The sequence below is a fragment of the Arthrobacter sp. TmtSoilC77 genome, assembly GCF_059739415.1.
This window is the reverse complement of record NZ_AP046050.1, coordinates 3,329,580-3,443,832: the sequence shown is the minus strand read 5'-3', so window position 1 is coordinate 3,443,832 and position 114,253 is coordinate 3,329,580. Positions and strand designations below refer to the sequence as shown.

At 62.1% G+C, this 114,253-nt stretch carries 112 protein-coding genes and 1 tRNA gene (2 of these 113 only partly in view); 83 read left to right on the top strand and 30 right to left on the bottom strand.

The genetic code is table 11. The features are described 5' to 3' along the window. From rplX to map, 16 genes are all read left to right on the top strand, one after another. Positions 1–136, top strand: the final stretch of a protein-coding gene (rplX, locus tag AC6I99_RS15870) for a 50S ribosomal protein L24 (protein ID WP_062073171.1). The gene continues 224 nt to the left of window position 1, outside the view; the window shows 136 of its 360 coding nt (coding positions 225–360); its start codon lies off the left edge, out of view; the stop codon is at positions 134–136. Further along, positions 136–723 carry a 50S ribosomal protein L5 gene (gene rplE, locus AC6I99_RS15865; protein ID WP_223933975.1) on the top strand — a complete coding sequence of 196 codons (588 nt, stop codon included), beginning with the start codon at positions 136–138 and terminating at the stop codon, positions 721–723. The genes rplX and rplE overlap by 1 nt, the downstream gene beginning before the upstream one ends. A 77-nt stretch (positions 724–800) precedes the next feature. Further along, positions 801–1,199 (top strand): 30S ribosomal protein S8, encoded by a 399-nt coding sequence (gene rpsH, locus AC6I99_RS15860; RefSeq protein ID WP_216925090.1) that lies wholly within the window; start codon positions 801–803, stop codon positions 1,197–1,199. Positions 1,200–1,217: 18 nt separating this feature from the next. Beyond that, on the top strand, positions 1,218–1,754 hold the full coding sequence (gene rplF / locus AC6I99_RS15855) for a 50S ribosomal protein L6 (protein WP_144659422.1): 537 nt from the start codon (positions 1,218–1,220) through the stop codon (positions 1,752–1,754). 3 nt (positions 1,755–1,757) lie between these two features. After that, positions 1,758–2,141, top strand: coding sequence for a 50S ribosomal protein L18 (gene rplR / locus AC6I99_RS15850; RefSeq protein ID WP_223933973.1), 384 nt, complete (start codon positions 1,758–1,760; stop codon positions 2,139–2,141). A 29-nt stretch (positions 2,142–2,170) separates the two neighbouring features. Beyond that, on the top strand, positions 2,171–2,842 hold the full coding sequence (gene rpsE, locus AC6I99_RS15845; protein WP_216925200.1) for a 30S ribosomal protein S5: 672 nt from the start codon (positions 2,171–2,173) through the stop codon (positions 2,840–2,842). Positions 2,843–2,844: 2 nt separating this feature from the next. Continuing rightward, positions 2,845–3,051 (top strand): 50S ribosomal protein L30, encoded by a 207-nt coding sequence (gene rpmD, locus AC6I99_RS15840; RefSeq protein WP_216925092.1) that lies wholly within the window; start codon positions 2,845–2,847, stop codon positions 3,049–3,051. Beyond that, the gene (rplO, locus tag AC6I99_RS15835) at positions 3,051–3,533 is read left to right on the top strand and encodes a 50S ribosomal protein L15 (RefSeq protein ID WP_224164997.1); all 483 of its coding nucleotides are present in this window, start codon (positions 3,051–3,053) and stop codon (positions 3,531–3,533) included. Before rpmD ends, rplO begins: the two co-directional genes overlap by 1 nt. Positions 3,534–3,719: 186 nt before the next feature. Further along, positions 3,720–5,030, top strand: a complete 1,311-nt coding sequence (gene secY, locus AC6I99_RS15830; protein ID WP_497944682.1) for a preprotein translocase subunit SecY — start codon at positions 3,720–3,722, stop codon at positions 5,028–5,030. A 5-nt stretch (positions 5,031–5,035) separates the two neighbouring features. Continuing rightward, positions 5,036–5,605 (top strand): adenylate kinase, encoded by a 570-nt coding sequence (locus AC6I99_RS15825; protein WP_224091119.1) that lies wholly within the window; start codon positions 5,036–5,038, stop codon positions 5,603–5,605. Positions 5,606–5,716: 111 nt separating this feature from the next. Then, a complete protein-coding gene (locus AC6I99_RS15820) occupies positions 5,717–6,772 on the top strand; it encodes a 3-oxoacyl-ACP synthase III family protein (RefSeq protein ID WP_497961256.1) in 1,056 nt (351 codons plus the stop codon). After that, positions 6,769–7,557 carry a glycosyltransferase family 2 protein gene (locus AC6I99_RS15815; RefSeq protein WP_497961255.1) on the top strand — a complete coding sequence of 263 codons (789 nt, stop codon included), beginning with the start codon at positions 6,769–6,771 and terminating at the stop codon, positions 7,555–7,557. The genes AC6I99_RS15820 and AC6I99_RS15815 overlap by 4 nt, the downstream gene beginning before the upstream one ends. 52 nt (positions 7,558–7,609) lie before the next feature. Continuing rightward, complete coding sequence (locus AC6I99_RS15810) at positions 7,610–8,782, top strand: cytochrome P450 (RefSeq protein ID WP_497944685.1); 1,173 nt, start codon at positions 7,610–7,612, stop codon at positions 8,780–8,782. Further along, positions 8,775–10,532, top strand: a complete 1,758-nt coding sequence (locus AC6I99_RS15805) for a class I adenylate-forming enzyme family protein (protein WP_497944686.1) — start codon at positions 8,775–8,777, stop codon at positions 10,530–10,532. Before AC6I99_RS15810 ends, AC6I99_RS15805 begins: the two co-directional genes overlap by 8 nt. Before the next feature lie 13 nt (positions 10,533–10,545). After that, a complete protein-coding gene (locus tag AC6I99_RS15800; RefSeq protein WP_497944687.1) occupies positions 10,546–11,457 on the top strand; it encodes an NAD-dependent epimerase/dehydratase family protein in 912 nt (303 codons plus the stop codon). 33 nt (positions 11,458–11,490) lie between these two features. Next, entirely contained in the window at positions 11,491–12,318 is an 828-nt protein-coding gene (map, locus tag AC6I99_RS15795) for a type I methionyl aminopeptidase (protein WP_497944688.1), read from the top strand. Between the two features lie 38 nt (positions 12,319–12,356). Here map and AC6I99_RS15790 read toward each other — a convergent pair whose 3' ends face one another. Continuing rightward, positions 12,357–13,817 (bottom strand): chlorohydrolase family protein, encoded by a 1,461-nt coding sequence (locus AC6I99_RS15790; protein ID WP_497944689.1) that lies wholly within the window; start codon positions 13,815–13,817, stop codon positions 12,357–12,359. Beyond that, positions 13,814–14,491: a FadR/GntR family transcriptional regulator gene (locus AC6I99_RS15785; protein WP_497944690.1), complete on the bottom strand. Its 678-nt coding sequence runs from the start codon at positions 14,489–14,491 to the stop codon at positions 13,814–13,816. The genes AC6I99_RS15790 and AC6I99_RS15785 overlap by 4 nt, the downstream gene beginning before the upstream one ends. Positions 14,492–14,589: 98 nt before the next feature. On the opposite strand from AC6I99_RS15785, the gene AC6I99_RS15780 reads away from it, so the two are divergent. The 15 genes from AC6I99_RS15780 to truA all read left to right on the top strand — a co-directional run bounded on the left by AC6I99_RS15780 (position 14,590) and on the right by truA (position 27,644). Continuing rightward, on the top strand, positions 14,590–15,681 hold the full coding sequence (locus AC6I99_RS15780) for a sugar phosphate isomerase/epimerase family protein (RefSeq protein WP_497944691.1): 1,092 nt from the start codon (positions 14,590–14,592) through the stop codon (positions 15,679–15,681). After that, positions 15,678–16,565 carry an ABC transporter permease gene (locus AC6I99_RS15775; RefSeq protein WP_497944692.1) on the top strand — a complete coding sequence of 296 codons (888 nt, stop codon included), beginning with the start codon at positions 15,678–15,680 and terminating at the stop codon, positions 16,563–16,565. Before AC6I99_RS15780 ends, AC6I99_RS15775 begins: the two co-directional genes overlap by 4 nt. A 7-nt stretch (positions 16,566–16,572) precedes the next feature. After that, entirely contained in the window at positions 16,573–17,589 is a 1,017-nt protein-coding gene (locus AC6I99_RS15770) for an ABC transporter permease (protein ID WP_497944693.1), read from the top strand. Continuing rightward, a complete protein-coding gene (locus AC6I99_RS15765; protein ID WP_497944694.1) occupies positions 17,589–18,635 on the top strand; it encodes an ABC transporter ATP-binding protein in 1,047 nt (348 codons plus the stop codon). Before AC6I99_RS15770 ends, AC6I99_RS15765 begins: the two co-directional genes overlap by 1 nt. Beyond that, positions 18,632–19,477, top strand: a complete 846-nt coding sequence (locus tag AC6I99_RS15760) for an ATP-binding cassette domain-containing protein (RefSeq protein ID WP_497944695.1) — start codon at positions 18,632–18,634, stop codon at positions 19,475–19,477. The genes AC6I99_RS15765 and AC6I99_RS15760 overlap by 4 nt, the downstream gene beginning before the upstream one ends. Position 19,478: 1 nt before the next feature. Beyond that, on the top strand, positions 19,479–21,098 hold the full coding sequence (locus AC6I99_RS15755) for an ABC transporter substrate-binding protein (protein ID WP_497944696.1): 1,620 nt from the start codon (positions 19,479–19,481) through the stop codon (positions 21,096–21,098). 72 nt (positions 21,099–21,170) lie between these two features. Next, positions 21,171–22,226, top strand: coding sequence for a sugar phosphate isomerase/epimerase family protein (locus AC6I99_RS15750; RefSeq protein ID WP_497944697.1), 1,056 nt, complete (start codon positions 21,171–21,173; stop codon positions 22,224–22,226). A gap of 64 nt (positions 22,227–22,290) precedes the next feature. After that, positions 22,291–23,304, top strand: coding sequence for a P1 family peptidase (locus AC6I99_RS15745; protein WP_497944698.1), 1,014 nt, complete (start codon positions 22,291–22,293; stop codon positions 23,302–23,304). A gap of 195 nt (positions 23,305–23,499) precedes the next feature. Next, positions 23,500–23,721: a translation initiation factor IF-1 gene (gene infA, locus AC6I99_RS15740; protein WP_011775571.1), complete on the top strand. Its 222-nt coding sequence runs from the start codon at positions 23,500–23,502 to the stop codon at positions 23,719–23,721. A 72-nt stretch (positions 23,722–23,793) separates the two neighbouring features. Beyond that, on the top strand, positions 23,794–23,907 hold the full coding sequence (rpmJ, locus tag AC6I99_RS15735) for a 50S ribosomal protein L36 (RefSeq protein WP_011775570.1): 114 nt from the start codon (positions 23,794–23,796) through the stop codon (positions 23,905–23,907). A gap of 196 nt (positions 23,908–24,103) precedes the next feature. Continuing rightward, positions 24,104–24,481 carry a 30S ribosomal protein S13 gene (gene rpsM / locus AC6I99_RS15730; RefSeq protein WP_011775569.1) on the top strand — a complete coding sequence of 126 codons (378 nt, stop codon included), beginning with the start codon at positions 24,104–24,106 and terminating at the stop codon, positions 24,479–24,481. 51 nt (positions 24,482–24,532) lie between these two features. Beyond that, positions 24,533–24,934 (top strand): 30S ribosomal protein S11, encoded by a 402-nt coding sequence (gene rpsK, locus AC6I99_RS15725; protein ID WP_014922380.1) that lies wholly within the window; start codon positions 24,533–24,535, stop codon positions 24,932–24,934. A gap of 149 nt (positions 24,935–25,083) precedes the next feature. Beyond that, entirely contained in the window at positions 25,084–26,094 is a 1,011-nt protein-coding gene (locus tag AC6I99_RS15720) for a DNA-directed RNA polymerase subunit alpha (RefSeq protein ID WP_011775567.1), read from the top strand. A gap of 66 nt (positions 26,095–26,160) precedes the next feature. Then, positions 26,161–26,721 carry a 50S ribosomal protein L17 gene (gene rplQ, locus AC6I99_RS15715; RefSeq protein ID WP_224164988.1) on the top strand — a complete coding sequence of 187 codons (561 nt, stop codon included), beginning with the start codon at positions 26,161–26,163 and terminating at the stop codon, positions 26,719–26,721. 32 nt (positions 26,722–26,753) lie between these two features. Continuing rightward, entirely contained in the window at positions 26,754–27,644 is an 891-nt protein-coding gene (gene truA, locus AC6I99_RS15710; protein WP_497961254.1) for a tRNA pseudouridine(38-40) synthase TruA, read from the top strand. A 110-nt stretch (positions 27,645–27,754) separates the two neighbouring features. Here truA and AC6I99_RS15705 read toward each other — a convergent pair whose 3' ends face one another. The 9 genes from AC6I99_RS15705 to AC6I99_RS15665 form a co-directional block, all read right to left on the bottom strand. Next, positions 27,755–28,633 carry a type II secretion system F family protein gene (locus AC6I99_RS15705; RefSeq protein WP_497961253.1) on the bottom strand — a complete coding sequence of 293 codons (879 nt, stop codon included), beginning with the start codon at positions 28,631–28,633 and terminating at the stop codon, positions 27,755–27,757. Positions 28,634–28,644: 11 nt separating this feature from the next. After that, positions 28,645–29,586, bottom strand: a complete 942-nt coding sequence (locus tag AC6I99_RS15700) for a type II secretion system F family protein (protein ID WP_497961252.1) — start codon at positions 29,584–29,586, stop codon at positions 28,645–28,647. A 3-nt stretch (positions 29,587–29,589) separates the two neighbouring features. Next, the gene (locus AC6I99_RS15695) at positions 29,590–31,047 is read right to left on the bottom strand and encodes a TadA family conjugal transfer-associated ATPase (protein ID WP_497961251.1); all 1,458 of its coding nucleotides are present in this window, start codon (positions 31,045–31,047) and stop codon (positions 29,590–29,592) included. Further along, on the bottom strand, positions 31,044–32,243 hold the full coding sequence (locus tag AC6I99_RS15690) for a CpaE/TadZ family protein (protein WP_497961250.1): 1,200 nt from the start codon (positions 32,241–32,243) through the stop codon (positions 31,044–31,046). The genes AC6I99_RS15695 and AC6I99_RS15690 overlap by 4 nt, the downstream gene beginning before the upstream one ends. Beyond that, entirely contained in the window at positions 32,240–33,010 is a 771-nt protein-coding gene (cpaB, locus tag AC6I99_RS15685) for a Flp pilus assembly protein CpaB (protein ID WP_497961249.1), read from the bottom strand. Before cpaB (AC6I99_RS15685) ends, AC6I99_RS15690 begins: the two co-directional genes overlap by 4 nt. Positions 33,011–33,059: 49 nt before the next feature. Then, positions 33,060–34,100, bottom strand: coding sequence for a pilus assembly protein TadG-related protein (locus AC6I99_RS15680; protein WP_497961248.1), 1,041 nt, complete (start codon positions 34,098–34,100; stop codon positions 33,060–33,062). After that, positions 34,088–34,495, bottom strand: a complete 408-nt coding sequence (locus AC6I99_RS15675) for a TadE/TadG family type IV pilus assembly protein (protein ID WP_497961247.1) — start codon at positions 34,493–34,495, stop codon at positions 34,088–34,090. Before AC6I99_RS15675 ends, AC6I99_RS15680 begins: the two co-directional genes overlap by 13 nt. Positions 34,496–34,604: 109 nt before the next feature. Next, the gene (locus tag AC6I99_RS15670; RefSeq protein WP_497961246.1) at positions 34,605–34,799 is read right to left on the bottom strand and encodes a Flp family type IVb pilin; all 195 of its coding nucleotides are present in this window, start codon (positions 34,797–34,799) and stop codon (positions 34,605–34,607) included. A gap of 332 nt (positions 34,800–35,131) precedes the next feature. After that, positions 35,132–35,776: a prepilin peptidase gene (locus AC6I99_RS15665; RefSeq protein ID WP_497961245.1), complete on the bottom strand. Its 645-nt coding sequence runs from the start codon at positions 35,774–35,776 to the stop codon at positions 35,132–35,134. Between the two features lie 287 nt (positions 35,777–36,063). Between AC6I99_RS15665 and rplM the strand changes: the two genes are divergently transcribed. The 3 genes from rplM (at position 36,064) to glmM (ending at position 38,594) form a co-directional block, all read left to right on the top strand. Continuing rightward, positions 36,064–36,507, top strand: a complete 444-nt coding sequence (gene rplM, locus AC6I99_RS15660; protein WP_011775554.1) for a 50S ribosomal protein L13 — start codon at positions 36,064–36,066, stop codon at positions 36,505–36,507. Positions 36,508–36,545: 38 nt separating this feature from the next. After that, positions 36,546–37,052, top strand: coding sequence for a 30S ribosomal protein S9 (rpsI, locus tag AC6I99_RS15655; RefSeq protein WP_216925110.1), 507 nt, complete (start codon positions 36,546–36,548; stop codon positions 37,050–37,052). A 177-nt stretch (positions 37,053–37,229) separates the two neighbouring features. Then, entirely contained in the window at positions 37,230–38,594 is a 1,365-nt protein-coding gene (gene glmM, locus AC6I99_RS15650; RefSeq protein ID WP_497944702.1) for a phosphoglucosamine mutase, read from the top strand. A gap of 87 nt (positions 38,595–38,681) precedes the next feature. On the opposite strand, the gene AC6I99_RS15645 is transcribed toward glmM, so the two are convergent. Beyond that, on the bottom strand, positions 38,682–39,521 hold the full coding sequence (locus AC6I99_RS15645) for a M15 family metallopeptidase (protein WP_497961244.1): 840 nt from the start codon (positions 39,519–39,521) through the stop codon (positions 38,682–38,684). A gap of 1 nt (position 39,522) precedes the next feature. Next, complete coding sequence (gene coaA / locus AC6I99_RS15640; protein ID WP_216925113.1) at positions 39,523–40,488, bottom strand: type I pantothenate kinase; 966 nt, start codon at positions 40,486–40,488, stop codon at positions 39,523–39,525. A gap of 144 nt (positions 40,489–40,632) precedes the next feature. On the opposite strand from coaA, the gene glmS reads away from it, so the two are divergent. The 8 genes from glmS to AC6I99_RS15600 all read left to right on the top strand — a co-directional run bounded on the left by glmS (position 40,633) and on the right by AC6I99_RS15600 (position 53,400). Next, entirely contained in the window at positions 40,633–42,516 is a 1,884-nt protein-coding gene (gene glmS / locus AC6I99_RS15635; RefSeq protein ID WP_224164977.1) for a glutamine--fructose-6-phosphate transaminase (isomerizing), read from the top strand. Between the two features lie 4 nt (positions 42,517–42,520). After that, positions 42,521–42,868, top strand: a complete 348-nt coding sequence (locus AC6I99_RS15630) for a holo-ACP synthase (RefSeq protein WP_216925115.1) — start codon at positions 42,521–42,523, stop codon at positions 42,866–42,868. A gap of 18 nt (positions 42,869–42,886) precedes the next feature. Next, a complete protein-coding gene (locus tag AC6I99_RS15625; RefSeq protein ID WP_497961243.1) occupies positions 42,887–44,458 on the top strand; it encodes an NAD(P)H-hydrate dehydratase in 1,572 nt (523 codons plus the stop codon). A gap of 70 nt (positions 44,459–44,528) precedes the next feature. Further along, positions 44,529–46,874, top strand: a complete 2,346-nt coding sequence (gene glgX, locus AC6I99_RS15620) for a glycogen debranching protein GlgX (protein ID WP_497961242.1) — start codon at positions 44,529–44,531, stop codon at positions 46,872–46,874. Further along, the gene (gene treY, locus AC6I99_RS15615) at positions 46,871–49,183 is read left to right on the top strand and encodes a malto-oligosyltrehalose synthase (protein ID WP_497961241.1); all 2,313 of its coding nucleotides are present in this window, start codon (positions 46,871–46,873) and stop codon (positions 49,181–49,183) included. Before glgX ends, treY begins: the two co-directional genes overlap by 4 nt. A gap of 69 nt (positions 49,184–49,252) precedes the next feature. Beyond that, a complete protein-coding gene (gene treZ, locus AC6I99_RS15610; RefSeq protein WP_497944706.1) occupies positions 49,253–51,037 on the top strand; it encodes a malto-oligosyltrehalose trehalohydrolase in 1,785 nt (594 codons plus the stop codon). A gap of 69 nt (positions 51,038–51,106) precedes the next feature. Further along, complete coding sequence (gene mgrA / locus AC6I99_RS15605) at positions 51,107–52,144, top strand: L-glyceraldehyde 3-phosphate reductase (protein ID WP_497944707.1); 1,038 nt, start codon at positions 51,107–51,109, stop codon at positions 52,142–52,144. 170 nt (positions 52,145–52,314) lie between these two features. Next, positions 52,315–53,400: an inositol-3-phosphate synthase gene (locus AC6I99_RS15600; RefSeq protein WP_224088285.1), complete on the top strand. Its 1,086-nt coding sequence runs from the start codon at positions 52,315–52,317 to the stop codon at positions 53,398–53,400. A 91-nt stretch (positions 53,401–53,491) separates the two neighbouring features. Here the strand turns inward: AC6I99_RS15600 and AC6I99_RS15595 are convergent, their stop codons facing one another. Further along, positions 53,492–55,180: a formate--tetrahydrofolate ligase gene (locus AC6I99_RS15595; RefSeq protein WP_497961240.1), complete on the bottom strand. Its 1,689-nt coding sequence runs from the start codon at positions 55,178–55,180 to the stop codon at positions 53,492–53,494. Between the two features lie 105 nt (positions 55,181–55,285). Beyond that, a complete protein-coding gene (gene mshA, locus AC6I99_RS15590; RefSeq protein ID WP_497961239.1) occupies positions 55,286–56,530 on the bottom strand; it encodes a D-inositol-3-phosphate glycosyltransferase in 1,245 nt (414 codons plus the stop codon). 136 nt (positions 56,531–56,666) lie between these two features. Between mshA and AC6I99_RS15585 the strand changes: the two genes are divergently transcribed. Further along, positions 56,667–57,200 (top strand): GNAT family N-acetyltransferase, encoded by a 534-nt coding sequence (locus AC6I99_RS15585; RefSeq protein WP_497961986.1) that lies wholly within the window; start codon positions 56,667–56,669, stop codon positions 57,198–57,200. A 3-nt stretch (positions 57,201–57,203) separates the two neighbouring features. Here the strand turns inward: AC6I99_RS15585 and AC6I99_RS15580 are convergent, their stop codons facing one another. Beyond that, positions 57,204–58,580 carry a 6-phospho-beta-glucosidase gene (locus AC6I99_RS15580; protein ID WP_497961238.1) on the bottom strand — a complete coding sequence of 459 codons (1,377 nt, stop codon included), beginning with the start codon at positions 58,578–58,580 and terminating at the stop codon, positions 57,204–57,206. Positions 58,581–58,626: 46 nt separating this feature from the next. On the opposite strand from AC6I99_RS15580, the gene AC6I99_RS15575 reads away from it, so the two are divergent. The 6 genes from AC6I99_RS15575 to tsaD are packed head-to-tail and all read left to right on the top strand — an operon-like array spanning position 58,627 to position 63,980. Further along, the gene (locus AC6I99_RS15575) at positions 58,627–59,721 is read left to right on the top strand and encodes a carbohydrate kinase family protein (RefSeq protein WP_497961237.1); all 1,095 of its coding nucleotides are present in this window, start codon (positions 58,627–58,629) and stop codon (positions 59,719–59,721) included. 50 nt (positions 59,722–59,771) lie between these two features. Next, entirely contained in the window at positions 59,772–61,025 is a 1,254-nt protein-coding gene (gene alr, locus AC6I99_RS15570) for an alanine racemase (RefSeq protein WP_224088277.1), read from the top strand. Continuing rightward, positions 61,022–61,651 carry a tRNA (adenosine(37)-N6)-threonylcarbamoyltransferase complex ATPase subunit type 1 TsaE gene (gene tsaE / locus AC6I99_RS15565; protein ID WP_224088275.1) on the top strand — a complete coding sequence of 210 codons (630 nt, stop codon included), beginning with the start codon at positions 61,022–61,024 and terminating at the stop codon, positions 61,649–61,651. Before alr ends, tsaE begins: the two co-directional genes overlap by 4 nt. Continuing rightward, entirely contained in the window at positions 61,651–62,322 is a 672-nt protein-coding gene (gene tsaB, locus AC6I99_RS15560; protein ID WP_224164965.1) for a tRNA (adenosine(37)-N6)-threonylcarbamoyltransferase complex dimerization subunit type 1 TsaB, read from the top strand. The genes tsaE and tsaB overlap by 1 nt, the downstream gene beginning before the upstream one ends. A 13-nt stretch (positions 62,323–62,335) precedes the next feature. Further along, entirely contained in the window at positions 62,336–62,815 is a 480-nt protein-coding gene (gene rimI, locus AC6I99_RS15555) for a ribosomal protein S18-alanine N-acetyltransferase (protein ID WP_497961236.1), read from the top strand. Positions 62,816–62,852: 37 nt separating this feature from the next. Beyond that, a complete protein-coding gene (tsaD, locus tag AC6I99_RS15550; protein ID WP_497961235.1) occupies positions 62,853–63,980 on the top strand; it encodes a tRNA (adenosine(37)-N6)-threonylcarbamoyltransferase complex transferase subunit TsaD in 1,128 nt (375 codons plus the stop codon). A gap of 10 nt (positions 63,981–63,990) precedes the next feature. Here the strand turns inward: tsaD and AC6I99_RS15545 are convergent, their stop codons facing one another. After that, on the bottom strand, positions 63,991–65,142 hold the full coding sequence (locus AC6I99_RS15545) for a glutamate--cysteine ligase (protein ID WP_224164962.1): 1,152 nt from the start codon (positions 65,140–65,142) through the stop codon (positions 63,991–63,993). A gap of 185 nt (positions 65,143–65,327) precedes the next feature. Between AC6I99_RS15545 and AC6I99_RS15540 the strand changes: the two genes are divergently transcribed. From AC6I99_RS15540 to AC6I99_RS15530, 3 genes are read left to right on the top strand one after another with little or no spacing between them, the layout of a single operon-like run. Then, positions 65,328–66,467: a CobW family GTP-binding protein gene (locus tag AC6I99_RS15540; RefSeq protein ID WP_497961234.1), complete on the top strand. Its 1,140-nt coding sequence runs from the start codon at positions 65,328–65,330 to the stop codon at positions 66,465–66,467. A gap of 44 nt (positions 66,468–66,511) precedes the next feature. Beyond that, complete coding sequence (ykgO, locus tag AC6I99_RS15535) at positions 66,512–66,634, top strand: type B 50S ribosomal protein L36 (protein ID WP_011775528.1); 123 nt, start codon at positions 66,512–66,514, stop codon at positions 66,632–66,634. Positions 66,635–66,673: 39 nt separating this feature from the next. Then, on the top strand, positions 66,674–67,486 hold the full coding sequence (locus AC6I99_RS15530; protein ID WP_497961233.1) for a shikimate 5-dehydrogenase: 813 nt from the start codon (positions 66,674–66,676) through the stop codon (positions 67,484–67,486). A 6-nt stretch (positions 67,487–67,492) separates the two neighbouring features. Here the strand turns inward: AC6I99_RS15530 and AC6I99_RS15525 are convergent, their stop codons facing one another. Further along, entirely contained in the window at positions 67,493–68,719 is a 1,227-nt protein-coding gene (locus AC6I99_RS15525; RefSeq protein ID WP_497961232.1) for a THUMP-like domain-containing protein, read from the bottom strand. A gap of 67 nt (positions 68,720–68,786) precedes the next feature. On the opposite strand from AC6I99_RS15525, the gene AC6I99_RS15520 reads away from it, so the two are divergent. The 17 genes from AC6I99_RS15520 (at position 68,787) to AC6I99_RS15440 (ending at position 94,198) form a co-directional block, all read left to right on the top strand. Next, positions 68,787–69,215 (top strand): hypothetical protein, encoded by a 429-nt coding sequence (locus tag AC6I99_RS15520; protein WP_497944718.1) that lies wholly within the window; start codon positions 68,787–68,789, stop codon positions 69,213–69,215. Between the two features lie 191 nt (positions 69,216–69,406). Further along, the gene (gene groES / locus AC6I99_RS15515) at positions 69,407–69,703 is read left to right on the top strand and encodes a co-chaperone GroES (protein ID WP_011775524.1); all 297 of its coding nucleotides are present in this window, start codon (positions 69,407–69,409) and stop codon (positions 69,701–69,703) included. An 84-nt stretch (positions 69,704–69,787) separates the two neighbouring features. Further along, positions 69,788–71,401 (top strand): chaperonin GroEL, encoded by a 1,614-nt coding sequence (gene groL, locus AC6I99_RS15510; protein WP_497961231.1) that lies wholly within the window; start codon positions 69,788–69,790, stop codon positions 71,399–71,401. Positions 71,402–71,585: 184 nt separating this feature from the next. After that, positions 71,586–73,271 (top strand): LuxR C-terminal-related transcriptional regulator, encoded by a 1,686-nt coding sequence (locus AC6I99_RS15505; protein WP_497961230.1) that lies wholly within the window; start codon positions 71,586–71,588, stop codon positions 73,269–73,271. A 168-nt stretch (positions 73,272–73,439) separates the two neighbouring features. After that, positions 73,440–73,781, top strand: coding sequence for a hypothetical protein (locus AC6I99_RS15500; protein ID WP_309925886.1), 342 nt, complete (start codon positions 73,440–73,442; stop codon positions 73,779–73,781). A 34-nt stretch (positions 73,782–73,815) separates the two neighbouring features. Next, entirely contained in the window at positions 73,816–74,925 is a 1,110-nt protein-coding gene (locus tag AC6I99_RS15495) for a flavin-containing monooxygenase (RefSeq protein WP_497944720.1), read from the top strand. 147 nt (positions 74,926–75,072) lie between these two features. After that, positions 75,073–77,175 (top strand): acyltransferase family protein, encoded by a 2,103-nt coding sequence (locus tag AC6I99_RS15490; RefSeq protein WP_497946999.1) that lies wholly within the window; start codon positions 75,073–75,075, stop codon positions 77,173–77,175. Further along, positions 77,172–79,265, top strand: coding sequence for an acyltransferase family protein (locus AC6I99_RS15485; RefSeq protein WP_497961229.1), 2,094 nt, complete (start codon positions 77,172–77,174; stop codon positions 79,263–79,265). The genes AC6I99_RS15490 and AC6I99_RS15485 overlap by 4 nt, the downstream gene beginning before the upstream one ends. A 257-nt stretch (positions 79,266–79,522) precedes the next feature. Continuing rightward, the gene (gene guaB / locus AC6I99_RS15480) at positions 79,523–81,034 is read left to right on the top strand and encodes an IMP dehydrogenase (protein WP_223933862.1); all 1,512 of its coding nucleotides are present in this window, start codon (positions 79,523–79,525) and stop codon (positions 81,032–81,034) included. Between the two features lie 103 nt (positions 81,035–81,137). Then, positions 81,138–83,018, top strand: coding sequence for an ABC transporter ATP-binding protein (locus AC6I99_RS15475; RefSeq protein ID WP_309925892.1), 1,881 nt, complete (start codon positions 81,138–81,140; stop codon positions 83,016–83,018). A gap of 52 nt (positions 83,019–83,070) precedes the next feature. Beyond that, positions 83,071–84,207 (top strand): GuaB3 family IMP dehydrogenase-related protein, encoded by a 1,137-nt coding sequence (locus AC6I99_RS15470; protein WP_224088261.1) that lies wholly within the window; start codon positions 83,071–83,073, stop codon positions 84,205–84,207. A gap of 88 nt (positions 84,208–84,295) precedes the next feature. Next, on the top strand, positions 84,296–86,050 hold the full coding sequence (locus tag AC6I99_RS15465) for a glycerol-3-phosphate dehydrogenase/oxidase (RefSeq protein ID WP_309925894.1): 1,755 nt from the start codon (positions 84,296–84,298) through the stop codon (positions 86,048–86,050). 47 nt (positions 86,051–86,097) lie between these two features. After that, the gene (locus AC6I99_RS15460; RefSeq protein WP_224164951.1) at positions 86,098–86,586 is read left to right on the top strand and encodes a PTS sugar transporter subunit IIA; all 489 of its coding nucleotides are present in this window, start codon (positions 86,098–86,100) and stop codon (positions 86,584–86,586) included. An 86-nt stretch (positions 86,587–86,672) separates the two neighbouring features. Continuing rightward, complete coding sequence (locus AC6I99_RS15455) at positions 86,673–87,554, top strand: SURF1 family protein (protein WP_497944722.1); 882 nt, start codon at positions 86,673–86,675, stop codon at positions 87,552–87,554. Then, complete coding sequence (locus AC6I99_RS15450) at positions 87,554–88,054, top strand: DUF3817 domain-containing protein (RefSeq protein ID WP_224164947.1); 501 nt, start codon at positions 87,554–87,556, stop codon at positions 88,052–88,054. Before AC6I99_RS15455 ends, AC6I99_RS15450 begins: the two co-directional genes overlap by 1 nt. Positions 88,055–88,175: 121 nt before the next feature. Next, complete coding sequence (gene guaA / locus AC6I99_RS15445) at positions 88,176–89,765, top strand: glutamine-hydrolyzing GMP synthase (protein WP_224088257.1); 1,590 nt, start codon at positions 88,176–88,178, stop codon at positions 89,763–89,765. Between the two features lie 128 nt (positions 89,766–89,893). Continuing rightward, positions 89,894–94,198: an AAA family ATPase gene (locus AC6I99_RS15440; protein WP_497961228.1), complete on the top strand. Its 4,305-nt coding sequence runs from the start codon at positions 89,894–89,896 to the stop codon at positions 94,196–94,198. Positions 94,199–94,258: 60 nt separating this feature from the next. Here AC6I99_RS15440 and cpaB (AC6I99_RS15435) read toward each other — a convergent pair whose 3' ends face one another. The 3 genes from cpaB (AC6I99_RS15435) to AC6I99_RS15425 all read right to left on the bottom strand — a co-directional run bounded on the left by cpaB (AC6I99_RS15435) (position 94,259) and on the right by AC6I99_RS15425 (position 96,162). Beyond that, complete coding sequence (gene cpaB / locus AC6I99_RS15435) at positions 94,259–95,050, bottom strand: Flp pilus assembly protein CpaB (RefSeq protein ID WP_497944724.1); 792 nt, start codon at positions 95,048–95,050, stop codon at positions 94,259–94,261. A 68-nt stretch (positions 95,051–95,118) separates the two neighbouring features. After that, entirely contained in the window at positions 95,119–95,391 is a 273-nt protein-coding gene (locus AC6I99_RS15430) for an FmdB family zinc ribbon protein (RefSeq protein ID WP_309925907.1), read from the bottom strand. Positions 95,392–95,547: 156 nt separating this feature from the next. Next, positions 95,548–96,162, bottom strand: a complete 615-nt coding sequence (locus AC6I99_RS15425; protein ID WP_309925909.1) for a 5-formyltetrahydrofolate cyclo-ligase — start codon at positions 96,160–96,162, stop codon at positions 95,548–95,550. A 112-nt stretch (positions 96,163–96,274) separates the two neighbouring features. Here AC6I99_RS15425 and galU point away from each other — a divergent pair, with 112 nt between their 5' ends. From galU to AC6I99_RS15400, 5 genes are all read left to right on the top strand, one after another. Continuing rightward, the gene (gene galU, locus AC6I99_RS15420) at positions 96,275–97,207 is read left to right on the top strand and encodes a UTP--glucose-1-phosphate uridylyltransferase GalU (protein WP_396133430.1); all 933 of its coding nucleotides are present in this window, start codon (positions 96,275–96,277) and stop codon (positions 97,205–97,207) included. 5 nt (positions 97,208–97,212) lie between these two features. After that, a complete protein-coding gene (locus AC6I99_RS15415) occupies positions 97,213–97,839 on the top strand; it encodes a GNAT family N-acetyltransferase (RefSeq protein ID WP_224088250.1) in 627 nt (208 codons plus the stop codon). 131 nt (positions 97,840–97,970) lie between these two features. Next, positions 97,971–98,900 (top strand): hypothetical protein, encoded by a 930-nt coding sequence (locus AC6I99_RS15410; protein ID WP_497947000.1) that lies wholly within the window; start codon positions 97,971–97,973, stop codon positions 98,898–98,900. Positions 98,901–98,906: 6 nt separating this feature from the next. After that, on the top strand, positions 98,907–99,707 hold the full coding sequence (locus tag AC6I99_RS15405) for an SDR family oxidoreductase (protein ID WP_497944725.1): 801 nt from the start codon (positions 98,907–98,909) through the stop codon (positions 99,705–99,707). 37 nt (positions 99,708–99,744) lie between these two features. Then, positions 99,745–99,817, top strand: a tRNA-Ala gene (locus tag AC6I99_RS15400). Positions 99,818–99,881: 64 nt separating this feature from the next. On the opposite strand, the gene AC6I99_RS15395 is transcribed toward AC6I99_RS15400, so the two are convergent. Continuing rightward, positions 99,882–100,085: a cold-shock protein gene (locus AC6I99_RS15395; protein ID WP_144648155.1), complete on the bottom strand. Its 204-nt coding sequence runs from the start codon at positions 100,083–100,085 to the stop codon at positions 99,882–99,884. A 202-nt stretch (positions 100,086–100,287) separates the two neighbouring features. Here AC6I99_RS15395 and AC6I99_RS15390 point away from each other — a divergent pair, with 202 nt between their 5' ends. The 5 genes from AC6I99_RS15390 to AC6I99_RS15370 are packed head-to-tail and all read left to right on the top strand — an operon-like array spanning position 100,288 to position 102,517. Next, complete coding sequence (locus tag AC6I99_RS15390) at positions 100,288–100,632, top strand: zinc ribbon domain-containing protein YjdM (RefSeq protein WP_224088246.1); 345 nt, start codon at positions 100,288–100,290, stop codon at positions 100,630–100,632. 16 nt (positions 100,633–100,648) lie between these two features. After that, the gene (locus AC6I99_RS15385; RefSeq protein ID WP_497961227.1) at positions 100,649–101,155 is read left to right on the top strand and encodes a universal stress protein; all 507 of its coding nucleotides are present in this window, start codon (positions 100,649–100,651) and stop codon (positions 101,153–101,155) included. Further along, entirely contained in the window at positions 101,142–101,573 is a 432-nt protein-coding gene (locus AC6I99_RS15380; protein WP_497961226.1) for a fluoride efflux transporter FluC, read from the top strand. The genes AC6I99_RS15385 and AC6I99_RS15380 overlap by 14 nt, the downstream gene beginning before the upstream one ends. After that, complete coding sequence (gene crcB, locus AC6I99_RS15375; RefSeq protein WP_497961225.1) at positions 101,570–101,941, top strand: fluoride efflux transporter CrcB; 372 nt, start codon at positions 101,570–101,572, stop codon at positions 101,939–101,941. The genes AC6I99_RS15380 and crcB overlap by 4 nt, the downstream gene beginning before the upstream one ends. Positions 101,942–101,986: 45 nt before the next feature. Then, the gene (locus AC6I99_RS15370) at positions 101,987–102,517 is read left to right on the top strand and encodes a ferritin (RefSeq protein ID WP_224088238.1); all 531 of its coding nucleotides are present in this window, start codon (positions 101,987–101,989) and stop codon (positions 102,515–102,517) included. A gap of 29 nt (positions 102,518–102,546) precedes the next feature. Here the strand turns inward: AC6I99_RS15370 and zapE are convergent, their stop codons facing one another. The 4 genes from zapE to AC6I99_RS15350 are packed head-to-tail and all read right to left on the bottom strand — an operon-like array spanning position 102,547 to position 105,685. Beyond that, positions 102,547–103,740, bottom strand: coding sequence for a cell division protein ZapE (gene zapE, locus AC6I99_RS15365; RefSeq protein ID WP_497961224.1), 1,194 nt, complete (start codon positions 103,738–103,740; stop codon positions 102,547–102,549). Continuing rightward, positions 103,737–104,732 (bottom strand): magnesium/cobalt transporter CorA, encoded by a 996-nt coding sequence (gene corA / locus AC6I99_RS15360; protein WP_224164925.1) that lies wholly within the window; start codon positions 104,730–104,732, stop codon positions 103,737–103,739. Before corA ends, zapE begins: the two co-directional genes overlap by 4 nt. Before the next feature lie 9 nt (positions 104,733–104,741). After that, on the bottom strand, positions 104,742–105,167 hold the full coding sequence (locus AC6I99_RS15355; protein WP_224164924.1) for a DUF1761 domain-containing protein: 426 nt from the start codon (positions 105,165–105,167) through the stop codon (positions 104,742–104,744). 47 nt (positions 105,168–105,214) lie between these two features. Continuing rightward, complete coding sequence (locus tag AC6I99_RS15350; protein ID WP_396133431.1) at positions 105,215–105,685, bottom strand: Lrp/AsnC family transcriptional regulator; 471 nt, start codon at positions 105,683–105,685, stop codon at positions 105,215–105,217. A 187-nt stretch (positions 105,686–105,872) separates the two neighbouring features. Between AC6I99_RS15350 and AC6I99_RS15345 the strand changes: the two genes are divergently transcribed. Continuing rightward, positions 105,873–107,108: an MFS transporter gene (locus AC6I99_RS15345; protein WP_224088234.1), complete on the top strand. Its 1,236-nt coding sequence runs from the start codon at positions 105,873–105,875 to the stop codon at positions 107,106–107,108. Positions 107,109–107,114: 6 nt separating this feature from the next. Here AC6I99_RS15345 and AC6I99_RS15340 read toward each other — a convergent pair whose 3' ends face one another. Further along, entirely contained in the window at positions 107,115–107,621 is a 507-nt protein-coding gene (locus AC6I99_RS15340) for an Lrp/AsnC family transcriptional regulator (protein ID WP_224088233.1), read from the bottom strand. Between the two features lie 114 nt (positions 107,622–107,735). Further along, entirely contained in the window at positions 107,736–108,959 is a 1,224-nt protein-coding gene (locus tag AC6I99_RS15335; RefSeq protein ID WP_497961223.1) for an MFS transporter, read from the bottom strand. Positions 108,960–109,067: 108 nt separating this feature from the next. On the opposite strand from AC6I99_RS15335, the gene AC6I99_RS15330 reads away from it, so the two are divergent. After that, positions 109,068–110,042, top strand: coding sequence for a LysR family transcriptional regulator (locus AC6I99_RS15330; protein WP_497961984.1), 975 nt, complete (start codon positions 109,068–109,070; stop codon positions 110,040–110,042). Here AC6I99_RS15330 and AC6I99_RS15325 read toward each other — a convergent pair. Beyond that, positions 110,017–111,042, bottom strand: a complete 1,026-nt coding sequence (locus AC6I99_RS15325; protein ID WP_497961222.1) for a nitronate monooxygenase — start codon at positions 111,040–111,042, stop codon at positions 110,017–110,019. The genes AC6I99_RS15330 and AC6I99_RS15325 overlap by 26 nt on opposite strands. 41 nt (positions 111,043–111,083) lie before the next feature. Here AC6I99_RS15325 and AC6I99_RS15320 point away from each other — a divergent pair, with 41 nt between their 5' ends. Next, the gene (locus AC6I99_RS15320; RefSeq protein ID WP_497961221.1) at positions 111,084–112,019 is read left to right on the top strand and encodes an N-acetylglucosamine kinase; all 936 of its coding nucleotides are present in this window, start codon (positions 111,084–111,086) and stop codon (positions 112,017–112,019) included. An 8-nt stretch (positions 112,020–112,027) separates the two neighbouring features. Here the strand turns inward: AC6I99_RS15320 and AC6I99_RS15315 are convergent, their stop codons facing one another. After that, on the bottom strand, positions 112,028–113,050 hold the full coding sequence (locus AC6I99_RS15315; RefSeq protein ID WP_497961220.1) for a pirin family protein: 1,023 nt from the start codon (positions 113,048–113,050) through the stop codon (positions 112,028–112,030). A gap of 50 nt (positions 113,051–113,100) precedes the next feature. Here AC6I99_RS15315 and AC6I99_RS15310 point away from each other — a divergent pair, with 50 nt between their 5' ends. After that, on the top strand, positions 113,101–114,253 hold the 5' portion of the coding sequence (locus AC6I99_RS15310; protein WP_497961219.1) for a glycoside hydrolase family 35 protein. The gene runs 644 nt beyond the window's last position; the window shows 1,153 of its 1,797 coding nt (coding positions 1–1,153); the start codon lies at positions 113,101–113,103; its stop codon lies off the right edge, out of view.

Here is a 114,253-nt window from a genome sequence, read left to right as displayed (position 1 = left end):
TTCCAACGTTGCTCTGGTTGACCCGTCGACCAAGAAGCCGACCCGTGTTGGTTTCCGTCTCGACACCGTTGAGAAGGATGGCGCTACCAAGACCGTCCGGATCCGCGTGTCCAAGGCCACCGGGAAGGACATCTGATGAGTGAGACACTGTCTGAGACCACCGTCGAAACGAAGATCGTTCCTCGTCTGAAGACGAAGTATGCAGAGACCATCAAGAAGTCCCTGCAGGACGAGTTCAGCTACGCGAACGTGAACCAGGTTCCCCGCCTGGTGAAGGTTGTTGTGAACATGGGTGTTGGAGATGCCGCCAAGGACTCCAAGCTGATCGACGGCGCTGTCCGCGACCTCACCCTGATCACCGGCCAGAAGCCGCAGGTAACCAAGGCCCGCAAGTCGATCGCACAGTTCAAGCTGCGCGAAGGCATGCCGATCGGTGCACACGCAACTCTGCGTGGAGACCGCATGTGGGAATTCGTGGACCGTCTGGTTTCGCTGGCTCTGCCGCGTATCCGTGACTTCCGCGGCCTCAACGGCAAGCAGTTCGATGGCAACGGCAACTACACCTTCGGTCTGACCGAGCAGGTTATGTTCCACGAAATCGACCAGGACTCCATCGACCGCGTTCGCGGTATGGACATCACGGTCGTCACCACTGCCAAGACCGACGACGAAGGCCGCGCGCTGCTCAAGGCGCTTGGTTTCCCGTTCAAGACCGAAAACTAACTACGTAACAGGTCCGGCAGCGTAGCTCGCAAGAGCGGGCGCTGCGGAAACCGTTATGAGGAAGGGCTATAGCCCAAATGACTATGACAGATCCTGTCGCAGACATGCTCACGCGTCTGCGCAATGCAAACTCGGCATACCACGACACCGTGACCATGCCGTACAGCAAGCTGAAGGCACGCGTTGCTGACATCCTGAAGGCAGAAGGCTACATTGCCGGCTGGAAGGAAGAAGACGCCGAGGTTGGCAAGAAGCTGACCATCGACCTGAAGTTCGGTCCGAACCGCGAGCGTTCCATCGCTGGCGTCCGCCGCATCTCCAAGCCCGGCCTCCGCGTATACGCGAAGTCCACCAACCTGCCTCACGTGCTGGGTGGCCTGGGTATCGCTATCCTGTCCACCTCTTCCGGCCTCCTGACTGACAAGCAGGCCGGCAAGAAGGGCGTGGGCGGCGAAGTCCTCGCGTACGTCTGGTAACGGGAAAGGAAGAGAATAATGTCACGTATTGGACGTCTCCCCATCACCGTTCCTGCCGGAGTTGAGGTCAAGCTCGATGGCTCCGTCATCAGCGTCAAGGGTTCCAAGGGAGAGCTGAGCCACACTGTAGCCAGCCCGATCGAGGTTTCCCTGGAAGAGAACACTCTCACGGTCACCCGCCCGAACGACGAGCGCAACTCGCGTTCGCTGCACGGCCTGACCCGCACCCTGATCGCCAACATGATCCAGGGCGTTACCGAGGGCTACGAGAAGAAGCTTGAAATCGTTGGTACTGGTTACCGCGTTCAGGCAAAGGGTTCTGACCTGGAGTTCGCTCTTGGCTTCAGCCACCCGGTTAATGTCTCGGCACCCGAAGGCATCACCTTCGTAGTAGAGGGTCCGACCAAGCTCTCTGTTGCGGGTATCAACAAGCAGCAGGTCGGCGAGGTTGCTGCCAACATTCGCAAGCTGCGCAAGCCTGACCCCTACAAGGGCAAGGGTGTCCGTTACGCCGGCGAAGTCATCCGCCGCAAGGTCGGAAAGGCTGGTAAGTAAACCATGGCCATCGCAATTAACAAGAAGCGTACGAACAAGAGCAAGTCTGCTGCACGCAGCCGTCGCCAGCTTCGTATCCGCAAGCGCATCACCGGCACGGCTGTACGTCCTCGTCTGGTCGTCAACCGTTCGGCCCGCCACATCTTCGTCCAGGTTGTCGATGACAGCAAGGGTGTAACCGTGGCTTACGCTTCCACCCTGGAAGCTGACCTTCGCGCACTCGACGGAGACAAGACTGCCAAGGCCAAGCGCGTGGGTGAGCTCGTTGCCGAGCGTGCCAAGGCTGCAGGCGTCGAAGCTGTTGTCTTCGACCGTGGCGGTAACAAGTACCACGGCCGCATCGCCGCCGTCGCTGACGGTGCTCGCGAAGGTGGGCTGGCACTGTGACCGTTGAAAATAACGAAAAGGACATTCAGGTGACTGAAGCTGTAGCTGCTGAAGCAACTGAGACCGCACCCGCTACCGACGACCGCCGCGGCGGACGTCGTGGCGAGCGCGGCGAGCGTGGCCAGGGCCGCGGCGACCGTGGTGGCCGTGGTGGCCGCGACGGCGGTCGCGAAGCCGAGAAGAGCCAGTTCGTAGAGCGCGTTGTAACCATCAACCGCGTTGCCAAGGTCGTCAAGGGTGGTCGTCGCTTCAGCTTCACCGCACTCGTCGTCGTCGGTGACGGCAACGGCATGGTTGGCGTCGGCTACGGCAAGGCCAAGGAAGTTCCCGCTGCTATCGCAAAGGGCGTCGAAGAGGCCAAGAAGTCCTTCTTCCGCGTTCCCCGCGTTGGCAACACCATCCCGCACCGTGTGCAGGGTGAGGCTGCTGCAGGCGTTGTCCTGCTGCGTCCGGCTTCCGCCGGTACCGGTGTTATCGCCGGTGGTCCGGTCCGCGCGGTACTGGAGTGCGTGGGTATCCACGACATCCTCTCCAAGTCGCTCGGTTCCTCCAACGCGATCAACATCGTTCACGCGACCGTTGACGCACTGAAGCAGCTCGAAGAGCCCGCTTCGGTGGCTGCCCGCCGTGGCCTGCCGCTGGACGAGGTTGCTCCTGCTGCTCTGGTGCGCGCGCTCCAGAACCAGAAGGCAGGTGTTTAGTCATGGCTAAGAACCTGACTCCCTCCGACGCCAAGTTGGAGATCACCCAGATCAAGGGCGTCATCGGCGCCAAGCAGAACCAGAAGGCTACCCTCCGGTCTCTCGGCCTGAAGCGCATCGGACACACTGTTGTCCGTGACGCCGACGCCGTGACCGTTGGAATGCTCAACACGGTTCCGCACCTCGTGAATGTAGAGGAGGCGAAGTAATGGCCGAGAACAAGACCGCTGCAGAGGCTGCTGAGAAGCAGAACGCTCTGAAGGTCCACCACCTGCGTCCCGCCCCGGGTGCCAAGACCACCAAGACCCGTGTTGGTCGTGGTGAAGGCTCCAAGGGTAAGACCGCTGGTCGCGGTACCAAGGGTACGAAGGCCCGCTACCAGGTAAAGGCTGGCTTTGCCGGCGGCCAGCTGCCGCTGCACATGCGCCTGCCGAAGCTGCGCGGCTTCAAGAACCCGTTCCGGGTTGAGTTCCAGGTTGTGAACCTGGACAAGCTCAACGAGCTGTTCCCGGAAGGTGGCGCTGTCACCGTTGAGTCCCTGGTTGAGAAGGGTGCCGTTCGCAAGAACCAGCCCGTCAAGGTCCTGGGCACCGGCGACATCACCGTCAAGGTTGACGTCACCGCCCACGCTTTCTCTTCCAGCGCTGCTGAAAAGATTGCTGCAGCAGGTGGAAGCACCACTGCTCTCTAAGAGCCAGTGGGGCTGATGCCCGTTGTAAAAAAGATCCCGGTATGCGGGGCTTCGGCCCCGTATGCCGGGATTTTTTGCGTGAAAGTGGACTCTCGATTATTACGACGGCGTCACAAGCAGCTAGACTCGGTTGTTGGGTTTCATTGAGCCCATCCACATCCTTGTACTTTCTACTCAGGAGGACGCTTGCTAAGCGCATTCGGCCGGGCGTTTCGGACGCCTGATTTGCGACGCAAGTTGTTGTTCACGCTGGGAATCATCACAATCTTCCGCTTGGGAGCTTTCATCCCCTCGCCTGGTGTGAACTACCAGAATGTCCAGCAATGCTTGAACACCGGTGACACCTCGCAGGGCATCTACCAGCTGGTTAACCTGTTCAGCGGCGGCGCGTTGCTGCAGGTCTCGATCTTTGCCCTGGGCATCATGCCCTACATCACGGCGAGCATCATCGTGCAGCTGCTCCGGGTGGTCATTCCCCGGTTCCAGCAGCTCTACGAAGAGGGCTCTTCAGGCCAATCGAAGTTGACCCAGTACACCCGGTACCTCACCATCGCGCTTGGCCTCTTGAACGCCACCACCCTGGTGTCCTTGGCCCGTTCCGGCCAGCTGCTTCCGGGCTGTAACCTCCCGATCATTCCTGATGAGAGCATCATTACCACCATCCTCATCATCATCACGCTGACGGCCGGTACCGGCCTCATCATGTGGATGGGCGAGCTCGTCACGGAAAAGGGTGTGGGTAACGGTATGTCGCTGCTCATTTTCACTTCCATCGCTGCAGGCTTCCCTGGATCATTGGGTTCCATCTGGACCTCCAAGGGGCCGGGAACGTTCTTCACCGTCCTGGCTGTGGGTCTGCTCACGGTGGCATTGGTGGTCTTCGTGGAACAGTCCCAGCGGCGGGTTCCGGTCCAATATGCCAAGCGCATGATCGGACGCCGCACCGTGGGTGGCACCAGCACCTACATCCCCATCAAGGTGAACATGGCCGGCGTCGTGCCCGTCATCTTCGCTTCCTCCATGCTGTACCTGCCAGGCCTGATTGCGCAGTTCAACCAGCCGAAGCCAGGGGAGCAGCTGGCGCCATGGGTTGAGTGGATCAACAACAACCTCACCCGCGGCGACCACCCCATCTACATGGCGCTGTACTTCGCCATGATCGTGTTCTTCACCTACTTCTATGTGGCCATCACCTTCAACCCTGAAGAAGTGTCGGACAACATGAAGAAGTACGGCGGGTTCATTCCGGGCATCCGGGCGGGTAAACCGACCGCGGACTACCTGCAGTACGTGCTTTCCAGGATCACCCTGCCTGGAGCCTTCTATCTGGGCTTCGTGGCGTTGATTCCGCTGGTTGCACTCGTCCTGATCAACGCCAACCAGAACTTCCCGTTTGGTGGCACGTCAATCCTGATCATGGTGGGTGTCGGCCTGGAAACCGTTAAGCAGATTGATGCGCAGCTACAACAACGTCACTACGAAGGGCTTTTGCGATGACGAGAATGCTGATCATTGGACCTCCCGGTTCGGGTAAGGGTACGCAGGCTGAGCGGATTTCCGAGCGCCTCGGCGTAGTCGCCATCTCCACCGGCGACATCTTCCGTGCCAACGTTAAGGGCGAAACCCCCTTGGGCATTGAAGCCAAGAAATACATGGACGCAGGGGACTTCGTTCCGGACAGCGTCACGAACAACATGGTTCGTGACCGCCTGAGCCAGAGCGACGTCGAGAACGGCTTCCTTTTGGACGGTTACCCGCGCACCACCGCGCAGGTCGACTACCTGGACCAGATCCTCGCTGAAGGCGAGCAGGAGCTCGACGTCGTGCTCCAGCTGACTGCCGACGACGAAGAACTGGTGTCCCGCCTGCTGGGCCGTGCGAAGGAAACCGGGCGCTCTGACGACAATGAGGCCGTCATCCGTCACCGGCTGGACCTCTACCACGAGCAGACTGAGGCCGTTGTTGCCAAGTATGCCGAGCGCGGGATCCTGACGCAGGTGGACGGAATCGGCGGCATCGACGAAGTCACCGACCGCGTTCTCACCGCCATCGAGTCAGCCAAGGCCGTCTAGCGAGGGCTTTTCCACATAGCCGGATCGTCGGCGCTGGAGCAAAGGGTGTGTCCCGTACCATTGGTGCGGGACACACCCTTTTCGTTTCGCGGCAGTTTTTGGGGGAACCGCATGCAAACAGCTCTTTCCGGACACAGCAGGATTGCGGGTTTGGAGGTTTACCTTCCACCTGCGCGCCTGGAGACTTCCGCCGTCGAACGCCGTATTGGTGAGTCGAGTCCGGGGTTCCGGGTACCCAAGGGCTTGATCTCCCGTGTTACCGGGATCCGCTCCCGGAGCGTCATGGCAGACTCCGAGCAAGCATCGGACCTTGCGGCCAATGCTGCGGCGAAGCTCCTTGCTGAATGTGGCCTGCAGGCCCCGGACATAGACCTCCTCATCTTCGCGTCCGCCAGCCAGGACATGGTGGAACCGGCTACGGGCCACATGGCCGCCGCCAAACTCGGACTTTGCTGCCCTGTGATGGATGTGAAGAATGCGTGCAACAGTTTCCTGAACGGCCTGGAAGTGGGCGATGCCCTGATTGCCACGAGACGGTATGCCAGGGTCCTGGTGGTCACGGGGGAGTCGCCGTCGCGGGCGGTCCGTTGGAGGGTTCCGGACTTTGGCACTTTCGCGTCAAGCTTTCCCGGGTACACCATGAGCGACGGCGGAGCGGCAGTGTTGCTTGAACCCGCGGGTCCGGCGGCAATGGCGTCGAACGGACTGGAGGCGGGGCCGGCAGGCATTCTTGGTATGGGCTTCACTGCCCGCAGCAGCCACTGGTCTGTCGGCACCTTGGCTGCAGGTGGATCTGCTTATCCGCGCGATCCGGAAGCTACCTATTTCACCATGGACGGTGAGAAGCTCAAGGACGCTTTTCTGGATTTGGGCTGCGGCGTCCTGGACGAAACTTTGGACGGCCTGGGTCTGCAGTGGACGGACTTCGCCGTGGTTTGCGTGCACCAGGTGAGTGCACCGTACCGGGAGGTCTTTGCGGAACGGGCCGGTGTTCCGCGTGAGTTGCTGGTTCCTTCGGTAGAGGACTTCGGAAATTTGGCCTCAGTTAGCCTGCCCCTGCAATTGAAACTCGCCGTGGACAGTGGACGCTGCGGTCCGGGAGATCTGGTGGCATTGGTGGGACTCGCCGGCGGCGTGAGCCTGGGTATGGCGGTGGTGCGGCTGTGACGCCGGAACACCATCCCGGAAGCACGGCCCGTACCCGGCCGCTGTCCATCGCCCTGCCCATGCTGAACGAAGAGAAGCTTGTCCGGCAGACGTTGGACTCTCTTGCAGCCCAGGAGCACCCGGACTTCACGGTGGTGGTTGTAGACAACGGATCCACGGACTCCAGCTGTTCGATCGTGGCAGAGTTCGCCGCAGCCCATCCCACTATGGACATCAGGCTTGTCCATGAAGCCGAGAAGGGGACGGGCGCGGCCGCGGATACCGGCATGCGCTTCGGTGTGGACCACGGCGCGAGGTGGCTGGCCCGAACGGATGCCGATTGCCTCGCTGCGCCGGATTGGACCGCGAGGATTGTCCAGGCCTTCAACGACGGCCTGGAACTCATCGCCGGCCAGCTTGTGCCCCGTAAGGATGAAGGCATCAGTGCGGGGGAGCGGAGGATGATGCTCCTGGCAGTTGAGATCGCATCCTTCTTCGGCCGTATTCGCCCCGGCAACAAAGGTGACGGATATCTGGGCCGTTATCAGATGCTTCCAGGGTGCAATATGGCGATCACGGCAGATATGTATCACCGTTCAGGTGGGTTCCCGAGGACCAGCATAGAAGACCTCCATGAAGACCGCGCACTGTCCAACCGCGTGCGAAAGCTGACCCGCAATTACGCGCTGCGCCGGGATGTTGTGGTGTACGGCTCCTCACGGCGGGTCAAAGCCTGGGGTTTGAAGAACACCCTGGCTTGGTATGCGGACCACCGGTACCGGCCAGAGCACGTGGACATCCGGTGACGCCGTGATAACCAACGGAAGAAAGCCCAGCGGCAGGATATCCAGCGGCCTCATGAGCAAGGCCGAACGCTGGGAACAGCGTGTTCAACTGGGGGCGCATCCATTGCTCTACCCGGCGATTCGTGGGCTGGGCAGCATGCGGCCGGTGATGCGTTTGCCCGGTCTGGGAATCCTTGTCAGCGAAGCCGCACTGGTGCGTGACGTTCTCATGGATACCCAGCGGTTCATCAAGAATGGTCCGTCGGGTTCAGGTGCGCTCTGGACTCCCGTAGTGGGACCAAAGGCGTTGGTGAACATGGACGGCACGGAGCACAGGGAGCTGCGGCGCAAGCTCGCCGACCTCTTCACTCCAGGCTCGGTGGCGGCGATTGTCGAGCCGGCGGCTGCGTCGCTTCATGACCGCTTACACCACGGACTGGACGCAGGTGGGCACGTGGATCTGGTGGACTGCGTCAAGGAACTTGCCGGGGGAGTCATCTCCAGGCTGCTGGGCGTGCCGGATGATGCACCAGGCCGGTTGCCCAATAGGGAACTCTTCAATTTAGGGTCTTCCATCTCTTCCCTCGTCCGCCTGGGGCGCCCCACGCTGACGGTGAGGCAGATCGCCAAGGGAAGATCCGCCGTCGGGGTTTTGGCAGGACCGGCGCGGGAAGCGTACCGGAAGAGCGACCCCCAAACGTTTCCAGGCAGGCTGCGCGCACTCGGCATGACCGAGGAGGAGGCCATGGGCATCATCAGCGCATTTGTGATGGTGGGAACTGAGACGCTGGTGTCCTTCGTTCCGCGGCTGATTGCCCTGCTCGCTGACAGTGGACGCCTTGCGGGTCTGGTTGAGGATCGCTCCGGTGTTGCCTCGGCCGTGAACGAGGCATTACGGTTCACCGTGCCGTCCCCGATGATGCTGAGGGATGCTCTTTCTCCTTGCACCCTTGGCGGAGTCGCTATCCGAGCGGGGGACCGTCTTTTGCTATCGACTGTTCACGCCTCCAAGAGCCTGGGCAGATTCGAACCCGGGATTCCCACCCCGCCGCAGGCGCGTCAGCTGTGGTTCGGTGCGGGTCCGCACTTTTGCATCGGCATGCCGTTGGCCATGGCCGAGATCAATGCGACGCTGTCTTTGCTCCTGGACAGGTATGCCCGGCACCCGTGGCTCGTCTCGTCCCGGCAAGTGAGCAAAGGTGTGCTGATTCCCGGATACAGAAAGTTGGAGCTGGTCAATGCCTGATGACGCATTGTGGGAAGGTACTTCGTCCGGCACCGATCTTATCGAAGCCGTCTACGCCGCAGCCGGGCGCGTGCCAGAGAGCCCCGCGATCACGGCGCCTGGCAGATTTTCCCTCTGGAACCATGTTCCAGGGCGACTACGGCGTCCCGGCCGGCTCCGACCAGGACGGAGCATCACTTACCGCGAATTGGTCAAAGGCATAGATGCTACGGCCCGGCACCTCCATGATGACGGTTTTGGTGCCGGTGAACGGATGCTCTTCTCGGTCCGCCCCAGCCCGGCAGCGTTCATCCTGGCCCTGGGGGCCGTCCGCGCCGGTGGTTCCGTAGTGTTCATCGATCCAGGAATCGGACCGTCGCTTTTCCATGACCGGGCCAGGCTGGCTGCCCCGAGGTGGGCTGCCTCTGAGTCCCTTCTGTACGCCCTCAGTACGCGGAGCCCACTGCTGCCTCTGGCCCGGCGGAGGGGATTGCTGCTGCCGGATTATGGTGCCATGGACGTCCGGCACTACTATTCCGGCCTCTGGCTCCCCGGTGTTCCCCGAGGCGCGACCCCGGTGAAGCGACTCGCCAGTCCGTCGCTTCCCAGAGATATCGTTCCGCCCTCCGCGGGCGCTTCCTCCGGGCAGGAAGCAGTGATCATTTTTACGTCAGGGACCACCGGTGCGCCGAAGGGCGTAGTACACACCCGGCGTTCGCTTGGGGCAGGATTCGAGCAGCTCAGCCAGCGCTGTACCTTTGGCGAGGGCGATCGCATCCACTCCGAGCAGCTCATGATGGGCTTGCCGGCACTCATCGCCGGCGCGCACTGGACCATGCCCGGCTATGGCTTCTCAGCGCACATCGACCCCCTTCGCTTGGCACGCGAGCTTGGGCCGGTGGCTGGCAAAGAGGACTCGTACGACGGCGCGACGCACCTTTTCCTTGTGCCGTCCCAGTTGGCGCCCATCCTGGATGCGGTCGAGGATGGCAGCGTCACGCTCCCCGCAACACTGCGGACAGTAATGCTTGGGGCCGCGCCGGTGCTTGCTCCCTTCCTGAAACGGGCAACGGCACTGCTTCCCGGCGTCGAGTTCGAACTCATCTACGGCATGACGGAGTTGCTGCCGATTGCCGTCGCCGATGGCACGGAGAAGCTGGCCTTTGCGTCCGGCGCTGATGCCGAATTTACGTCGCCGGATGGAAGTGGCGAAGGCGATTTCCTCGGAGAGCCACTGCCCGCCGTCGGCATCCGGGTAGGGGAGGACCACGAACTGTACGCCCGGGGACCGAACATGTGTCACGGATATCTGGGTGAGGAAGCCATGATTGAGCACGCCACCGGAGACCTGGTGCGGCTGGACCACGGTACGGCAGGCCCCGGAACCGGTCCCGCGCGCTTGGTGATGATCGGGCGCAAGAAGGACATGATCATCCGGGGCAAAACCAACATCTACCCTGCACTGTATGAACCGCTGATCACTTCCGTGCCAGGAGTTCAGCAGGCCGTCATGGTCGGGGTGCCCGACGGGATCGGTGATGAAGCTGTGTGGCTGGCCGTCGTGGCTGCACAGGGGAACCCAGGGGCGGACGGAGGGCTGAAAGCAAAACTAACCAAGGTCCTCCCGGAGATGATTGACGAATCCGCTCTCCCCGACCACATCGAAATCCTGGATGCCATCCCTGTCGGCGGACGCCACAAGAAGCCGGACCGGGAAGCGCTTCGACGCGAATTTGCCCGCAAGTCCGCTGATAAAGGCGTAGCGCTGTGAAGGCCGCGGCGCAGTGAAAATCGCGGTTACCGGGGCCACTGGCTTCATAGGGGGAGCAGTCGCCGCTGCCGCCGAGGCTAAGGGGTGGGACGTTGTTCGTTTCGCACGGCGCCAAGGCCCTGGGCTGACGTATTGGGACCTAACGGGTGTGCCGCCTGGCCGAATGCCGGCCGTGGACGCGGTGGTCCATGCCGCCGCCCACGTGGCGGACTGGGGCGCCGCCCGCATGTTCTACCGCACGAATGTGCTGGGTACCCGTGCCGTGGTTGAGGCCTACCCAACAACTCGGCTGGTGCACATTTCCAGTTCAAGCGTCTACCCGTGGTGGGAGCCCTGTACCAACCGCGGGGAAGTTGAGGTGGCTGTGCGCCACCTCAACGCCTACGCAAGCAGCAAGGCGCTCGCCGACGTGGAGGCCCGACGGCATCGCAATGCCGTGGTTCTTCGGCCACACGGAGTTTATGGACCGGGCGATCGGACGCTGATGCCGCGCCTGATCAGCAACGTACGCCACGGACGGCTCCTCACCGTGGGCCATACCGGTATTCGTCATCAGCTCACGCATGTTGACAACCTGACAGAGGCAGCGCTGGCAGCTTGCCAGTCCGATGCCCGAGGAGCCATCAACGTGGCCGACGCGGAGCCTGTGGAGCTTGGGACCGTGTTGAGGAAGGTACTTGCTGTTACTGGCCACGCCGGGGCGGGTATCAGGTACATTCCGGAGCCTGCCGCCATGGCACTTGCCGGCATTTCCGAAGCCGTTGCCCGCGTTTCCGGCCGGGCACCACGCCTCACGCGCTACGCCGTCAGCCAGCTCGGACGGGACAGAACCTACCGTTTGGACCGGCTCCGGGAAGAGCTGGGAATCGAACCAATTTCGACCACGCTCTCCGATGCGGGAAAATGGTTGGAGCACGGGGCCTGATGGGCTCCTACAGCAAACCATCCAGAGGAGAACATGGCGTTCGGTCAGCCCCGCATCGAGTACAAAACCAACGAGCAAATGCGCAAGATGCACGAGGCCGGATTGGTCCTCAGCCGTGCCCTTGACGCTGCCGTTGCGGCGGCCAAGGCAGGCGTCACCACCAAGGACCTCGACGACGTTTTCGCGGCAGTCCTGAATGACGCCGGGGCCAAGTCAAACTTCCTTGGTTACCACGGCTTTCCCGCCACCATCTGCACGTCAGTGAACGAGGAAGTGGTCCACGGCATCCCAGGAAACCGTGTCCTCAACGATGGCGACATTATTTCCATCGACGGCGGCTGCATCGTGGACGGATGGCACTCGGACTCCGCCCGCACTGTCATCGTTGGCACGGCAGACCCTGAGGACCAGCGCCTCTCGGATGTCACTGAGACCGCCATGTGGCGAGGGATTGCCGCGCTGGCCAAGGGCAAGTTCGTCGGCGACATCGGCAATGCGATTGATGACTACGTTTCTTCCGTCCCCGGCAAGCCCTTGGGCATCCTGGAAGACTATGTGGGCCACGGCATCGGTTCGGAAATGCATATGGCCCCCGACGTCCTGAATTACCGCACCAATCACCGCGGCCCGAAGATCCGCCCGGGACTGTGCCTCGCCATTGAACCCATGCTGGTGCGCGGTGGCATCGAGACTGCCACCCTGGATGATGACTGGACTGTTGTCACCACCGACGGCAAGCGCTCCTGCCAGTGGGAACACTCGGTGGCCGTGCACGAAAAGGGCATCTGGGTCCTGTCCGCCCCGGACGGAGGCGCCGAGCAGTTGGCGCCGCTCGGCGTCGTGCCCGTCCCGATCCCGTAACCGGGCGGGCCGGCTCCCGGTCGGCGTGCTGCGCCGGCTCAGAGCAATGGGAAACTGGGTGGGAGCAGTTGGTGCGTTGGCCGCTTGGCATGGTCCGAGACGCTCAGTGAAGCGATGTATTGGTCCAGGAATTCCTGTGCGCGCGCACGGTAACCGGTGGTGTCGACGGTGACTACTTCACCATCCTCGACGATGGTGCGGCCGGCCACCACGACGCGCGAGATGTCACGGCCATCGGCGTTCATCACCATGGTGCGGATGGGGTCGCCATACGGTCCGATGTGCTGGCCAGCCAGATCCAGAACAAAGTAGTCTGCCTGGGCTCCAGCCGCCAGACGGCCGAGATCCGTACGCCCCAGCGCTTCTGCCGGGTCCAGGGTGGCTGATCGGAAGAGATCCGCAGCCTGGGCGCTTGTGCGGTCGCCCGTGACCGACTTGGTCATACCCATGGCCAGATCCATGGCGCGGATCATGTTTGGCGGGGCGGAGTCCGTCCCCAGCACTACCCGGATGCCCCTTTCGCGGTAAGAGTCATAGTTGTCCAGCATGCCGCCATAGTGGGCCATCGGAATGGGACACAGCAGGACACTCGCGCCGGATTCCGCGAGCAGTTGGAGGTCATCCCCGGTGCCGAAGGCCTCGGGCATGAGTGGATGCCCCGGAACCGTCCATGCATGGGGAATGAAGGTCTTCCCGCTGAGGAAGCCCAGATCCGCGAGGTAGGGCAGGGAACGCTTGCCGGTGCGGGCAATCATGGTTTCTATTTCGAAAAGCCCCTGTGCGGCGTGCAGGCGGACCGGAATACCCAGTTCGTCCGCTGCCTTGCGGGTCAGGCGCAATGTTTGTTCGGTCTGGGTCTCTATGCGCGAAGGAAGCAAAGCCGTGTTGATCAGCCCGCCGGCACGTCCTTCGAAATCCTGGGCGAAGCGGATGGCATCCTCAAGTCCGTCCAGGCCGCGCCGTTCGTCCTCGTGGAGCAGCGCATTGCTGCCATCCGTGTAGGGGACGGCTGTGCGGTAGCTCGGGCCCAAGTAGGCGCGGAGGCCAATCGCCTCCACAGCCCCGGCTGTGTCCGCCATGTCCTGGTAGTCCTCGCACCATTCGTGATAGCTCTCCGAGGCGATGGGCATAAGGGTGGTGATGCCGTTGCGGACCAGTTGGGATAGAGCGAATTCGCGTCGGAAACGTGCTTGCTCCCGGGTAAAGACGGCTCCGTGGTCCTTAAGGTATTCCTCAGACCACATCAGACCCAGGCGGCGGGAGGCATCCGGCCAGGAATCGAAGATTGCGTGGTCGATGTCCGCCAGCGCGTTGAGGTCGATGAAACCAGGGGACACAACGGCTTGCCCGGCGTTAATCTCAACGTCCACACGCCCGTCGTAGTCCCGGCCCACGAACAGGATGGTTCCGTCGTCGTGGACCAGTTCGGCATCAGGCATGATGCAGTGGTCGCCGTCCGCGTAGCCGATCACGAACGCCGCCTTGACGCGTGTGATCACTTGTTCTCCAGATCGGACGCCTGGTTGTCCAGGATGGTCCCGGCCACGAGCATCGCGTCTTGCACTGAGCCATCGCGGATGGCTTCGAAGAGGTCGTCGTGATGGTCATGTCCTGTGCTTGCGGCACGGTCCAAGCCTGCGGGGGAGGTCCAGGAACCGTCGATGCTGGCGGCCAGCGAACCGTAGATGCCAGCCAGGAGTTGGTTGTGTGCGGCATCAACCACAGCACGGTGGAAGTCGATGTCGGCCTCCCGGAAGCCGTCATCGTCCCGTGATTCGGCGGCAGCACGACGGCGGTCAAGGGCGTCCTGGAGCTTGTCCAGGTCTGCCTGGTCCCGGCGTTGCGCGGCCAAAGCAGCGGCCGGCACGTCCAGGCTTCGCCGGACCTCGACCGCCTCGAAAGGGTCCGCGTCCTGGAAGCCTTTTCGAAGGGCGATCTCCTGTTCATCGACTGCTGCAACGAAGGTCCCGTCGCCTTGCCGGGTCACGAGGAGCCCGGCGTGCACCAGCGCACGGAGAGCTTCGCGCAAGGGAGCGCGGCTCAGCCCCAAAGCCCTGCCGAGCTCGGGTTCGGGCGGAATCCGGTCGCCCAGACCCCATTCGCCCTGGCGAATCCGATGACGGATGTCATCGATTGCTTCGTCGACCACACTGCGTTTGCCGTTCACCGCCATGGTGCCCCCTCAGTTTTCCTACGTCCACGAAGCGTCTCACATCGAAGTTCCAAAATCCACCCTTTCGTAAGACGTCTTACGAGTGTACCTTGTTGAGCATGACCCAGATCACACAACAAACCCATGGCTTGAGGTCTTTACAAGACGACGATTTCCGAGGCGTCCGCCTCGGTGTCCAGTTCACGCGCTACCCGGGAATGGAGGAGCTCCCACTGCTTGCTTCCCTGCGGCAGGCGATTGAGGACGGCTTCACACTCGTCGTGCTCAACAACATCACCGCGGAACTTTCGGGCGAGATGCCGGACTCCTTGGACGAGGTAGCGGCGGAAGCCGGGCGCGCCGGCGTCGAACTCCAACTCGGACTCGGATGCGCCGGTCCTGTGGGCGAACCAGCAGCGATCCGACGCGAACTGAGCAAGTCCTTGGCACGTGGTCTGGAACTCGGCCTCAAGGAGTTCTTCGTGTACACGCGGTCGGTGCGGGAGGGCATGGCGGATCAGGGCCGCTTTCTTGACCACCCTGCACAGCTCCGGATGATTCGGGCAAACCTCCAGTCCCTGGCAGAACAGGCCCGGGACCACAACGTGCGGGTCAACGTGAAGACCCACGAGGACCTCGCCTCAACGGAGGTCCTGTCCTTGGTGGAGAGCCTGGACCCGGCCGTCTTCAGCATCGGACTTGATGTGGCGAACCTCGTGGTGCGTGCGGAAGACCCTCACGAAGTGGCCAGAGCCCTGGGACCCTCCATCCGGATGACCCATCTCGAAGATGTTGTTCTTTTCCAGGTCCCGCATGGGTACCGCCGCCGGCTGCGCGCCGTAGGCGGAGGCGTCCTGGACTGGAAAGAGCTGCTTGGAAGCCTACTGGCCGCCGGAGTGCGCGATTTCACCGTGGAACAGCATCGTGGAAAGTTCGACACACCAATTTTCGACCGTTCATGGTTCCGCCATGAGCCCCACCTTGACGCCGAAGGGGTCGGACAGTTGGCCCGGCTAGGCATGCTAACGCACGACGGTGTGGCACGGGGGGACATCCCAGCGCTTGCCGATTGGGACGAGGACCCTACGCCCGCCGAGCGCCGCCAGCAATTGCTCATCAGCGCCGCAACGTTGCGGCAAATCCTCACATCGATCGGTGCCGGCATTGCGTCTCCGGCCGCGATCCTTTCCGGAGAGGAAGGACTCTCATGACAGCGATAGTCGCCCCGCAGGTTATTGCAGCGCCCAGGCGCCGACCTTTCAGAAGCTTCCTCAAGCGCGATCGGAAGCTCACCCTCACCCTGTCCCTCTTGGCCGCCCTTGTTGTAGTGACGCTGCTTGGTCCGCTGCTTTGGCGGCTCCAGGCCGATGCCATCAACCTCGGTGCGGTCCTCCAAGCCCCGAGTTTCGCCCACCCCATGGGTACCGATGACACGGGCCGTGACGTGCTGGCCCGTTTCCTGGCCGGTGGTCAGACCTCGATCCTCGCCGGACTTGCAATTGCCGTGATCGGTGCAATGGTGGGTTGCGTGACCGCGCTCCTGGCCGGTTCAATGCGCGGCTGGGTGGACACGGTCTTCACCTGGCTCACCAATTCCATCCTCTGCTTCCCGGCGCTCTTGCTAGCCATGGCCATTGCGATGGCACTCAAACCCGGTGTTACTGCGGCGGTCATTGGGCTCTCGCTGCACTCCTTCCCGTGGTACATGCGAACCCTCCGGGGCGAAGTGATGCGCCTCTATGGGCAGGACTTCATCCGTTCCACCATGGCGATCGGCGCCCACCCGGCCAGGGTGTTGTTCCGGCATGTGCTGCCCCACCTGATACCCATCATGATCCTGCAAATGGCAGCCGTGTTCGGGGCCGCCGTGCTGTCCTTGGCAGCTCTTGGGTACCTCGGGCTGGGGGCCCAGCCGCCCACCGCAGAATGGGGCGAAATGATCACCGAAGGCCAGCAGTTCTTCCTGACGGGGCAGTGGTGGATCGCCGGGTTCCCGGGCTTGGGGCTGCTGATTGCAGTCACCCTCACCACAGTCATCGCGGACAGGGCCCGTGAAGTCCTGGATCCCCGCGGCGAATTCATCCAGGCGAAGTGAGGCTCCAATGATCAACGCACTCCTCAAACGCCTCGGCGTGGCACTCGCCACCGTCTTCGGCGCTTCGATTTTCACCTTCATACTGCTCCGCAAAGTTCCGGGCGACCCCGCACGTGCCATTGCCGGTGACACCGCAACCGAAGAAACCATTGCAGCCCTGCGAAAATCCATGGGCCTGGATGAAAACCTGGTGGTCCAATACGGAAACTACATGGGCTCCTTGCTCCGCGGCGACTTCGGCTTCTCATACAGCACCGGAAACAGCGTGGGCACACTCCTGAGCCAGCGGCTCCCCGCAACGCTGGAGCTTGGTCTGTTGTCAGTCATTATTGCGATCGTCGCCGCGGTGCTCGCGGCAAGTTTCGCGGTGTACTCCAGGCGCCGGTGGCCCGATCAGCTCGTCCGCTTTGCCTCCTCCCTGGCCATGGGTTCGCCGCCCTTCTGGATTGCGTTGCTGGCCCTCATGATTTTCTCGATCCAGCTGGGCATCTTTCCCGGACCTGAAGGACGGCTATCTCCAGGAATGCTCAAACCTCCAAACGTTACTGGAATGTTCACCATCGATGCCCTGCTGGCCGGACAATGGGGAACCTTCGCCAACGCAGCCTGGCACCTGATCCTGCCTGCGACAATCGTGGCGCTCGGTCCCTTCGCCTTCCTCAGCAGGCTCTACCGCAACCAGTTGCGGGGCACCTTGCGGGAAACCTTCGTGGCCGTATCCCAGAGCCACGGTCTCCGCCGGTTCCCGGTGTACAACCGGCACGTGGCACCCCACGGCCTCCTTTCCCTGCTGCCAGCGGCGTCGCTCCTCTTCGCAGACCTCCTCGCAGGAAGCCTGCTGGTGGAGAAAGTGTTCGGCTGGCCGGGCATCGGGTCCATGACTGCGGACGCCATCATCCAAAAAGACTTTGGAGTGGTCCAAGCCGTACTACTGATGGCAGCAGTCCTCTACGTGGTTGTGAGCCTCCTGGCAGACGTCCTGATGACCGCAGCCGATCCCCGCACACGAGTAGGAGCACGCTGATGCAAAGCAATGCACTCTCCCTTCCCGCGCCTGAACTGTCATCCAAAGCTGACCCGGACCCCGTGCTCAGCGTCCGTGGACTTCGCACGGATTTCGTGACGGCCTTGGGAACCGTACACGCCGTCCGAGATGTTTCCTTCGATCTCCGCAGAGGCCAACGACTTGCAATCGTGGGTGAATCGGGGTCCGGAAAGTCCGCCATGGCCATGTCACTAATGGGGCTTGTGCCTCCGCCGGGCCAGGTCGTCGGCGGCAGCGTAAAGCTCAACGGCAAGGAAATTGTGGGCCTCGATGACGCCGCAATCTCCAAGGTCCGTGGCCAGGACATCAGCTTGGTGTTCCAGGACCCCATGGCGGCGCTGGATCCGCTGAAGACCATCGGAAGCCAATTCGTGGAGACCATCCGCGTTCATCAGGATGTCTCATCCAAGGCCGCGCGAAAAATGGCCTGTGAGCTTCTGGGCGAAGTAGGCGTCAGCGATCCTGACCGCCGGATCTCCGACTATCCGCATCAATATTCAGGGGGCATGCGGCAACGCGTCCTGATTGCCATGGCCATCGCCAATGACCCCTCGGTGGTGGTCGCAGACGAACCCACCACCGCCCTGGACGTAACAACCCAGGCGCAGGTGCTGGATCTGTTGGCCAAGATCTGCGACGAGCGCGGAAATGCCTTGGTGATGATCACCCACAATCTGGGGATCGTTGAGGAACTCTGCGACAGCGTCAACGTCATGTATGCCGGACGATTCGTCGAATCCACCACTACCGAAGCGTTGTTCGCCGCCCCCGGCCACCCATACTCCAAAGCCCTCCTGGACTGCGTCATCGATCCCGCCACCGCGCGGCGCGGCGCCTTGCCTGCCATCCCAGGGTCTCCGCCGGACCTCTCGGTGGACGAACCCGGCTGCCCCTTCGCACCCCGGTGCCCGATCGGCCGGGACCAAAAGCGCTGCGCCATCGAAAGGCCGGAGCCCCGCACCCTGTCCAACGGGGCAGTCGTCCGCTGCCACTTCGCAAACGATCCCGAAGGAGTCCCGGCATGAGCATCGCCAACGAACCCACGCTCCTTCGGGTGGAAAAGCTCAACAAGTCCTACGCCAAGGGATTTGGAAAGCGGCACAAGACGCAAATCCTGCACGACGTCTCGTTCGAACTGCTCCGCGGCCAGACTCTGGGCCTTGTGGGGGAGTCAGGCAGCGGCAAATCGACGACAGCGGCCTGCGTCATGGGCCTCACCGACGCTGACAGCGGCCTGATCGAATTCGACGGCGTAGATCTCACCACCCTCTCCAAACCCGGAATGCGCAAGATGCGCCGCAGGATCCAGATGGTTTTCCAAGACCCCAACGGATCCCTCGACCCGCGATTCACGGTGGGGGACCTGGTGGAAGAGCCGCTCATAGTGCACGGCATCTCCGATTCAGCGGAACGTTCGCGAAGGGTGGCCAAAGTCCTGGATCTTGTGGGCATCAGTGTCAAGCAGACGCAGCGTTTTCCCTTCGCGTTTTCCGGCGGCCAACGCCAGCGCATCGCGATCGCCCGTGCCCTTGTCCTCAACCCGGACCTTGTGGTGCTGGACGAGCCTGTGAGCGCCTTGGATGTCTCCATTCAAGCCCAGGTCCTGAACCTCCTCAGCGACCTGCAGGACGAACTCGGACTTACCTACCTCTTCATCGTCCACGACCTCGCCGTTGCCCGGCTCATGAGCCACAACATCGCCGTCATGAACGCCGGCGAGATCGTGGAAGCCGGTACCGCCGCAGAGGTTTTTGACAACACCACCCATCCCTACACCCGTGCGCTGCTGGATGCCGTGCCGGGTGCCCGCCGACGGGCGAAGGCGCTCGCAGCGGCGGGAACAGGTAACGCCATGGAAGGAAACTGACATGAAACTATTCCCGAGATGGATGACAGCCGTAAGGCGAACGACGGCGGCAGTCGCCACCGTGGGCCTGCTAGCACTCGCCGGCTGTGCGCAGCCCGGCGTGCCTTCTGGCGCGGCCGACAGGCCATTCACCGTGAACTGGGCCGCGTCCCTGACCAACATCGATCCTGCGTTTGTATGCGCGGGTAATGAGAACAGCTTTGCAACCAACTTCTATGCGCGACTGGTCAAGCTCGACCAGGAGGCCCAGGCCGATGGAACCCGCGTGGCCATCAACGACCCCGAGCGGGTGAGTGGGGATCTCGCTACGTCCTGGACGGTCTCACCGGATGGGAAGGCCTACACCTTCTCCCTGCACCCTGGAGCGAAGTTCGCCAACGGCAACCCGCTGGACGCCGAGGCCGTGCGGTACTCAATCATGCGGAACCTCACCATCGGCGGCTGCGGTGCCCTCGGATTGCAGATCGGCCTCACCGACCCGCCGCTGATCAGCGACGTCGTGGTGCTGGACCAGCAAACAGTACGCCTGGAATTATCGCGACCGTATCCGGCAATCCTGGTGACACTGGCCCAGAGCCGTGGTTCGATCTATGACCCGAAGGTCATCAAGGAGCACGGCGAGGACAAGAAGGGCGTTCCCAACCAATGGTTGGCCTCACACACAGCCAGCAGCAGCGGGCCTTACGTCCTGGACGAATACGTGGCCAACAACTATGCCGTCCTTACCCGGAACCCGAACTACTACGGAGAACCGGCCAAGGAAGCTGAGGTCAGGGTGAACTTCATTACTTCAATCCCCACCCTCATGCTGCAGGCCCGCCGTGGCGAGGCCGACGTAACGCTTGGCCTGCCCCCTTACGTGGTGCACCAGCTGAGTCAGGAGGATTGCTGCCGGGTCACCGCAGCCCCTGCTTTCGCGCCGGTGACCGTCTCCTTGGACAACTCCTCGGGCACAACTGCCAATCCGAAACTGCGCGAGGCACTCACCTACGCGGTGCCGTATGAGCAGATCAAAGCAAGCGTGGCCTACGGCTATGCAGACAGCTTCTATGGCCCCTTCGTTCCCGGTATTCCGGGTTTCGACGCTGAACGCTCGGCTCCGCGGCCCTTGGACAAAGAAAAGGCCAAGGCGTTGGTCGCTGAATCCGGGCTCAAGGACCCACAGATAGACCTCATGATCAATCCCTCGTCGCCCGGAGTGTCCACGCTGGCGACGATCCTTAAGTCGTCGTGGGAGGAAATCGGGGTGCGGGTAAACATTGACTCGCAGACACCTACGGCTTTCGCCACCAGGTTCAACACGGGCAAATACCAGTCGGCGCTCTTGTTCGAAACCGGCGGAGCCGTGGCCGCCTATGAGCTGCGCAAGAAGATGACCTGCGGCAGCTCCTTCAACAACCAGCACATCTGTATCTCCGGAACCCCTGAACTCATGGAAAAGCTCAACGGGGCACCGGACCTTGAATCGCAGTTGCCCTATATCAATGCGCTCGTGGATTCCTGGCGGGCCAATTCTCCCACCATCATCCTCTACCGGGCGCAGTTCACGGCGGTGCTCTCGGATTCGGTCAAGCACTTCGACTACTCGCCGACTTTCTCTTTCTACAACTGGGGACGCTAGCGGCCCGGCCTGCAGGTAGCCGTGCCGGTACGCGGACAAGAGAAGACATCCAGAACTTATTAAGGACAAAAAATGCGAATTGGTGTTGATGGAAGCAAGATTCCCCACGAGGCCGATGACTCTGCGGTCAGTATCCTCGAGCGTGCCCACGCGATGGGCATGGAAGGCGTCTATTTCCGTACTGTGATGGACGTTTCACCCACGCTTGACCGGGCAGTGCTCCAGGAAGTACGTGCATGTGCCGATGAGCTGGGCCTCTATCTGCAAATGGGCCTGGCCAAGGTCAATCCTTACGCTTCTGCCGAGGCCCCGCAGGTCCGCAGACTCGGCGACGGTGACTACACCCGTGGCATGGTCAGGATGATCGAGGCTGCGCACGAGGCCGCTGGCGTAACCGAGCTCTGGGTGGCGTGCGCCAACTACCAGCGCGGCATGCCTGGCTACTACGTGTTCGACCGCTTCCGTACGGACGCGCCCTGGCCGGACCAGCTTGTGGCGATCGAGAAATTCCTCCGCCTGCTTGCACCGGTGGCCAGGGACCACGGGGTCCATCTGAACATTGAAACGCATGAAGAGATCACCAGCTACGAAGTGGTTCGGCTGGTGGAATCCGTGGGCTCGGACGTCCTGGGCGTCACCTTCGACACCGCCAACGTAGTAGTCCGCGGCGAGGATCCCGTGGCCGCGGCCCGGCGGGTGGCTCCCTATACAAGGGCGACCCACCTCAGGGACTTCGTTCTCGGGGACCAGGAGGGGGTATTCGGGCGCGTGTTTGCCCCGATCGGACAGGGCAGCATCGATTGGGATGCCGTTCTGGGCATTCTGCACGACGCGAATCCGGACCTTCCGCTGTCCATTGAAAACGCCGGCCCGGCCCTGCACCTGCCAATCGGCCTGGAGGATCCCGAATGGCTGGCCGTGCATCCGGATCTTGACCAAGGGGAGGTTGCCCGGATCCGTGAAATGGCCGCCGAATACCAGACCCGCGTGGAGGATGGCGAGGCACTCCCGCTGAGCGAGCTACGGGCCGTCCCGTATGACGGTGAACGGTTCATCCACGATTCGGCCCAATCCCTGCGCGCCACGCTTGGTCGCCTCGGCATTGTGGAAGGCGCAATAGCACGCTGACGTGACCGCCCGGAAGCTAATGAAGTACGTAGGCTTCCGGGCTCACGTAGAGCAGAATGGCCTCATGTCGTCCCAAATCACCGATGTACCGGGCATCCGTATTGGCCACGTCCAGAAGAACGACGGCGGGTGGCTCAGTGGCGTGACCGTCGTCCTTCCGCCTGTGGGAACCGTGGGGTCGGTGGACGTTCGCGGGGGAGGTCCAGGTACGCATGAAACTGATGCTCTCGATCCGACGACGTTGGTATCCACGGTCGATGCCATCGTGCTGACGGGTGGCAGTGCGTTCGGCCTCGTCTCAGCTGCTGGTGCCCAGCTCTGGTGTGAGGAGCAGGGCAGGGGCTTTGCGGTTCCCGGAACCGTCGTACCGATCGTTCCGGCAGCAGCCATCTTCGACCTCGGACGCGGTGGTGACGTCAAAGCGCGACCAGGCGCGGACATGGGTTACCAGGCAGCCGCCGCAGCGTTCGCCTCAGGTGACCACGCCGCCGTCGGGCGCGGAAACGTTGGCGCAGGCACTGGCGCGGTGATTGCGCGCGGACAGTACAAAGGTGGCGTCGGAACATCCTCGATTACGCTCGACGGTGGGATCATCGTCGGTGCCATAGCAGTAGTCAACGCGCTGGGTGCGCCCGTGAGTGGGGGCCCACAACCCTCTGCGCGCTCGGTCGTTCCTCCCTTGGACGCGCGCGGCCGGGTTCCGGGCCCCCAGGGCACGTCTCCCTCTGCTCCGGTCGTTTCTCCCCAAGGTCTCAACACAACGCTCGTCGTTGTCGCTACGAATGCTGTTCTGGACGTTGCTGAGTGCAAGCGGACCGCCAGCGCTGGGCACGCCGGGCTCGCGCGGGCGTTGGATCCGTCCCACACTTTGGCAGACGGTGACACCGTTTTCACTCTGGCGACTGGCGCCGTCGGGCTTGATCGCAGTAGTGAGCAGGCACGGCAGGTATCGCTCATAACGCTCCAAAGCGCCGCAGCTGAGGCCGTGCGTTTGGCGATCCTGGACGGTGTTGAAGCCGCCGAAAGTGTCACGACGGCGGCAGGAGACTTCCCTGCTTACCGGACCGTAGGGGAGTGACGGGCGGCGGTACGTGCGCTACCATGGACGGATTTAACTTTCCGGCCCCATTGGCGTAGAGTTATTTGTTGGTTGTCTGTGCAGCCACGCCCTTTTTAGTGTCGTGGTTCCAAGAGGGCCAAGCAAACAAAAAACGTCCGTTGGATTTTCGGTGCCTAACCGGAGGACAGCGGCAAACAACAGTTAGCGGAGGATATGGCCAAGAAGGACGGGGTCATTGAGATCGAGGGCGTTGTGACTGAGGCGCTGCCCAATGCGATGTTTCGTGTTGAGCTCACCAACAAGCACGTCGTTCTCGCACACATCTCTGGGAAGATGCGTCAGCACTACATTCGAATCCTCCCCGAGGACCGGGTAGTGGTGGAGCTGAGCCCATACGACCTCACACGTGGTCGTATCGTCTACCGCTACAAGTAAATTGCTGGGCGGCCCAGGCAATAGTGCCAAGCCGCTCCAGCAGATCAACTGCAAAACACGCAAAGGAACGCCATGAAGGTCAAGCCGAGCGTCAAGCAGATCTGCGACAAGTGCAAAGTGATCCGCCGTAACGGCCGGGTCATGGTGATCTGCGAGAACCCGCGCCACAAGCAGCGCCAGGGCTAATTCCCCTTCAGGGAATCAGCGCCCGCAAGGGCAAACCTGGGTTGCTAGCCCACGCAAGTAAATAAAGGCAGCACAAGTTGTGCCAGGACTGCATTACAGAGCCTGGTCAACGTACCCCCGGTCGGAGGCTGGGGCCACACGGATCGTGTGGGTGTACTGCCTACGACCTCCGGTTTATTCAAGGAGTACCGCCACTATGGCTCGTCTCGCTGGCGTAGACATTCCCCGCGAAAAGCGGTTGGAAATTGCGCTTACTTACATCTACGGCGTGGGCAAGACCCGTGCACACGAAACCCTGGCTGCCACCGGCATCAGCGCTGACGTTCGCGTCAAGGACCTGACTGACGCCGAGCTGGTCCAGCTGCGTGACTACATTGAAGGCAACTACAAGGTTGAGGGTGACCTTCGCCGCGAGGTAGCCGCTGACATCCGCCGCAAGGTTGAGATCGGCAGCTACGAAGGCCTGCGCCACCGCAAGGGCCTGCCCGTACGCGGACAGCGTACGAAGACCAACGCTCGTACCCGCAAGGGCCCGAAGCGCACCGTCGCCGGCAAGAAGAAGGCCGGACGTTAATCCCTCGGGATTGACCTGGTTTTCCCCCGATAACTTTCTGTAGGAGAAACAATGCCCCCGAAGACTCGTGGAGCGGTTCGTAAGCCGCGTCGCAAGGATAAGAAGAATATTGCGCTTGGCCAGGCGCACATCAAGAGCACCTTTAACAACACCATCGTGTCCATCACGGACCCGAACGGTGCTGTAATCTCCTGGGCTTCCGCCGGTGAGGTTGGCTTCAAGGGCTCCCGTAAGTCCACCCCGTTCGCTGCCCAGATGGCTGCTGAAGCTGCTGCAAAGCGCGCTCAGGAGCACGGTCTGCGCAAGGTTGACGTATTCGTCAAGGGTCCGGGATCCGGACGCGAAACCGCAATCCGTTCGCTTCAGGCTGCTGGCCTTGAGGTTGGCTCCATCCAGGACGTCACCCCCAGCGCCCACAACGGTTGCCGCCCGCCGAAGCGCCGCCGCGTCTAATTAGGTATTCCCTGTCTGACCGGCCGGGCCTGCTGTACATGGTTTAGACCATCTACAAGCATGGCCCGGCTGGTCAGGCTGGAAACCGAAGCCGATTTCCACCACCTGTGTTGCGTCATATAGCGGATGCTCGCCGAAAGGAAACCTAAGTGCTCATTGCACAGCGCCCCACCCTGTCTGAAGAAGTTGTATCCGAGAACCGCTCCCGTTTCATCATTGAACCGCTGGAGCCGGGCTTCGGCTACACCCTCGGAAACTCCCTCCGCCGTACCCTGCTCTCCTCCATCCCCGGTGCCGCTGTAACCAGCATCCGGATCGATGGCGTGCTGCACGAGTTCACCACGGTTCCGGGTGTCAAGGAAGATGTCACCGAGATCATCCTGAACATCAAGAACCTTTCGGTTTCCTCCGAGCACGACGAGCCGGTTGTTGCTTACCTGCGCAAGCAGGGCCCCGGAGTCGTCACCGCCGCGGACATTGCTCCGCCGGCCGGCGTCGAATTCCACAACCCGGATCTGCACATTGCCACCCTGAACTCGAAGGGCAAGTTCGAACTCGAACTGACCATCGAGCGCGGCCGTGGCTACGTTTCGGCAGCTCAGAACAAGTCCGGCGACTCCGAGATCGGCCGTATTCCGGTTGACTCGATCTACTCGCCGGTCATGAAGGTAACCTTCCGCGTGGAAGCTACCCGTGTTGAGCAGCGCACTGACTTCGACAAGCTCATTGTCGACGTCGAGACCAAGCAGGCAATCGCTCCGCGTGACGCCGTTGCTTCTGCAGGCACCACCCTGGTGGAACTGTTCGGTCTGGCTCGTGAGCTGAACACCGCAGCTGAAGGTATCGAGATTGGCCCGTCGCCGACGGACGCTGCCCTGGCAGCGGACATGGCTCTGCCGATCGAGGATCTGGACCTTACCGTCCGTTCCTACAACTGCCTCAAGCGTGAGGGCATCCACACCGTGGGTGAACTCGTTGCCCGCTCCGAGGCTGACCTGATGGACATCCGTAACTTCGGTGCGAAGTCCATTGACGAGGTCAAGGCAAAGCTCGTCGAACTGGGTCTGTCCCTCAAGGACTCCCCTCCCGGTTTCGACCTCGCAGCCCGCGCCGCAGCCATCGAAGAGGACGACGCCGCGTTCAGCGACGACGAGCTCTAAAAAGCAGATCTTGGCCGTCAGGTCCAGCGATGGACCTGACCGGCTTACACAACAGGAGAAATTATTATGCCTACCCCCACTAAGGGTCCGCGCCTCGGAGGCGGCCCGGCTCACGAGCGCCTGATGCTCGCGAACCTGGCAGCTGCTCTGTTTGAGCACAAGCGCATCACCACCACGGTCACCAAGGCCAAGCGCCTGAAGCCGTACGCTGAGCGTTTGGTCACCTTCGCCAAGCGTGGCGACCTCTCGTCCCGCCGCCGCGTTCTCGGCCTGATCAGCGACAAGGGCATCGTCCACGAGCTGTTCACCGACATCGCCGGCGCCGTTGCCAACCGCGATGGTGGCTACACCCGTATCACCAAGATCGGCAACCGCAAGGGCGACAACGCTCCCATGGCTGTCATCGAGCTCGTCCTTGAGCCGGTTTCCCCGAAGCAGGCCGTAGTTGCTGAAGCAACCGCTGCTGCTGCCAAGGCTGCCCCGGCTGCTGAGGAAGAGGTTGTTGAGACCGAGGCTGTAGAGACCGAAGCTGCTGAAACCGAAGAGGCTCCGGCCGCTGAGGCTGAGGCTGCTGACGCTGAAGCTGCTGAAACCGAAGAGGCTCCGGCCGCTGAGGAAAAGAAGTAATTCACTGAATTCTTCTTAGTAGACTTAAGTCTATGAACGAACGAAAACCCGCTGCCCCCGCTTTGGAGGGCGGCGGGTTTTTGCGTGTCCGGATGGATCTTTCCTACGACGGCGGACCATTCAACGGCTGGGCCCTTCAGCCCGGGCTGCTCACAGTTCAGGGGTCACTTGAGGAAGCTTTGGCGCTCCTCGTGCGCCGTCCCGTGCGGGTCACGGTTGCCGGCCGCACCGACGCCGGTGTCCACGCCCGCGGTCAGGTCGTCCATGTTGATCTGACTGAAGCCGAGTGGCTGGGACTTCCGCGTGGACACGAGCTGGACCCCGCCGTCGCGCTTTTGCGGCGCCTTCGCGGCGCCCTCAGCCGCGTCCTCGGCGATCTTACCGGTGCCATAGAAGTGCACGACGCCGGTCTGGCGCCTGAAGGTTTCGACGCCCGGTTCTCCGCGTTGTGGCGTCGTTACAGTTACCGCATTGCTGATGGCGCCGAGCGCTGGGATCCCGTGCTTCGAGGAATTACGCTGTGGCACAAGGCGCCGCTGAACATTTCCCTTTTGAATGAGGGCGCTTCCCAGTTGCTGGGGCTCCAGGACTTCCGCTCCTACTGCAAGCCCCGCGAGGGCGCCACAACCATCCGCGAGCTACAGAAGTTTGAGTTCGAACGGGGGAACGACGGGGTCATTGTCGCCACAGTCCAGGCCGATGCGTTCTGCCACAACATGGTCAGGTCCTTGGTGGGCTCGGCCCTGCGCGTGGGCGAAGGCCTGGAGCGACCGGGCTGGCTGCATGAACGTCTTCTGGAACGTAAGCGTGATGCCAAGTCCGTGTTGGCTGCACCCCATCCCTTGGTGTTGGAGGAAGTTGCGTACCCATCGGACGGCGAGCTGCTGGCGCGGGCCGAGCTGACGAGGGCGCGGCGCGAGTAAGTCCGGACATTGGAGGACCCCCTCCCGGCTCTGGGTACCGGAAGGGGGCCGTTGTGGCCGTCCACGGTCTGGGATCCGCGAACGGCCGGTCTATTTCCCGAGGGACAAGATCAGGTGAAGGCTTGGATGATCTTGATGGCCGCAGGACCCAGAAGGACTATGAACAGCACCGGGAAAATGCAGAACAACAATGGGAAGAGGACCTTCACAGGCAACTTCATGGCCCGCTCCTCCGCATTCTGCCGACGCTTGACGCGTGCCTGCTTTGCCTGGGCACGGAGGACGTTGGCGATGCCGATGCCGTACTTGTCAGCTTGGATAACCGCCAGCACAAAGCTGCGTACATCTGGCACTGCGCAACGCTCTGCCAGAGCTTCGTAGGCTTCCTGGCGTGGACGACCGACTTGGATGTCTTGGAGAGTCCGCATCAGTTCGTGTGCCAGCGGGCCTGCACCGTAGGTTGAAACCCGTTCGACAGCCCCCTCGAAGCCCAGACCCGCCTCCACGGAGATGAGCATCTGATCCAGCGTGTTGGGGAACTCGAGCTGGATGGCTTCCTGCCGCTTTAGCCCTGTGTTGTACACCAGAAGATCCGGAATGAAATACAGGAAAGCCGTCAGGAACAAGCCGAAGCCGACGCTGACTGGGCTTGGCCCGCCCGCGATCAAAAGAACGCCAACAAGTGCACCTGACGCTGCCAAAATCGGCTTGATCGCGATGAGCTTGGTGAGGGGCATGGATTGGGGCCGACCCGCAAGGGCGAGCCATTGGTCCAGTTTCGCCTCGTAGCTGCCTGGGGTGAGTTTGCGTGCAACACCGAGCAGCAGCGGCGGACGTTGGATATTGACGCCCGCACCCTGCGCGAAACCGGAGCCAAGGTTGGTTTGCACGGCAACGATCCCTTTACGGTCCATTGTTGCCAGGGTCCAGACAAAGTAGGCCAGGGGCAGAACGATTGCGGCGATGATGAGCCACGCTATGAGAGTCATGACCTGTCCTCCTAGAACTTGATCTTCACAGTTCGGCTCATCCAGAAGCCGCCGATGACGAACAGCAAACCCGCAGCCACCAGCAGGGCGATACCCACAGGGTGCTGGGCGAACACTTTCATGTAGCCCGGGTTCATGATGGTCAGGATGATGCCGACGCCCACCGGCAGTGCCATCAAAATGTAGGCGGACATCTTTCCTTCAGCGCTGAGGGACCGGACATGGCCCTTGATCTCGCTCCGTTCGCGAATCGTTCCCGCTACCTGCTCAAGGACTTCTGCCAAGTCGCCACCCACTTCGCGATTGATCTGAATCGCTTGCCCGATCCACCGAAAGTCTTCGCTGTCCATACGGTCCGCGCAGTCTTCAATAGCTTGCCGCGCATCCTTGCCAATTCGGACTTCGTTAACTATCCGGGAAAGTTCCTCCGCGGTTGGGGCTTGCGCTTCGAGGGCTACGGATTCAAAGGACCGCATGATGCTGTGGCCGACGCGCAGACCGCCTATGAGCATCTGGATGGTGTCCGCAAGTTGCGTCTCGAACTTGGCCCGCCGCTTTTCAGTCTTCACGACGAGTATCAATTTGGCGACAAAGGGGGTGGCGATCGCCAGGAGGATGCCGATGATCAGGTTGATCAGGAACGAACCCAGCACGCCGATGACAACAGTCGAGATTGCCACGATGACAGTGAAGTCCGCAGGAGCCTGCTTCACGCCGGCCCTGTAAAGAACCTCCCGGTTGAACAGGCCACCCGATCGACCAATGGCAGTATCGACGAATTGCACTGCGGACTGTGACACACGGCCGACAGCGGAGTCGTCGGGAACGGTGCCGAGACGTCTCCGCTCAAGGGGAATGCTTCCGTTTCGGGGTTTCAGCACAACGATGACAAGTACTAGCAGGGCGGCAATGCAGAGACCCAAAGCCGAGATGAACAGGATAGGCGAGTCCATTAGCTATCGCCTTCCAACAGGGGTAGGCGCCACTCCGAAGACAGCCGGCGAGACGTGTATGCCCAGTTCTGCAAAACGGTCCAGGAATCTTGGCCGTATGCCGGTTGGAAGGGCCCGCCCGAGGAAACGCCCTTGAGCATCCAAACCTGCCGAGTAGTCGAAAAGGAAAGCATCCTGGAGGGTAACGACGTCGCCTTCCATGCCTTGGACTTCGGTGACATGTGTTACACGACGTGTGCCGTCGCGCAAGCGTGTCACTTGGACTATTAAGTCCACAGCCGATGAAACCTGCTCGCGGATGGCGCGGAGCGGCAGGTCCATGCCAGCCATCAGGACAAGGGTCTCCAGCCTTGCTATCGCATCACGTGGCGAGTTCGCGTGCACCGTGGAAAGCGAACCGTCGTGGCCGGTGTTCATGGCCTGGAGCATGTCCAGTGACTCTCCACCCCGGACTTCACCGACGATGATCCGGTCGGGACGCATACGAAGGGAGTTCCGGACCAGATCGCGGATAGTGACTGCACCCTTGCCTTCGATGTTTGGCGGCCGGCTTTCCAACCTCACTACGTGGCGTTGCTGCAACTGGAGTTCGACAGCGTCTTCGATGGTCACGATGCGGTCCGATTCAGGGATGAACGATGAGAGCACGTTGAGCAGGGTCGTCTTTCCGGTACCCGTACCGCCGGAGACGATCACGTTCAGTCGGGCGAGGACACATGCGCTTAGCAGTTCCGCCATCTCGTGGCTCACCGAGCCCCATTCGATCAGGTTGCGGACCGTAAGCGGCACATGGCTGAACTTCCTAATGGTCAGCGAAGGACCGTTGACGGCCAAGGGAGGAATGATCGCATTGACGCGCGAACCATCTTCCAACCGGGCATCCACCAAGGGAGATGACTCGTCTATTCGGCGGCCCACCTTGGAGACGATTCGCTCGATGACTTTCCGAAGGTGGTCGTCCGAGCTGAATTGTAAGTCGGTCAAGGCAAGGTGTCCGTGGCGTTCCACGTAGATCTGGTCATATCGGTTGACCATGACTTCCGTGACGGACGGATCCTCCAAGAGACGCTGCAGTGGTCCGTAGCCCATCACTTCATCCGAAATTTCCCGGATGAGCCGGCGACGTTCCTCGGGGGAAAGGGGTACTTGTTCGTCGTCGATAACGGCTGAGAGCTCGTCAACCGCGAACGACCTCAGATCTTCTTCCGACGAAGACGTGTCTCCGATCCTGCTGCCCATGCGCTCGAAGAGAGCTGATGCGGCCCGTTGCTTCAACCCCGCCAACGCGTCTACTGCGGGTGCCGAGGGGGGTCCACCAAGGAGTGGCCCGGTGGAACCAGGTGCTGCCGGGGGTGGGAGTAACGTGGAGGACCCGGCATTGGCGTGACTGTTGTTATCGTCGGAGGGGATCTCCGCTGCTGCAAGCGGGTTGTTCTTTGTTAGCCGTTCCGAGAGCTTCATGACACCACTACCCTTCGGTGCACTTTGGTCTGGGGGGCCGTAGCGAGCCGCGGGTCGAACCGCTCGACCAGCTTTTTCAGACCCTTGGTTGCTGAGTCCCGCGTGGTCCCCTGAAGAACCGGCACCCCCCGGTTGGTGGAGAATGGCAGGTTCCGGGAGCGGGGGATCACGGTGTCAATGGGGACCCCGATAGTAGCCTCGACGTCCTGTACGGAAATGCCGCTCTTTCTGTCGGCGAAGTTCAGCACCGTGTGGCGGCCTTGTGGCAGGAGCTGGAGTTCCTTGAGGACGCTGAAGGACTTGCGCAGGCCCCGGATGCTTGGAACGTCCATACCGCACACCCAAACACCATCGGTGGCCAGCTCCAGCGTCGCAAGGCAGTGCTCACCCAGCCCAGGGGCGGTGTCCACCACCACGTACTTGAACTCAGTGGCCAGTTGGTTGAGCAATCTGGAGACGTGATCCGCCGTAATGTAGTCAGACTCCGAGGGCTTTTGTGGTGCGCACAGGGCATAGATTCCGGCGGGGTGGACCGTCAGGAAAGCCTTGAGCACCATGGAGTCCTGCGCTGCTGGTCCGTGAACTGCCTCAGTGATCGAGTGTTCAGGTTCCAGCAGCAGACCGGAGGCCACGTCTCCGAATTGCAGATCAAGATCCACAATCACGACTCCCATGGGTGCCATGGCCCCGAGCCCGACCGCAAGGTTGGTTGCGACTGTGGTCTTTCCCACTCCGCCTTTGGGCGACATGACGGCAATTACGCGGCCCCGGTCCTGGCCGGACTCGGCGGCCGGCTGCATGCCCCGGCGGCGGCTGGCTGCGGCGAGGCATGCGCGTTCCAGGAGGACACGAAGCTCATTGACCTCGATTTCCGGTGAAACGACATCCCTGACGCCCGAATGCATGGCGCGAAGCACGATGTCCGGTTCTGGGGTGGAAACCAGCAAGAGGCTGATTTCCGGATATTGCAGGTCGAAAACCGTGGCCAACTTGAGCGCATCGTCAGGGTTGACGCCGGGTCCCAGAATCATGACTTCCGGCGGTGCACCCGTCAGTTGCTGGAAGACGCCGTCCGTTCCGCCCTGTAGCACATCCGGGGAGAGTGTTTGCAGGTCGCCATGCAAAGCACCCGTGATGGCCTGGCGAACCCGGCCCTCGAAGTCCCGAACCGCAGTGATTGCTACAAATCTGCTCATTTCAACTCGCCTCCCAGTGTGGTTACCGGCGGTTCGCTCTTCACGGTCTTGTCGGTCTGCTTGGACAGATAAATGGTGCCGAATTCCGCTCCGAAGACCATCTTGGCGGCGTTCGCGTCGCTGAGGGCAACGGTCACATACGCAGAACCGTTGGGCAGGGCGACGGCACTATCGGTGTTGGCGGACTTCTTTTCGGCGTCCGGCGCCGCCTGCTGGACTGCAGTCACCAGGACATCGTGGTACAGGAGTTTGGTGTACTGCTTCCAGCCCTTTACCTCCGCCGGCAGGTCTACTCCATCGGGGATGTCGCCGTCTACCTTGAATGATGCGAAAACCGTGACCGTGTCCCCGGCTTCGAGACGGCCACCGAGGATGCGCTCGGGTGCCAGGATGAACGTCTGTTCCTGCAAACCATCCGGTACGGGGACCGTGCCAGGGGCCAAGTCCTTGGGGCTTACCAACTTGACGCCGAGCAGTTGTTCTCCTGGCTGCAGGTCCACTGATGTGACCTTGCCGTTCTGATCGTTGAGGGCGGCGATGGTGCCGGGTGCCACCGCAGACTGCGGCAGTGTTTCTGTCTTCACCTTGGAACCGATGTCCTCGGCCTTGGTGCCGGCTGGAATCCGTTCCTTGACCACAAGAACGTTTACGGGATCTAGCCCTTGCTGCGCCCGCTTGTCGGCCCCCTGAACATAGGTGACCAGCAAGACGGTGCCGATGACTGCCAAAAGCAGTGCAGCAATGCCTCCCAGTAGGCGTGCTTTCACTTTGTAACTCCCTTCGGGTTTCCTGAGATAGGTAGCGCTCTTCGAGCGTCTACTCGGTTAGCGTCACGACTGACGCTCCGTAATTGGGGGTACCGCCGGTGACCGTCATGCCGTCTTCCAGCGAGACGAATCGCTCGAAGTAGCCTTGGAGGCCCCTGCAATTCCCGTTGCAGTTCGGCGCGGCGGGATCCAGGATTCCTCCAGTGCCGCTGAACCTGTAGCCGGTGACTTTGAATGCCGCGAAGCCGATAAGGGTGTACGTCGCATTGTCCCCGTTGCCGGTTGCCGTCCTGAAGAGAGGGATCAGGGCTGGTTCGTCCATGATGTGGGCGAGGACGGAATTGCAGGCGGAATCGTTCGGGAAGTGGTTGCCCGGCTGCCCTTGGACTGTCGCAGTCACTGATATGTCGGTGGAGCAGCCTGAATTGGTGAGGAGCCATCCAAAACCTCCGGGCTCATACCCGTTTTGGGCCGCACATCCCGGATAGGCCGGGGCTTTCTCGTCGTACCGCAAGAGAATGTGGGTGGGGATGGGGTCGCCGGTGAAGCTTCCGCTGGAGTTCAGCGAAGCCAGCTGCGTTGGAGACAGGTACTTCTTGAACACGCACTCACTGACTGTCCACGGCAAGGTAGTGGCAGTTGACGGTGCTCCCCAGGAAGCCTCGGCAATTGCGTCCACCTGTGTTGTGTCGAACCCCAGGACCCGAGCAAAGAACAGTGAGAAGCTGTTCTGACCAGACGTATCCCTCGCGTTGGTCACCACCCGGACCTTAGTGGCCGCTGGAAACGTGACGGTTGCACCACTGGCATTGTCATTTGCATTATTGTTGGCGAATTGGTTTCCAGTTGCCGTACTATTACCGCAGCTCCCGCCCGCGCAATCCGTTGCGATCGCAAGTGCCGCGGCGTCGGCCCCGTTCTGCAACTGGGCTTTCTCGGCGTATAGGGCGCCCACATCCACCGCTAGCGCGGCGAAGCCCAACAAGGCCACCATCATGGTGGCGACCATCACAGTAGCGGCGCCGCGCTCCTTGGACTCGTTTCCGCCGTTGCGCATACCGCGCGCCACTGCGGCCTTTAGCCTCCGCATCGCATTACTCCTACTCCAGTCATGTTGAGCGGGAAGATACCGGGTGCACCAAAAAAGCCTGCGTCGAGAAACCCTGACATGGACGTCAGCGTTACGCTGGTGGTCACCGTGACGTTGGAGCCTGGTGCGCAGCTGGCCGCGTTATTGCTGACGGACACACCCAAGCCGGCAAGCGACGGGGCGGATCCGAGCGCGGTTCCAGTGACATCGAGCGAACCGTCCTTGTAGTGCACCGCCGCGTAGCGGGCCCCTTCACGGGCGGCTTGTGTCAAAGACACTTGAACGTTCAGCGCCCGCCCGAACTCAACAATCCCCAACAGGATCAGCAGTAGGAGCGGCAAAAGAATCGCCATTTCCACGGCTACTGCGCCGCGCTCTTTCTTGCGTGATTTCACGATCGTCTCCCAGACCCAGAATCCCGGCAGCATACGTGCCTCTTAAAGAAAGCGGTTGGCCGCAGTGACAAAACGAAGTTGCCAGCGCGGCCAACCGCCGATGTGCGAACTAGAGCGCGGCAGTTACCTGGTCGAAGAGGGCAGCGATGGCCGGGCCGAGGAGCAATACCGAGCCCATGACGACTACTGCGATCAGGGCGACCATGATGCCGTATTCAACCATCGTCGCGCCCTTCTCCTCGGAGGTGAGGCGAGCCTTGGCGCCGGCGATGTACGAAGTGATGGTGAACATAAGAGCAGACATTGGAAAATCCTTCCCAGATGAATTTTTTGGGTTTGGTAAATAATGGATATAGGTCCAGCAAATTATCGGAATTTGCTTGCGATTCCCGAACTACCCCCATGTTGCCTTTAGCGGTTCGGAATTCGATGAGATAAGAATTCACCCTGGACGCGCTGCTGAACAATGCGTAGTCGTACTCGAATTCCTGCAGCGCATATGACGCGGTCACCCGTAGAAGGGCAGGGGAGTACTCAGTTTGGAAGTCCAAAAGGGAGAGGGACTACTTGGAATAGACAGCAGCCTTACATTTTTGAGGCCATGTTTAGCCCCCCGGAAACGCAGGAGAACCAGGACTACTGAAGTAGGAGAGTCACACCCAGTGCCGCGATAACCATGGCGGGTCCATGTGCCGTTTCCACTGTCTTTTCCTTGCGATTCAGGCGCAACATCAGCACCGTGAGCACCCCGCCCACCACGAATCCCAGTAGTCCGCCGTAGAGTACTTGCTTCCAACCCAAGTACCCCAAGTACAGTCCGACGGGTGCTGCGAGCTTCACATCGCCCATTCCGAGGCTTCTCGGCGAAATAAGTCCCAGAATCAGGTAGCAAACGAAGAGTATGAGGCCTCCGGCGAGTGCTCGGAGCAGCTCGGGCCAAGCGGGATCCAGTGCCGCGGACGTGGCAAGGAGAACAAAACCGCCCCCCAGCAGGAACAAAACGAGGGGGTTTGGCAGCAAATGAAGGGTGAAATCAATTCTCGAAAGCTGCACCCCAACAAGTGCCAATAAAAGGAACGCCGGCAATTCCGGAGTAAAACCAAAGCGCCACCCCAGCAGGGCAAAGAGCAGCGCGGTGATTGCCGCCGTCGTAATCCGGACGGCAGGGGAGGGGAGTCCGCCCAGGCGCGGAAGGCCGCGGGCGATCACAAACTCGACGGCCGGGCTCAACATCAAGCCGGCGATGGCAAGCAGGATCAGGAAAACGGGACCGTTGGTCATGTACTCTCCCTCAAAGCGCATGCGACCCCGAGGGGCGGATACCCCATTTTGACCCGGACGGCCCGTTGAAGGTATTGTTTATAGTCGTTGTGCGTGTCCTATCTCGATGACACATGCCTTCTCGGGGATCCAGTTGCAGGGTCGCTAACTCAAGAGGCATATCGAGATTCTGGGATGACTGGTCTATAGAGCCCTCACCTCTGCTCCGGTAACGCATACATAGTAGGTACACGCCTCACTGCGTGTCGCCTAAAACATGAACGCCAGAACAAGAACGAGGCAAAACCGTGCGTACGTACACCCCGAAGCCCGGCGATATCAACCGCCAGTGGCACGTCATTGACGCCACCGACGTTGTCCTTGGTCGTCTTGCCAGCCAGACCGCAACACTGCTGCGCGGAAAGCACAAGCCGACCTTTGCGTCCCACATGGACATGGGCGACTTCGTCATCATCATCAACGCTGAAAAGGTTGCCCTCACCGGCGCCAAGCTGGAGCAGAAGCGCGCATACCGCCACTCCGGCTACCCGGGCGGCCTGACCTCCGTCAACTACGCCGAGCTGCTGGAATCCAACCCGGTTCGCGCTGTTGAGAAGGCCATCAAGGGCATGCTCCCCAAGAACTCCCTCGCCGCTCAGCAGCTGGGCAAGCTCAAGGTCTACGCAGGCCCCGAGCACCCGCACGCTGCACAGCAGCCGAAGACTTTCGAAATCACCCAGGTCGCCCAGTAGTCCTGGCCACCAAACAACTTTTCATTACAAGGAGAACCGTGGCTCAGAACGAAGAACTGACCGCCGAAGCCGTCGAGGCTGAGGAAACCCTCACCAGCTACACCTCTGAAAGCACATCTGTTGAAGATGCGCCCAAGAAGGAGCGCCCGGCACTGACCGTTGCCGGTGCCGCTGTTGGCCGCCGCAAGGAAGCCGTTGCACGCGTTCGCGTCATCCCGGGTTCCGGTAAGTGGATCATCAACGGCCGCACGCTGGAGAACTACTTCCCGAACAAGCTGCACCAGCAGGACGTCAACGAGCCCTTCAAGATCCTTGATCTTGAAGGCGCCTACGACGTCATCGCCCGCATCCACGGCGGTGGCATCTCCGGCCAGGCCGGTGCACTGCGCCTCGGTGTTGCCCGCTCGCTGAACGAGATCGACGTCGACAACAACCGCGCCACCCTCAAGAAGGCCGGTTACCTGCGCCGTGACGCCCGCGTCATCGAGCGTAAGAAGGCTGGTCTCAAGAAGGCACGTAAGGCTCAGCAGTACTCCAAGCGTTAATCTGCGCTTACTCGAAGGCCCGTTCCGCCGTTTCGGCGGGGCGGGCTTTCGCCGTTTAAGAAGTTGCGCTTCAAGCAGTTCGAAGATGCAAGCTGAGAGGCGGATGTGACCTGCGCACATGACCTTCCGACACGCTGCTGGACGGGTGGTGTCCCGTCGTCGTCTAAACTTGAGCCGATGTCTAGATTATTTGGAACAGATGGCGTGCGCGGTCTCGCGAACGGATTGCTCACCGCCGAGCTGGCTATGCAGCTGGCCCAGGCCGCCGCCGTCGTACTCGGCCATGACCGCACAACCGATGGCAAGCGGCCACGCGCCGTAGTCGCCCGGGACCCCAGAGCGAGTGGCGAGTTCCTTGCCGCCGCCGTCGAAGCGGGGCTCTCCAGCTCCGGCATCGACGTCTATGACGCCGGGGTGCTGCCCACACCGGCCGCGGCCTATCTGGTGGCAGACCTCGACGCCGATTTCGGCGTGATGCTCTCGGCCTCCCATAACCCGGCCCCTGACAACGGGATCAAGTTCTTCGCCCGCGGCGGCCAGAAGCTGCCCGACGACGTCGAGGACGCCATCGAAGCACAGCTGGGCAAAGAGCCCCAGCGACCCGTGGGCGGCGACGTCGGACGCATCCAGCGCTTCTCCGACGCTGAGGACCGCTACATTGTCCACTTGCTCGGCACCCTCCCCAAGCGCCTCGAGGGCCTGAAGGTTGTCCTGGACTGCGCCCACGGCGCGGCGAGTGGTTGTTCGCCGCAGGTGTTCAAGGACGCCGGTGCGGATGTCGTCGTCATTGGCGCCGAGCCGGACGGCCTGAACATCAACGACGGCGTAGGCTCCACCCACCTGGGTCCGTTGAAGGAAGCCGTGGTCAAGCATGGTGCGAACCTTGGCATTGCCCACGACGGCGACGCCGACCGCTGCCTCGCTGTAGACCACGAAGGCAACGAAGTAGATGGCGACCAGATCATGGCGATCCTGGCGCTGGCACTCAATGAAGCCGGCAAGCTCAAGGACAGCATCCTGGTTGCCACGGTCATGAGCAACCTCGGACTCAAGATTGCCCTCCGCAATGCCGGCATCACCATCCGCGAAACCGCTGTTGGCGACCGTTACGTGCTGGAGGAAATGCGCGACGGCGGCTACAACCTGGGCGGCGAACAGTCCGGCCACGTGATCTTCTCCGACTACGCAACCACCGGCGATGGCGTGCTCACCGGGCTGCAGCTTGCTGCGCAGGTGGCCCTCACGGGCCGTAGCTTGAAGGAGCTCGCTACGGCGATGACCAAGCTCCCTCAGCTCATGATCAACGTCAAGGGCGTGGACAAGGCCCGTGCCGCCACAGACGAAGGCGTTGCCGCCGCGGTAGCCGCTGCTGAACTGGAACTGGGCGAAACCGGCCGTGTGCTGCTGCGCCCTTCCGGCACCGAAGCCCTGGTCCGCGTCATGGTGGAAGCTGCGGACATGGAAACGGCAGAGCGGATTTGCAACAGCCTGGCTGCCGTGGTCAAAGAACGCCTGAGCGCTCCCAGCGAACTGGCTGTCTAAGAACCCAAGCAGCTTCGGCCCGCTTTCCTGATGACCGTTTACTCGGTTTATCAGGGAGCGGGCCGTACTGGTTTAAAAGGACGGGCCCTACAGGTAGTCCGGCGCTGCTTCCAACCCGAAGTACTCCTCAAGTGTTGCAACGCCTCGGGTGTTCATCTCTGTCGCTGCTTCGACGCCGATGTAGCGCAGGTGCCAGGACTCGTAGAAGTATCCGGTTGTTTCGTGGAACATCCATGGATACCGGACGATGAAACCGAATTTGTGCGCGTTGGCTTTGGCCCACATAGCCGCGGGCTGCTCGGCGAAGCAGGGCTGGAAACTGCAGGCACCCCCGCCGTCGGCTATGTCGAAGGACCAGCCCGTTTGGTGTTCGGAATGACCGGGCCGTGCAGAGGCCCGGTCGGCTGCAACCTGGCCACTGTTGGCCACGTAGCCGTTGTAGGTGGTGACCTGGGTGGAATAGGAACGGTAACCGGACGCCAATGCCATGATGACGCCTTCGGCCGCCGCTGCGGCGAACATCTTCTCTGCGGCAGCCGCCGTCGTGCTGTTCATCAGTGTGGCTTCGCCAGTGACGGCGAGCCGGATGTTCGGCTGGACCAAATCTGCCGGCACATAGTTTTGAGGGTTCAACGGCCTGTGCTTGTTGACCACCACCCAAGGGCTCGCTGGATCGGTCAGCGAGAACTGCTTGGCGGCGGCTTGCGACGGCGGTGCGCTGGAAGGCTCGGCAGCGGCAGCGGGCGTAACGGCAGTGACTTGGGTTGGCGTGGCGCTCGAGGCAGCGGCGGACGGTGTCGAAGCCCCGGCAGGGGACGGGGAGGGGCCATCCGGAGTGCAGGCCGTCAGGGCGGCCAAGCCTGCGCCAGCGGTGAGCAAACCCGCGAATGCCCTCCGGCTGGGCATCGGCTGGGGTTGGGTGTGCACGCTAGACCTTCCGCAAAAGCATGCGACGGATGGAGTGGTCTGCGTCCTTGGTAAGTACCAACTGGGCGCGGCCACGGGTGGGGAGCACGTTCTCTTCGAGGTTCGGCTCGTTGATGCGCTTCCAGATGCCGCGGGCTGTTGACTCGGCATCTTCGTCGGACAGCGTGGCGTAGCGGTGGAAGTAGGACTCCGGCTGCGCGAAGGCTGTACTGCGGAGCTTTCGGAACCTGTCGACGTACCACTCCTCGATGTAGGAGGTCTTGGCGTCAACGTAGATGGAGAAGTCAAAGAAGTCGCTCAGCGCAAGTCCCTGCTTGCCATCCATGCGGGGCCTGGCAGGGGCCAGAACATTGAGGCCTTCCACGATCAGCACATCAGGCCGGCGCACTACGACTTCCTTGCCCGGGACGATGTCGTAGGTGACGTGGGAGTACCACGGTGCCCGGACTTCCTCGGCTCCACCTTTGATTTCCGACACAAAACGCAACAGCGCCCGGCGGTCGTAGGACTCCGGGAAACCTTTGCGTTCCAGCAAATGGCGGCGCTTCAATTCGGCCAACGGGTAGAGGAAGCCGTCCGTGGTAATGAGTTCCACGTTCGGTGTTCCCGGCCAGCGCCGCAGCATTTCACGAAGCACGCGGGCGATGGTGGACTTTCCAACAGCAACGGAACCGGCCACGCCGATCACAAACGGGGTGCGCTGTGTTTGCTCGCCCAAGAACGTTGTTGTCGCCGCGTGAAGCTGATGTGAAGCTTCGACGTAGAGGTGCAGAAGCCGCGAAAGGGGGAGGTACACCTCCCGCACTTCCTTCATATCCAAGGGATCGCCGAGGCCCCGCAGGCGGAAAATGTCCTCTTCGTTGAGGGGCTGCTCCATCTGTGCTGCCAGCCGGGACCACGTTTGGCGGTCCAGCTCAACAAAGGGGGAAGCGCCGTCGCCGTTTGCTTCGGTGCGTTGCAAAGTCACGTTCTGATTCTGCCCTTAGCCCGGCGGATCAGGAAATGCGGGACGACGTGAGGGTGAATTCTGAGTGATTAACGCGTCAGAGACAAGAGTGGAAGGGGGGACGTCCCACATCAGTTGTTTGACCTAGCCGTTAGGCTTATACCCATGTGTGGAATCGTAGGCTATGTTGGCAATTCGTCTCGTAAGGCAGCTGGTCACAGCGCCCTTGACGTCGTCGTGGAGGGGCTGCGTCGTCTTGAGTACCGCGGCTATGACTCCGCCGGCGTCGCAGTGGTGGCTGATGGAACCATCTCGTCCCGTAAAAAGTCCGGCAAGTTGAGCAACCTGATCAGTGAACTGGAAGCAAACCCGGTTCCTGAATCCCTGACCGGCATTGGCCACACCCGTTGGGCCACGCATGGCGGCCCCACCGACCGCAACGCACACCCCCACCTTTCCGACGGCGGGCGTCTGGCGCTGATTCACAACGGCATCATCGAAAACTTCGCAGAGCTCAAGCAGGAGTTGCTGGGCAAGGGCGTCACGTTCGAGTCCGAAACCGACACCGAAGTGGCTGCCGCACTGGTTGGCAACATCTTCCGCAACGAACTCAATGGCAACGGCGGCGACCTCACCAAGGCGATGCGCCTGGCCTGCCAGCGTCTCGAGGGTGCCTTCACCCTCCTCGCCGTCCACGCGGACCAGCCCGACGTCGTCGTGGCCGCCCGCCGCAACTCCCCGCTCGTGGTCGGCCTTGGCGACGGCGAAAACTTCCTCGGCTCGGACGTCTCCGGCTTCATCGACTACACGCGCCGCGCCGTGGAACTCGGCCAGGACCAGATCGTCACCATCACCGCGGACTCCGTGGAGATCACCGACTTCTTCGGCGCTCCCGCCGAAGGCAAGGAATACCACGTTGACTGGGACCCGGCTTCTGCCGAAAAGGGTGGCTTCAGCTCCTTCATGGAGAAGGAAATCCACGACCAGCCCGATGCCGTGGCCCAGACTCTCCTGGGACGCTCGGACCTCAACGGAAAGCTGACGCTGGACGAAGTCCGCATCGATCCTGAGCTCCTCAAGCAGGTTGACAAGATCATCGTTCTGGCATGCGGAACCGCGGCCTACGCTGGCCTGGTGGCCAAGTACGCCATTGAAAACTGGTGCCGCATCCCCACGGAAGTGGAGCTCGCACACGAGTTCCGCTACCGCGACCCGATCGTCGACGCCAACACCCTGGTGGTTTCCATCAGCCAGTCCGGCGAGACCATGGACACGCTCATGGCCGTCCGCTACGCCCGCGAACAGGGCGCCAAGACGATCTCCATCTGCAACACCAACGGTTCCACCATCCCGCGCGAATCCGACGCCGTGCTCTACACCCACGCTGGTCCGGAGATCGCTGTGGCATCCACCAAGGCGTTCCTCGCCCAGATCACTGCCGCTTACTTGCTTGGCCTTTACCTGGCCCAGCTGCGTGGCAACATCTTCTCCGGCCAGATCAAGGACGTCCTCGCGGACCTGAACAAGATCCCGGCCAAGATTCAGAAGATCCTGGACAACGCAGGTCCCTTGCGCGAACTGGCCCGCAGCATGAAGGACGAAAAGTCCGTCTTGTTCCTGGGCCGCCACGTTGGCTTCCCGGTTGCGCTGGAAGGCGCCTTGAAGCTCAAGGAAATCGCCTACATCCACGCTGAGGGCTTCGCTGCCGGGGAACTCAAGCACGGACCGATCGCCCTGATCGACGACGGCCAGCCGGTTTTCGTGGTTGTCCCGTCCCCGCGTGGTCGTGACTCCCTGCACTCCAAGGTTGTCAGCAACATCCAGGAAGTCCGCGCACGCGGTGCACGCACCCTGGTCATTGCTGAGGAAGGCGACGAGTCGGTCAAGGATTACGCAGAGCACGTCTTCTACGTCCCGGAGACGCCCACGCTGCTCATGCCGCTGCTCACCACCGTGCCACTGCAGATCTTCGCTGCTGAACTGGCCGGCGCAAAGGGTTACGACGTCGATCAGCCGCGTAACCTCGCCAAGAGCGTGACCGTAGAATAACCGCATGATTGTTGGCATTGGAGTAGACGTCGTAGACATCGAGCGGTTCGCCCGGCAACTGGAGCGGACCCCCGGACTGCGGGACAGGCTTTTCGTTCCTGCGGAGCGCGAACTCAACACCAGGTCACTCGCTGCGCGCTTCGCTGCCAAGGAAGCAGTAGCCAAGGTCCTGGGTGCTCCCGCTGGCATGAACTGGCAGGACTGCTGGATTGGTCTTGACCAGAATGGTCCTACCGTCCAGGTCAAAGGAACGGTATTGGCCGTGTCCGATGCCAAGGGCGTCAAGCGCTGGCACCTGTCCATGAGCCACGATGGCGGCATCGCTACGGCGTATGTCCTCGCCGAGGGCTAAACGGACCTTTATATAACGATGATCAGCGCCTTCACCGGACAACAGATCAGGGATGCGGAACAACCGCTCCTGGGCTCCGGTGAGGGCGCTGTTCTCATGCAACGGGCCGCCTACGGCTTGGCGCAGGAAGTGGTGCGCGTGGTCAAGGCCAGGCGCAAGCTGACCGGTGCCAGCGTCACGGTCCTGGCAGGCAAGGGCAACAACGGCGGTGACGGACTCTTCGCGGCTTCCATGCTTGCCCGCCGCGGCATGCGGACGACGGCGGTACTCGCCTCAGCGGAAGTCCATACCGAGGCTCTGGCGGCTTTTCAGTCGGCAGGTGGCCGCGTGCTGCGATTGGATTCCGGAAACGCCGAAGAACTTGCTGTCCTGTGCGCTGGCGACGACGTCGTTATCGACGCCCTCCTGGGCACCGGCGCGCGCGGCGGATTGCGTGATGCTTCGGCTGAGTTGGTTGCTTCCCTTCAGGAGCTGAAGCCGCGTTGCGTGGTGGCGTGCGACCTCCCCAGCGGTTTGGATGCCAATACGGGCGAAGTCCACTGGCCGGTGCTGGATGCCGATGTCACAGTGACTTTTGGGGGCATCAAGGCCGGGCTGATGACGGACCCCGGCGAAGGCTGTGCGGGGCGCGTGGTGCTGGTACCGATTGGGATCGAAGACTCCCTGGATACCCCTGAGTTGCGTCGGCTTGAGGCCCCGGACCTGAAGTCTTTGCTCGCCAAGCCGGGCCGCCGCTCCCATAAATACTCCCGTGGCGTGTTGGGCGTTGTCGCTGGCTCGCCTCGTTTTGCCGGGGCAGCTGTACTAACCGTCCATGCGGCAGCGGTGGCTGGCGCAGGCATGGTCCGGTATGTGGGGCCGGAATCTGCGGCACGCCAGGTTTTGACCCGGACTCCGGAGGCCCTGTGGGAGACCGGGGATCCCGGCAGGGTCCAGGCGTGGTTGCTTGGTCCTGGCGTCGACGGGGAGGACCAACTCGGACGTGCCAAGGATGCCGCACGGTCGGCGCTTGACGCTGAATTGCCAGTCGTCGTCGACGCCGGAGCCTTGAGTCTCCTGCCCGAGCATTGTCCCGCCCATTGGATCCTCACCCCGCACGCCGGGGAGCTGGCGACGCTCCTGGCAGCCCTTCCATCCACCGGCGAGGTTGCCGTGACCCGTGAGGACGTCGAGTCCCGGCCGCTGCACTTCGTACGGCAAGCAGCCGGGCAAACCGGTGCCACAGTCCTGCTGAAGGGTGCCACCACACTGGTGGCCTCGCCGTCGGGCGTTGTTTTCAGCCAGTCCGAGGGCACTGCCTGGATGGCCACCGCAGGCAGCGGCGATGTCCTTGCCGGCATCCTGGGAGCCTTGCTGGCGCAATCTGTGGACTCTGTCAGGGACGACGACGGCGCGTACGCAGCCCTGGGCTTGAAACTGGACGACCGCTGGGCTGCTGTGGCGGCGGTCGCCGCCAGCGTTCACGGCCGCGCTGGCTCGATCGCGTCGAACGATTTTGATGGTGGCCCCCTTACAGCGTCAGCGATCATGGCGGCGGTACCGCGCGTCGTAGGTTCGCTGACTGCGGAATACGACCCTACAAGACCGTAAGGTTACTGTCCGTGTCGGGGGTCATGAGTAGGCTTGCAGCAAGTTATCCGCATCACCCAGAGGAGAACGCATGGAAGTCTGGCCTGGATCGGCCTATCCGCTTGGAGCCACCTTTGACGGGACCGGCACCAACTTCGCGCTGTTCAGCGAGAAGGCCGAGAAAGTGGAGCTGTGCCTCTTCGACGACGACGGCGGGGAAGTCCGCGTAGATGTCACCGAGGTAGACGGCTACGTGTGGCACTGCTACCTGCCACAAGTCCAACCCGGACAGAAATATGGCTATCGGGTGCACGGACCCTACGACCCCGACGCCGGCCAACGGTTCAACCCCAACAAGCTGTTGCTGGACCCGTATGCCAAGGCCATCCATCGTCAGATCGATTGGGACCCGGCCCTGTTCTCCTACAACATGGGGGACCCGGACTCCCGGAATGACGCTGACTCCGCACCGCACATGATGCTGGGCGTGGTCATCAACCCCTTCTTCGACTGGGACGGCGACAAACTCCTGAAAATTCCGTACCACAAGTCGGTCATCTACGAGGCCCACGTCAAGGGACTTACCCAGCTGCACCCGGAAGTTCCCGAGGAACAGCGCGGAACCTACGCAGGTGTAGCCCACCCCGCAGTCATTTCCCACCTTCAAAAGCTGGGTATTACTGCGATCGAGCTCATGCCCGTGCACCAGTTCGTCAACGACGGCATCCTGCAGGATAAGGGCCTGAACAACTACTGGGGCTACAACACCATCGGCTTCTTCGCCCCGCACAACAGTTACAGCTCCAAGGGCGATACAGGCCAGCAGGTCCAGGACTTCAAGGCCATGGTGCGTTCCCTGCACAACGCCGGGATCGAAGTCATTTTGGACGTCGTTTACAACCACACGGCCGAGGGCAACCATCTGGGGCCCACGTTGTCCTTCAAGGGCATCGACAACTCCGCGTACTACCGCCTGGTGGAGAACGACCAAAAGTACTACATGGACTACACAGGCACCGGGAACTCATTGAATGTCCGGAGCCCCCATTCACTCCAGCTGCTGATGGACTCGCTCCGCTACTGGGTGACGGAGATGCACGTGGACGGGTTCCGGTTCGATCTCGCGTCCACGCTGGCCCGCGAATTCTATGACGTGGACAAGCTTTCCACCTTCTTCGAACTCATCCAGCAGGACCCTGTTGTGTCCCAAGTGAAGCTCATCGCCGAACCGTGGGATGTTGGTCCGGGTGGATACCAAGTGGGAAACTTCCCGCCCCAATGGACGGAATGGAATGGCCAATACCGGGACACTGTCCGCGACTTCTGGCGGGGAGAGCCCTCCACCCTTGGTGAATTCGCCTCGCGTCTGACAGGCTCCGCCGACCTCTACGAGCACTCGGGTCGCCGGCCCGTGGCCTCGATCAACTTCGTCACTGCCCACGACGGCTTCACGTTGGCCGACCTCGTGTCGTATAACGAGAAACACAACGAGGCCAACGGTGAGGGCAACAACGACGGCGAATCGCACAACCGTTCGTGGAACTGTGGCGTTGAGGGCCCCACGGACGATCCGAAGGTTCTGGGCCTCAGGGCCCGACAACAGAGGAACTTCATCGCCTCGCTTTTCCTGTCACAGGGCGTCCCCATGCTCCTGCACGGCGATGAACTTGGAAGGACGCAGCAGGGTAACAACAACGGTTACTGTCAGGACTCCGAGCTCACTTGGATCAATTGGGATAACGTTGACCAGCCCTTGGTGGAATTCACGGCTGCTGTTAGCGCCCTGAGGGCCAAACACCCGAGCCTTCGCCGAAGCAGGTTCTTCGATGGACGGCCCGTGCTGCGAGGTGAGGGCGAGCGGCTTCCGGACATCGTATGGCTGGATGCCGATGCCAGCACCATGACGCCCTCGGACTGGGATACCGCGTTGGGCCGTTCTGTTGGCGTGTTCTTGAACGGTGACGGAATCCACGGACGCGACACTCAAGGCCGCCGGATCACCGACGTCAATTTCCTGCTGTACTTCAATGCGGACGAGGACGAGGTTGGGTTCAGGGTGCCGTCGGACGAATATGCACCTGCGTGGGATGTCATGATCGACACCGGCGGTGAAGGCGCAGATTCAGACGTCGTGAAGGCAGACCAGATCCTGATGATCGCTGCCAAGTCATTGGTGGTGCTTCGTGCCCACAGCACACCCGAGTCCGAGCCGGACCATTCAGTGGCCGCCTCGCTTGCTGCGCTCAGCCAGACAAGCACCCCCGAAACTGCGTCGCTCACGGCACCTGCGGTGACCTCAGTGGCGACAGATTCGTCGGCGAACGCTCGATCACTGGATGCCTCAGAGGCGGGTACCTCTTCCGATGGGGGAGATGCGGCCACTGCGGAATCAAAACCCACCCGGAAGCGCCGTACGTCGAAGAAGGCGGATTCATGAGGACGCCCGTTTCAACGTACCGGCTGCAAATCCGCCGGAGCTTTACGCTTCAGGACGCTGCGGAACTCACCGGGTACCTGCACAACCTCGGGGTTGATTGGGTCTATGTATCCCCGATCCTCACAGCGGAGGAGGGTTCAGACCACGGTTATGACGTCACGGATCCTTCCTCCGTGGATCCGGCCAGGGGCGGAACCGAGGGCCTCGCTGCGTTGTCCAAGGCCGCCCGCTCGAAGGGACTTGGCATCCTCGCGGACATCGTTCCCAACCATATGGGTGTCGCCTCACCAGGACAGAATGCCTGGTGGTGGCAGCTCCTGAAAGAGGGTCGCTCGTCCAAATACGCAGAAGCGTTCGACGTCGACTGGGACTTTGGTGGCGGAAAGATCCGCATCCCCGTGCTCGGCGGCGATGACGACCTTGAACAACTCACGGTGGTGGACGGCGAACTGCACTACTACGATCACCGATTCCCGTTGGCCGAGGGCAGCTTCAGTGCCGGAGACAGCCCACAGGACGTTCATGCGCGGCAGAACTATGAACTGGTGGGCTGGCGCCGCGCGGACGCTGAACTGAACTACCGCCGCTTCTTCGCAGTGAACACACTGGCAGGCGTGCGCGTCGAGGTTCCGTGGGTCTTCGATGAGGCGCACGAGGAAATCGTGCGCTGGTTCCGGGAAGAGCTGGTGGATGGTCTCAGGATCGATCACCCCGATGGGCTGGCCGATCCGGAAGGGTATCTGGCGAGGCTTCGCAAGGAGACAGGCGGGGCGTACCTCCTGGTGGAGAAGATCCTTGAGCCAGGGGAGAAACTGCCGGAAACCTTTGATTGCGAAGGCACCACAGGGTATGACGCACTGGCGGACGTAGACCGTCTGTTCGTCGACCCCGCAGCAGAGGAATACCTGGATTCCCTCGACGCCCGGCTGCGGGATGCAGCCCGGCCCGCTGACTATGAGGACATGATCCACGGGACCAAACGTCGCATCGCCGATGGCATCCTGAGGTCCGAGATCCTCCGGTTGTCCCGGCTTGTTCCCGAGTCGCCGGAATTGCCGCGCGCCGAGGTAGCCGATGCGCTGGCCGAGATTATTTGTTGGTTCCCCATCTACAGGACCTACCTGCCGCACGGCCAGGAGATCCTGGAGGAAGCCATAGAGCGCGCTGGGCAACACCGGCCCGAGCTCCGGTCTGTGCTGAACGGGTTACGCCCGCTCCTGGTTGATCCAACCGGGGAACTGGCACGCCGCTTCCAACAGACCTCAGGAATGGTTATGGCGAAGGGCGTGGAGGATACCGCGTTCTTCCGCTACACACGCTTGGGGACGCTCACCGAAGTGGGAGCTGATCCCACTGAATTTGCGCTTTCCCCTGGCGGGTTCCATGAGCGCATGGCACGGCGTCAGGCAGAGATCCCGCTTTCCATGACGACGCTGAGCACGCATGACACCAAGCGCAGCGAGGACGCCCGGGCCCGGATTTCGGTCATTTCCGAATCCGTCCCGGAATGGGAACTCTTCCTCGGCACTGCGCAGGAGTTGGCGCCCATCCCGGACGGTCCGCTGGCGGCCCTCGTTTGGCAGTCAATTGCCGGCGCTTGGCCCGCCGACCGTGGGCGCCTCCAATCGTATGCACTCAAGGCCGCCCGCGAAGCCGGAAATTCGACCAACTGGACCGATCCCAACCTGGACTTCGAGCGTCACTTGGCTGCCGCCGTCGACGCCGTTTTTGACGTCCCCGAGGTCGCTGCCGCGTTGGAGAACTTCGTCGAGGAACTGGAACCTTTTGGAACGTCGAACTCACTCTCGGCCAAGCTCATCCAACTGACCATGCCGGGCGTTCCGGATGTCTATCAGGGCACAGAGTTCCGGGACGGTTCATTGACCGACCCCGACAACCGGCGGCCAGTAGACTTTCAAGCCCGGATCGCGGTGCTCGCAGAACTCGATACTGGTGCGCGGCCCGCTTTCACTGAGGAAGCCGCCAAACTGCTGGTGGTATCCAGGGCGCTCAGGTTACGTCGTGACCGGCCGGAACTGTTTGCTGGTTACCAGCCCGTGCACGCGAGCGGCGCCGCCGCTGATCACGTAGTTGCCTTCAACCGTGGGGCGGACGCACCTGGCGTGGTCACCGTTGGCACGCGGCTGCCCAAGCGGCTCGCCCGCGAAGGCGGCTGGCGGGACACGGCTATCGACTTGCCGGTGAACTGTCATGACGAACTGACCGGGACCATTTATGACGCCGGTTCGGTCGCGGTCGCTACGCTGCTGGAGCATTACCCGGTGGCCCTGCTGGTGCCCACTGACTGATCCGCTGAAAACACGAACACCACCAACACCGCCACTGCAACGCAAGCTAAAACAAGCACAGGGGACACGATGCTGGAGCACGCTGCTGGAAAAAACCGCTACGACGTCTGGGCGCCCAACGCCGGGTCAGTGAAACTGCTCGCCGGAGGTAGCGAGCACGCGATGGAACAAATTCACGACGGCGGCGCTACCGGTTGGTGGCGCGCGTCCGCCGAGGTCACCGGCAACGAAGGCGACGCGGTAGCGTACGGCTACATCGTGGACGGCGAGGGACCCTTTCCCGATCCACGCTCAAGGCGACAGCCGGACGGGGTGCATGGGCTGTCGGCCACCTTCGATCCTGCCGCTTACCACTGGGGGGATGGCGAGTGGAAGGGGCGCAGCCTCAAGGGATCCGTCATCTACGAGCTCCACCTGGGCACGTTCACTCCCGAAGGCACACTTGACGCTGCCGCCCGGAAACTGGACTATTTGGTCGACTTGGGCGTCGACTTCATCGAACTGCTGCCGGTCAACGCATTCAACGGAGTTCACAACTGGGGTTACGACGGCGTGCTTTGGTACGCCATCCACGAGCCCTACGGTGGCCCCGAGGCCTATCAACGGTTCGTCGACGCCGCCCACGCCGCTGGCTTGGGGGTCATCCAGGACGTTGTCTATAACCATCTTGGACCCAGCGGCAACTACCTTCCCAAATTTGGCCCCTACCTGAAATCGGGGGAGGGGAACACCTGGGGCGATTCGGTAAACCTCGATGGCCCGGGCTCTGATGAGGTTCGCCGGTACATTCTGGAGAATGCGGCGATGTGGCTCCGTGACTATCACGTAGACGGGCTCAGGCTGGACGCCGTGCACGCCCTGCGCGACGAACGTGCCGTGCACATCCTTGAGGACTTTGGCGCGCTGGGGGACCAGATCGAGGCGGAGTCCGGCATTCCGCGGACGCTCATCGCGGAATCGGACCTGAACAATCCGCGCCTGATCTATCCCCGCAAGGACAACGGTTATGGCTTGGAAGGCCAATGGAGCGACGACTTCCACCACGCCCTCCACGTGAACCTTAGCGGTGAAACCACCGGATACTACGCCGACTTCGAGTCCCTCGCTGTCCTCGCCAAGGTCCTCGAGCACGGCTTCCTCCACGATGGCAGTTACTCAAGTTTCCGGGGACGCCACCACGGCCGGCCGATCCGGCACGACCTCGCGCATCCTTCCGCATTGGTGGTTTGCCTGCAGAACCACGACCAAATCGGCAACCGCGCCACCGGTGACAGGCTCACGGCATCACTGTCATTTGGTCGGTTGGCGATCGGCGCAGTGCTGACCATGACATCGCCCTTCACGCCCATGCTCTTCATGGGCGAGGAATTTGGGGCTTCCACGCCGTGGCAGTTCTTCACCTCCCACCCCGAACCGGAATTGGGGGAGGCCACAGCGAAGGGCCGGATCAAGGAATTCGAACGGATGGGCTGGGACCCTGCCGTTGTGCCGGACCCCCAGGACCCCGAAACTTTCAAGCGTTCAAAGCTGGACTGGAGCGAGCCAAGCATCGGGGACCACGCACGCCTGCTGCGGCTGTATCGGGATTTAGCACAGCTGCGCCGCAATACGCCGGAGCTTGTGAACGGTGGTTTCGGCGAGACCACGGTGGAGTTCGACGACGACGAGCACTGGCTGGAGTTGACCCGTGGTGCCATCCGCGTGGTGTGCAACTTTGGAGACGAGCCGTTGGATTCGCCTATGGCTGGGTCCCTGCTGCTGGCAACCGACACCGAAGTAGCTCTCGACGACGGTTCGCTGACCCTGCCCGGTGGGAGCGCCGCCGTCGTGCGCGTCCAGCAAGGCGAGCAGTGAAAAGGGTGACGGCGCCCACATTGCGGACAGCCCGAACACGGTGATCTGTGCAGTGGCAGGATGGTACGTATGACTTATTCGGCTGCGGAAAACCGCTACGAAACCATGCCCTACCGCCGCGTCGGACGCAGTGGGCTCAAGCTCCCCGCTATCTCGCTGGGCCTTTGGCACAACTTCGGCGACGACAGGCGGTTCGACGAACAGCGCGCCATCCTGCGCCGTGCCTTCGATCTGGGCGTCAACCACTTCGACCTCGCCAACAACTATGGCCCGCCGGATGGATCGGCGGAAACGAACTTCGGACGCCACCTAAAGGAAGACTTCAAGCCGTACCGTGACGAGCTCGTCATATCCACCAAGGCCGGCTACTACATGTGGCCGGGCCCCTATGGTGAATGGGGATCCCGCAAGTACCTGATCTCCAGCCTTGACCAGTCCCTGCAGCGCATGGGCCTGGACTATGTGGACATCTTCTACAGCCACCGTCCGGATCCCGAGACTCCATTGGAGGAAACCATGGGGGCGCTGGACTACGCGGTCCGGTCCGGCAAAGCCTTGTACGCAGGTATCTCTTCCTACACCCCCGAGCAAACACTCGAGGCAGCCCGGATCCTGAAGGAGCTCGGCACGCCTCTGCTGATCCACCAGCCCAGCTACTCCATGCTGAACCGGTGGACCGAGAATGGCTCGCCGAACCTCTACGAGGCACTGGACCAGGTGGGCGCCGGCTCCATCGCCTTCTCGCCTCTTGCCCAGGGCATGCTCACCAACCGCTACCTCAACGGTGTTCCGGCTGACTCGCGGGCCGCCAAGGAACGGTTCCTCTCCGAATCCGCCTTGACGGAGGACAAGCTGGACCGCGTTCGGGGACTCAACGCTATCGCCGAGGGCCGTGGACAGACCCTCGCGCAGATGGCCATCGCATGGATTCTCCGGGACCAGCCGAAGGGCTCCCCCGTAACATCCGCGCTTGTTGGAGCGTCCAGCGTTTCGCAGCTTGAAGACACGCTGAGCGCCATCAACAACCTGAAGTTCTCCACTGATGAGCTGACAGCGATCGATGAGTTCGCCGTCGAATCCGACATCAATCTGTGGGCGCAGGAGTAAACCCAGGGGAAAGACACAAAACAGGAGGGGCCGGCGGGAACAAAGCCGGCCCCTTCTCTGTTGGCTACAATGCAAGTGTGCGCCAACTGGCGCCGTGCCAATCAGTCGTGCTCTGAGCTCAGTCAGAGTTTGCGCCTGGCACCTGAGGTTTAGTTCTCAAAAGGAGTTCCGTGTCTTCACATCCGATTCGTGTTGCCATTGTCGGCGTAGGAAACTGCGCCGCATCGCTGGTCCAAGGTGTTCAGTACTATCGCGACGCTGACCCCAAGGCCACAATTCCGGGTCTGATGCACGTCGAGTTCGGCCAGTACCACGTCAACGATGTTCAGTTCGTTGCTGCTTTCGACGTCGATAGCAAGAAGGTTGGACTGGACCTTGCCGACGCCATCGGCGCCAGCGAAAACAACACCATCAAGATCGCCGACGTCCCTGCCACCGGAGTCACCGTTCAGCGTGGACATACCCTTGATGGCTTGGGCAAGTACTACCGCGAGACCATCGTCGAAGCTCCCGAGGAGGACGTCGACATCGTTGCTGCCCTTCGCGAAGCCAACGTAGACGTCATGGTTTGCTACCTGCCCGTTGGTTCGGAGCAGGCTGCCAAGTTCTACGCCCAGTGCGCCATCGATGCTGGCGTGGCTTTCGTCAATGCTCTCCCCGTCTTCATCGCCGGCACCAAGGAGTGGGCTGACAAGTTCACTGCGGCGGGTGTTCCGATCGTGGGCGACGACATCAAGAGCCAGATCGGTGCCACCATCACCCACCGCGTGATGGCCAAGCTGTTCGAGGACCGCGGCGTCACCTTGGACCGCACGTACCAGTTGAACGTTGGCGGCAACATGGACTTCAAGAACATGCTTGAGCGCGATCGTCTTGAGTCCAAGAAGATCTCCAAGACGCAGGCCGTCACCTCCAACGTTGAGGCCGACCTTCACGCTGACGACGTCCACATCGGGCCGTCCGATTACGTTGCCTGGCTTGACGACCGCAAGTGGGCCTTCGTCCGCCTCGAGGGCCGCAACTTCGGTGATGCTCCCGTTTCCCTCGAATACAAGCTCGAAGTATGGGATTCCCCGAACTCCGCTGGTGTGATCATCGACGCCATCCGCGCGGCCAAGATTGGCCTGGATCGCGGCATCGGCGGCCCGCTGCTCTCCGCGTCCAGCTACTTCATGAAGTCCCCGCCGGAGCAGTTCAACGACGACATCGCCCGCGACAAGGTGGAAGCCTTCATCCGCGGCGATATCGAGCGCTAAACCGCAACAGCACAAGCAACGCGGGGTCACTTACGGCCGATGATTGACCATCGGATGGGCCGTAAGTGACCCCGCGTTGCTTTTAAGGAGGTCAGAAGAGGCCAGTGGGATTGCCGTCGGGACCGACGTCCATGCGCATGGCGGCCGGTTCTTTGGGCAGCCCGGGCATGGTCATGACGGCTCCGGTCAGGGCGACTATGAAGCCCGCACCCGTCTTGGGAATGAGTTCGCGCACGTGTACCCGGAATCCCTTTGGCGCCCCGAGCTTGGACGCATCGTCGGTGAATGAGTATTGCGTCTTGGCCATGCAGACGGGCAGCCCGCCCCACCCATTCTTTTGGATGTCCACCAGCCGCTTCTGTGCCGGGACGGAAAATTCCACTCCGTCGGCGCCGTAGATCTCCTGCACGATCGTCCGGATCTTGTCCTCCACGGAAAGTTCCAATGGGTACAAGTGGTGGAAATTTGACGGCCCTTGCACTGCCGCTGCCACCTTGGCCGCGAGTTCATCCCCACCGTCGCCTCCTCCGCCGCGGCCCCAGACATCGGCGACGGCGGCTTCCACGCCTTCCGCTGCGCACCAGTTCAGCAGCCACTGAAGTTCTTCGTCGGTGTCGGTGGCGAACCTGTTGATGGCAACGACCGGCGAAATGCCGAACTTGGCGACATTCCCAACATGTCGTTTGAGGTTTTCCACTCCTGCGGCTACGGCGTCCACGTTGGGTTCGCTGAGTTTGTCCTTTGGAACTCCGCCTTGCATCTTGAGCGCACGGATCGTTGCCACAACAACGACGGCGGACGGCGCCACGTCAGCGATGCGCGACTTGATGTCCATGTACTTTTCGGCACCCAGGTCCGCGCCGAATCCTGCCTCGGTGACCACGATGTCTGCCAGTTGCTGTGCAGTCCGCGTTGCGATGATGGAGTTGCACCCGTGGGCGATGTTGGCGAAGGGGCCACCGTGTACCAGTGCCGGTGTCCCGGCGATGGTCTGGACAAGGTTTGGCTTGATGGCATCCTTCAAGAGCAATGTCAGGGCACCTTCCACACCAAGATCGGCCACAGTTACCGGTTGGCGGTCGAAGGTGTAGCCGAAGGTGATCCGGCCCAAGCGCGCTCGGAGGTCGTCCAGGTCCGCGGCCAGGCAGAATACGGCCATGATTTCGGAGGCCACGGTGATGTCGAAGCCGTCTTGCCGGGGTACGCCCTGGGCAGGGCCGCCGAGCCCGATAATGATTTCCCGTAAGGAGCGGTCGTTCATGTCGATAACGCGTTTGAACGTCATGCGGCGGGGGTCGATTCCGAGCTGGTTGCCTTGGAAGATGTGGTTGTCCACGAGTGCCATGAGGGCGTTGTTGGCCGAGGTGACGGCGTGGAAGTCGCCAGTGAAGTGAAGGTTGATGTCGTCCATGGGCAGTACCTGGGAGTATCCGCCTCCGGTTGCTCCGCCCTTCATGCCAAGGATGGGTCCAAGTGACGGTTCGCGCAGCGCGATCATCACTTTGTGGCCGGCGCGTGCAAGGGAATCGGCCAGACCGACTGTGGTTGTCGATTTTCCTTCGCCGGCGGGGGTGGGGGACATGGCTGAAACGAGGACTACCTTGCCGGGCGCCTTGCCCTCGGGGAGCACAAGCTTGGCCGGAGTGATCTTGGCTTTGTAAGGCCCATAGTGTTCCAGTGCGTCCACGTTGATGCCCGCGCGTCGCGCAATTTCTTCGATGGGCAGGATGGTGGCTTTGTGGGCTATCTCAAGATCGCTCAGGCCCTTGTTTTCAGACATCGTTGTCCTTCGGCTTAGTGCTTACGCTGTGTGGGCTGACGCTCGGCGCCCTGCCTACGCTGTGCGCGACAATCTATCAGGCGCCAGCCAGTAACCGCGTGAGGTTCACCGCCCGGGGACCAGCAGGCCGCCAACAGACTCGCGATAGCTTTCCAAGGTGATCGCAGCAGTCCGCTGCCAGCCAAAGGATTCGGCGTGGGTCGCGGCCAAACGGCCCATGTCCTCGCGTGTCTGTACGTCGTCGTACAAATCCTCGAGGGCATCAGCCCAGTCGGAAGGATCGTGGCCATCTACCAGGATGCCCGTCCGGCCATCGGAAATGGCGCGTGAGAGCCCACCAACGTTGGTGGCCACTACGGGGGTGCCGCACGCTTGTGCTTCCAAGGCCACGAGTCCGAATGACTCGCTGAACGAGGGCATCACCACGACGTCTGCGGAGCGGAACCAGCTGGCGAGCTCGGGCGCTACAACGGGCGGGCGATGCGTGACGACGTCGGCCAGCCCGGCCTCCTCGATGATGTGCTGCAGGTTGAAGTCCTTGGCGCCGCTGAGCGAACCCAGAATGGTCATTTCCAGATCGATGTCAGGCCTGCGCATCCGCAGGAGACCGGCCGCTTTGACGAAGACCTGGGGACCCTTAAGACGTTGGATCCGGCCTGCGAAGAGTATGTGGAAACTGTCCGGCCTGACATCCCGCTGGGCGCGCGACTTGCGACGGAAGGATGGCGTGAATACTTTCAGGTCCACGCCGGGAGGTGCGACGTCAATCTTGTCGATGTCGGCTCCGTAGTGGGAGACAAGCTCTTCTGCCTCGGCTGGAGTATTGGCGATGAGGCGGGCGGCACCATCAACAATTCGCTGCTCGCCGTCCTCCCGACGCCGCGGTTCGGGCCGCTCGCCGGACTCAAGAACAAGATTCTTGACCTTGGCCATGGTGTGCATGGTGTGGACCAGGGGAACACCCCAGAGCTCGGACAATTCCAGTCCGGCAACCCCGGACACCCAGTAATGGGAATGGATGATGTCGTAGCGGCCGTGGGGTTGCTGCTGCCGGATCCGATCGATCTCCTCCACCATCTGGTGGAGCAAGGCAGGCAATTCTTCCTTGGGGACTTTCCGTCGGGGTCCGGCCATCACGTTGTGGACGCATACCCCGGGTCCGGGATGCTCGACGGCGGCCTGGCCGGCTTTGGTGGAACGGGTGAAGATCTCCACCTCCACACCGGACTCGGCCAGCGCCATGGCCAAAGCCCGCACATAGACGTTCATTCCACCAGCGTCTCCGGCCCCTGGCTGTTCCATGGGGGAGGTGTGCAGTGAAAGGAATGCCACCCTACGGATCAATGGCACACTTTCCTCCTTGCCGTGAAGCCAACTTGTGAAGCCAACTTGTGAAGCCAAACCACTTTTGCCCTGCAGAAAACACTACTCCTGAAGCCGGGACCTACATGGCGCCAATCCCGGCTATGTGGACAAGGCTGCTAGCCTGTGCGCTGTGAGCCAAGAAACCCTTTTCGATATCCGCCCAGCCACGCCCGAAGATTGGCCCGGCATCTGGTCAGTCATGGAGCCGATCCTCCGTCAGGGGGAGACCTTCACCTGGGACCGCGACACAACTGAAGAAGCTGCCCGTACTAAATGGCTGAAGGAAGCGCCCGGCCAAACGTTCGTGGCCGTGCGCACTGCGGATGGGCCGCACCCGGGAGGCGAGGTGCTGGGCACTGGCGAGTTCCATGCGAACCAGGCCGGCGGCGGCAGCCATGTGGCGAACGCCGGGTATATGGTGAGCTCCAGGCATTCGGGCCAGGGAATTGCACGGGCGCTGTGTGCCTACTCGTTAAAGGAAGCCAAAGCGGCAGGATTCCGCTCCATGCAATTCAACGCTGTGGTGGAGAGCAACGTCCGGGCAGTGTGGTTGTGGCAATCCATGGGATTCCGCATCCTGGCCACGGTGCCCGAGGCCTTCGACCACCCTGAAATTGGGTACGTCGGCCTGCACGTGATGTACCGGAAGCTCTAGAAATCACTTCCAGAGTCCTCGCAGTTCCGGGAAGGCTGCCTCGTAGCCGTCAAGGAGTTGGGCGCCCAGCGAGGCCGAGCCGACCAGCGGGTGCGCAGCAAAGGCTTGCAGTGCAGCCTCCCTGTCACCGTCCCGGACAGCCCTGACCGTCAGCCGTTCCACTTCCTTGACGTGTTGCATCAAGGTGAGGAACTGGCCCCCGGGCCGTTCCTGCGCAAGCGGCAGGGCGCCATCGGGTGTTACCTCGCAGGGAACTTCGACGACGGCGTCCCCCGGCAGCCCGGGCACGGCGACTTCCGCCTCATGTGCCGAAGAGCCGGCTACGGGTGAATTGGGCACATTGAGGATCAGCTGCGCCGTCCCGCCTCCGGATAGGGCCCGCATCACGGACAAAGCCACACGCTCATAGCCGCCCCCGGCGAGGTCTTCCTCGTCGCGGTGCTCCCCGTGTGTGCGGGCCTCGGCCAGGTAGCCTTCCTCGCGGGAGCGCCGGGCCGCATCCCACATGGCGTAGGCGTTCGAGGCTTCCACAAGGGATGGGTAGAGCGAGCTCTGTTGCTGGTGGATGGACGCCCCACGCGTTTCGCGTTGCGTCAGGATGGCTTCAGTCGCCTGTTCGGTTTGGTAATAGTAGTAAAGGTATTCATTGGGCAGGCAACCGAGTTTCTCCAGGGTGTGCTGGCCGAACAAACGCCCTTCCTCGATTCGTTCCAGCGCCCCACGATCCGATAACAGCTCCGGCAGCAGATCCCGGCCGTCGGGTGCCAGCTTGTAGAGCCAGCCCAGATGGTTCAACCCGAAGTAGCCCACGCCGTCGAGCGTTCCTTCTTGAAGGGGTGAACCGGCGGCCCGTGCGGCGCGTTGGGCCAGGCCGCCGGCGGAATCGCAGATACCGATCACCTTTCGTCCTAGCACCGGCACAAGCGCCTCGGTGACCATCCCGGCGGGGTTGGTGAAGTTGATGAGCCACGCATCCGGGCAATAGTGCCGCATTCCCTCGGCGAGCTCCAGCATGTGCGGAATGGAGCGGAGGGCGTAGGAGATGCCGCCCGCACCCGTGGTTTCCTGGCCCAGCAAACCGAGATCCAGGGCCACGCGTTCGTCGGCGATCCGTCCTGCCGTTCCGCCCGGGCGGATCGCGGCGAAGACCATATCGGTGGCGGTGAGTGCCTGCCCCAGGTCAGTTGAAATCACGACGGCGGGCCGGGAACCTTCCGTCGTGGGCATATCGCGGAGGACTGCCTGGATGGCGGCGAGACGCGCGGGATCGACGTCGTAGAGCACCACCTCGTGCACCAGTCCCGCGAATGGACCCGTGCATAAGGCACGGTACACAAGGGGTACCCGGAAGCCGCCGCCACCGGCGATCATGAGCCGCATGATCCGAGTCTATGCAGCCCGGAAGGCGCAGCGTAGTGTGCCGTGCATGGACGCAATGCACCAGCGACGTTTTGATCCCCTTGCCGCCGTGCGCACCGAGGGCGACGGCCAATGCGACCTTCTCCTGGCAGGAACGGTCTTCCAGGACATCATTTTCACCGGACTCCCGCACTCTCCCGAGCCCGGCACTGAAGTGTGGAGCGAAGGCATGGGCAGCTGCCCGGGCGGGGTTGCCAACCAAGCGATCGCCGCGGCCCGGCTTGGCCTGAGGACCAACCTGGCGGCAGCCTTTGGCGACGACGGTTACGGGGATTACAACTGGCAGATCCTTGAAAGCCAGGAGCATGTGGACTTGTCCCTGTCGCGTCGCGTCCCGGGCTGGCACTCGCCGGTTACCGTGTCCATGTGCGTGAACCAGGATCGATCCATGGTCACCCACGGGCACCCCGCGCCGATCAAAGCCTCGGACCTGATCGGAAAGCCACCCAAGGCGCTCGCGGCCGTCGCGGATCTGGGCGAGGAATTGGAACCCTGGATGCTGGCGGCGAAGTCCGCCGGAACCAAACTTTTCGGCGTGGTGGGCTGGGACCCCAGTGGAGAGTGGTCCCAGCGCAGGTTGGAGCAACTGGAACATTTTTACGCTTTCCTGCCCAACGCGCCGGAGGCCATGGCGTTCACAGGCAAGACCGATCCGTGGGCGGCGCTCTATTCCCTGGCCGATCGCGTTCCAGTGGCTGTGGTGACGTTGGGCGCGCAGGGGGCTATGGCCGTGGACTCGGAGACGGGCGAAGAGGAATGGGTGCCATCGCTGCCCGTGTCCGCGTACGATCCCACCGGCGCCGGCGATTGTTTCGGGGCGGCCTTCATTGTGGGGTGCCTGGCAGGATGGCGATTGGGGGACCGCCTGCGGTTCGCGAACCTCTGTGCCTCGCTGGCTGTCCAACAAGTCGGTGGGTCGTTGGCAGCGCCTGGCTGGGGCGACATCGCGGACTGGTGGCAGCGTGCCAACGCGCGGAAGGAACGCCAATCGAGCCAGTGGCTGCGGCGCTTCGCCTTCCTTGAACCGATCGTGAAGGACATCCCCGCTGAAGCACAGCGACGCGCCCGCGCCACGATCGCGCACTTGTCCGATGCCCAGTAGGAACGGGGGGAATTGAACCCCCGTTCCCCGGCACCACTAGAATCTCTAGGGTGACTTACGAAGCAGCTGCAGATATCGGGATCGGGTCCAAGGCCTCCATAGCAAAGTCAGCGGTTCTTGAGCGTTCCGCCGTGATCGATCTTGATGCCGTGCGGCACAACGTTCGCCAGTTTGTCGCGATCGCCTCCCCGGCCTCCGTGATGGCTGTGGTGAAGGCCGATGCTTATGGCCATGGCGTGGTTCAGGTTGCACGTGCAGCCCTCGACGCCGGAGCGGCCTGGCTGGGCGTCGCCCACATTTCAGAGGCGCTCGCCTTGCGTGCAGCGGGCATAGACGCACCGTTGTTGGCGTGGCTGCACACCCGTGAAAGCAACTTCCAAGCCGCAGTTGCCGCCGGCATCGACGTCGGGATTTCCGGTTGGGAACTCGACGCCGTGGTGGCGGCGGCCCGCGAACAGGAGCGTCCCGCGCGGGTCCATTTGAAGGTGGACACAGGGCTGGGCCGGAACGGCTGTCCAATCGCCGAATGGGACCAGCTGGTGGGCCAGGCCATGGAATACCAGGACGAGGGCCTGCTTCGCGTTGTGGGCATTTTCTCCCACCTTGCGGTGGCCGACGAACCGCACCGGCCCGAAACGGACCAGCAGTTGGCGGTTTTCCGTGACGCACTCGCCATCGCTGAGGATGCCGGCGTCGATACCGAGGTCAGGCACATCGCCAACACTCCCGCTGCGCTGTCCCGGCCGGATTCGCACTTCGACCTCATCCGGGTGGGGCTCGGCATCTACGGGTTGTCGCCCTTCGAAGGAGTCACCTCCGCCGAACTTGGCCTGCACGCTGCCATGAGCGTCCGCACACTCCTCTCCAACTGCAAAAAGGTCCCGGAGGGGCAAGGCGTTTCCTACGGCCTGAAGTACCACACCAGCCAGGAGAGCACGCTGGGCCTGGTTCCCCTGGGCTACGCCGACGGGGTCCCGCGCATCGCCACGGGCGGTCCGGTTCGCGTTAACGGCGTCACCTACCCTGTGGTGGGCCAGATCGCGATGGACCAGATGGTGATTGATCTTGGACCGCTCACCCCTGAAGAAGCGGCCGGGCTTAAGGGCAGCGAAGCCGTGATGTTCGGCGACGGTGCCGATGGCGGCCCCACCGCCGATGACTGGGCGGCGGCAGCGGGAACCATCAACTATGAGATCGTGACCCGCATTAGTCCGCGGGTGCCCCGCAGTTACGTCAACGAGGTTCCGGCGCTGCCGGAGGTACACCAGGGCACCCAGGCAGCATCGGAATCGGCGACGCTATGAACGAACCACTGCTCGAACCAAGCGAACCATTGAAAGGCGGCGAACCATTCTGGGAACGCAGCCTGAAGGTCACGACGGCGGAACAAACCCACGCGCTCGGTGCAGCACTGGGCGGGGTGCTTGAGGCGGGAGATCTCCTTGTCCTGACCGGAGAGCTGGGTGCGGGGAAGACGACCTTCACCCAGGGGCTGGGAGAGGGCCTGGGCGTACGTGCCGGGATCATCTCGCCTACGTTCGTGCTGGTTCGGATCCACCCAAACCTTCCGGATGGCCCACGCCCCGGTGGACCGGACCTGGTCCACGTCGACGCCTACAGGCTGGAATCAGCTGCTGAGATCGATGACATTGATCTCGAGAACACCATGGACTCGTCCGTCACCGTGGTGGAGTGGGGGAGGGACCGGGTTGAGCACCTCTCGGACAGCCGCCTGGAAGTGGACCTTCACCGGTCTGTGGGTGCCGAAGGCGTTGTGCCGGCTATCCATGTCGAGGACAGCGGCACGGTCCTGGACTTTGACACTGATGACGACGACGAACCACGCACCATCATTTTCCGCGGTTTTGGCCCACGCTGGGCCGAGGCGCCGAAGCTTCTTGAAACCACGATCTCCGAAGGAGGCCACTGATGCTGATCCTGGCTATCGACACCTCGGCAGTGGCCAGTGCTGCGCTGATTTCGGATGTTGCCATGGAAGGCGTGGTGGATTCCTTTTCCACCGAGGACACCCGAAGCCATGCCGAAGTCCTTGCGCCGGGCATCGGGAAGCTGCTGGCCGGTGCCGGCGTTACCGGCGCGGACATTGACGTGATAGTCACAGGCGTGGGCCCCGGACCGTTTACCGGGCTGCGCTCAGGTATTGCCACCGCACGGACCCTGGCTTTCGTCTGGAACAAGCCGCTGTATGGGTTGATGAGCCTTGATGCGATCGCCCTCGAAGTAGCGGAGTCCACTGCGGCTGTTCCCGAATTCCTGGTGGCCACTGACGCGCGGCGCAAAGAGGTCTACTGGGCGCGGTACGTCCTTGAGGAAGGCCAGCTTCCCCAGCTCATCGACGGGCCGCATGTGGGTTTCGCCTCGGACTTACCGGACCTGCCCGTGTTTGGGGCCGGCGCTGGACTGTACGCCGACGTCCTCCGTGCCGACGAAGACTTTGCCGAGGCCCAACCGGACGCGGCGTCCCTTGGCCAGCTCGCGCTTGCCAGAATAACGGCAGGGCAGGAGCTCTTGGACTCCACACCTTTGTACTTGCGCGAATCGGACGCCCAGGTGCCGGGTCCCAGGAAGCGTGCCCTGTGAGGGAAGTGGACTGATGAAACTCCCACCCAAACTGGAACTCGCAGGAGTTTCCCTGCGCGATATGACCGAGGCTGATGTCCCGGCCGTCGAAGCCTTGGAACGTCGACTGTTCCCCGTGGATGCCTGGCCCCTGCAGATGTTCTTCGACGAGTTGTCACAGCCGGAGACGCGCCGCTACGTGGTGGCCCAGGTTGAGGGCCAGATCGTGGCCTACGCCGGCTTGATGTGCATTGAGCCAATCGCTGACGTCCAGACGATCGCCGTCGTTCCCGAATTCGAAGGCAAAGGCATCGGTTCTGCCATCCTGACCGAGCTGATCGAGGAGGCGCGGCGGCGTCACGCGGCGGACCTCCTCCTGGAGGTGCGCGCGGACAACCCCCGTGCACAGCAGCTGTATCTGCGTTTCGGATTCGAACAGATCCACGTCCGGCCGCGGTATTACCGGGACGGTACGGATGCGTTGATCATGCGCCTGCCCCTGAATAACCCATGACACTGAACACGTCACATTCCACAGAAGGAGCCAACGCGTGAGCGGCCCTTATCCAGAACAGCCGAAGCAGCCGTTGGTGCTGGGCATCGAATCGTCCTGTGACGAAACCGGCGTTGGAATCGTGCGCGGTACAACGCTGCTGACCAACACGGTGTCCTCCTCCATGGACGAGCACGTGCGCTTTGGTGGTGTCATCCCTGAGATCGCTTCGCGTGCCCATTTGGATGCCTTTGTCCCCACGCTTCAGGAAGCGCTGCATGAAGCCGGAGTGACTCTGGAGGAAATCGACGCCATTGCCGTCACATCCGGGCCGGGCCTGGCGGGCGCCCTTATGGTTGGTGTCTGCGCAGCGAAGGCCCTGGCCGTGGCTACGGGCAAGCCGCTCTACGCGATCAACCACCTGGTAGCGCACGTTGGCGTGGGGCTGCTGGATTCAAGGCCCGACGCCGGTGCTGCCGCCGGCCTGGGTGCCGGCCACTTGCCGCAGAACCTCGGTGCACTCCTGGTTTCCGGTGGCCACACGGAGATCCTCCGTATCCGCAGCATTACAGATGACGTGGAGCTCCTTGGTTCCACCATCGATGACGCCGCCGGTGAAGCCTACGACAAAGTTGCCCGGATCCTGGGCCTTGGCTACCCGGGTGGCCCCGCCATCGACAAGCTGGCACGCCAAGGCAATCCGAAGTCCATCCGCTTTCCGCGCGGCCTCACCCAGCCCAAATACATGGGCACCACGGAGGAGAAAGGACCCCACCGCTACGACTGGTCCTTCAGCGGCCTTAAAACCGCGGTGGCCCGGTGCGTGGAGCAATTCGAAGCCCGTGGGGAAGAAGTACCCGTAGCCGATATCGCAGCGGCATTCCAGGAAGCCGTGGTGGACGTCATCAGTTCAAAGGCGGTCCTGGCCTGCAGGGAGCATGGCATTACCGACGTGCTCCTTGGTGGAGGTGTTGCTGCCAACTCGAGGCTGCGTGAATTGACCGGCCAACGGTGTGTATCGGCGGGCATCAAGCTGCACGTGCCGCCACTGGACCTCTGCACGGACAACGGTGCCATGGTGGCAGCCCTCGGTGCTCAACTGGTCATGGCCGGAATCGGGCCCAGCGGAATAGCGTTCGCGCCGGATTCCTCCATGCCCGTTACTACGGTGTCGGTGGCTGCGTAACTCCACCCAACTATGCGTCGGGGCCTTTACGCATCTGCTGTACGAGGTCCATGACCACTGCCTGCAGGTCCCCGTTGTGTTCGGCGGCCACGCGGCGCTGGCGCTGGTAGCTGGCGCCGCGTTCAATGATCTTCATGACGTCGGCCAGTTCCTCAGAGCATCCAAGCTTGGCTGCCACGGGTTCCAAGCGTGCGACGGTTTCTGCGAGGTGCTCGGTGACCAATTGCTCGTTGCCCTTGGCATCGAGGATGATGATGGCTTCCATGCCGTAGCGCGCCGCACGCCACTTGTTCTCCTGGACGTGCCAGGGCGGCATGGTGGGGATGCTCCCGCCGGCGTCGAGGATGGAGGAGAACTCGTCCACGAGGCACTGTGTGAGTGCGGCGATGGCGCCCACTTCCTCAAGGGTGGCGAGGCCATCGCAAATGCGCATCTCGATAGTGCCCAGGTTGTAAACAGGCCGGATGTCCCAGCGGATCTCGGAAATGGCGTCGATGACACCTGTGGTGAACATGTCCTGGACATAGGACTCGTATGCTTCCCAGGTTTCGAACTGGAACGGCAGGCCAGCGGTGGGGAGTTGTTGGAACATGAGGGCCCGCTGGGATGCGTAGCCGGTTTCTTCGCCGGCCCAGAAGGGGCTGGAGGCGGACAGTGCCTGGAAGTGCGGGAAGTAGTTGACCAGGCCGTCCAGGATGGGGAGCACTTTGTCCCGGCGATCGATGCCTACGTGGACGTGGACACCATAGATGACCATTTGGCGTCCCCACCATTGGGTCCGCTCGATCAGCTTGGCGTAACGCTCCTTGTCGGTGACCGGCTGGAGCAGGGGAGGGCTGAAGGGATGGCTGCCTGCGCAGAACACCTCCACTCCCATGGGGTCGGTGACTTCGCGGACAGCGGCGAGGGAGCGGTTGAGGTCCTCTTTTGCTTCCTTGACCGTTTCGCAGATTCCGGTAACGAGTTCCACCGTGTTCAGGAGCAGTTCGCGCTTGATGTGGGGGTGTTCGTCGTCTTCGTTGAGGTCCGGATGGTTCGCAGCGACACCCTTGAGGACGTCGTTCGCCACTGAAACCAGTTCTCCGGTGCGTGCATTGACGAGCGCCAACTCCCATTCCACACCCAGTGTCGATTGCCTGGATGGCGCAAACTCAATCTGCACGTAGTCCCCTCGTTGCTTGTTTCTGCTGGACTTTCTGCTGGACGCAACCCGCTGCGGGGCCGTCAGCGGTCGGCTCAAGTCTAGTGCAGCCGGAGCATGGCTGATTGCGGACAGGGCGAAGTTAAGCGCCGAGACACATCGCAAGCGAATTGCTAATGAGAATGGTTTTCAATTAGAATCCTTCCATGCACCTCACCGTTGTCAGCTCCCTGGACAGTCAGTGCCGCGAAGCGGCCACCGCCCGGCTTGGTCGAACCCACACGAACTCCGTCGTCGTTCTTCACGACCTCCTGGATGGTTCCTTGGTCATGCGGCGCGTCTACAGGGGAGGCCAGTTGTTTGAGCGCGAAACAACCGTTCTGGAACACGGTTGCCTCAGCTGTACGGTCAAGCTGGATGTCGTACCGACGGCGGAGCGCCTCGCCGCTTGCGGGTTCGACCACGTGGTCCTGGGCCTACCACCCGGCGTCCCGGCAGGGATGGCAGTCGCGGAACTCCGGCGCGGCCTCACCCAGCCTGCCGTCATGGACAACGCCATCCTGGCCTTGGACCCCGTGGATCTCGACGATCACATCTGGGACCGGCACACCCTCTTTGAATCCGGCTTCACATCGATGCCGGAGGATGAACGGACCAGCGGCGAGTTCCTGATCGGCGAGTTCGGGCAGGTGGACACAGTCATGTTGCACCCGGGCTTGGGAGCGGAATTGTCCGGAAATCCCCGCATGGGATCCGAAGAATGGGTGACTGGCGTGGAGCTGCTCGGGCAGCTGGCACCACACGCTGCAGCAATCGGTGCGGCCGATGACTTCAGATCGGGCTGCTTCGACGACGCCGAAGCGGCCGCACGCACCCGGCCCGGAGTGGTCTGCGTGCCTTTGGATGATTCGCCCGGTTCCTTCCGAACCGTCCTCCACAAGGCTGGGCGGCCGCTGCACCCCGGCCGTTTCCGTGAAGCACTTCCCCAACTCGCGGCCGGAACCCACTGGCTCCGCGGACGCTTGTGGATCGCCTCGGCTGCCAAGATCCGGATTGCGGTACAGGGAATTGGTCCCCGGGTGTGGCTTGAGAGCACCGGAACCTGGCTGGCGGACGCACCTGCAGCAGGTCGCAGAGGCAAGGTGGGAGCCGACGTCGACGCCGTCCTTGACTGGCACCCGAATTACGGCGACCGCGGAACGGTCCTGGCCATTACCGGACGCTCCGAGGACATCGACCCCCAGGAAATCCGCGCCCTTCTGGAGGGCTGCCAATTGACGGAGGCCGAGATGGAACTCGACTTTGGTGTCTGGGAGGACCCCTTGGAACTTAGCGAAGCCTTTTAGCCAGCCACCCCAAAAACCAACCACCAACAACAAGGAGAAAAACCATGAAGGTCAGGAACTCACTGCGTGCCCTCAAGAAGATTCCGGGCGCACAGATCGTCCGACGCCGTGGGCGCACGTTCGTCATCAACAAGAACAACCCGCGAATGAAGGCCCGCCAGGGCTAACGGCGCGGAAGCGCAAACGGCCCGTTGTTTAATGGGTGAATGCCAATCCTGAACAAAGACATGTCCCTGTGCATTTCGCTCGCGGCCCGGCCCAGCAACATTGGGACCAGGTTCCACAATTATTTGTACGATCTGCTCGGACTGAACTTTGTCTACAAGGCATTCGCCCCGGCGGACATCACTCTTGCAGTGGCTGGCATCCGCGGCCTCCCCATCAGGGGAGCCGCGGTTTCCATGCCCTACAAGGAAGCGGTCATCCCGCTTGTGGACGTGATGGATCCCTCGGCAAAGGCCATCGACTCGGTCAACACGATTGTCAACAACGACGGCGTCCTGACCGCATACAACACCGACTACATCGCCATTGCCCGCCTGCTGAAGGACCATAAAGTACCCAGCAGCCACACCGTGCTGCTGCGAGGAGCCGGAGGAATGGCGAAAGCGGTGGCCGCAGCCCTCCGCGATGCAGGCTTTACGTCCGTGACCATCGTTGCCCGCAACGAAACCACAGGCCGTGCGCTCGCGGACCTTTACGGTTTCGCATGGCAGGACGACGTCAACGGATCCACGGCGGACCTCATCATCAATGTCACGCCCCTGGGCATGGCTGGTGCGGACGAAAGGGCGCAGTCCTTTGACGACGCAACCATTGCGGCGGCAAAGATAGTGTTCGACGTCGTCGCCCTACCCTCCGAGACGCCCCTCATCACGGCTGCCCGGCAGGCAGGCAAGCCGGTGATCACTGGAGCGGAAGTCATCGCCATCCAGGCGGAGGAGCAGTTCGTCCTGTACACGGGCCTCCGCCCGAGTGCTGACCAGGTCCGCGAAGCCTCGGAATTCTCCCGCCGCTGAAGTGGACTAGAACGTCACGGGCTCCACCGCTACGGCCACTCTTTCCTCGCCAATCCTGGTCAGGACAAGGGTGGCCGTTTTTGCGGGCTTGGTGTCGCGCTTGGATGGAAGCAGTTGTTTCCGCAGTTCTTCGGGAGTGACAGCGGTGCCGCGCTTCTTGATGTCCAGCACCGAGATGCCGTCCGCTTTGACCCAGGCTTTGAGGGCTTTGACGTTGTATGGCATGACCTCCAGCACCTTGTAAGCCTTGGCAAAAGGCGAGTCATCGAGTTCCGGGGCGCAGATGTAGGCGATATGTTCATCCACCAGGTGCCCGCCCAGGCGTTCTGCGACGTCGGCCACCAAGCCTGCGCGGATGACGGCACCGTCAGGTTCGTAGAGGAACCCCTCAACCGGCCCGACGGCGGCTACCGGGCCGCCGTCGAAATCCTCACCGCTGGTGAGCTCGGCAGCGCCCTGGGAGCCGATGACAAGTGCCGCGCGCCGGATCCCGGGGCGGGCCACGGCGTTGAACCACAGGGTGACCTCCGTGACGTCGCCACCTACGGAGACCCACTGCGCTTCACAGTTCGCCGGAACCGAGTCGTGGGGCATGCCAGGACCCATCTTGACGCCGACCGCACGGCCGGCTGCGGCCAGGCCTTCAACGAACGACAACGGGGGAGAGAATGCTTCCGGATCCCAGATCCGCTTTGTCCCGGACGTCGAGGTTGTGCGCCGTGCGGGATCCAGCCACACGCCGTCGATCCCGTCCAGTTCCACTGACGTGGCATCCGAATGCACCACTGTGGCGTGCGGGAAGGGCATGAGGTTGATCGTGGCGCAGGCCGCAGTGGTTTCATCCATCTCCACTGCGGTCACGGCAATGTCCATCGAGGCCAAGGCCATGGAGTCGGCTCCGAGGCCGCAGCCAAGGTCTGCTACGTGGGAAATGCCGGCCTTGGCAAAACGCTCGGCGTGCCGGGCCGCGACGTTGAGGCGCGTCGCCTGCTCGAGTCCGGCCTGGGTGAACAGCATCTGGCGGGCGAACTCGCCGAATTTGGCCTCGGCGCGGGTTCGGAGCCGGGACTGCGTGAGTACCGCGGCCACCAGCTCAGGGGAGTGGCCTGCCTTTCGAAGATCGGCGTTCATGCTGAACGCATCGGCTTCGCGGTACGGCCCCAGCGAGGCAAGGAGTTCCCATCCTTCAGTGGTCAGCAAGGGTGCGATCTGTTCCTGCGGTGCATGAGACATGGGATCAAGCCTAACGGGGCGCGCCTTGACACCGTGAGTTGGGAATCAGCCCGATAGGGTTGTTTTCATGGAAGACAACGCAGCTCCGCAGCCCTCCGACACGAACAACCCGGGCGGGAACCGCCCCGCTGCCCCGGGAGCTTCAGAGCATTCCGCCGGCCGGTCCCTTGTGGCGTTTGCGCGTCCTGCCTTGATCGCGGGGGCCGTGATCGCGGTAATCTGCGTTGCCCTGCTGATCGTCATCTTCGTCCTGGACTCATTCAATGCAGCTGCCTACTCCGTCACAGGCAAGAGCGTGAACGACGCTACTGATGAAGCCCGCGATATCCGGGACCTCTACAGCGGGGCCCGCATTGGCGGGATTATCGCCCTGGTGATTTCCGGCGTCGTGGCCCTGGCAGCCGCCGTCGTGCTGTATTTGAATCGCGGATCGGTACCTGTGGATGAGGATGACGACGGCGAAGACTACGATCTGGATGACCTCACCGGGCGGTAACGGGAGTTCACCAACGACGAAATTCTGGCACTCACCTTGACCGAGTGCTAACGCTTACATAGAGTCTTGTTAGCACTCTCCCCCGGAGGGTGCTAATCACGCCAGGCGTCCACCGGCACCGCGACGACGGTTGCACGCCACGGCACCCTAGTTCTTAGTCCATGAATCAGCTCATGAAAAGGAGAGTCCGAGTGTCGGTCTCGATTAAGCCTCTTGAGGATCGTATTGTTGTTCGCCCGCTCGAAGCAGAGCAGACCACGGCTTCCGGCCTGGTAATTCCGGACTCCGCACAGGAGAAGCCGCAGGAAGGCGAAGTTGTTGCAATCGGCCCCGGCCGCTTCGATGACAACGGCAACCGCGTGCCGGTTGACGTAGCTGTTGGCGACGTCGTTATCTACTCCAAGTACGGTGGAACCGAAGTCAAGACCGGCGGCAACGAGTACCTCGTTCTGTCCGCCCGCGACGTCCTTGCGATCGTCGTAAAGTAACTTCCTGGAGCCCCGCACCGCAGCCGCGTTGGAATCATTCCGACCTTCTGCGGTGCGGGTTTTCTGTCTTGAAAGGACACAACCATGGCAAAGCAGCTTGCTTTTAACGATGCTGCCCGCCGGTCTCTTGAGGCCGGTATCGACAAGCTCGCCAACACTGTCAAGGTGACGCTTGGCCCGCGCGGCCGCAACGTCGTGCTGGACAAGAAGTGGGGCGCTCCCACGATCACCAACGATGGCGTGACGATCGCCCGCGAAGTTGAGCTTGATGACCCCTACGAGAACCTTGGTGCGCAGCTGGCCAAGGAAGTAGCCACCAAGACCAACGACGTCGCTGGCGACGGGACCACCACCGCTACGGTGCTGGCGCAGGCACTGGTCAAGGAAGGCCTGCGCAACGTTGCTGCTGGTGCCGCTCCTGGCGAGATCAAGCGTGGCATCGAGGTTTCCATCGAAGCCATCGCAGCCCGCCTCCTGGAGAACGCCAGCGAAGTGCAAGGCACCCAGGTTGCCAACGTTGCCGCTATCTCCGCCCAGAGCGACGAAATTGGTGAACTGTTGGCCGAGGCTTTCGGCAAGGTGGGCAAGGATGGCGTCATCACCATCGAAGAGTCCTCCACCACCCAGACCGAACTCGTCCTCACCGAAGGCATGCAGTTCGACAAGGGCTACCTCTCCCCGTACTTCGTCACTGACGCAGAACGCCAGGAAGCCGTCCTCGAAGACGCCTTGATCCTGATCAACCAGGGCAAGATCTCCTCGCTGCAGGAATTCCTGCCGTTGCTGGAGAAGGCGCTGCAGGCCTCCAAGCCGCTGTTCATCATCGCCGAGGACATCGAAGGCGAAGCCCTGTCCACGCTGATCGTCAACCGCATCCGCGGCACCCTGAACGTCGTCGCCGTCAAGGCTCCCGGCTTCGGCGACCGCCGCAAGGCCATGCTGCAGGACATCGCTACGCTCACTGGCGCACAGGTTGTTTCCCCGGACCTTGGACTTTCGCTGGACACTGTTGGCCTTGAGGTACTGGGTACGGCTCGCCGCATCACGGTCACCAAGGACAACACCACCATCGTCGATGGCGCCGGAACCGAGCAGGACGTTGCCGACCGCGTGGCCCAGCTGCGTGCCGAGCTCACCCGCACGGACTCCGACTGGGACCGCGAGAAGCTGCAGGAGCGCCTTGCCAAGCTGGCCGGCGGCATCGGTGTCATCAAGGTTGGCGCAGCCACCGAGGTTGAGCTGAAGGAAAAGAAGCACCGCATCGAGGACGCCGTTTCCTCCACGCGTGCAGCCCTTGAAGAAGGCATCGTTTCCGGTGGCGGTTCCGCGCTCATCCACGCCCTCAAGGCACTGGACGAGTCCCCGGCCGTCAGGGCCCTGGAAGGTGACGCGGCAGCAGCTGTTGGCATCGTCCGCCGCGCCTTGATCCAGCCGCTGCGCTGGATCGCCCAGAACGCCGGCTTCGACGGCTTCGTCGTCGTTTCCAAGGTCTCCGAACTCGAAGCCAACCACGGCTTCAACGCCAAGTCCGGCGAGTACGAGGACCTGATCGCCGCCGGCGTGATCGACCCCGTCAAGGTCACCCGCTCCGCACTCCGCAACGCCGCTTCCATCGCTGCCCTGGTTCTCACCACTGAGACCCTGGTTGCCGAAAAGCCGGCCGAGGAAGAAGACGCACACGCAGGCCACCAGCACTAACAGCCTGTTCAAAAAAGCCCTGGTCACCTTCGTGTGGCCAGGGCTTTTTTGTCAGCAACCCGCAGGTTCCCCGGAGCCGCGGGGACCTATTGTGGGACTTACGACGGCGGCGGTACCCTGACGCTAATACGGCGGCTTGGGTGCGCCAACCGGGTTGCTCCCGGTCGCGGAATGAGTGTTCACTATGTCGGTCACAGCCTTGGATATGGGACGCTCGGCATTCTCCGAGCGTCGCTGGAGCGATGCGCTGGACTGCCTTGCCCGGGCCGATTCCGAAGGCGGCTTGCCTGCCCGGGACATGGAACTGGTGGCATCCGTGGCAATGCTGCTGGGCCATGACGATGACGGAGTGAAGTACCTGACGCGGGCCCATGAGGAATTCCTGACATTGGGCGACATGGCCGGTGCGGCGCGCTGTGCGGCGTGGCTGGTGCTGTTCCTCATGGACATCGGGGAGCCCGCGCGAAGTTCCGGTTGGATGTCCCGCGCCCAGCATTTGATTGCGGAAATGGAAGAGCCCACCGAAGCGGAGGGCTACCTCCTCATCCCATCCGCCCTGGGTTCACTTTACGGAGGAAACCCCGAGGCCAGCCACGAACTGTTTGGCCGGGCCTTTGAAGTGGGCCGGCGTTTCCACGACAGGGATCTCATGGCGTTGGGCCAGCTGGGCCTGGGCACGGCCAGGATTACCCTCGGCTCCCCGGACGAGGGATTGCAGCTCCTCGATGAAGTGATGTTGTCCGTCACCGCCGGCGAGGTCTCGCCCATACCTTCCGGGATCATCTACTGTGCGGTGATTGGAAGCTGCCGGCTCGCTTTGGACGTCCACCGCGCCCAGGAATGGACAGCAGCCTTGGAGCGGTGGTGCGGAGACCGGCCGGACATGGTGATGTTCAGCGGGCAATGCCAATCGCACCGCGCAGAGCTGTTCATCCTGCATGGAGCCTGGGACGAGGCCTTGGCTGCGGCCCGCATCGCCCAGGACCGTTCGCGTCGGGGCGATCCGGAAGCGGCCTGGGGAGCTTGGTACCAACAGGGGGAAGTCCTCCGCCTCAGGGGCAGGTTTGACGAGGCCGACGCAGCCTACGCCAAGGCCGGGGAGACCGGCTTTGAGCCATTGCCTGGCCTTGCGCTTCTACGTATGGCCCAGAACAAAACGTCCCAGGCGCAGGTCATGTTGCACCGTGCGATGTCCGGAGCGGATCCGGCCAACCGCTGCAGGCTGCTTCCGGCGGTGGTCCAGGTGGAGCTTGCGGCGGGGGACGTCGTCGCAGCCCGAGAGGCCGCGAATGAACTCGCAGCACCGCTCCACGAAGCCAGCCGCCCCTTGGAGCGGGCGCTATCAGCCCAGGCGGAAGCGAGCGTTCTCTTGGCCGAGGGGAGTGCCGAAGCCGCACTGATGACCGCCCGGAAGGCTTGGCGGCTTTGGTACAGCCTCGAGGCTCCGTATGAGGCTGCCCGGTGCCGGTTGTTGGCCGGTCGTGCGTGTGCCCGGTTGGGCGACCCCGACTCTGCCGCCATGGAATTCGAAGCGGCCGCAGCCGAGTTCGCAGAACTCGACGCAGCGCCTGCCCTGGCCGGGGTGCTGGGTCTCAAAGCGGGAGCCGGAACGGTGAGTGGCGGCGATGGTTCCGTGCTCTCCGCCCCTGAACTGAACGCCCGTGAACTGACTGCCCGTGAACTGACCGCCCGTGAACTGGAAGTCCTGAGGCTTGTCGCCGACGGAAAACCCAACAAGTCCATTGCCCGGGAACTGTATCTCAGTGAAAAGACCGTTGCCCGCCATGTCAGCAACATCCTCAGCAAGCTCTCCTTGCCATCCAGGGTTGCTGCCACCAAATACGCGTTTGAGCACCACTTAACCAACTGATGCTCTATCACTTCCCACCGCTTTTCTCCCGATCTTCTCTCACATACAGCAGGGTTTTCCCGAACGCTCTCTCACTTCCCGGCATGCGCATAAATACCCATGCCCATTCCTGCAGGATGCGTCATTTGGCCGACGCGGCAAGGGGCGCCGGACTCATAGCTTGGGCTTATGAACATTCCACTGCTCGCCGGCACCGTATCCACCGTGCTCTTTGCATCCAGCATGCTGCCCATGTTGTTCAAGGCAGTCCGGACCAAGGACCTGGCCTCCTACAGTTTGAGCAATATCACCCTGACCAACATCGCCAATGCCGTGCACTCGTTCTACGTCTTCGACCTTCCGGCGGGGCCGGTGTGGCTGCTGCACACCTTCTATGTGGTGACGTCGGCACTGATGTTGGTGTGGTGCCTGCGATACCGGAAGGCTCCCACTGAAACCCCAGCAACTGAAACTCCAGCAACGCGGGGTCACTTAAGGCCCATGTCGGCCGCTGCCATAGGCCATAAGTGACCCCGCGTTGACCAGTAATGAGAAAGGAAAAGCCATGAAAAAAGCTAGTGACCCACAGTTCGATACCGTGATCGTAGGCGGTGGCCAGGCCGGCTTGGCGCTCGGCTATTGGCTGGCCAAAGGGCACCACGACTTCGTCATCCTCGACGAGAACGCCAGGACCGGCGATTCGTGGCGCCAGCGGTGGGATTCGCTCCGACTCTTCACCCCGGCCAAGTACGACGGTTTGCCGGGCATGCCCTTCCCAGGGGACCGTCTGGCGTTCCCCAGCAAGAATGAGTTGGCGGACTACCTGGAAGGTTATGCACAGCGGTTCAGTCTTCCGGTGGTTCCCGGGGTCCATGTTGATGGAGTGACACAAGAGGGTGATCGCTTCCTTGTGAGCTCCGGTGACCGGTCATGGACCGCCAACAACGTAGTGGTTGCCACCGGCGTGTATCGCCTGCCCAAGCGGCCGGCATTCGCGAATGAGCTGGATCCGGGCATCGTGCAGCTTCACTCGCAGGAATACAAGAATCCCGGGCAACTCCAACCTGGACCAGTGCTCGTTGTCGGGCTCGGCAATTCCGGCGCGGAGATTGCCCTCGAAGCCAGCAGGACCCACACCACGTTGTTGGCGGGCAAAGCCAGTGGCGAAATCCCTGTTCGCCATGGACGCGCTGCAGCCCGGTTTGTGCTGCCTGTGATCCGGTTCGCAGGCCTTCACGTCCTGACGCTCAACACACCGGTTGGCCGGAAGGTGGCGCCGGCATTCAGGATGATGGCGGCACCTTTGATCCGAACACGTACCAAGGAACTGCGCGAGGCGAAGGTGGAACTGCTGCCAAGGATAGCCGGCGTAAAGCAGGGCAAACCGTTGCTGGAAGAGGGCCGGACGCTGGACGTGGCGAACGTCATTTGGTGTACCGGATACCGGGAGGACTACTCGTGGCTGAAGCTCCCGTACCAGGACGGAGAGGGAGCGCCGGCCCACAAGAGGGGAGTAGTGGAATCTGTCCCTGGACTCTATTTCATCGGCCAGGAGTTCCTGTTCGCTGCAGTCTCGGCAACGCTTCCAGGAGTTGGCCGGGATGCCCGTTATCTGGCACAACGAATCACAGTCGACCGGCAGCTGACGGTGGGGCGTCGGCCGGCCTTGACCTAGTTTTCCGGGCCTTCAGACACAGTGCCTTGGCACAGGCAACGCACAGTTTCATCTTTGCAAATGCATAGTCCAACCTGAGCTAATAGACACTCGTAAGGCGGTTCCGCAGACCGGCCCAACTGGGGCCGGAGCCCGGAACAGCGTATGATGGATGCTTTGTGCAATAGCCTTGAGGAACTGCCTAACGTGACTACATCAACGATCCGAACGCCCGCCCGTCCCAACAGGCGGGCTACCGGTCCCGTTGTAAAGTCCACCTTCCGGCCCGAAATCCAGGGCCTCCGCTCCCTCGCTGTCCTCATGGTGGTGAGCTACCACATCTGGATTGGGCGGGTGTCAGGCGGGGTAGATGTCTTCCTGCTGATCTCGGCATTCCTCATGACTCTTCAGTTCACCAGCCGCTTCAAACAGCGGCGCCCGATGGACTTGCTGCGGCACTGGCTGCACTTGTTCAGGCGCCTCCTCCCGGCAGTCGTGGTTGTACTCTTCGGAACATTGGCTGCTACTTTTGCTTTCCTGCCTCCCACCCGCTGGGTAGAAGTGGTCAATCAGGCTTGGGCCTCACTCTTCTACTACGAGAATTGGCTCCTGCAGACTCTTGCGGTCAACTACTACGCAACGGACCACAGCCTGGCCAGTCCAGTGCAGCACTTCTGGTCGCTTTCCATCCAGGGCCAGATATTCATTCTCTGGCCGGTGATCTTCGCCGTGATGGCGGTCATCTGCCGCAAATTCGATCTCCGGTACCGGGCTTCGCTCGCGTACGTTTTTGCGCTCATCTTCGTCGTTTCCCTGACGTACTCCATCATCTTTACGGCCAACAACCAGGCGGTGGCGTACTTCGACACCTTCGCCCGCCTGTGGGAGTTTGCCCTCGGAACCCTTGTTGCCTTGATTTTGCCTGCCTTGGACTTTTCCAAACCTGTCCGCGTGGCGATGGGGTGGATCGGCGTGGCCGCCATGCTCAGTTGCGGCATCCTGCTGCAGGTCCAGACGGCGTTCCCGGGCTTTGTTGCACTCTGGCCTACCCTGGCTGCCGTTGCGGTGATTGCAGCGGGACAGACCGGTAGCCGCTTCGGCGTGGATCGGATCCTGAGCTCCAGATTCCTTGTTCGGCTGGGCGACAATTCCTATGCCCTCTATCTCTGGCACTGGCCCATCCTGGTGATCGCGTTGGCTTGGAGCGGCAAGGATCATGCGGGTTGGCTTTCCGGCACGGCGATTGTGGCGTTGGCACTGGTCCTGGCGTTCCTGACCACGAAGTATGTGGAGAAGCCATTCCGGGAGTGGAAGTGGCCCGAGGTGAAGCGTCGCCGGGCAGCCATCTCGATCGCGGTGTGCCTTGCCGTGGCGTGCACGCCGTTGCTCGGTTTCCAGTACAAGCAGTACCTGGACCAGAAGGCCGCTGACACGCAGGCATTCAACGACAACCCGGGAGCACATGCCCTCCTGCCCGGGTACGTGGACCAGGTCAGCCCTGACGCCAAAACGCTTCCTACCGCAGAGCAGCTACCTGAGGACTGGGCACATCTGGGTGGGACGTGCGAGGGAGCGTCCCAGCCGGAAGACAAGACCCTGCAGGAGAACTGCCAGCAAAACGGCGTGGGCGATGACGCCACCAAGAGCATCATTGTCTTGGGTGATTCCCATGCCCAGCAGTGGCTGGCCGCGCTCGGTCCCCTCGCTGAGGCTGAGCACTGGAAGGTCACGGCCCTCCTTTTGGGCGGATGCCCGTTCATGCCGGAGAACCCCGACGCTGACCAGCACTGCAATGATTTCAACTCGGCGGCTTTCAAGTATGTGGCAGCGCACACCCCGGATTCCGTGTTCATGGTGGGCACCAAGGCTGCCCCGTCATCACCGGATGAGGAGTTGGTGTACGGCTTTGAACAGTCGGTCACCAACTTCAACGACCTCGGCATCCAGGTGGTGGCCATCCGTGACAACCCCCGCTATGACCACAACGTCACCGAGTGTGCCCTGTCCAAGGGCGTGGACAGCCCTGACTGCAAATCCGACCAGCATGACGTCCTGGCAGCGGAGAGCCCTTTCGCGGCCGTGCAGGGAAAGTTTGGAAATGCCGCGTTCCTGGATATGACGGATCTCCTCTGCAATGGTGTCCAGTGCCCCAGCGTCGTAGGAAATGTGTTCGTCTACCTGGACGATAACCACTTGTCCAAGACCTACGTCACCAGCATGGGTGAGATGTTCGATGAAAGGTGGTTTGCCGCAACGGGGTGGGAGCGATGAGCGACAACGTGAAAACAACTGCACCTTTGGGTGGCAACCCCACCACAGCGAGGCCCACGACGGCGGAACGCACCTTTCGTCCCGAGGTCCAGGGCCTGCGGGCCTTGGCTGTGTTGATGGTGGCGGCTTATCACATTTGGCTGGGCCGGGTGTCCGGTGGTGTCGACGTCTTTTTGCTCATCTCGGCTTTCCTGCTGACCCTGTCCTTTACGCGGAAGCTCGAAAACCACAAGCCCCTGAGGCTCCTGCAGCACTGGCTCCACGTGTTCAAGCGGCTGCTGCCCGCCGTCGTCGTTGTCTTGTTGGCGGTTCTGACCGCAACGTGGGCCTTTGTCCCGCAGAGCCGGTGGCCGGATGTGCTCGCGGAGGCGTGGGCCTCCCTGTTGTACCGGCAGAACTGGCAGCTTGCGGATTCTGCCGTTGATTATTATGCCCAGGACCACTCCGGGGCCAGTCCCCTTCAACACTTTTGGTCCCTGTCCGTCCAAGGCCAGGTCTTCATTCTGTGGCCGCTCATTTTCGGCGTCGTAGCCCTGCTGCAGCCGCAACTGGCAAAGCTGTTCCCAGGCCGAAGGGTCATGGAACACCGGCAGTTGCTGTTCATGGCGTTCGGCCTGGTTTTTGTGGCCTCGTTGGTGTATTCCATCGACCAGACGGCGAACAACCAGGCCTATGCGTATTTCGATACCCGGACAAGGCTGTGGGAATTTGCGCTGGGTTCCCTGCTGGCGCTTGCTCTCCCGTACCTCAAACCGGGACGGCGGCTCCGGGTATTCCTGGGTTGGGCAGGGCTGGCCGCCATGCTCTCGTGTGGCTTGATCCTGACTGTCGACCGTTCCTTCCCGGGATTCGTGGCCCTCTGGCCCACGCTCGCCGCCGCGGCCGTTATCGTCGCCGGCCAGAGCAACAGCCGCTTTGGTGCGGACCGCGTACTCAGCTCAAAGCCCCTGGTCGTGGTGGGCAACAATTCCTATGCCTTGTACTTGTGGCACTGGCCTGTCCTGGTGTTCTTCCTGCTCGTCACGGAGACCACAAGTCCCAACCTCCTGCAGGGCCTGGGCATCATGGCGGTATCCATGATGTTGGCCGTTGCCACCACACGGTATGTCGAGGTGCCCATGCGCCGCTGGCAGTGGCCGGACGCACGGTCCTGGCGGGCCGCCGTCGTCGTTGTTTCCTGCGGTGCGCTGCTGGCGCTTCCGATGACCGCCTGGCAGGGTGCCATCGCCGCCGAAAGTGTGGCGATTGCGGACCAGCCCAAGGAACTGACACCCGGTGCCGCAGCGCTGTCGCCTGGGTTCGCGGGCCAACCGACGCCCGAGGCAATGATCATTCCCGCACCCGCCGCCATGAACGATGAATGGGCGGACATCGATGGCCTGTGTACTGGCGCGAACGTCCCGTCAGATCCGTTGCTGCAGGGTTGCCTCCAGAACAACGAACCGGCAGTGGTGACCAAGAGGATCGTGGTCCTGGGCGATTCCCATGCCCAGCAGTACATGGCCGCCCTGGGACCCATCGCCAAGGAGCATGGTTGGGAAGTGGTCACTCTGCTGAAGGGGAACTGCCGGTTCGGTGCGGACTCTCCTGAACGCACCAGCGAATGCACCGACTTCAACAAGGCAAGTGCCGCCTACGTCATGGAACACAAACCCGATGCAGTGTTCACTGTGGCGTCACTAACTCATGTCACGGCGCCTTTCGAGACCGAAGTGCCCGGCTATTTGGAAGGCATCAAGCCCTTCACGGATGCCGGAATCGACGTCGTCGGCGTGCGCGACAACCCGCGGTTCAGCATCAACATGCCCGAGTGCGTGCAGAAGAAGGGCCCCGATTCGCCTGACTGCAACCCTCCCTTGGAGGATTCCCTGGCTGCGTCCTCGCCCTTGGACGATTACGCGGGCAAGGTGGATCGGTTGTACCTGATGGACATGAGCGACTTCATCTGTGAAAAGGGCACGTGTCCGGCGGTGATTGGGAATGTGTACGTCTACAAGGACGACAACCATCTCACCAAGACCTATGTACAGAGCATGATTCCCATGTTCGAGGAGCGGCTCCTCGCCGCGACGGGCTGGTCTGAGCGCTAGCCTCGCCATCCGCAGGAGCATGCAACGCACGACGCCGGCCTGCCGCCAGTGCCGTTGCTCACACTCAGGCGTCGCGGAATATGGCGATCGCCGCGGAGGTTCTACTATTTATTCAATACCCGAAGCACCTTTGCCTTGCAGTACCTCATGCACAGGCCAGTACTTTATGCACAGGCCAGTCCCGTAATGACGGGCTGGTCATCAGTTGCAACCCCTACCAGTTATAGCCCCCGGAACCCAGGTAAGAGGCCGCACTCATGACCCAGCCCGAACACGATCCCTTTGGCTTCGTAGGCCTGACCTACGACGACGTCCTGCTCCTGCCCGGGCACACCGACGTCATCCCCTCGGACGCGGACACGTCCTCCCGCATTTCCAAGCGGATTACGGTGCAGACGCCGTTGCTGTCTGCTGCCATGGACACCGTCACGGAGTCCCGTATGGCCATCGCGATGGCCCGCCAGGGTGGCTTGGGCGTAGTGCACCGCAACCTGTCCATCGATGACCAGGCTGAGCACGTTGACCGCGTCAAGCGCAGCGAGTCCGGCATGATCACCAACCCGCTGACCATTGGCCCGCAGGCAACGCTGCAGGAACTGGACGAGCTGTGCTCCCGCTACCGCGTCTCCGGCCTTCCCGTGGTGGACACGGACGGGCGCCTGCTGGGCATCGTGACCAACCGCGACACCCGGTTCATTCCCGAATCTGAATTCCCGCTGCGCAGCGTCAGCGATGCCATGACAAAGATGCCGCTCATCACCGGCCATGTGGGCATCAGCCGCGAGGAAGCCTCGCACAAGCTGGCCACCAACAAGATCGAGAAGCTCCCTCTCGTTGACGAGCAGGGCCGCCTCAAGGGCCTCATCACCACCAAGGACTTCACCAAGGCAGAGCAGTACCCGCTGGCCACCAAGGACGACGAAGGCCGCCTGCGCGTAGGTGCCGCCATCGGCTTCTTCGGTGATGGCTGGGAGCGCGCCATGAAGCTCATCGACGCCGGTGTGGACGCCTTGTTCGTGGATACGGCCAATGGCCACTCCCAAGGTGTGCTGGACATGATCCGTCGCCTGAAGTCGGATCCGATTGCTGCGCACGTGGACATCATTGGCGGCCAGGCTGCCACCCGCGAAGGTGCCCAGGCACTGATCGACGCCGGTGCCGACGGCATCAAGGTAGGCGTTGGTCCGGGCTCCATCTGCACCACCCGTGTTGTTGCCGGTGTCGGCGTTCCCCAGATCACGGCCATCTACGAATCCGCGAAGGCTGCCATTCCGGCGGGCGTGCCGCTGATTGCCGACGGCGGCCTCCAGTACTCGGGTGACATCGGCAAGGCGCTGGTCGCCGGTGCCGACACCGTCATGCTCGGCTCACTGCTGGCTGGTTGTGAAGAGTCTCCCGGCGAGCTTATCTTCGTCAACGGCAAGCAGTTCAAGAGCTACCGCGGCATGGGCTCCCTGGGCGCCATGCAGTCGCGTGGAAAGAACACGTCCTACTCCAAGGACCGCTATTTCCAGGCCGACGTTTCCGGCGATGACAAGCTCATCCCGGAAGGCATCGAAGGCCGCGTCGCGTTCCGTGGTCCGCTGGCATCCGTGGCCTACCAGCTGGTGGGCGGCCTCCGCCAGACCATGTTCTACACCGGCGCCCCCACCATTGCCGAGCTCAAGGCACGCGGCAAGTTCGTCCGGATTACGCCTGCCGGCCTGAAGGAATCGCACCCGCACGATATCCAGATGACCGTAGAGGCGCCGAACTACGGTTCCCGCTAACCATCATCAGTTCCTCCCGGCTGTTCCCTGTGGATCCTTCCATGGGGAACAGCTGTTTAAGGGCCGCAACGGAAATGTCCGTGGGTAGGAATAGGCTGGGGACATGTCCGAAAAGCCCGCACAACCGCGGCACCCGGAGTCAGTCCGGCTGAATTCAGGCACAGCGCCCCGCAAGCTTGCCCTCCGGCCGTACGCACGCGCCGTCGGGCAGGTCCTGAAGGTCAGTTTCAAGGCATCACCTGTTGCAGTCATCATGAAAGTGGCCGGGTCCTTGATTTCGGCCACGCTGCCGCTGGTCACCACCTACTTCGCCGCGTTGACCACCACCGCGTTGGCCGCCGGTTACGCGGGAGATCCCGACGCCGGTCCGCGGGCGGTACTGTACGTCATCATAACTGCGGCGCTGGGGCTGTTCTGGGGCGCCTTCAGCAGCGTGGACCGGTACATCCAGCAGCTGATGAGCTTCAAAGTGGGGGCAATCGTTGGCGACATGATGTATGAGCGCTTTCTGGCGCTGGAGTTCTGGCGCTATGACGACAAAGAAACGGTGGACCTCTACGATCGCGCCAAGCGGTTCTCCGATTCCTACGCCCGGGTCCTGGACAGGATCGCGGCCATCTTTACGCAGTTGGTTTCAGTCATCCTGGCAGTCGGTGCGCTGTTGTTGGTCAGTTGGTGGATCGCCGTCATTGTCCTCATTGCAATCGTCCCGAGCGTCTACCTGCAGTTCAAGCTCTCAAGAGAGCAAATAGCCCACTGGAATACCCAGGTGGATTCCCGGCGGCAACGGCGCATGATCGAGACGAACCTCCTGCGTCCCCAGCACATTGCCGAGATGCGGCTTTACGGGATCGTGGGCTATCTGATGGACCTGCGGTCCCGGCTTCGGGACGCTGACGAGCGCAGGCGGCTGGACTTCCAGAAGCGCTACATCCCCAAGCAACTCGCAGCGGACGCGCTGCAGTATGGTGCCGAAGTTGTGTCCTTGATCTGGGTGGTGGGACAAATCATCGCCAGGGCGCAGCCGGTAGGGCAGTTCCTCTACATCCAGCAGATCGTCAGCCGGGCTCTATCCACCGCCAACAACCTGGTCTCCTCACTGAGTTCCATCGACGAAGACCTTGCCAACCTCAAAGACTACGAGCTTTTCATGGCGCTTCCTGTGCCCAGCGGCCACGAGCCTCCCCTGGTGAAGTCGCCTTCCGTAGTGGAAATGCGGGACATTCGATTCAGCTATACGGGGAGTGACATTGAGGTTATCAAGGGCATATCCCTGACCATCAGGGCGGGCCAGCACATTGCCATAGTTGGTGAGAACGGCGCAGGAAAGTCCACGCTGATCCGGATCCTGGCTGGCCTGTACCGGCCGGACTCAGGCCAAGTACTGCTCGACGGCGTCGATCTCACCGGTATCGACGTGACCAGTTGGCACCGGCACCTCGCGGTCCTTAGCCAGGAGTTCCTGAAGTATGAATTCGCAACCGCGGCGGAGAACATCTACCTGGGCGATGTCGATCAACCGCGGGACGAGCAACGGATCCGAAGGGCAGCATCGGACGCCGAGGCCATGGAGTTCATCAACAAACTGCCCAATGGCCTGGAAAACCATGTGAGCAATTGGATGGAGGATCCCCGCGGACGCAAGGGGAGTGGCCTCTCCGGCGGGCAATGGCAGCGACTGGCCATGGCCCGGAACTTCTACCGGGATGCCTCCTTCATGGTCATGGACGAACCAACGTCGGCCATTGATGCTTTGGCTGAGCACCGGATCTTCACACGCCTTTTCGCGGACCGGAACAGCACCATCATTGCCATCAGCCACCGGCTGGCCACCATCGAAAAGGCGGACGTTGTGTACATGCTCGAGGACGGTCGCATTGCCGAACAGGGGACCCACAAGGAGCTTGTGGCGTTGAGGGGCCGCTACTTCCGGATGTTCGAATCCCAGCTCACAGTGGAAGAGACCAGCCAGAACACCCCGTAGGAGCAAGTTGGAACAAAACGGTGGCTTGGTCTTGGTGGGATAAACTCGAGCAGTGACTTATGAGATTGAGATTGGCCGTGGCAAGCGTGGGCGTCGTGCCTACTCCCTGGATGACATCGCGATCGTTCCGAATCGTCGGACGCGTGACCCGAAGGACGTCTCTGTCTCCTGGCAGATCGACGCCTATAAGTTCGATATGCCGGTGATTGCCGCCCCCATGGACTCTGTGATGTCGCCGGACACGGCCATTGCCTTGGGCCGTTTGGGTGGTCTTGGCGTCCTGGACCTTGAAGGCCTCTGGACCCGGTACGAAAACCCACAGAAGGTGCTCGACGAGATCGCCGGCCTGGCCAATGAAACCAGCAGCCCGGCCGTCACCCGCCGGATGCAGGACCTGTACCAGGCGCCCATCCAGCCAGAGCTCATCAGCTCCCGCCTCGCCGAGATCCGCGCCGCAGGCGTCACGGTGGCCGGTTCCTTGACCCCGCAGCGGACACAGGAACACTACAAGACCGTGGTGGCCGCCGGCGTCGATATTTTCGTCATTCGTGGAACCACCGTCTCCGCGGAGCACGTGTCCAAGAATCATGAGCCGCTGAACCTTAAGCAGTTCATCTACGAACTCGATGTCCCTGTGATCGTTGGTGGAGCGGCTGGTTACACACCGGCCCTGCACCTCATGCGCACGGGTGCCGCCGGCGTCCTCGTTGGCTTCGGTGGGGGTGCTACCACCACCACCCGCCGTGCGCTGGGCATTCATTCACCCATGGCATCGGCTATCTCAGATGTCACTGCGGCCCGCCGTGACTACATGGATGAGTCCGGTGGGCGTTATGTCCATGTCATTGCCGACGGCGGCATGGGCAGGTCGGGCGACATCGTCAAGGCCATCGCGATGGGAGCGGATGCAGTAATGCTGGGCAGCGCCCTGGCACGCGCCGAAGAAGCTCCGGGCCGCGGCTGGCACTGGGGTCCGGAGGCGCACCACCTCGAATCGCCCCGCGGCGACCGCGTCAACGTTGGCACGGTCGGATCCCTGGAGGAAGTCCTCTTCGGGCCGGGGCACCACACCGATGGCACGTCCAACCTCATTGGCGCACTGCGCCGGTCCATGGCGACCACAGGATATTCCGACCTCAAGGAGTTCCAGCGCGTGGACGTCGTAGTATCCCCTTACGCGGGCAACTAAGACTTCTGCCAATCGGGACTTCTGCCAATCGGACCGGGCAACAAGTAGGGTAGGGGACTACCAGCTGTTGCGTTTGAGGAGGGGTCCGATGAGCAATGTCGCAGGCGGTCCGCAAGTGAATTCTCCGGGAGCATTAAGCCCGGAATCCCGTGCCGCGTCCATTGAAGTCCTGAAAGCCACTGCCGAAGCCGGCAAACAGCTGGACATCCTGATTGTCGGCGGAGGCGTGGTGGGGGCTGGAGCAGCCCTGGATGCGGTGACGCGGGGCCTTACGGTCGGCATCGTCGAGGCGCGGGACTGGGCCTCAGGGACATCCTCGCGCTCGTCCAAGCTCATCCATGGTGGCCTCCGGTACCTTGAAATGCTTGATTTCGGACTGGTCCAGGAGGCCCTGCAGGAACGCGGGTTGCTGATCCAGCAGATCGCACCCCACCTGGTCCGCCCTGTCCCTTTCCTCTATCCGCTGACCCGGAGGTTCTGGGAACGCCCCTATGTGGGCGCGGGCATCATGCTTTACGACACTCTGGGCCTCACGTCCGGGCACAGCCGCGGGGTTCCGATGCACAAGCATCTCTTCAGGCGCGGCACCCTGAGGGCGGCTCCGAGCCTGAAAGACGATGCTTTCGTTGGTTCCATCCGCTACTACGATGCCCAGGTGGATGACGCCCGTTTGGTGGTCAACGTTGTCCGGACCGCAGCGCATTATGGTGCCCACGCTGTGAACAGGGTGCGTGTGGTGGACTTCCTCCGGGAAGGCGAACGCGTGGTGGGCGCCAAGCTTGAAAACCAGGAAGACGGGAGCGTCTTCGAGGTGCGTGCCAAGCAGGTAGTCAATGCCACGGGAGTCTGGACGGACGAAACCCAAGCCATGGTTACGGACCGCGGACAGCTCAAAGTCAGGGCATCCAAGGGCATCCACCTGGTGGTGCCGCGGGACAGGTTCCAGTCCACCGTTGGGCTGATACTTCGCACGGAGAAGTCAGTGCTCTTCGTGATCCCCTGGGGCCGCCACTGGATCATCGGGACTACGGACACGGATTGGAAACTGGACAAGGCGCACCCGGCCGCGTCCAGCAAGGACATTGACTACGTCCTGGAGCACGTCAACAAGGTCCTGAAGCGGCCCCTCACCCGTGAGGACGTGGAAGGCGTTTACGCCGGACTCCGCCCGCTTCTCGCAGGCGAAAACGACTCCACCGCCAAACTCTCCCGCGAACATGTCGTGGCTCATCCGGTGCCTGGCCTGGTAGTGGTGGCCGGGGGCAAGTTCACCACTTACCGTGTCATGGCCAAAGATGCCGTTGACGAGGCCACGCGGGCCATGGATGAACGCGTTCCCTCCAGCTGCACGGAAACGATCCCGTTGCTCGGTGCCGAGGGGTTCAAAGCCGCTTGGAACCGCCGCGCGCGTTCCGCGGAAGAAGCCGGCGTCCACGTTGCGCGCGTGGAACACCTGCTCAACCGCTACGGGTCCATGGCCTCGGAAGTGCTGGATCTCATCGCTGGGCAACCCGAACTCCGGGAGCCGCTTCCCGGGGCCGACGATTACCTCGCCGCGGAGGTGGTCTACGCCACCACCCATGAGGGTGCCCGTCATGTTCACGACGTTTTGACGCGCCGCACCCGGATCTCGATCGAAGCGTGGGACCGGGGTGTGTCAGCAGTGCCTGTAGTGGCTAAGCTGATGGGAGAAATCCTTGGCTGGAGCGACACACAGCGGGAAAGCGAAATCAAGCACTATCTGGCCCGGGTGGAAGCTGAACGGCTTAGCCAGCAACAACCCGACGACGAATCAGCTGACGCCGCGCGCATGGGAGTCGATGACATCGTTCCCCTTCGCTGAGCAACACAGGACCTGCGGCCGGGAGGCCACACTGGAGGGAACACAACTTGGCTGAACCACTTGACCGGTATGACGCGGAACTGACTACGCCGGACACCGTCATCCTGGAACTTGTTGCCGAGGACAAAATCGACGCAGCGGCTCAACTCGCGGAACGGCTTCACGCGGCTGGCCGGATTTCCAACCTCCAGGGCTTCCTGGAGCAGGTCCATTCCAGGGAACACCAACTGGCTACCGGGCTTCCCGGTGGCATTGGACTGCCACATGCGCGGAGTGAATTCGTAGACCGGATCTCCATCGCCGTGGGCGTCACAAAGTTCGGCCATGCCCTGGATTTTGGTGCTGCCGATGGCCCCGCCACGCTGATCCTCCTCATTGCCACGCCGGCCAGTTCCTTCTCGGATCATTTGGAAGTCCTGGCTACTTTGGCGCGTTCGCTCTCCAAAGAGTCATTCCGGGAGTCCCTGCGCCGGGCACACGATACCGAGGTTATTTCCGAACTCATCAACTCCAGCCTGGTGTTCTTCGACCATTGAGAACAGGCGCCCACGGACCAGTTCCAGGGCTAAGGTCCCTACCGCTCGTTTCGTTGTTCTACAGCCGGACGAAGTACGGTTAAGGCGTGTTGAAAACCGCGCTGAAACCCCGCTGGATCGCAGGACTCGTCTTTGCGCTTCTCCTGTCCGCGGTGTTTGTGCTGCTCAGCCAGTGGCAGCTCAGCAGGTCCACCCAACACGAAGCTCCCGTTTCGTCCAGCATTGAAGATGTCAAGCCCTTGGTGGACGTCCTGCAGCCGGGGCAGTTTTTCCCCGGTTCTGCTTCGGACCAGATGGTCAGCGCCACCGGATCTTACGATCCTGCCAAGCAGGTCCTGGTTGAGGGCCGCCTGTACAACGGCCAGAAGGGATTCTGGATTGTCTCGGCTTTCGCGGTGGACAATGCTCCCAAACTGAGCGGTGTGGCAGCCTCGCCCAACACCTGGATTCCAGTAGCACGGGGATGGGTGGCCGATGCCGCCCAGGCCGGTCCGCCGCCGTCGGGCACCATCACGCTGACCGGCCGCCTGCTGCCCTCTGAAGCGCCGGTGCCAAACGTCGACGCCGGTCCAGGCCGGGCGTCCGCAGTGGCAGTTGCCGAACTTATCAACATCTGGGACGTCTCCAGCTACCAGGGTTTCATTGCCGCGACGTCCGAAGCAGTTGGCGGTGTTCCCGTCGCCGCGGACCAAGCGGTGAAGGCACTCAACATCCCAGCACAGCCGCCCGCCCAACAGATCAACTGGCTAAACCTGTTCTATTCCGTTGAGTGGGTGGTCTTCGCAGGATTCGCGCTGTACATCTGGTGGCGCATGGTGGCAGACGACTATCGTCGCGACCTCGAAGACGACGAGTTCGACGCAAACGACGACGGATTCGACGATGGATTCGACGATGACAGAGACCACCCCAATGAACCGTCAAGCCCTGAACCCCAGCAACCTGGGCCAGAACAAAAGGTGCAGTAATGATTGAGCCCAAGCCGGCCATCCAGCCCGAGCAGTCCGGACCCAAGCCGAAGAAGCGCAGGTTTGGCGGAACGGAAGCCCAAATCCGTTCGGCACTGAAGTTCTACAAGGTCATGGCCTACCTGACCGGTGCCATGCTCCTGCTGCTCTGCGCTGAGCTGATTGCCCGTTACGGTTTCGGTGTATCGCTCTTTGCCGGTGGCACGGACGCCATCACGGGTAAGCCCTTTGGCTTCGGATTCGCCGAGTCTGAGCCCAAGGGCGTGATCGGTGGCTTCAATATCTCCACCACCGTATTGATCGTCCACGGCTGGATGTACGTGGTCTATCTGGTGTCCAACTTCCGCTTGTGGTCGCTCATGCGGTGGCCGTTCTCCAAGCTGGTCCTGCTGGCGTTGGGTGGTGTCGTACCGCTGATGTCGTTCATCGTGGAGAAGAAGTTCCACGCACAGGTTGAAGCGGAACTGGCAGCCAACCCCCAGGCGTCAAAGCGCTACTAGCCGCGGCAGCTCCAGCCACCGGGGCGTTAGGGTGTGAGATGCCTAACGACGAGCCCGTAATTGACCTCTTCGGGCCGCTGTCAACGTGCACGGGGGCCGCCCGGCAAAGTAGTCTTGGTTGGTGACTACTCCCACCGCACCCCAGACTTCCCAGAAGCCGGTGCTGGTTGTTGACTACGGTGCCCAGTACGCGCAGCTGATTGCACGCCGCGTCCGCGAAGCGAATGTGTATTCGGAAATTGTTCCGCATACCTTCACCACCGAGCAGCTTCTGGCCAAAAACCCGGCAGCCATCATCCTTTCCGGCGGACCTTCCAGCGTCTACGCAGAAGGTGCTCCGCGTGTTGGAGCGGACCTGTTTGAAGCCGGGGTGCCGGTTTTTGGTATCTGCTACGGCTTCCAGGCCATGGCCAACGCACTGGGCGGCAAGGTAGCCCAGACGGGCCTCCGGGAGTACGGCGCCACCGAAGCACTGGTGGTTGGCGATGCCCGCTCGATCCTTGATGGCGTGCCATCTTCACAGAACACCTGGATGAGCCACGGCGACTCCGTCCATGAAGCTCCCGAGGGCTTCGAAGTGCTGGCCACCACGGCTGGCGCGCCGGTAGCCGCCTTCGCCAACGAGGAAAAGCGCCTCTACGGTGTGCAGTGGCACCCGGAGGTCAAGCACTCCGTGCACGGCCAGCACGTCCTGGAGAACTTCCTGTTCAAGGGCGCTGGCCTGAGCCCCAACTGGACCACAGGAAATATCCTCGAAGAGCAGGTGGAACGTATCCGCCAGCAGATCGGCGATTCCAAGGTCATCTGCGGTCTTTCCGGTGGTGTGGATTCTGCTGTAGCCGCAGCCCTGGTCCAGAGGGCCGTTGGAGACCAGCTGACATGTGTCTTCGTGGATCACGGTCTCCTTCGCGAAGGCGAAGCAGAACAGGTTGAACGCGACTTCGTCGCTGCCACGGGCGTCAATCTGTATGTTGCCAACGAGCAAGAGCGCTTCCAGTCTGCATTGGCCGGAGTCAGCGATCCCGAGACCAAGCGCAAGATCATTGGCCGGGAATTCATCCGTGCCTTCGAAGAAGCGGAGCGGGCCATCATCGCCCAGGCAGCAGCCGAGGGCGAGAAGATCAAGTTCCTGGTCCAGGGCACTCTGTACCCGGACGTCGTCGAGTCCGGCGGCGGCGAGGGCGCCGCGAACATCAAGAGCCACCACAACGTGGGTGGGCTTCCCGAGGACCTGCAGTTCGAACTGGTCGAGCCGCTGCGCGCCCTGTTCAAGGACGAAGTCCGCGCGGTCGGCGCCCAACTTGGCCTGCCTCAGGAAATCGTTGGCCGCCAGCCGTTCCCCGGCCCTGGCCTCGGTATCCGCATCGTCGGTGAAGTAACCAAGGAGCGCCTTGACCTGCTTCGCAAGGCTGACGCGATTGCCCGTGCCGAGCTGACCGCTGCCGGCCTGGACAACGATGTGTGGCAGATGCCGGTGGTTCTGCTGGCTGACGTACGCAGCGTCGGCGTCCAGGGCGATGGCCGCACCTACGGCCACCCGATCGTTCTCCGTCCGGTATCGTCCGAGGACGCAATGACGGCCGACTGGTCGCGTTTGCCGTACGACCTCCTGGCCCGCATCTCCAACCGCATTACCAACGAAGTGGATGGAGTTAACCGCGTGGTGCTGGACGTCACCAGCAAGCCGCCGGGAACCATCGAGTGGGAATAGCATTTTGAGTGGCCGGCCTCCCTTGGGAGGCCGGCCACTGTTCTTTCAGCTGTGAAATGACGGCGAATTTCGCATTGCCACAGTGTTGCGGAGCGGGCTGAAGGAGTATTCCCGCTACCCTCGAAAGTATGCCGGTATGGTCCAAGGCGTCTAAAGCTAGTACAGAAAAGAAGGCAGCAGTTGTGTCATTAGGTCAAGGCCAGGAAGAGGGCTCCGAAGAGCTCCGGAAATGGCTGTCCGGACTTAAGCCCGTTACAGGGGCGGACACGATGCTGCGTTTCGTGAAGACCCCCGAAGGCGCCATCGATCTCAGCAACGCACATCCCTCGGGACTCGCACAGCTGCTGGCGGGGCGTAGAACGAGGTTGTCCACGCTTATCCGAGACAGGCAGCAATACCTGGTGGCGGCACGGGCTGCGCGCAACATCCGGTCCAAGATTTTTGAGCTCAGCAATGATCGCGGCATCGAGGCGGGGTACCTCTCTGCGGGCACGGTGGTGTGGACTTCGGCCGTAGGTGGCAAACCCCAGCGGGTTTCGGCCCCTGTCATGCTGACCTCCATTGTCCTGACCGTTCGCCCGGGCGAGGACGATTTCGAGCTGCAGCTCACCGAGCAGGCACGCATGAACCCGGCTTTGGTGCGCCACCTGAAGACCGTCCACGGCATCGTCTTCGACGTCAATGCAGTTGCCCGCATGGCCTACAACACTGCCAGGCTGGACCCCCAGCCGGTCCTGGATCGCCTGGCCACCCTGGTTCAGCCGATTCACGGCGCCGAGGTTGAATTCAACTTGCTCGTGACCACTTTGGCTGATCTTTCGGGAAACCTGGACGATCCGTGGATCAACATGAACAATCCCACCGTGGCGGCCCTGGCAACTGCCGCCAATGGTGGCGACATCGAGCCCGAACCCATTAAAGCGGGGCGGTTCCCAAGCCTGGATGAACGTGATCCGGCGGACGAGCTCCTCCTGCTCGACGCGGACACTGACCAGCAGTACGTGGTGGACGCTGTTCGCGCAGGAGATTCGCTTGTTGTCAGCACCCCTCCAGGGAGCGGCCAGACGCAGACAGCCATCAATGCCATTGGCGCATTGGTCAGCGAAGGCAAATCCGTCCTCGTGGTGGGGGACCGGCAGTCCAGCCTGGCGGGACTTTCTGCGCACCTGGAAGCGCTGGGCCTGGATTCGATGTTGTTCCGTCCGGGCAACGGCACCACACCACAGCAGCTAAAGGGCCAGTTGGTCCGGGCCATCATGCGCAATGAAAAGGCACTGGAACCGCAGCTTGGGAACCTCCATCAGACGCTGGTCGGACACCGGCATGCCCTGATGGACCATGTCGCGTCGCTTCACAACGTCCGCGAACGCTGGGGCTGCTCGCCGTACCAGGCCATGCAATCGTTGGCCGAATTGACGTCCATCCACCCGGCGCCGTCCACCACGGTGCGCCTCAAGCGCAGTGTGCTGGATAACATCAAGGACCGTGAAGAACTGGCTGGCCGCTTGCGTCGCGCTGCCGAGCTGGGCAGCTTTAGCCGGGCTTCCACCTCCAGCCCCTGGTATGGTGCACGCCTCGTAACCCGCAAGGAGACAGAAGAGGCCCAACAGCTTGCCCGAATCGCCGAGGAGAAACTTCCCGTCCTGCGCGATCGCATGAAGCAGCTTTCGGATCACGCCGAGATCCGTTTGGCGGACACCTTCACGGAGTGGGGCGCTCAGCTTGAATTGCTGATTGCCGTGCGCGAAAGCCTGGACAAGTTCACTCCGGATATCTTCGATCGCCCGGTGCATGACCTCATCTCTGCAACTGCAAGCTCTGCGTGGCGACGCGAGCGCAACCTGGAGATGCCTTCAATGCAGCGTTCGAGGCTGCGGCGGGTGGCAAAAGAGTATGTGCGGCCCGGTGTTCACATCGCGGACCTTCACAGCTCCCTGGTCCTCGTCCAGGAGCAGCGTGCCCTGTGGGCAGGGTACGCCACCACCCAGCGCCACCCGGCCGTGCCGTCCGGACTCGCGGACCTCGGGTCCTTGTATCGCGAACTGGATGGCGAGCTTCGCCGCCTTGGTGAGGCACTCAAGCACACCTCTGCCGGTGGTTCGCTGCACCAGACACCGTACCTGGAACTGATGGAGCGGCTGGAACGGCTGGTAGCGGATACTGCCACGCTCGAAACGCTCCCGGAGCGCACGCTGCTCATTGAGGAGATGCGCGAGCACGGCCTCGGCGAACTGCTCGCTGACCTTGCTGCCCGTGAAGTGCCTGCCGCTTCGGTGGCGGCCGAGCTGGACCTCGCCTGGTGGCAGTCTGCTTTGGAAGCAATGATCAGTGGTGACGACTACCTCGCCATGTCCGACGGCGACTCGCTCCGCCGCCTGGAAGCTGAGTACCGCCTTGCGGACCAAGCCCACATTGCCAGTGGTGCTGCGCGTTTGCGGTGGCAGTTGGCCCGGAAGTGGAGCGAGGGGATAGTTGAGCACCCCCGGCAGGCTGAGTTGCTTCGGGCCCTGCTCAAGGATGGTCGGGTTACGCTGCCGGCTCTGAGTGCCCAGGCTCCCGACCTCGTACCAATGCTTGTTCCGGTGTGGTCTGTAAGTCCCTACCTGTTGACGGGGGTTCTTCCCGCGGAGCAGAAGTTTGACGCGGTGATCGTCATCGACGCTGAATCGACCTCGCTCCAGGCCGTCCTTCCGGCGATTGCGCGAGCCCGGCAAGTCATAGCCTTCGGTGATGCGAAGATTGCGAATGCCCGCACCTTCAGCGTGGCCGTGGAACCTCCAGTGGCGGGAGTGGCAAGCCACGAGACCGTGGACAGTGCGTTCAAGGCCCTGGCACGCGTCCTGCCCACCTGGCAGCTGAACTGGGTCTACCGGGCGGTCGATGAGGACCTCATCCTGCAGTTGAGCAAGAACTACTACGACGGCGGCCTCCGGCGTTTGCCCGATGGCAGTTCGGTGACGGGCCTGGATCGTTCGATCCTGGTGGAGTACATCCCCGATGGAACCGGACTCCCGGGCGCCGACCATGAGGGCGTTGAGTCCGTTACGGCGGAGGTCAACCGGGTAGTGGACCTTGTCTTCGAGCACGCCAGGCTTCGGCCACGGACTTCCCTGGCTGTGGTCACGGCCAGCCTGCGCCATGCTGCGCGGATTGGCGAGGCAATCAGGCTTCAATTGCCCAACCACCCCTTGTTGTCCGCCTTCTTCGGTGCTGGCCCCGAGTCCTTCCGCGTAGTTGACCTTGAGCGAGCCCAAGGCCTGGTGCGTGACCATGTCATTTTCTCCCTCGGCTACGGCCGGACACCCCATGGCCGCGCCTTGCACTCGTTCGGACCGCTGTCCACGGAGGGCGGACGAAACCGCTTTGCCTTGGCTATGACCCGCGCCCGCCGTTCCATGCACGTCCTGAGCTGCTTCCGCCCGGAAGATCTGGATCTGGATCGACTGGCGCACGGGGCTGTGGACTTTTACGAACTGCTGGACCGTGAACTGTCGGGGAACAGCAACCTTGGAACTCCTGCCTCGCGCGCCGTTGCCAGCGAACAGGCTCTGGGGGAGGACCCCTTGGTTGCCGATCTCGGCGAGAGGTTGCGGGCCAGGGGTGCCCGCGTCTGGCACCTCTATGACGGTGTCCTGGACATTGCCGCCGCTGCCGATCCCGTCCACACCATTGGACGGGAGGGTGCCGAGATTCCCACCCCGGTGGCAATCGAGTCCGACGGCACGGAACGCTACCGGCGCATGAGCGTCCGCGAACGCAGCCGTCTGAGGCCCCAGCTGCTGGAACGCATGGGCTGGCGTTACATGTCCCTGTGGACCATCGAAGTGTTCACGGATCCCTCGTCCTGCGCGGATCGAATCGGATCCTATTTGGGACTTGAAAACCATGTTCCCCAGGCCGTACCCCCAGCGGAGCATGGCTTCCTGGATATGGATGTTGAACAATTGAATCTGGACAATGCGGCTTCCTCGTACGCAAGCTCCTCCTACAGCAGTTCCCCGCACAGCAGTTCCTCCGCAAGCAGTTCCTCCTACAGCCGGGCCTCGCATCGGCAAAGCCCGGGAGGCGCCCAGGCATCGGTGGAATCCCAGCTGCCCGGGCAGGCAGGTGTGGACAATCGCAGGGGGCCAGGTGGCGAACCGGGCAACGCAGAAGCCAGCACTCCAACCCCCAGTGATCCAGAGGATGGGACTGAAGCACCAGTGAAAGAACAGGGAACCGGCAACGAAAGCGGCTCTGACGAACAGACCGCAGCCGTAAGCGCCGAAAACGCTGAAGAGTCCGCGGAGACAAAGACTCCTGCGGCGAAGCAAGCCTCCGGTGGCATCTTGCCCACCAAGGCCGCTGAAGACGACCCCCGCCGTTGGGGCGACGAAGGCAACTATGACCATGAGCAGTGGTTGAAAGAGCAGAAGCCACCGCATTGGGGCTGATTGCGTCATCGAATCCAGGCCCGGCAATAGAGATCGACCAAACGCTGGGATTGACCGAACCTAGGGATTGACCAAAACAAAGAAAAGCTTGCCTTGCGTTGATGCGCCGGCAAGCTTTTCTGCTTGTGGAGGATTTGCAGCCACTACCACCAACCCGTCTGTGTCGCTGGTTCCCAGCCATTGGCCGGGTTTACCCCCTTGGGCAGATGTCCATAGGACAGGGACGGAGGCGGCAAGGACTTCAGTTTGCCGGGATTCGTCATATGTCCCGGCGGCGGTAAGTACTACATTCACCAGCTGTCCCGGGGACAGCAGCTGGATGGATGAAGGGTCAGCCATTCGAAGGGGGACCGCAGCTGAGCCTACGGGTGCCCCTGTGAGAAGTCCCGGCCCCAGAAGATTGGATTCAGTGGGAATCTGCCCTTTGGCCAAAGGCGAGGCGAGCTGGCGGCCCACCAGTGAAACGTGATCCAGGAGGGCTCCGGAAATTGCGAGGTCCGGCGGCACACCAACATTGGTGAAGTCTGACTCGGTGAGGTTGGTGCCTGCTGCGAGGTCGTGGGCAGCGACGAGAATGCTGACGCGCTGCTCAGAGGCAGGGGTTAGCTGTTGGACAGTAATGCCTGTGGCGAGGCAGAGCAGCAGTGCAACTGTCAGCCGACGGTTCCGGGTTACCCAGAACTTGAGGCTCTGCCTGCGGCCCAGCCTGATCTGGCGATGTGGCCCCTGCTTCCGGAGGAGGAAATGGCCAGCCGTGGTTGTGGGCTTGTTCCGGGGGCCATCACGGCCCCGGACAGGGGGACTGGGGCGTTCGCGGCGGGGGACTGGGGAAGTGGTTGTCTTTAGTGGCATGACGCCACGTTAGCCACCGGGCCCGGCCACCCAACAGCGGCCGGGTGCCCTATGTGGAAAAGTGCTGGCTAACTGGCAGCGGCTGCGGCCGCCGGTGCAGGCGTGGCAGCAGGGGCCGGAGTCGCCGGGGAGGAGGGCGCGGCGGAGACGGTGCTGCCCTTGGCATCGCGCGAATCCGTGCGGTAGAAGCCCGAGCCCTTGAAGACAACGCCGACGCTGTTGAACTTCTTGCGGAGCGCGCCCTGGCATTCAGGGCACTCCGTCAGGGAGCTGTCAGAAAAGGACTGGACGATGTCAAAGGCATGGTCACAGTCTTTGCAGGCGTATGCGTATGTGGGCACTGAGTTCCTCCTTCAGGACAAAGTTCAGGTCCTGCGGAGCCATGGCGGAGAATCTCCGCATTAGCAGTCGCAGGGCCTGAGTGCCAATTCTATCATCCGCATCCGGCTCGTTCGCTATCTCCCAACTGCATATAAATGCGGGACTTCACGTATGGGTCAATCGAGATCACTCCCGCGGCCAAGCGTGATGATTCCTGAGGGCGTCAGCACCTCCGGCACCGGCCGGTCAAAAGGCTCTGCGGGGATAGCTCCCGAAGGCAACACATCGTCGTCGTACACCACTGCAATGGTGGGTGGCCGCCCGCCGGAATTGTCCAGGCCTTGGAGGAGCCGGTCGTAGTAGCCGCCACCCTGTCCGATGCGGTTGCCATCCCGGTCGACGGCCGTGGCGGGCATGAAGATGCCCGCAACAGAGCTCACCACAGCACTGTCCAAACGTTCGCCTTCGGGTTCGTCGATGGGTGCGTAGTCGGACCGGACGAAGGCTGTCTCCGGCGTCCAGTACACCCAGCTCAACTGGCGGCCGGCCTCGCAGACAGGAAGCAGGACCTGGTGGCCGGCGTTGTGGAGCCCTGCGATCAAGGGCATGGTTGGGGGCTCGTGGGAGACGCCCACGTAGATGGCGAAGGTCGTGGGCGATCCGGCCGAAATTTTCCGGGCCCAGGCCAAGCCGTGCCGTGCAATTGATTCGCCGGCCTGGGCTACAAGCTCCTTGGTGAGGCTGCGCCTGTACAGGCGTCGGCTGCTGCGGATGTCTTCCTTGGATGCCATTTTTGTCCGATCATGAGATTCCCGCGGGCCACCGTGGTGTGCCTAAAGCAGCAAATCCGCTCCAGTTCAGGGGCTGTTTCTGCGTCTTGCCACGGCGGGGGTTTACCCGTTGATGTATTCCTTCCGTTACATTAGTCCGGTGACTCTCGATAACAATGCTGTCCGTAAGGCCGTCATCCCCGCAGCGGGTCTTGGTACCAGGTTCCTCCCCGCCACAAAGGCGATGCCGAAGGAAATGCTGCCCGTGGTTGACAAGCCAGCCATCCAGTACGTCGTCGAAGAAGCGGTGAAGGTTGGCCTGCACGACGTCCTGATGATCACCGGGCGCAGCAAGCGCGCCCTGGAAGATCACTTTGACCGTGTGCCGGCGTTGGAAGCAACGCTGGCAGAGAAGGGCGATACTGCCAAGCTTGAAGCCATCCAGTCCGCCACCAACCTGGGTGACATCCACTATGTCCGCCAGGGCGATCCCAACGGTCTCGGCCATGCAGTCCTTCGTGCAAAGCAGCACGTCGGGCATGAGCCTTTTGCGGTCTTGCTGGGCGATGACCTCATCGATCCCCGTGAGGACCTGCTGAGCGAAATGATCGCTGTCCAGCAAAAAACCGGCGGTTCCGTTGTTGCCCTCATTGAAGTTGAGCCTTCCAAGATCAGCGCCTATGGTTGCGCCGACGTCGAGGATAGCGATGAGGACGGCTACGTCCGCATCAAGCAGCTCGTTGAAAAGCCGTCCCCCGAGGAAGCTCCATCCAACCTTGCGGTGATCGGCCGTTACGTTCTCCATCCGGCAGTGTTTGACGTCCTGGAAAACACCGCTCCCGGACGTGGCGGAGAGATCCAGCTGACGGATGCCCTTGAAGTTCTGGCTGCCGGGGAAGGCGAAGGCTACGGCGTTTATGGCGTTGTCTTCCGTGGACGCCGCTATGACACCGGTGACAAGTTGAGCTACTTGAAAGCCTGCATCGAGTTGGCATGCGAACGCGATGACCTGGGCCCCGAGCTCCGCGAGTGGCTGCCCACCTTCACTGCCGGTCTTCCCAAATAACACCGGTGTACGGCTCTGCGATCTGGCCGGTAACGCTGGAAAGCGGAGCCTTGGTGCTCCGGCCAATCCGTTACCGCGACAAGCGGGAGTGGTCTGAAGTCCGTTCGCGGAACAGTGAATGGCTTGCACCTTGGGAGGCGTCCAATCCCGCACCGGGTGGGCGCCTGCCCAGTTACCGTCAAATGGTGGCATCCCTGAATGCGCAAGCCCGGCAGGCCACGGCTTTGCCCTTCCTCATCACGGAGCGCACCGAGGGTTTCCGTGATCCTCAAATTGTGGGGCAGTTGACGGTCTCATCCATCGTGTGGGGTTCGGCAATGATGGCGACCCTTGGCTACTGGGTTGATAAGGAACGCGCCGGGCACGGTATCGCTCCAACTGCAGTTGCGATGGCTACGGACCACTGCTTCCGGACCCTTGGCCTGCACAGGATGGAAATCAATATCCGGCCTGAGAACGCGCCAAGTCTTCGGGTGGTGGAAAAACTCGGATTCAGGGACGAGGGCTACCGGCTGAGATACTTGCACATCAATGGCGAGTGGGCGGATCACCGGTCTTTCGCGCTTACGTCGGAGGAAGTTCCGCAGGGACTCCTTGACTGGTGGCTCAGGGGAAGAACGGGCAGGTCATAGGCCCTTTTGAGCCGTATCTCCATTCATTTGCGGACTCGCCGGCGACACACCGACCGCAATGCCGCCGCCCCTGATGATTTGCTTCTACGGTTTTGAATGTGGACTTCCCTCTCAGCAGCTCAGTGATACTCGTGGTCACTGTCGCGCTTTGGATGGTATGGGTCGCTCCTTACGTTCTTCGGAACAGACGGCAGCAGGTCCAGGCGGCCGCTGTTTCAGCAGAGGCATTTGACGACGAACCAGACGAAACGCAGGCAGGGGTGGTACTGACTTTGGCACCCCGGCAGGAGAAACCGATGGAGACCATGCACAGCAAAGCACCGGCGTCGCCCCAGGAATCCCGCGTGGCTGAGTCGTCTGCCAGGCAGCCACCCACAACTCCCTTTACGATCCGTTATGCCCGGCTCACTCTGGCCTTGGCCGGCCTTGCTTTATTGCTGACTGCCATTGTTTCGGGCGTGCTGCGGCTGTTCGGTACGGGTACTGTCTGGCTGCCGTTGGTGTCGTTCGCGGGTTCGGTACTTGCCGTGGTGACTTTGCGGCGGCTCGCCCTCCGGGATCTCCGCGAACGCCGGGCGCGTCGGGCTGCGCCGGTGGTGCCCATCCAGACACCCGCGCGGTACCTGCCTAAGGAACCGCCTGTCGAAGCCAAGGAAACACGGGTTTTCGACGCCGAGGCCGGAAAGTCCGAGGCCGCACGTCTCTCTGCCGTGGAACTACGCCAGGCTGCCCTGGCTGTTGCCTTGGCAGCTGGGGACAAGTCAGCTGGTGACAAGTCCGACGGCAACAACTCTGTTGGCGACAAGTCCGCTGGTTCCGAAGATGCCAGCTGGGAACCGGTTGAGGTTCCCAAGCCCACTTACGTTGGTGCCGCCAAGGCGCCGCGCCCCGCTCCGGAGCCCCTGGATCTTCCTGAAGCTCCCAAGCCTGTGGGCAAGCCGGTGCTAAAGCAAAGTGTTGAGCAGACGGAGGCCGCAGCAGTTGCGCAGGTGCGTACTGCATCGAAGGGACAGAGTGCCCTGAGCAATCTGGACGATGTCCTGCAGCGTCGCCGCGCATAGCCCGGCATGACCGCGCTCTGTGTTGCAGGTGGCACTGGCCAGGTCGGCCGTGAAGTTGTTCGCCAGGCGCTCGACGCCGGGCACACGGTTTCCGCCCTGAGTCGCCACGTGCCGCCTCCCGGTTCGGAGAAGCATCACGACGGCGCGGCCTACTTTGCCGGCGACGTCACTACGGGTGATGGTTTGGCGGCCGCGGTGGCGGGTGCCGACGTCGTTATTGATTGCCTTGAAGGCCGGTTCGGGAAGGCCCAAAAGGAATTCGCCGACGGCGGCGCTCGTCTTCTTGACGCGGCTCACCGGGCAGGGGTGCGCAAGGCTGTGGCCTTGTCGATTATCAACTGTGACCAGAGCACGTATTCCTTCTACGTTTCCAAGGCAGACAAGGAACGGGTCTATGCGAGGGCCAAACTGGAAACGGTGGTTATCAGAGCCACACAATTCCACAGCCTGGTGGAAATGATCTTTGCTGCAGGTGCAAAAGTGCGGTTGATTCCGGCATTCAAGGGAGTGCGCTTCCAAACGATTTCACCCAAGGAAGCCGCCGCTGCATTGCTGGAAGCTGCGCTGGAGGTGCCTTCTCCCGAGCGGCATCGCGTCAGGACCGTTGGCGGGCCCGAAGTGCTGGCCATGAAGGACATGGCGGAGTCATGGAAAGCCATTACCGGCGCGCGAGGCAAGGTTCTGGAAGTCCCGCTCCCGGGCGCCATGGGCGCCTACCTGCGTGCGGGACTCAACCTTATGCCCGAGCAAAGATATGGCACTGAAACGTTCGTGTCGTGGTTGGAAAAGCGCTCGGAAACTTTGTAGCCTAAGGACACTGGCCCGGCCGTAGACGCCGTGCCCAGGGGCTATAGCTCAGTTGGTAGAGCGCTTCGTTCGCATCGAAGAGGTCAGGAGTTCGAATCTCCTTAGCTCCACGGATTCCGGCAACAACAAAACCGGCCAGGCACAACATGCCTGGCCGGTTTCTTTTGTGGGAGTTTAGAGGGGCTGGATGTTCTCCGCCTGAGGTCCCTTGGGGCCCTGGGTGATGTCGAACTGGACCTTCTGGTTCTCGTCCAGGGAACGGTATCCGCTGGACGTGATTGCTGAATAGTGGGCGAATACATCCGGTCCACCGTCGTCCGGGGCAATAAATCCGAAGCCCTTTTCAGCGTTGAACCATTTCACTGTGCCTGTAGCCATGCTTGTTTTCCTTCACGGGTAGCTGGTCGGTACCGCTTGTCGGATCACCGTCCCCGCCACTCACATTATTGAGCCTATGTGTCGATCTGACATGGGGCAACAGATTCTGCCGCGCCTTTCATAATGTCCTTGTGCCGGGGTAGGCTTCCGGGCCGTGGTTGGAAGGGCCGGCCAGCGGTGGATGCCCCCTTAGAATTACCCTGTGAACGACTCTCTGCCTCCGTGCCCCGAATGCTCCAGTGAATACAGCTACCAGATGGGCGCGCTGTTGGTTTGCCCTGAATGTGCCCACGAATGGTCACCAATGAGCGGGAGCGACGAGCAGGGGAATGTCATCAAGGACGCGGTGGGCAACATCCTGAGTGACGGCGACACCGTCACGGTGGTCAAGGACCTCAAAGTGAAGGGCAGCGCCACGGCCATCAAGGTCGGCACCAAAGTGCGGAACATCCGGCTGGTCGACGGCGTGGGGGATCACGATATTGATTGCAAGGTGGACGGGTTCGGCCCCATGCAGCTCAAGTCCAGCGTTGTGAAGAAAGTCTGACGGGAGGCGCTTTACGATGACGGGGACCCCAGTACCCAAAGGCCTCATCGGCCCCATCCTGGTAGGCGTCATGCCCGGGCAGCGTCCCGTCGTCGTAGAGCGTGCCGCCGAGGTGGCGCTTAGCGCCGGGCTGCCGCTGGTGTGCGCCTTCGTTGATGTCACCGTTTATCCCGTGGATGGAACCACGGGCGGGCCGTCTGCTCCGATTGACCCCGACGGCGTGGACGATGATGCCGAGAACGTCCCGGAATCCTTGCGGACAGCTATTGCCACCCAGTTGGCCGAAGCTGACTTGAGCTGGTCCATCGTTTCCCTGGCAGGCGAACCGGCACGGGCATTGGCCCGTGAGGCCGAAGATATCGGCGCGTCCATGATTGTGGTGGGCTCCAGGGACCGCAAGCTCGGTTCGGCTATCAAAGAGCTGACGGCGGGCTCCATTGCCCGTCAGCTCTTCCACCGCCAGGATCGCCCTGTGTTGGTTGTACCCGTGGAGCCACGGGTACCGGTGGATGATGACGACTGACGCCAGGCGTCCCGTCCATCTTCACTGGGGGTTCATCGGAATTGTGGCCGCGGGTGGCGTGTTCGGGGCACTCGCCCGCTACGGCCTCGGACTTATGATTCCTGCGCCAGGATCCTGGCCGTTGCCCACCCTTCTGATCAACCTTTCCGGCGCTTTGGCCCTGGGCGCTTTGCTGGAGGGACTTGCCAGGAGGGGGCCCGACGTCGGCCGTCGCCGGGCGTTGCGCCTCGCCTTTGGTACGGGCTTCCTGGGTGCCTACACCACGTACAGCACGCTCGCCTTGGATGCGGTGCACCTCTTCACTTCAGGTGACACGACTGCTGCCCTGGGTTATCTGGGCCTGAGCCTGCTGGGTGGGGCGCTCGCAACCATGGCGGGAATCTGGTTCGCCGCATGGCATCACAGGCGTACGAAATGACAGTCATCCTGTTGGCCCTCGCGGGAGGACTGGGCGCGGCTGTTAGATTCATGCTGGACGGGCTCATCCGGGCACGCGTACGTACTGCCCTGCCATGGGCCACCATTTTCATCAATGTTTCCGGTTCCGTGCTCCTGGGGTTCCTGGCAGGCCTGGTGATGGAAGGGCAGGCACCTGAATCCCTTCAACTCATCCTCGGCACGGGTTTCCTGGGCGGCTACACCACCTTCAGCACGGCAAGTCTGGAGACCATAAGGCTGGTGCAGAGTGGGCGGATGGGGCTGGCGCTCGTCAACGGGTTGGGTTCCATGGCCGTTAGCGTCGGGGCGGCCGCCGCTGGTGTTTGGTTCGCTCTGCTGCTGGCTTAAAAGAAGACTGTCTGGCTGTCTTGGCCCGGCTGTAGGATCGGTGCCATGGCTAACAAGACATTCAATGAGCTGTTGTCCGTTCAGGTCGCCAATGAGTTTGCGGCCTCCCAGCAATACATTGCAGTAGCCGTGTATTTTGACGGTCAGGACTTGCCGCAGCTTGCCCGGCATTTTTACCGCCAGTCCCTCGAGGAGCGGAATCACGCCATGATGATGGTCCAGTACATGCTGGACCGCAACGTCCCCGTCGAGATCCCGGGTATCGCCCCGGTCCGCAACAACTTCACCAACGCCAAGGAACCCATCGCTTTGGCCCTTGAGCAGGAAAGGGAAGTTACGCGCAACATCGAGGAGATGTTCCGCGCGGCCCGTGCTGAGGGCGACGCCTTGGGCGAGCAGTTCATGCTGTGGTTCCTGAAGGAGCAGGTTGAGGAAGTTGCCTCCATGACCACGCTTCTCAACATCACGGAGCGGGCGGAGAACCTGTTCGATATCGAGAATTACGTTGCGCGTGAGAGCGTTGGCGATGGCGGGCATGATTCCAGTGCACCGTCTGCTGCCGGCGGCGCGATCTAGCTGCAAAAAACCAAGGGGCCGCCCGAAGCTCAGCTTCCGGCGGCCTCTTCGATTGCCAGGGCATCGTCAGGGTCGGACCTGCCTAGCAGGGACAGGCGGCTGGCAATGCGGGCCAGGTCCACGGGAGGGACGCTGCCGGAGGGCTCCGCGTCCCAGTCCAGGGGTCCGGCGCCGATCAGGAACAGAGTGATGTCTTGATCGTGAAGCACATCCACGGCATTGCTGAATCGCTGCCATGCGGGCGCGGAAGCAGGGTCGCTCCCGGCAGGGGAGGGAACGTCGTCGATGACCCAGGTCTTGAAACTGTGCGCCAAGGCCAGGAAGTCCGCAGTGGAGGTCAGCCCTGCGCACAATTCCGGAAACCCCACCCAGAGCAGGTCCCGGTCTGCGTTCTTGACCACGATCGGCTGCGTTGTTGGGGTCAGGACGCGGCTTTGGGACACCGATGGCCGGAAGAGCCCCAACCGTCCCAGTTGTTTGGGCGTCCCCGGTGTGATGATCCGGCCAGAGCTAAAGGCTTTGGGCGCGGCGCTGGGTTGGGAACCTGCTGCAGGAAACCGCCGGAAATCGGCGGGGCCATTGACCTCCACAATATCCATCATCTCTTTGATGGCTTCGATGGTGGGCACAAAATGGTCGTGCCACAGCGGATTGGGCAGTAAATCGTCCGGGGCGTAGTTGGACGTCACCACCAAGGGAATCCGGCGCTGCGCCGCGGTTCGCAGCAATCGCGCGATAAACATCCCATCCCCAACGTCATGGACATGGAACTCATCGAAGAACAGGACGTCGATGTCCGCCAGGAGCACATCCACGGAGTGCTGGATGGCTGTTCCATCCGCGGAACCGGAACGGCGGGTCCCGGCGTGGAGCCCTCGGAAGAAATCATGAAAGTGGACGCGACGTTTCCGGGCGCGGAGCCTGTCGTGAAAACTGTCCATGAGCCACGTTTTGCCGCGACCCACAGGTCCGTGAAGATAGATACTTCGCGGCGTCCTTCGCTGACGCGCTCGACGGCGGGCCGTTACCTCTGCACCAAAGGCCGCCAACCGCTGCGCTGCTTCATGCTGGCTGGGCTCAAGCTGGAAACCCAGCCGTCCGGCGTCGTGCGTGATGCCCTCCACGAGCGCCAGGACAGTTTCCCGGTTGCCCTGTCTTCCACTTTGCGGGAGTCTTCCCCGGTGCGGGAGGCTCCCCGGTTGCGGGAGGAATGGGGGCGTCACAGCCAGCCTTTCCGCTTGAAGATGAGATACATGAGCAGTGCTGCTCCGAACATGAGTCCGATGGCCATCGGATAGCCGAAGTCCCAGTGCAACTCCGGCATGTGGTCGAAGTTCATGCCGTAGACGCCTGCCACAAAGGAGGGCGCGAACAGAATGGCGGCCCACGAGGAAATCTTCTTGACCTGTTCGTTCTGGGCGGCGCTCGCCTCGTTCTGGCGGTTCGCTGTCAGGGTGCCGTCGAGGGTCAGGGCGTTCTGCAGGAGATCCCTGAAGGAGTTCACCCTGGAGATGACGCGCTGGACGTGGTCCTCTACGTCACGGAGGGAGCGCTGGAGCTCGATGTCCACGCCGTATTTCTCGAATCCCTTCTCCAGCAGCACCATGATGTCCGGAAGAGGCTGGATGGCCCTTTGGAATTGAATGACTTCACGGGCAAGTTCATAGATCCGCCTGGACACTGCCGTATCGCCGCTGAAGAGCTGGTCCTCAATTTCGTCGATGTCGTTCTCGAGCCCGGCAACGACAGGTGCATAATCGTCCACCACCTGGTCCAGGAGGGCGTAGAGTACCGCTTCCGGTCCATGCCGCAGGAGGTCCGGCCGCTGCTCCAAACGGTGGCGGACACGCGCAACTCCGCCGGTCTCGGCATGGCGGATGGTCACTACGAAATTGGGACCTGTAAAGATGTGCAGCTCGCCGAACTCCACCGTCTCGGAAGCATCCAGATAGCGGGCGGGTCGCAGGACTGTGAAGAGGTTGTTGTCGTAGCGCTCCAGTTTGGGCCGCTGGTGCGCTGAAACGGCGTCTTCCACGGCGAGTTCGTGGAGGCCGAACTCGTGGGCGACAGCGGTCATTTCGTCCCGGGTGGGCCGGTAGAGACCGATCCACGCCATGCCACCTTGCTCCGAGAGTGTCTCGAAAGTCTGCTCAAGGTTACGTGGGGTGGCTGTGCGTACGCCTTCTACATAGACGGCGTTATCAATGATGGTCACGAATGAACGCTACTGCATGGCACCGATGATGGCGCCGGCGACGGTCATGGCGAGGATATCGTGCCCCGCATCAATAACGGTCACCTCCGAGGGACGCCCCGCGAAACCATTGTGGATGACGTGTCCTCCGGCACGGAAGACCAAAGCCAGGATGAGGGCGAAGAAGCCACCTGCCAGGAACGTGTTGAGCTCCAGGGCACTGATCAGGATGGCCAGAAGAATGCTGGTGAGCGCGGCGGCAAGCATCATGGGAATCCAGATGCCGGCTCCGCCATCGATGTTCTTAAGGTCCTCTTCGGTTTTGCCGATCGCTTGCATCCACCTGCGCCCAAGGACGGCCGGCATGTACCAAACGAAGCCGATCACCATGCTTGAAATGAAGGCCAGGAGAACAGCGAGCCAGTTGATCTGCAATATGTGTGAGAGCCAATCCATGGTCAAAAGCCTAAACGGCTGCGACCCCTGGAACCGCGTTCAAGCGCTCATGCTGACCGCGTGTTGGTGGAACCGGCCAACCTTTCCATCAAAGGCTCCGTGCGGTAGGGGATATGTGTGTGGAGCGCCAGGACAGTTTCTGTTCGGATGACGCCCTTGGTACGCAGGACGGACCTCAACGCGGATTGCAGGTTATGCGTATCGGTTGCCACCACGCGGCACCAGAGATCTCCACGTCCGGAGATTTCGTGGACCTCCAGCACTTGTGGAATCAGCCGTAGGGCACCGATGACGCCATCGAGTTCGCGGTGCGTCACTTCGATGGTGATGAAAGCTACGACGTCGTACCCCACCTTTTCCAGGTCCACTTCACGGCCTGCTGCCTGAAGGACCCCGGACCGAAGCAGCCGCTTAAGGCGGCTCTGCGCAGTATTGCGGGCGATGCCGAGTGAGTCGCTGAGCTCGGCGATTTGGATGCGGGGATCCTTGATGAGTTCCAGCAGGATCTTCAAGTCCATGGGGTCCAAGGTATTCAAATGGTCACTCCGGCTCACTGAGACAACAATAGTTTGACTATTTTGCTCAATTTTCCCACGCTTCTGCTTCGTCAAGCGCAGGTCTACGGCAATCTGTTGCTACCGAAACCTGGCTGCGTCCTCCATCCCACACGGACCCCGCGCGCAGCCCCGAATCAAGGGCACGGAAATGACTGTCTTGAGCGAACTCCGCATGCGTCCGGCCAAAGCCGGAGCCTGGAGTTGGGATGCCACCACCACTGCAAGGTTGGTCCTGGCCGGCATCGTGATCTTCACCCTGCTGGTGGGCGCAAACCTGGCCACACCTCTCTATCCTTTGCTGCAGGCCAGGCTGGGGATGTCCCCCTTGGACGTCACGGTTGCCTTTGCCAGCTACGTTGTGGCGCTGGTTGTGGTTCTCATGGTGGCGGGGCACTGGTCCGATCACATTGGAAGGCGGGCGGCACTGGTGCTTGCCGTCGTCATGGGATTGCTGGGTGGCATCATCTTCGCGAATGCGGACAGCCTTGGCATGCTGTCCCTCGGCAGGGCCTTCCAAGGTGTGGCAGTAGGGCTGGCCACCGGGGCCAGCTCCGCAGCCCTGCGTGAACTGTTGCCCCAGAGGCCTGACTGGGCTTCGCGCTTCACGTTGCTCTCCTCGGCTGGTGGCGTGGCTGCCGGACCCGCAATCGGTGGTCTCCTGTCGCTGCTTCCGGACCCTACTCGAACGCCCTACTTCATCCACTCCGGGGTGCTTCTCGCCGCGCTCATTCCACTGTGGCTACTCAAGGCAAGGCCCGCGATTGCCCCCGCTGCGGGAAAGCCGGCGCTGAAGGTTCTCGCTCCACGAAAGCCCGCTATTTCCAGTCATGCACGCGGTGCCTTTTGGATGGCATCCGCGGTGGGCTTCCTAAGCTTCGCAGTCTTTGGCTTCTGTTTGTCGCTGGCTCCGGGATATTTCGCAACGGTGGTGCATGCCGATTCCAGGCCCCTTGTCGGGCTGATGGCGGGGGTGACCTTGGGCGCATCGGCGCTCAGCCAGTTGGTGGGAGTACGCGGACGCTACCTGGTCCCCGTTGCCCTGGCGGTGTTGGGCGTCTCCATAGTCCTGGTGGGAGCTGCCGCCGCTTGGTCGAGCCCGTTGGTGCTGGTGGCCGCCAGCGTGACCGCCGGTGCAGGGCAGGGCATCGCGTTCCGTCAGGTGTTCAACGACGTCGCCGGGAAGGTAGAGGCGGCCCGGCATGCGCAGGTCATCAGTACGGTGTACGTCATCACCTATCTGGGAAGCGCGGTTCCGGTGATTGGCTTGGGACTGGCGGTGTCGGCGTTGGGCTTGCAGACCGCCGTCGTTGGTTTTACGGTGCTATGCGGGGTTGCGGCGCTGGCGCTCGCTGCGGCATCAGTCCGGGGCGCCCTGCGCGCCTGAGCCGGGCTACTCGGGAAGCGGACCTCGGTTGCCGGGGATGTGCTGGAAGACCATGGTGGTTTCCGTGTGTCCGACCACTGGATCAGTAGCGAGGTTATCGAGCAGCCAGTTGCGGAGGTCGTCGGTGTTGGCGACGGCAATGTGCAGAAGATAATCCACGGAGCCTGTGGTGTGGAAGGTGGAGATCACTGCCGGCAGCTTAGGGACGCGTGCGGTGAAGCGGTCGATCTGGTCCCTATCATGGGCGCGGAGACGGACAGCAATGAGCGCCTGCACCGAGCGGCCGATCGCCGGCAGGCTGAGGATCGCCTCAAAGCCTTCGATGATCCCGCGTTCGGACAGGGCCCTGGTCCGCATCAGAGCAGTGGAGGGAGCGATTCCCACGAGTTCCGCCAATTGTTTGTTGGAGATGCGGGCGTCCTCTACCAGGGCGGCGAGGATTCGTTCATCAATAGCGTCCAGCGGCTCGGCGCTGCCTGAATGTGGCCGAACATTCTTCGCGGGGTTGCTCACGGATCCTCCTGAAATTGCCTTTCATTCATCATAATCATTGAAATCCCGGCCATCCATTCGTTCCCGCCCGTTGTTCCCGAATATTTGTCCAGGGTCGCCCCGGTAAAGCGTGGATTATTCTTGCGGGGTCGGTGAGCGATGTACGACGGCGGTAATTACCGCCGTCGTGAAGGCAAGCGCCATGACGCTCCAGGCCAAAGCCGGCCACCCGAACGCCTGGAAAGCCAGGCCTCCCGCCCAGCCGATGACACTGGACCCCAAGTAGTACGAGAGGTTATAGAGCGATGCCGCTTGGGCGCGGCCTGTTGCGGCGATGGCGCCGGTCCAACCGGAGCCAACGCTGTGGGCTGCGAAAAAGCCTCCAGTAAACACCACGAGGCCGATCAACGTTGCCACGAGGTTCTCTGCCAACGTCAGGGCGAGGCCTGTGATCATCATGACAATCCCAAAGAGCAGGACGTTGCGCCGCCCAAAGCGCATGGTGAGTCCGGCCGCCCACCGGGAGCTTACGGTTCCGGACAGATAGGCCAGGAAAATGAGGCTCACCACCGTGGTGGGAAGCCCGAATGGTGCCGCGTGGAGCCGGAACCCGAGGTAGTTGTAGACAGCGACAAATCCGCCCATGAGCAGGAATGCCTGAAGGTAAAGGGAGAACAGTTTGGGGTTTCTGGAATGGCTCCCCAGCGTGCGCAAGGCTCCTCGGAATCCACTGGCCGGCGCGGGCATGAAGCGTCGCTGTTTGGGAACCAGCACCACGAACAGTACCGCCGAGACGGTGGCCAGCAGGGACACTGCCAGCGCGGCTGCCCGCCACCCCCAGAGTTCTCCCACTGGACCCGCGACCAAGCGTCCGGCAAGTCCGCCGAGCGTGGTTCCGGCAACGTAGCTTCCGGCCGCCAATGCCGTGTGGATTTTTGTGACTTCTTCGTTCAGATATGCGATGGCTATGGCTGGGATTCCGCCCAGGGCCATGCCTTCAAGAGTCCGCAGTCCCAGGACCAGTGGAACAGTCGGTGCCAGTGGAACAACCAGCCCCAGTACCGTCGCAGCTCCAATGCCGATGGCCATTGCGCGAACCCGGCCGATCCTGTCTGCGACGAAGGACCACGGCAGGACGCTCACGGCAAGTCCCACGGTGGCCAGCGAGATACTCAGTGCGGCTTCAGCTGCGGAGATTTGGAGGTCGGCGGCCATCAGTGGCAGGACTGCCTGGGTTGAGTACAGCTGGGCGAACGTCGCAACCCCGGCCAAGGCCAACGCGGCAAGCACGCGTCGATAGCCACGGGAACCCTTGGCGTGTCCTTCCCATGGTGTAACGCTCACGGCTGTTTTAGTCACTGGCCCAGATTAGGCTTCCCGGATTGGGTGATCCAATGCATCATTCGCTTATGATTCATGCATAATTGCATGATTGTCCTACTGATGCTGGAGCGGAACGGCAGGCACATGGAACCGGATCACCAACAGCTTGTGCAGCTCCTGCCGCTGCTTCCCGTCCTGGCAGAACTGGGCCGGACGGAGCATATGACGGAGACGGCCGAGCTCCTCGGCGTTCCCCAATCCACAGTGAGTCGTGCAGTGGCGAGGGCAAGCGCGATTGTGGGGATGGATCTTCTTGTTCGTGATGGGCGTGGCATCCGCCTGACTCCGGCGGCAAGGACGTTGCTGCCCTACATCGAAGCTGCGTTGGAAGACTTCCAAGCCGGATTGGACAGGGTAAGGCACGAATCGGACGTGGTGAGGGGACGCATCGGCATCTCGTTCCAGCACACGTTCGGTGAAGCGACTCTGCCCCTGCTCATCAGCGCGTACCGGGGCAGGCATCCGCATACGGTCTTCGAGCTACGGCAGGGTCCGCGCGACGACTGCCTGGACGAACTAGCCAGGGGCGATACAGATTTCGCCCTCACTGCACCGATCGCCCCGGAAGGCAGGGGCATCCACTCCCTGCCCCTCTACAGGGAGCCACTGCGCGTGGTGCTGCATTATCGGCACCCACTCGCGGGCAGCCCCAGCGTGCACCTGTCCGAGCTGCGGCATGACCCTTATGTGACGCTGCCGGCCGGCGTCGGCCTCCGGGCCTTGGGCGAAGCGCTGTTGCGCGAAGCGGGCTTCCGTCCGCGGACCGCCTTTGAAGTCCAGGAATCCCACACTGCCAGGGGGCTGGTGGCGGCCGGGCTGGGCTTCTGCATCCTGCCTCCGGCCGGGCCCGGCTCCGGAACTGGCCAGTTCCTGCCAGGGGCTGAGTTGGGACTTGTGGAAGTTCCCATCGAATCCGACCTTGCGTTCCGGCAAATCGGCATGGCATGGCGGGAGCGCACCTTCGAACCCGACGCCGTCAGGCTGTTCCGTGAGCTGGTGGTAACGGAGGGCGAAGCATTGCTGGCCGAGCTTGTCAGAGCCCGCTCAGGAAACCCCTGACAACATCCACCGCGGATCCTTCCTTTGCTGATCGCCAACCAGTGCCTGCCCACAGATTGAGGCGGTCAGGATCACCCGCCGCCGATGCTGCTGCCCGGATCGGCGCCGTCAGGTGGTGGATTGCCGGATAACCCTCTGGCGCGTCCGCGTGATCGCGAACGAACGCGTTGACCAGTGAACGGGCGTATCGTCCCGTAAAGGCCCGGGTCCTGGCCGTCTCCGTAAAGCGCGGGTCGCCCAGGGCATCTTTATGCGGTTGCCGGGCTCCGCTTTCCTCCGTTCGTACCAGCGCCGTACCAACTTGCGCGGCTGACGCACCAGCAGCCAGGACTTCGCGAAGCGCTGTACCGTCGCTCACCGCACCGGCCGCAATCAGCGGAAGGTCGACGGCAGTACGCACCTGGGCGATGAGACCCGCCGTCGTGCTGTTTTCTCCTGGGTCGGCTGCCAGGAACGTCGCGCTGTGTGCTCCTGCGGAACTGTGCTGCACCGCAAGGGCATCCGGGCCTTCTTCCGCGGCCGCAAGGGCCTCGGCGACACTGGTCACACTGGAGATGACAGCAGTTCCGGCCTTCTGCAGGGCCTTGACCACAGAGCGTCCCGGAAGCCCGAAGACGAAGCTGACGAACTCCACAGGATCCGCGATCAGCGCGTCGATTTTGTCCTGCCAGGCGTCGTCGTCAAATCGGAGGGCTGGGATTGCCACGCCGTAGCGGGCGCCCTCTGCTTCAAGTTCCGTCCGGTACGCCTCCAGCCTCGCGCGCGCCCCGGCGGACGGGGAGAGTTGCACCGTGTCCGGTACAAAAACGTTCATTCCGAACCGGATGCCCATGGCACGCGCTGCTGCGATCTCGGCTGCCATGGCCTCGGGACTTTTGTAGCCGGCCGCCAGAAAACCCAAGCCTCCGCCGGCCTGGACTGCCTGCACGAGTGCGGGAGTGGACGTTCCACCAGCCATGGGCGCTGCAATGAAAGGCGTATCAAACAGGGAATGCGACATGTGCAGTTTCTCCTCGGGGCGCTCCAAGCTAGTCTTTCACGGTGAACAATCTTGACTCTGCCATGCATTCCCACGCGTCCACGGAGGCACTCACCGGTACCGTGATCGGGCTGGATATCGGCGGAACGAAAACGCGCGGCGTGAGGTTCGAAGACGGCGTTCCCGTCCTGGACGAAAGCGCCGGAAGCTCCAATGTGCAGAATGTGAGCCGCGAGCAGGCCATGGCCAATCTCGCCGAGCTCTTCGGAAAGATCGGCGGCGGTGACATTGACGAGGTTTACGCGGGCGCCGGAGGAATTGATACCGATGAGGACGCGCAAGCGCTCGCCGACTTGATCTCCCCACACGTCCCCGGGGCGCGCATCACCGTGGTTCACGATTCCAGGCTGCTTCTGGCGGCAGGGGGAGCAAGCACGGGCGTCGCGGTGATTGCCGGAACCGGTTCTGCCGCGTGGGGACGGAACGCGGCCGGTGAGGAAGCCCGCGCCGGAGGCTGGGGTTATCTTCTGGGCGACGAGGGAAGCGGCTACTGGCTGGGTCGCGAAGCCGTCCGCCACAGCTTGCGGCGGATGAACCAGGGACTTGAGCCGGACACCCTGAGCCGTGCCTTGCTGGACTCCTGTGGAGTGGAGGAGCCTGGCAAACTGATCGCCTTGTTCCACTCCCCGGAAACCGGTCGCCGTTATTGGGCGCAACAAGCGCGGCTGGTCGTCGAGGCTGCGGACGCCGGTGATGAAACCAGCGCCAGGCTGGTGGACCAGGCGGGCAAGGACCTGGCTGACCTGGCCGAGCAGGTCGTTCGACAACTGGGCTTGGACGGTCCCGTGATTCTGGGCAGTGGACTGGGCATGAACGTCCGCCGCCTGCAGGAATCATTCAAGGCGCGGCTGGCCGAGCAGGGTATCGTCGATGTCCGGATTCTCCAACAGGACCCTGTGTTCGGCGTCCCCCGGCTTGTGGCCGAGCAGCGGGCGTAGCGCTTGACTCAGCCCCTGGTACGGGGCCGGAGCTTAACGCCCGGAAGTGGCGGCGCGGGGATGCGTCCGGCTTCCGGTCCTGCGTCAGGACCATGGCCCTGGACCAAGCCGAAGCGTGACGTGGCGGCGGCGTCGTCGTCGAGCAGGCCTTCGGCTTCCCATTCCAGACGCGCTTTTTCCACTTCTTCATGAGTGCGTCCCACGAAGTTCCACCACATCAAGAGGTCTTCCCCGAACGGTTCGCCACCCAAAAGCATGAAACGGGTATCCGGTTGGGCCTCTACGATCAGGTTGTGCCTGCCGGCACCCAGGTAGGCCAAGGGGCCTGGTTCGATGTCTTCGCCGTCGATGACCAGGTGGCCGTCCAGCACCAACACTGCATGCTCAAACTCGGGTCGAAGCGGAAGCTGGAGCATACCTGCGCCGGTGATGTCCGCACCTACGATGGGGCTGAACATCGTGGCAGGTGAGCGCTGGCCAGCGAATTCACCCACCATCACGGTTGCCGTGTAGCCTTCGCCAACAGCGACTGGAAGCTCGCTGTGTTGCTCGAAGGACGGTTCGCGGTGCCGGTGCTCGTCGGGGAGCGCAACCCACAACTGGAGTCCCCGCGACATGGGAATCCCGTCATCCGTTCCGGCCACCGTAGCCGCAGGCAGGACCGAGAATTCCGAATGCGAGATTCCGTGGCCGGCGGTCATGATGTTCAGTTCACCGGGTTTGACCACAACATCGCTTCCCACGCTGTCGCGGTGCCTAACGGCCCCTTCCAGCGGCCATGTCACCGTCTGGAGACCGCAGTGGGGGTGGGGGAGAACGCTCATTGCCACACGGTCCGGCCCAAAACTGTCCAGAAAGCACCAAGCGCCAACGGTGGGCAAACCTCGCTGGGGCAAGGTGCGGAACACGTTCATGGCACGGACGCCGCCAAGGGGAACTTCACGCTCGGGCCATAACTGCACGCACGGGCCTTGTCCTTCATGGGCGGCGGGGCAGACTTGTTCCGCCGGCGAAGTATCAAGATTGGTCATGTGTTCATCACCTGTGCATAAATGTTGGAAATTGAGCTAATCTGTTCCGTGTGAACAACGCCCTTTTGAGCTACCACGACGCCGTCCTCTACCGTTCGGGTGAACCGTATCGCATCCTTGCGGGAGCCATCCACTACTTCCGGGTTCACCCCGATTTGTGGCAGGACCGCCTATGTCGGCTTAAGGCCATGGGCGCCAACACTGTTGACACCTACGTCGCCTGGAACTTCCACCAGCCTAAGCGCGAAGAGGCGCCGGACTTTACAGGCTGGCGGGACATTGGCCGTTTCATCGATCTCGCCGCGGAGGAAGGTTTGGACGTCATTGTCCGGCCAGGCCCCTACATTTGCGCGGAGTGGGACAACGGCGGCTTCCCGGCCTGGCTCACCGGAATCCCCGGGATCGGCCTGCGGTGCATGGATCCACAGTTTACGGCCGCGATCGAGGAGTGGTTCGATCACCTTCTCCCGCAGATCGCCTCACGGCAGGCATCTGCGGGCGGCCCGGTCGTCGCCGTCCAGATTGAGAACGAATATGGCAGCTACGGCGACGACCACGAGTACATCCGCTGGAACCGCCGTGCTTTGGAGGAGCGCGGGATCACTGAGCTGCTGTTCACCGCCGACGGCGGCACTGACTACTTCCTCGACGGCGGCTCCGTCGAGGGGACCTGGGCGACAGCCACGTTGGGAAGCCGGGGTGATGAGGCCATCGCAACATGGCAGAGGCGCCGACCGGAAGAGCCGTTCTTCAATGTCGAATTCTGGGGTGGTTGGTTTGACCACTGGGGCGAACACCACCACCGCCGCGACGCCCACGACGCCGCGGCGGAAGCACGGAAGATGCTCGATGCTGGTGGATCGGTGTGCGTCTACATGGCACATGGAGGCACCAACTTTGGCCTGGGATCCGGCAGCAACCACGATGGCACCATGCTCCAGCCGACGGTCACCAGCTACGACTCCGATGCCCCCATTGCCGAGAACGGAGCATTAACGCCAAAATTCCATGCCTTCCGCAAGGAGTTCTACCGCGCCCAGGGCATCGAGGACCTTCCTGAACTGCCTGCCGGGTTGCTCACGGACGCCCCGGTCCTTCCAGCGCAGTCCCTGGCCCTGACGGAAGGCCGGGACCTGTTGGAGCTCGTCCGCGATTCGGGCAAGCCGGTTACCAGCGTCAAACCGCTCACTTTTGAACAGTTGG

Bases quoted from the DNA above. Each gene is read 5' to 3' on its own strand.
- rplE (WP_223933975.1), top strand. From the start codon at position 136: ATGAGTGAGACACTGTCTGAGACCACCGTCGAAACGAAGATCGTTCCT.
- rpsH (WP_216925090.1), top strand. From the start codon at position 801: ATGACTATGACAGATCCTGTCGCAGACATGCTCACGCGTCTGCGCAAT.
- rplF (WP_144659422.1), top strand. From the start codon at position 1,218: ATGTCACGTATTGGACGTCTCCCCATCACCGTTCCTGCCGGAGTTGAG.
- rplR (WP_223933973.1), top strand. From the start codon at position 1,758: ATGGCCATCGCAATTAACAAGAAGCGTACGAACAAGAGCAAGTCTGCT.
- rpmD (WP_216925092.1), top strand. From the start codon at position 2,845: ATGGCTAAGAACCTGACTCCCTCCGACGCCAAGTTGGAGATCACCCAG.
- rplO (WP_224164997.1), top strand. From the start codon at position 3,051: ATGGCCGAGAACAAGACCGCTGCAGAGGCTGCTGAGAAGCAGAACGCT.
- AC6I99_RS15825 (WP_224091119.1), top strand. From the start codon at position 5,036: ATGCTGATCATTGGACCTCCCGGTTCGGGTAAGGGTACGCAGGCTGAG.
- AC6I99_RS15820 (WP_497961256.1), top strand. From the start codon at position 5,717: ATGCAAACAGCTCTTTCCGGACACAGCAGGATTGCGGGTTTGGAGGTT.
- AC6I99_RS15810 (WP_497944685.1), top strand. From the start codon at position 7,610: ATGAGCAAGGCCGAACGCTGGGAACAGCGTGTTCAACTGGGGGCGCAT.
- AC6I99_RS15805 (WP_497944686.1), top strand. From the start codon at position 8,775: ATGCCTGATGACGCATTGTGGGAAGGTACTTCGTCCGGCACCGATCTT.
- map (WP_497944688.1), top strand. From the start codon at position 11,491: ATGGCGTTCGGTCAGCCCCGCATCGAGTACAAAACCAACGAGCAAATG.
- AC6I99_RS15785 (WP_497944690.1), bottom strand. From the start codon at position 14,491: ATGGCGGTGAACGGCAAACGCAGTGTGGTCGACGAAGCAATCGATGAC.
- AC6I99_RS15780 (WP_497944691.1), top strand. From the start codon at position 14,590: ATGACCCAGATCACACAACAAACCCATGGCTTGAGGTCTTTACAAGAC.
- AC6I99_RS15775 (WP_497944692.1), top strand. From the start codon at position 15,678: ATGACAGCGATAGTCGCCCCGCAGGTTATTGCAGCGCCCAGGCGCCGA.
- AC6I99_RS15770 (WP_497944693.1), top strand. From the start codon at position 16,573: ATGATCAACGCACTCCTCAAACGCCTCGGCGTGGCACTCGCCACCGTC.
- AC6I99_RS15765 (WP_497944694.1), top strand. From the start codon at position 17,589: ATGCAAAGCAATGCACTCTCCCTTCCCGCGCCTGAACTGTCATCCAAA.
- AC6I99_RS15760 (WP_497944695.1), top strand. From the start codon at position 18,632: ATGAGCATCGCCAACGAACCCACGCTCCTTCGGGTGGAAAAGCTCAAC.
- AC6I99_RS15755 (WP_497944696.1), top strand. From the start codon at position 19,479: ATGAAACTATTCCCGAGATGGATGACAGCCGTAAGGCGAACGACGGCG.
- AC6I99_RS15750 (WP_497944697.1), top strand. From the start codon at position 21,171: ATGCGAATTGGTGTTGATGGAAGCAAGATTCCCCACGAGGCCGATGAC.
- AC6I99_RS15745 (WP_497944698.1), top strand. From the start codon at position 22,291: ATGTCGTCCCAAATCACCGATGTACCGGGCATCCGTATTGGCCACGTC.
- infA (WP_011775571.1), top strand. From the start codon at position 23,500: ATGGCCAAGAAGGACGGGGTCATTGAGATCGAGGGCGTTGTGACTGAG.
- rpmJ (WP_011775570.1), top strand. From the start codon at position 23,794: ATGAAGGTCAAGCCGAGCGTCAAGCAGATCTGCGACAAGTGCAAAGTG.
- rpsM (WP_011775569.1), top strand. From the start codon at position 24,104: ATGGCTCGTCTCGCTGGCGTAGACATTCCCCGCGAAAAGCGGTTGGAA.
- rpsK (WP_014922380.1), top strand. From the start codon at position 24,533: ATGCCCCCGAAGACTCGTGGAGCGGTTCGTAAGCCGCGTCGCAAGGAT.
- rplQ (WP_224164988.1), top strand. From the start codon at position 26,161: ATGCCTACCCCCACTAAGGGTCCGCGCCTCGGAGGCGGCCCGGCTCAC.
- truA (WP_497961254.1), top strand. From the start codon at position 26,754: ATGAACGAACGAAAACCCGCTGCCCCCGCTTTGGAGGGCGGCGGGTTT.
- AC6I99_RS15705 (WP_497961253.1), bottom strand. From the start codon at position 28,633: ATGACTCTCATAGCGTGGCTCATCATCGCCGCAATCGTTCTGCCCCTG.
- AC6I99_RS15700 (WP_497961252.1), bottom strand. From the start codon at position 29,586: ATGGACTCGCCTATCCTGTTCATCTCGGCTTTGGGTCTCTGCATTGCC.
- AC6I99_RS15695 (WP_497961251.1), bottom strand. From the start codon at position 31,047: ATGAAGCTCTCGGAACGGCTAACAAAGAACAACCCGCTTGCAGCAGCG.
- AC6I99_RS15690 (WP_497961250.1), bottom strand. From the start codon at position 32,243: ATGAGCAGATTTGTAGCAATCACTGCGGTTCGGGACTTCGAGGGCCGG.
- AC6I99_RS15680 (WP_497961248.1), bottom strand. From the start codon at position 34,100: ATGCGGAGGCTAAAGGCCGCAGTGGCGCGCGGTATGCGCAACGGCGGA.
- AC6I99_RS15670 (WP_497961246.1), bottom strand. From the start codon at position 34,799: ATGTCTGCTCTTATGTTCACCATCACTTCGTACATCGCCGGCGCCAAG.
- AC6I99_RS15665 (WP_497961245.1), bottom strand. From the start codon at position 35,776: ATGACCAACGGTCCCGTTTTCCTGATCCTGCTTGCCATCGCCGGCTTG.
- glmM (WP_497944702.1), top strand. From the start codon at position 37,230: ATGTCTAGATTATTTGGAACAGATGGCGTGCGCGGTCTCGCGAACGGA.
- glmS (WP_224164977.1), top strand. From the start codon at position 40,633: ATGTGTGGAATCGTAGGCTATGTTGGCAATTCGTCTCGTAAGGCAGCT.
- AC6I99_RS15630 (WP_216925115.1), top strand. From the start codon at position 42,521: ATGATTGTTGGCATTGGAGTAGACGTCGTAGACATCGAGCGGTTCGCC.
- AC6I99_RS15625 (WP_497961243.1), top strand. From the start codon at position 42,887: ATGATCAGCGCCTTCACCGGACAACAGATCAGGGATGCGGAACAACCG.
- glgX (WP_497961242.1), top strand. From the start codon at position 44,529: ATGGAAGTCTGGCCTGGATCGGCCTATCCGCTTGGAGCCACCTTTGAC.
- treY (WP_497961241.1), top strand. From the start codon at position 46,871: ATGAGGACGCCCGTTTCAACGTACCGGCTGCAAATCCGCCGGAGCTTT.
- treZ (WP_497944706.1), top strand. From the start codon at position 49,253: ATGCTGGAGCACGCTGCTGGAAAAAACCGCTACGACGTCTGGGCGCCC.
- mgrA (WP_497944707.1), top strand. From the start codon at position 51,107: ATGACTTATTCGGCTGCGGAAAACCGCTACGAAACCATGCCCTACCGC.
- AC6I99_RS15595 (WP_497961240.1), bottom strand. From the start codon at position 55,180: ATGTCTGAAAACAAGGGCCTGAGCGATCTTGAGATAGCCCACAAAGCC.
- AC6I99_RS15580 (WP_497961238.1), bottom strand. From the start codon at position 58,580: ATGCGGCTCATGATCGCCGGTGGCGGCGGCTTCCGGGTACCCCTTGTG.
- AC6I99_RS15575 (WP_497961237.1), top strand. From the start codon at position 58,627: ATGGACGCAATGCACCAGCGACGTTTTGATCCCCTTGCCGCCGTGCGC.
- tsaE (WP_224088275.1), top strand. From the start codon at position 61,022: ATGAACGAACCACTGCTCGAACCAAGCGAACCATTGAAAGGCGGCGAA.
- tsaB (WP_224164965.1), top strand. From the start codon at position 61,651: ATGCTGATCCTGGCTATCGACACCTCGGCAGTGGCCAGTGCTGCGCTG.
- rimI (WP_497961236.1), top strand. From the start codon at position 62,336: ATGAAACTCCCACCCAAACTGGAACTCGCAGGAGTTTCCCTGCGCGAT.
- AC6I99_RS15540 (WP_497961234.1), top strand. From the start codon at position 65,328: ATGCACCTCACCGTTGTCAGCTCCCTGGACAGTCAGTGCCGCGAAGCG.
- ykgO (WP_011775528.1), top strand. From the start codon at position 66,512: ATGAAGGTCAGGAACTCACTGCGTGCCCTCAAGAAGATTCCGGGCGCA.
- AC6I99_RS15530 (WP_497961233.1), top strand. From the start codon at position 66,674: ATGCCAATCCTGAACAAAGACATGTCCCTGTGCATTTCGCTCGCGGCC.
- AC6I99_RS15525 (WP_497961232.1), bottom strand. From the start codon at position 68,719: ATGTCTCATGCACCGCAGGAACAGATCGCACCCTTGCTGACCACTGAA.
- AC6I99_RS15520 (WP_497944718.1), top strand. From the start codon at position 68,787: ATGGAAGACAACGCAGCTCCGCAGCCCTCCGACACGAACAACCCGGGC.
- groL (WP_497961231.1), top strand. From the start codon at position 69,788: ATGGCAAAGCAGCTTGCTTTTAACGATGCTGCCCGCCGGTCTCTTGAG.
- AC6I99_RS15505 (WP_497961230.1), top strand. From the start codon at position 71,586: ATGTCGGTCACAGCCTTGGATATGGGACGCTCGGCATTCTCCGAGCGT.
- AC6I99_RS15500 (WP_309925886.1), top strand. From the start codon at position 73,440: ATGAACATTCCACTGCTCGCCGGCACCGTATCCACCGTGCTCTTTGCA.
- AC6I99_RS15495 (WP_497944720.1), top strand. From the start codon at position 73,816: ATGAAAAAAGCTAGTGACCCACAGTTCGATACCGTGATCGTAGGCGGT.
- AC6I99_RS15490 (WP_497946999.1), top strand. From the start codon at position 75,073: ATGGATGCTTTGTGCAATAGCCTTGAGGAACTGCCTAACGTGACTACA.
- AC6I99_RS15485 (WP_497961229.1), top strand. From the start codon at position 77,172: ATGAGCGACAACGTGAAAACAACTGCACCTTTGGGTGGCAACCCCACC.
- guaB (WP_223933862.1), top strand. From the start codon at position 79,523: ATGACCCAGCCCGAACACGATCCCTTTGGCTTCGTAGGCCTGACCTAC.
- AC6I99_RS15475 (WP_309925892.1), top strand. From the start codon at position 81,138: ATGTCCGAAAAGCCCGCACAACCGCGGCACCCGGAGTCAGTCCGGCTG.
- AC6I99_RS15465 (WP_309925894.1), top strand. From the start codon at position 84,296: ATGAGCAATGTCGCAGGCGGTCCGCAAGTGAATTCTCCGGGAGCATTA.
- AC6I99_RS15450 (WP_224164947.1), top strand. From the start codon at position 87,554: ATGATTGAGCCCAAGCCGGCCATCCAGCCCGAGCAGTCCGGACCCAAG.
- AC6I99_RS15440 (WP_497961228.1), top strand. From the start codon at position 89,894: ATGCCGGTATGGTCCAAGGCGTCTAAAGCTAGTACAGAAAAGAAGGCA.
- cpaB (WP_497944724.1), bottom strand. From the start codon at position 95,050: ATGCCACTAAAGACAACCACTTCCCCAGTCCCCCGCCGCGAACGCCCC.
- AC6I99_RS15425 (WP_309925909.1), bottom strand. From the start codon at position 96,162: ATGGCATCCAAGGAAGACATCCGCAGCAGCCGACGCCTGTACAGGCGC.
- galU (WP_396133430.1), top strand. From the start codon at position 96,275: ATGTATTCCTTCCGTTACATTAGTCCGGTGACTCTCGATAACAATGCT.
- AC6I99_RS15405 (WP_497944725.1), top strand. From the start codon at position 98,907: ATGACCGCGCTCTGTGTTGCAGGTGGCACTGGCCAGGTCGGCCGTGAA.
- AC6I99_RS15395 (WP_144648155.1), bottom strand. From the start codon at position 100,085: ATGGCTACAGGCACAGTGAAATGGTTCAACGCTGAAAAGGGCTTCGGA.
- AC6I99_RS15385 (WP_497961227.1), top strand. From the start codon at position 100,649: ATGACGGGGACCCCAGTACCCAAAGGCCTCATCGGCCCCATCCTGGTA.
- AC6I99_RS15380 (WP_497961226.1), top strand. From the start codon at position 101,142: ATGATGACGACTGACGCCAGGCGTCCCGTCCATCTTCACTGGGGGTTC.
- crcB (WP_497961225.1), top strand. From the start codon at position 101,570: ATGACAGTCATCCTGTTGGCCCTCGCGGGAGGACTGGGCGCGGCTGTT.
- AC6I99_RS15370 (WP_224088238.1), top strand. From the start codon at position 101,987: ATGGCTAACAAGACATTCAATGAGCTGTTGTCCGTTCAGGTCGCCAAT.
- AC6I99_RS15355 (WP_224164924.1), bottom strand. From the start codon at position 105,167: ATGGATTGGCTCTCACACATATTGCAGATCAACTGGCTCGCTGTTCTC.
- AC6I99_RS15350 (WP_396133431.1), bottom strand. From the start codon at position 105,685: ATGGACTTGAAGATCCTGCTGGAACTCATCAAGGATCCCCGCATCCAA.
- AC6I99_RS15345 (WP_224088234.1), top strand. From the start codon at position 105,873: ATGACTGTCTTGAGCGAACTCCGCATGCGTCCGGCCAAAGCCGGAGCC.
- AC6I99_RS15330 (WP_497961984.1), top strand. From the start codon at position 109,068: ATGGAACCGGATCACCAACAGCTTGTGCAGCTCCTGCCGCTGCTTCCC.
- AC6I99_RS15325 (WP_497961222.1), bottom strand. From the start codon at position 111,042: ATGTCGCATTCCCTGTTTGATACGCCTTTCATTGCAGCGCCCATGGCT.
- AC6I99_RS15315 (WP_497961220.1), bottom strand. From the start codon at position 113,050: ATGACCAATCTTGATACTTCGCCGGCGGAACAAGTCTGCCCCGCCGCC.